The 115,343-nt window shown below is 69.7% G+C and carries 94 protein-coding genes (1 of these 94 only partly in view); 58 read left to right on the forward strand and 36 right to left on the reverse strand.

The window, feature by feature from the left end; translation table 11 throughout:
• Positions 1-56: 56 nt before the first annotated feature.
• From ACFYWM_RS04435 to ACFYWM_RS04450, 4 genes are all read left to right on the forward strand, one after another.
• Positions 57-317, forward strand: coding sequence for a hypothetical protein (locus tag ACFYWM_RS04435; protein WP_389908399.1), 261 nt, complete (start codon positions 57-59; stop codon positions 315-317).
• 3 nt (positions 318-320) lie between these two features.
• Complete coding sequence (locus tag ACFYWM_RS04440; protein WP_389908402.1) at positions 321-647, forward strand: transposase; 327 nt, start codon at positions 321-323, stop codon at positions 645-647.
• Positions 648-764: 117 nt separating this feature from the next.
• The gene (locus ACFYWM_RS04445; protein ID WP_389908405.1) at positions 765-902 is read left to right on the forward strand and encodes a hypothetical protein; all 138 of its coding nucleotides are present in this window, start codon (positions 765-767) and stop codon (positions 900-902) included.
• A 1,038-nt stretch (positions 903-1,940) separates the two neighbouring features.
• Positions 1,941-2,387, forward strand: coding sequence for a bacteriocin fulvocin C-related protein (locus ACFYWM_RS04450; protein ID WP_389909304.1), 447 nt, complete (start codon positions 1,941-1,943; stop codon positions 2,385-2,387).
• Positions 2,388-2,866: 479 nt separating this feature from the next.
• Here the strand turns inward: ACFYWM_RS04450 and ACFYWM_RS04455 are convergent, their stop codons facing one another.
• Positions 2,867-3,040, reverse strand: coding sequence for a transposase (locus ACFYWM_RS04455; protein ID WP_389909306.1), 174 nt, complete (start codon positions 3,038-3,040; stop codon positions 2,867-2,869).
• Positions 3,041-3,460: 420 nt separating this feature from the next.
• On the opposite strand from ACFYWM_RS04455, the gene ACFYWM_RS04460 reads away from it, so the two are divergent.
• From ACFYWM_RS04460 to ACFYWM_RS04470, 3 genes are all read left to right on the forward strand, one after another.
• On the forward strand, positions 3,461-4,594 hold the full coding sequence (locus ACFYWM_RS04460; RefSeq protein ID WP_389908408.1) for a sensor histidine kinase: 1,134 nt from the start codon (positions 3,461-3,463) through the stop codon (positions 4,592-4,594).
• Positions 4,591-5,289 (forward strand): response regulator, encoded by a 699-nt coding sequence (locus ACFYWM_RS04465; RefSeq protein ID WP_389908411.1) that lies wholly within the window; start codon positions 4,591-4,593, stop codon positions 5,287-5,289. The genes ACFYWM_RS04460 and ACFYWM_RS04465 overlap by 4 nt, the downstream gene beginning before the upstream one ends.
• 345 nt (positions 5,290-5,634) lie before the next feature.
• Positions 5,635-7,167, forward strand: coding sequence for an ISL3 family transposase (locus ACFYWM_RS04470; RefSeq protein WP_389908413.1), 1,533 nt, complete (start codon positions 5,635-5,637; stop codon positions 7,165-7,167).
• Positions 7,168-7,632: 465 nt separating this feature from the next.
• On the opposite strand, the gene ACFYWM_RS04475 is transcribed toward ACFYWM_RS04470, so the two are convergent.
• The 3 genes from ACFYWM_RS04475 to ACFYWM_RS04485 all read right to left on the reverse strand — a co-directional run bounded on the left by ACFYWM_RS04475 (position 7,633) and on the right by ACFYWM_RS04485 (position 11,068).
• Positions 7,633-8,706, reverse strand: coding sequence for a methyltransferase (locus ACFYWM_RS04475; protein WP_389908416.1), 1,074 nt, complete (start codon positions 8,704-8,706; stop codon positions 7,633-7,635).
• An 8-nt stretch (positions 8,707-8,714) separates the two neighbouring features.
• Positions 8,715-9,665 (reverse strand): ABC transporter substrate-binding protein, encoded by a 951-nt coding sequence (locus ACFYWM_RS04480; RefSeq protein ID WP_389908419.1) that lies wholly within the window; start codon positions 9,663-9,665, stop codon positions 8,715-8,717.
• A 524-nt stretch (positions 9,666-10,189) separates the two neighbouring features.
• Positions 10,190-11,068 (reverse strand): SAM-dependent methyltransferase, encoded by an 879-nt coding sequence (locus tag ACFYWM_RS04485; RefSeq protein ID WP_389908421.1) that lies wholly within the window; start codon positions 11,066-11,068, stop codon positions 10,190-10,192.
• Positions 11,069-11,199: 131 nt separating this feature from the next.
• On the opposite strand from ACFYWM_RS04485, the gene ACFYWM_RS04490 reads away from it, so the two are divergent.
• The 8 genes from ACFYWM_RS04490 (at position 11,200) to ACFYWM_RS04525 (ending at position 21,541) form a co-directional block, all read left to right on the forward strand.
• Complete coding sequence (locus ACFYWM_RS04490) at positions 11,200-12,471, forward strand: hypothetical protein (protein WP_389908424.1); 1,272 nt, start codon at positions 11,200-11,202, stop codon at positions 12,469-12,471.
• Positions 12,468-13,025, forward strand: a complete 558-nt coding sequence (locus tag ACFYWM_RS04495) for a GNAT family N-acetyltransferase (RefSeq protein ID WP_389908427.1) — start codon at positions 12,468-12,470, stop codon at positions 13,023-13,025. The genes ACFYWM_RS04490 and ACFYWM_RS04495 overlap by 4 nt, the downstream gene beginning before the upstream one ends.
• A 375-nt stretch (positions 13,026-13,400) precedes the next feature.
• Complete coding sequence (locus ACFYWM_RS04500; RefSeq protein ID WP_389908430.1) at positions 13,401-13,574, forward strand: FxLD family lanthipeptide; 174 nt, start codon at positions 13,401-13,403, stop codon at positions 13,572-13,574.
• A gap of 108 nt (positions 13,575-13,682) precedes the next feature.
• Positions 13,683-13,847: an FxLD family lanthipeptide gene (locus ACFYWM_RS04505; RefSeq protein WP_389908433.1), complete on the forward strand. Its 165-nt coding sequence runs from the start codon at positions 13,683-13,685 to the stop codon at positions 13,845-13,847.
• A 97-nt stretch (positions 13,848-13,944) separates the two neighbouring features.
• Positions 13,945-17,031 carry a lantibiotic dehydratase gene (locus ACFYWM_RS04510; protein ID WP_389908436.1) on the forward strand — a complete coding sequence of 1,029 codons (3,087 nt, stop codon included), beginning with the start codon at positions 13,945-13,947 and terminating at the stop codon, positions 17,029-17,031.
• On the forward strand, positions 17,028-18,305 hold the full coding sequence (locus ACFYWM_RS04515; protein ID WP_389908439.1) for a lanthionine synthetase C family protein: 1,278 nt from the start codon (positions 17,028-17,030) through the stop codon (positions 18,303-18,305). The genes ACFYWM_RS04510 and ACFYWM_RS04515 overlap by 4 nt, the downstream gene beginning before the upstream one ends.
• 40 nt (positions 18,306-18,345) lie before the next feature.
• Positions 18,346-20,439 carry a methyltransferase, FxLD system gene (fxlM, locus tag ACFYWM_RS04520; protein WP_389908441.1) on the forward strand — a complete coding sequence of 698 codons (2,094 nt, stop codon included), beginning with the start codon at positions 18,346-18,348 and terminating at the stop codon, positions 20,437-20,439.
• A 4-nt stretch (positions 20,440-20,443) separates the two neighbouring features.
• The gene (locus ACFYWM_RS04525; RefSeq protein ID WP_389908444.1) at positions 20,444-21,541 is read left to right on the forward strand and encodes a hypothetical protein; all 1,098 of its coding nucleotides are present in this window, start codon (positions 20,444-20,446) and stop codon (positions 21,539-21,541) included.
• A 225-nt stretch (positions 21,542-21,766) separates the two neighbouring features.
• On the opposite strand, the gene ACFYWM_RS04530 is transcribed toward ACFYWM_RS04525, so the two are convergent.
• Positions 21,767-21,967, reverse strand: coding sequence for a hypothetical protein (locus tag ACFYWM_RS04530; protein WP_389908447.1), 201 nt, complete (start codon positions 21,965-21,967; stop codon positions 21,767-21,769).
• A gap of 240 nt (positions 21,968-22,207) precedes the next feature.
• Here ACFYWM_RS04530 and ACFYWM_RS04535 point away from each other — a divergent pair, with 240 nt between their 5' ends.
• The 3 genes from ACFYWM_RS04535 to ACFYWM_RS04545 all read left to right on the forward strand — a co-directional run bounded on the left by ACFYWM_RS04535 (position 22,208) and on the right by ACFYWM_RS04545 (position 27,231).
• On the forward strand, positions 22,208-22,678 hold the full coding sequence (locus ACFYWM_RS04535; protein ID WP_389908451.1) for a hypothetical protein: 471 nt from the start codon (positions 22,208-22,210) through the stop codon (positions 22,676-22,678).
• A 304-nt stretch (positions 22,679-22,982) separates the two neighbouring features.
• Entirely contained in the window at positions 22,983-23,747 is a 765-nt protein-coding gene (locus tag ACFYWM_RS04540) for a DUF1837 domain-containing protein (RefSeq protein ID WP_389908454.1), read from the forward strand.
• Positions 23,737-27,231 (forward strand): DEAD/DEAH box helicase, encoded by a 3,495-nt coding sequence (locus ACFYWM_RS04545; protein ID WP_389908456.1) that lies wholly within the window; start codon positions 23,737-23,739, stop codon positions 27,229-27,231. Before ACFYWM_RS04540 ends, ACFYWM_RS04545 begins: the two co-directional genes overlap by 11 nt.
• A 661-nt stretch (positions 27,232-27,892) precedes the next feature.
• Here ACFYWM_RS04545 and ACFYWM_RS04550 read toward each other — a convergent pair.
• From ACFYWM_RS04550 to ACFYWM_RS04565, 4 genes are all read right to left on the reverse strand, one after another.
• Positions 27,893-28,576: a DUF2637 domain-containing protein gene (locus ACFYWM_RS04550; protein ID WP_389908459.1), complete on the reverse strand. Its 684-nt coding sequence runs from the start codon at positions 28,574-28,576 to the stop codon at positions 27,893-27,895.
• 653 nt (positions 28,577-29,229) lie between these two features.
• Positions 29,230-30,498 carry a PP2C family protein-serine/threonine phosphatase gene (locus tag ACFYWM_RS04555; protein ID WP_389908461.1) on the reverse strand — a complete coding sequence of 423 codons (1,269 nt, stop codon included), beginning with the start codon at positions 30,496-30,498 and terminating at the stop codon, positions 29,230-29,232.
• A gap of 129 nt (positions 30,499-30,627) precedes the next feature.
• Positions 30,628-31,092: an STAS domain-containing protein gene (locus ACFYWM_RS04560; protein WP_389908464.1), complete on the reverse strand. Its 465-nt coding sequence runs from the start codon at positions 31,090-31,092 to the stop codon at positions 30,628-30,630.
• A gap of 283 nt (positions 31,093-31,375) precedes the next feature.
• Complete coding sequence (locus tag ACFYWM_RS04565) at positions 31,376-32,578, reverse strand: hypothetical protein (protein ID WP_389908467.1); 1,203 nt, start codon at positions 32,576-32,578, stop codon at positions 31,376-31,378.
• Positions 32,579-32,972: 394 nt separating this feature from the next.
• Here ACFYWM_RS04565 and ACFYWM_RS04570 point away from each other — a divergent pair, with 394 nt between their 5' ends.
• The 3 genes from ACFYWM_RS04570 to ACFYWM_RS04580 all read left to right on the forward strand — a co-directional run bounded on the left by ACFYWM_RS04570 (position 32,973) and on the right by ACFYWM_RS04580 (position 37,184).
• Positions 32,973-33,248, forward strand: a complete 276-nt coding sequence (locus tag ACFYWM_RS04570; protein WP_389908470.1) for a DUF2795 domain-containing protein — start codon at positions 32,973-32,975, stop codon at positions 33,246-33,248.
• 118 nt (positions 33,249-33,366) lie between these two features.
• Positions 33,367-33,663: a hypothetical protein gene (locus ACFYWM_RS04575; RefSeq protein WP_389908473.1), complete on the forward strand. Its 297-nt coding sequence runs from the start codon at positions 33,367-33,369 to the stop codon at positions 33,661-33,663.
• Positions 33,664-34,340: 677 nt separating this feature from the next.
• Positions 34,341-37,184, forward strand: a complete 2,844-nt coding sequence (locus ACFYWM_RS04580; protein WP_389908475.1) for a carbohydrate-binding protein — start codon at positions 34,341-34,343, stop codon at positions 37,182-37,184.
• Positions 37,185-37,475: 291 nt separating this feature from the next.
• On the opposite strand, the gene ACFYWM_RS04585 is transcribed toward ACFYWM_RS04580, so the two are convergent.
• The 3 genes from ACFYWM_RS04585 to ACFYWM_RS04595 form a co-directional block, all read right to left on the reverse strand.
• On the reverse strand, positions 37,476-38,843 hold the full coding sequence (locus ACFYWM_RS04585; protein ID WP_389908478.1) for a tetratricopeptide repeat protein: 1,368 nt from the start codon (positions 38,841-38,843) through the stop codon (positions 37,476-37,478).
• A 43-nt stretch (positions 38,844-38,886) separates the two neighbouring features.
• Positions 38,887-39,294 carry a RidA family protein gene (locus ACFYWM_RS04590; protein WP_389908481.1) on the reverse strand — a complete coding sequence of 136 codons (408 nt, stop codon included), beginning with the start codon at positions 39,292-39,294 and terminating at the stop codon, positions 38,887-38,889.
• 283 nt (positions 39,295-39,577) lie between these two features.
• Entirely contained in the window at positions 39,578-40,582 is a 1,005-nt protein-coding gene (locus tag ACFYWM_RS04595) for a glycoside hydrolase family 11 protein (protein ID WP_389908484.1), read from the reverse strand.
• 518 nt (positions 40,583-41,100) lie between these two features.
• On the opposite strand from ACFYWM_RS04595, the gene ACFYWM_RS04600 reads away from it, so the two are divergent.
• Both ACFYWM_RS04600 and ACFYWM_RS04605 read left to right on the forward strand, forming a co-directional pair.
• A complete protein-coding gene (locus ACFYWM_RS04600) occupies positions 41,101-42,117 on the forward strand; it encodes a polysaccharide deacetylase family protein (protein WP_389908487.1) in 1,017 nt (338 codons plus the stop codon).
• A 118-nt stretch (positions 42,118-42,235) separates the two neighbouring features.
• The gene (locus tag ACFYWM_RS04605; RefSeq protein WP_389908490.1) at positions 42,236-43,423 is read left to right on the forward strand and encodes an endo-1,4-beta-xylanase; all 1,188 of its coding nucleotides are present in this window, start codon (positions 42,236-42,238) and stop codon (positions 43,421-43,423) included.
• 114 nt (positions 43,424-43,537) lie between these two features.
• Here the strand turns inward: ACFYWM_RS04605 and ACFYWM_RS04610 are convergent, their stop codons facing one another.
• Together ACFYWM_RS04610 and ACFYWM_RS04615 are read right to left on the reverse strand one after the other, a co-directional pair.
• A complete protein-coding gene (locus tag ACFYWM_RS04610; RefSeq protein WP_389908492.1) occupies positions 43,538-44,980 on the reverse strand; it encodes an endo-1,4-beta-xylanase in 1,443 nt (480 codons plus the stop codon).
• A 363-nt stretch (positions 44,981-45,343) separates the two neighbouring features.
• Positions 45,344-46,204 (reverse strand): 3-methyladenine DNA glycosylase, encoded by an 861-nt coding sequence (locus ACFYWM_RS04615; protein WP_389908495.1) that lies wholly within the window; start codon positions 46,202-46,204, stop codon positions 45,344-45,346.
• Between the two features lie 197 nt (positions 46,205-46,401).
• Between ACFYWM_RS04615 and ACFYWM_RS04620 the strand changes: the two genes are divergently transcribed.
• The 6 genes from ACFYWM_RS04620 (at position 46,402) to ACFYWM_RS04645 (ending at position 54,160) form a co-directional block, all read left to right on the forward strand.
• On the forward strand, positions 46,402-47,517 hold the full coding sequence (locus tag ACFYWM_RS04620) for a hypothetical protein (protein WP_389908498.1): 1,116 nt from the start codon (positions 46,402-46,404) through the stop codon (positions 47,515-47,517).
• 34 nt (positions 47,518-47,551) lie between these two features.
• Positions 47,552-48,718, forward strand: coding sequence for a toxic anion resistance protein (locus ACFYWM_RS04625; RefSeq protein WP_389908500.1), 1,167 nt, complete (start codon positions 47,552-47,554; stop codon positions 48,716-48,718).
• Positions 48,715-50,424 carry a VWA domain-containing protein gene (locus ACFYWM_RS04630; protein WP_389908503.1) on the forward strand — a complete coding sequence of 570 codons (1,710 nt, stop codon included), beginning with the start codon at positions 48,715-48,717 and terminating at the stop codon, positions 50,422-50,424. Before ACFYWM_RS04625 ends, ACFYWM_RS04630 begins: the two co-directional genes overlap by 4 nt.
• Positions 50,411-51,040 carry a hypothetical protein gene (locus tag ACFYWM_RS04635; RefSeq protein WP_389908506.1) on the forward strand — a complete coding sequence of 210 codons (630 nt, stop codon included), beginning with the start codon at positions 50,411-50,413 and terminating at the stop codon, positions 51,038-51,040. Before ACFYWM_RS04630 ends, ACFYWM_RS04635 begins: the two co-directional genes overlap by 14 nt.
• Positions 51,041-51,586: 546 nt before the next feature.
• Positions 51,587-53,206, forward strand: a complete 1,620-nt coding sequence (locus ACFYWM_RS04640) for a family 16 glycoside hydrolase (RefSeq protein ID WP_389908509.1) — start codon at positions 51,587-51,589, stop codon at positions 53,204-53,206.
• A 639-nt stretch (positions 53,207-53,845) separates the two neighbouring features.
• Positions 53,846-54,160: a hypothetical protein gene (locus tag ACFYWM_RS04645; protein ID WP_389908512.1), complete on the forward strand. Its 315-nt coding sequence runs from the start codon at positions 53,846-53,848 to the stop codon at positions 54,158-54,160.
• A 67-nt stretch (positions 54,161-54,227) separates the two neighbouring features.
• On the opposite strand, the gene ACFYWM_RS04650 is transcribed toward ACFYWM_RS04645, so the two are convergent.
• Both ACFYWM_RS04650 and ACFYWM_RS04655 read right to left on the reverse strand, forming a co-directional pair.
• Positions 54,228-56,780, reverse strand: coding sequence for a polysaccharide lyase 8 family protein (locus tag ACFYWM_RS04650; protein ID WP_389908514.1), 2,553 nt, complete (start codon positions 56,778-56,780; stop codon positions 54,228-54,230).
• Between the two features lie 88 nt (positions 56,781-56,868).
• Positions 56,869-57,099, reverse strand: a complete 231-nt coding sequence (locus ACFYWM_RS04655; protein WP_389908517.1) for a hypothetical protein — start codon at positions 57,097-57,099, stop codon at positions 56,869-56,871.
• A gap of 362 nt (positions 57,100-57,461) precedes the next feature.
• On the opposite strand from ACFYWM_RS04655, the gene ACFYWM_RS04660 reads away from it, so the two are divergent.
• The 6 genes from ACFYWM_RS04660 to ACFYWM_RS04685 all read left to right on the forward strand — a co-directional run bounded on the left by ACFYWM_RS04660 (position 57,462) and on the right by ACFYWM_RS04685 (position 66,545).
• Positions 57,462-58,631 carry a DUF418 domain-containing protein gene (locus tag ACFYWM_RS04660; RefSeq protein ID WP_389908520.1) on the forward strand — a complete coding sequence of 390 codons (1,170 nt, stop codon included), beginning with the start codon at positions 57,462-57,464 and terminating at the stop codon, positions 58,629-58,631.
• Between the two features lie 687 nt (positions 58,632-59,318).
• Positions 59,319-60,464, forward strand: coding sequence for a hypothetical protein (locus ACFYWM_RS04665; protein ID WP_389908523.1), 1,146 nt, complete (start codon positions 59,319-59,321; stop codon positions 60,462-60,464).
• 63 nt (positions 60,465-60,527) lie between these two features.
• Positions 60,528-62,585, forward strand: a complete 2,058-nt coding sequence (locus ACFYWM_RS04670; protein WP_389908526.1) for a hypothetical protein — start codon at positions 60,528-60,530, stop codon at positions 62,583-62,585.
• Positions 62,582-64,747, forward strand: a complete 2,166-nt coding sequence (locus tag ACFYWM_RS04675) for a hypothetical protein (RefSeq protein WP_389908529.1) — start codon at positions 62,582-62,584, stop codon at positions 64,745-64,747. The genes ACFYWM_RS04670 and ACFYWM_RS04675 overlap by 4 nt, the downstream gene beginning before the upstream one ends.
• 47 nt (positions 64,748-64,794) lie before the next feature.
• Positions 64,795-65,787, forward strand: a complete 993-nt coding sequence (locus ACFYWM_RS04680) for an AAA family ATPase (RefSeq protein WP_389908532.1) — start codon at positions 64,795-64,797, stop codon at positions 65,785-65,787.
• Positions 65,787-66,545 carry a hypothetical protein gene (locus ACFYWM_RS04685; RefSeq protein WP_389908535.1) on the forward strand — a complete coding sequence of 253 codons (759 nt, stop codon included), beginning with the start codon at positions 65,787-65,789 and terminating at the stop codon, positions 66,543-66,545. Before ACFYWM_RS04680 ends, ACFYWM_RS04685 begins: the two co-directional genes overlap by 1 nt.
• 407 nt (positions 66,546-66,952) lie before the next feature.
• On the opposite strand, the gene ACFYWM_RS04690 is transcribed toward ACFYWM_RS04685, so the two are convergent.
• Complete coding sequence (locus ACFYWM_RS04690) at positions 66,953-68,119, reverse strand: hypothetical protein (protein WP_389908538.1); 1,167 nt, start codon at positions 68,117-68,119, stop codon at positions 66,953-66,955.
• A gap of 27 nt (positions 68,120-68,146) precedes the next feature.
• Between ACFYWM_RS04690 and ACFYWM_RS04695 the strand changes: the two genes are divergently transcribed.
• Positions 68,147-68,929, forward strand: a complete 783-nt coding sequence (locus ACFYWM_RS04695; RefSeq protein WP_389908540.1) for a glycoside hydrolase family 16 protein — start codon at positions 68,147-68,149, stop codon at positions 68,927-68,929.
• A 254-nt stretch (positions 68,930-69,183) separates the two neighbouring features.
• Here ACFYWM_RS04695 and ACFYWM_RS04700 read toward each other — a convergent pair whose 3' ends face one another.
• Positions 69,184-69,696, reverse strand: a complete 513-nt coding sequence (locus ACFYWM_RS04700) for a GNAT family N-acetyltransferase (protein ID WP_389908543.1) — start codon at positions 69,694-69,696, stop codon at positions 69,184-69,186.
• A 194-nt stretch (positions 69,697-69,890) separates the two neighbouring features.
• On the opposite strand from ACFYWM_RS04700, the gene ACFYWM_RS04705 reads away from it, so the two are divergent.
• The 3 genes from ACFYWM_RS04705 (at position 69,891) to ACFYWM_RS04715 (ending at position 74,022) form a co-directional block, all read left to right on the forward strand.
• Positions 69,891-71,324, forward strand: a complete 1,434-nt coding sequence (locus tag ACFYWM_RS04705; RefSeq protein ID WP_389908546.1) for an LCP family protein — start codon at positions 69,891-69,893, stop codon at positions 71,322-71,324.
• Between the two features lie 217 nt (positions 71,325-71,541).
• The gene (locus ACFYWM_RS04710) at positions 71,542-72,876 is read left to right on the forward strand and encodes a sensor histidine kinase (RefSeq protein ID WP_389908549.1); all 1,335 of its coding nucleotides are present in this window, start codon (positions 71,542-71,544) and stop codon (positions 72,874-72,876) included.
• Positions 72,877-73,056: 180 nt separating this feature from the next.
• The gene (locus ACFYWM_RS04715) at positions 73,057-74,022 is read left to right on the forward strand and encodes a GlxA family transcriptional regulator (RefSeq protein ID WP_389908552.1); all 966 of its coding nucleotides are present in this window, start codon (positions 73,057-73,059) and stop codon (positions 74,020-74,022) included.
• Positions 74,023-74,062: 40 nt separating this feature from the next.
• On the opposite strand, the gene ACFYWM_RS04720 is transcribed toward ACFYWM_RS04715, so the two are convergent.
• Together ACFYWM_RS04720 and ACFYWM_RS04725 are read right to left on the reverse strand one after the other, a co-directional pair.
• A complete protein-coding gene (locus ACFYWM_RS04720; protein ID WP_389908555.1) occupies positions 74,063-75,421 on the reverse strand; it encodes an ABC transporter substrate-binding protein in 1,359 nt (452 codons plus the stop codon).
• Positions 75,422-75,594: 173 nt separating this feature from the next.
• Entirely contained in the window at positions 75,595-77,034 is a 1,440-nt protein-coding gene (locus tag ACFYWM_RS04725; protein ID WP_389908558.1) for an MFS transporter, read from the reverse strand.
• A 153-nt stretch (positions 77,035-77,187) separates the two neighbouring features.
• On the opposite strand from ACFYWM_RS04725, the gene ACFYWM_RS04730 reads away from it, so the two are divergent.
• The 5 genes from ACFYWM_RS04730 to ACFYWM_RS04750 all read left to right on the forward strand — a co-directional run bounded on the left by ACFYWM_RS04730 (position 77,188) and on the right by ACFYWM_RS04750 (position 82,867).
• Positions 77,188-78,147, forward strand: a complete 960-nt coding sequence (locus ACFYWM_RS04730) for a 3-oxoacyl-ACP synthase III family protein (RefSeq protein WP_389908562.1) — start codon at positions 77,188-77,190, stop codon at positions 78,145-78,147.
• Between the two features lie 107 nt (positions 78,148-78,254).
• The gene (locus ACFYWM_RS04735; protein ID WP_389908564.1) at positions 78,255-78,986 is read left to right on the forward strand and encodes a glycosyltransferase; all 732 of its coding nucleotides are present in this window, start codon (positions 78,255-78,257) and stop codon (positions 78,984-78,986) included.
• Positions 78,983-80,113: a cytochrome P450 gene (locus ACFYWM_RS04740; RefSeq protein WP_389908567.1), complete on the forward strand. Its 1,131-nt coding sequence runs from the start codon at positions 78,983-78,985 to the stop codon at positions 80,111-80,113. Before ACFYWM_RS04735 ends, ACFYWM_RS04740 begins: the two co-directional genes overlap by 4 nt.
• A gap of 335 nt (positions 80,114-80,448) precedes the next feature.
• The gene (locus ACFYWM_RS04745) at positions 80,449-81,903 is read left to right on the forward strand and encodes a class I adenylate-forming enzyme family protein (protein WP_389908569.1); all 1,455 of its coding nucleotides are present in this window, start codon (positions 80,449-80,451) and stop codon (positions 81,901-81,903) included.
• Positions 81,904-81,961: 58 nt separating this feature from the next.
• Entirely contained in the window at positions 81,962-82,867 is a 906-nt protein-coding gene (locus ACFYWM_RS04750; protein ID WP_389908572.1) for an NAD-dependent epimerase/dehydratase family protein, read from the forward strand.
• On the opposite strand, the gene ACFYWM_RS04755 is transcribed toward ACFYWM_RS04750, so the two are convergent.
• Complete coding sequence (locus ACFYWM_RS04755) at positions 82,825-83,736, reverse strand: hypothetical protein (protein ID WP_389908575.1); 912 nt, start codon at positions 83,734-83,736, stop codon at positions 82,825-82,827. The genes ACFYWM_RS04750 and ACFYWM_RS04755 overlap by 43 nt on opposite strands.
• Positions 83,737-83,973: 237 nt before the next feature.
• Between ACFYWM_RS04755 and ACFYWM_RS04760 the strand changes: the two genes are divergently transcribed.
• Entirely contained in the window at positions 83,974-85,359 is a 1,386-nt protein-coding gene (locus ACFYWM_RS04760) for an LCP family protein (RefSeq protein WP_389908577.1), read from the forward strand.
• 148 nt (positions 85,360-85,507) lie between these two features.
• Positions 85,508-86,068, forward strand: a complete 561-nt coding sequence (locus ACFYWM_RS04765) for a hypothetical protein (RefSeq protein ID WP_389908580.1) — start codon at positions 85,508-85,510, stop codon at positions 86,066-86,068.
• Positions 86,069-86,097: 29 nt separating this feature from the next.
• Here the strand turns inward: ACFYWM_RS04765 and ACFYWM_RS04770 are convergent, their stop codons facing one another.
• Positions 86,098-87,834, reverse strand: a complete 1,737-nt coding sequence (locus tag ACFYWM_RS04770; RefSeq protein ID WP_389908583.1) for a hypothetical protein — start codon at positions 87,832-87,834, stop codon at positions 86,098-86,100.
• A gap of 1,025 nt (positions 87,835-88,859) precedes the next feature.
• Here ACFYWM_RS04770 and ACFYWM_RS04775 point away from each other — a divergent pair.
• Positions 88,860-89,825 (forward strand): ATP-binding protein, encoded by a 966-nt coding sequence (locus tag ACFYWM_RS04775; protein WP_389908586.1) that lies wholly within the window; start codon positions 88,860-88,862, stop codon positions 89,823-89,825.
• A 63-nt stretch (positions 89,826-89,888) separates the two neighbouring features.
• Positions 89,889-90,275, forward strand: coding sequence for an SCO5389 family protein (locus ACFYWM_RS04780; protein WP_389908589.1), 387 nt, complete (start codon positions 89,889-89,891; stop codon positions 90,273-90,275).
• Positions 90,276-90,307: 32 nt separating this feature from the next.
• Here the strand turns inward: ACFYWM_RS04780 and ACFYWM_RS04785 are convergent, their stop codons facing one another.
• Positions 90,308-90,976, reverse strand: coding sequence for a ribonuclease HII (locus ACFYWM_RS04785; protein WP_389908591.1), 669 nt, complete (start codon positions 90,974-90,976; stop codon positions 90,308-90,310).
• Positions 90,977-91,163: 187 nt separating this feature from the next.
• The gene (locus tag ACFYWM_RS04790; protein ID WP_389908594.1) at positions 91,164-92,141 is read right to left on the reverse strand and encodes a LysR family transcriptional regulator; all 978 of its coding nucleotides are present in this window, start codon (positions 92,139-92,141) and stop codon (positions 91,164-91,166) included.
• A gap of 221 nt (positions 92,142-92,362) precedes the next feature.
• Here ACFYWM_RS04790 and ACFYWM_RS04795 point away from each other — a divergent pair, with 221 nt between their 5' ends.
• Both ACFYWM_RS04795 and ACFYWM_RS04800 read left to right on the forward strand, forming a co-directional pair.
• Positions 92,363-93,643 (forward strand): pyridoxal phosphate-dependent aminotransferase, encoded by a 1,281-nt coding sequence (locus tag ACFYWM_RS04795; RefSeq protein ID WP_389908596.1) that lies wholly within the window; start codon positions 92,363-92,365, stop codon positions 93,641-93,643.
• A gap of 173 nt (positions 93,644-93,816) precedes the next feature.
• Positions 93,817-94,461, forward strand: coding sequence for a GNAT family N-acetyltransferase (locus ACFYWM_RS04800; protein WP_389908599.1), 645 nt, complete (start codon positions 93,817-93,819; stop codon positions 94,459-94,461).
• 289 nt (positions 94,462-94,750) lie between these two features.
• On the opposite strand, the gene ACFYWM_RS04805 is transcribed toward ACFYWM_RS04800, so the two are convergent.
• Entirely contained in the window at positions 94,751-95,239 is a 489-nt protein-coding gene (locus tag ACFYWM_RS04805) for a hypothetical protein (protein WP_389908603.1), read from the reverse strand.
• A gap of 302 nt (positions 95,240-95,541) precedes the next feature.
• Here ACFYWM_RS04805 and ACFYWM_RS04810 point away from each other — a divergent pair, with 302 nt between their 5' ends.
• Positions 95,542-98,700, forward strand: a complete 3,159-nt coding sequence (locus ACFYWM_RS04810) for a BTAD domain-containing putative transcriptional regulator (protein WP_389908605.1) — start codon at positions 95,542-95,544, stop codon at positions 98,698-98,700.
• A gap of 314 nt (positions 98,701-99,014) precedes the next feature.
• On the opposite strand, the gene ACFYWM_RS04815 is transcribed toward ACFYWM_RS04810, so the two are convergent.
• A complete protein-coding gene (locus ACFYWM_RS04815; protein ID WP_389908608.1) occupies positions 99,015-100,493 on the reverse strand; it encodes a methyltransferase in 1,479 nt (492 codons plus the stop codon).
• 140 nt (positions 100,494-100,633) lie between these two features.
• Between ACFYWM_RS04815 and ACFYWM_RS04820 the strand changes: the two genes are divergently transcribed.
• Complete coding sequence (locus ACFYWM_RS04820) at positions 100,634-100,945, forward strand: hypothetical protein (RefSeq protein ID WP_389908610.1); 312 nt, start codon at positions 100,634-100,636, stop codon at positions 100,943-100,945.
• 174 nt (positions 100,946-101,119) lie between these two features.
• Here the strand turns inward: ACFYWM_RS04820 and ACFYWM_RS04825 are convergent, their stop codons facing one another.
• Both ACFYWM_RS04825 and ACFYWM_RS04830 read right to left on the reverse strand, forming a co-directional pair.
• Positions 101,120-101,716: a TetR/AcrR family transcriptional regulator gene (locus ACFYWM_RS04825; protein ID WP_389908613.1), complete on the reverse strand. Its 597-nt coding sequence runs from the start codon at positions 101,714-101,716 to the stop codon at positions 101,120-101,122.
• Positions 101,717-101,969: 253 nt separating this feature from the next.
• The gene (locus ACFYWM_RS04830) at positions 101,970-102,668 is read right to left on the reverse strand and encodes a GNAT family N-acetyltransferase (RefSeq protein ID WP_389908616.1); all 699 of its coding nucleotides are present in this window, start codon (positions 102,666-102,668) and stop codon (positions 101,970-101,972) included.
• 88 nt (positions 102,669-102,756) lie between these two features.
• Between ACFYWM_RS04830 and ACFYWM_RS04835 the strand changes: the two genes are divergently transcribed.
• Positions 102,757-103,323 (forward strand): winged helix-turn-helix transcriptional regulator, encoded by a 567-nt coding sequence (locus ACFYWM_RS04835; protein ID WP_389908618.1) that lies wholly within the window; start codon positions 102,757-102,759, stop codon positions 103,321-103,323.
• On the opposite strand, the gene ACFYWM_RS04840 is transcribed toward ACFYWM_RS04835, so the two are convergent.
• A complete protein-coding gene (locus tag ACFYWM_RS04840) occupies positions 103,235-103,930 on the reverse strand; it encodes a VC0807 family protein (RefSeq protein ID WP_389908620.1) in 696 nt (231 codons plus the stop codon). The genes ACFYWM_RS04835 and ACFYWM_RS04840 overlap by 89 nt on opposite strands.
• Positions 103,931-104,118: 188 nt before the next feature.
• Between ACFYWM_RS04840 and ACFYWM_RS04845 the strand changes: the two genes are divergently transcribed.
• A complete protein-coding gene (locus tag ACFYWM_RS04845) occupies positions 104,119-105,024 on the forward strand; it encodes an SURF1 family protein (RefSeq protein WP_389908623.1) in 906 nt (301 codons plus the stop codon).
• Positions 105,025-105,100: 76 nt separating this feature from the next.
• Here ACFYWM_RS04845 and ACFYWM_RS04850 read toward each other — a convergent pair whose 3' ends face one another.
• Positions 105,101-105,787 (reverse strand): hypothetical protein, encoded by a 687-nt coding sequence (locus ACFYWM_RS04850; protein WP_389908626.1) that lies wholly within the window; start codon positions 105,785-105,787, stop codon positions 105,101-105,103.
• Between the two features lie 46 nt (positions 105,788-105,833).
• On the opposite strand from ACFYWM_RS04850, the gene ACFYWM_RS04855 reads away from it, so the two are divergent.
• A complete protein-coding gene (locus ACFYWM_RS04855) occupies positions 105,834-106,571 on the forward strand; it encodes a tyrosine-protein phosphatase (protein WP_389908629.1) in 738 nt (245 codons plus the stop codon).
• A 202-nt stretch (positions 106,572-106,773) separates the two neighbouring features.
• On the forward strand, positions 106,774-107,970 hold the full coding sequence (locus ACFYWM_RS04860; RefSeq protein WP_389908632.1) for an amidohydrolase family protein: 1,197 nt from the start codon (positions 106,774-106,776) through the stop codon (positions 107,968-107,970).
• 37 nt (positions 107,971-108,007) lie between these two features.
• Here the strand turns inward: ACFYWM_RS04860 and ACFYWM_RS04865 are convergent, their stop codons facing one another.
• The 3 genes from ACFYWM_RS04865 to ACFYWM_RS04875 all read right to left on the reverse strand — a co-directional run bounded on the left by ACFYWM_RS04865 (position 108,008) and on the right by ACFYWM_RS04875 (position 110,890).
• Positions 108,008-108,346: a YkvA family protein gene (locus ACFYWM_RS04865; protein WP_389908635.1), complete on the reverse strand. Its 339-nt coding sequence runs from the start codon at positions 108,344-108,346 to the stop codon at positions 108,008-108,010.
• Positions 108,347-108,502: 156 nt separating this feature from the next.
• Complete coding sequence (locus ACFYWM_RS04870; protein ID WP_389908637.1) at positions 108,503-109,918, reverse strand: amidase; 1,416 nt, start codon at positions 109,916-109,918, stop codon at positions 108,503-108,505.
• Between the two features lie 3 nt (positions 109,919-109,921).
• On the reverse strand, positions 109,922-110,890 hold the full coding sequence (locus tag ACFYWM_RS04875) for an LLM class F420-dependent oxidoreductase (protein ID WP_389908640.1): 969 nt from the start codon (positions 110,888-110,890) through the stop codon (positions 109,922-109,924).
• An 815-nt stretch (positions 110,891-111,705) separates the two neighbouring features.
• On the opposite strand from ACFYWM_RS04875, the gene ACFYWM_RS04880 reads away from it, so the two are divergent.
• Positions 111,706-111,855, forward strand: a complete 150-nt coding sequence (locus ACFYWM_RS04880; RefSeq protein ID WP_389908643.1) for a hypothetical protein — start codon at positions 111,706-111,708, stop codon at positions 111,853-111,855.
• A gap of 88 nt (positions 111,856-111,943) precedes the next feature.
• On the opposite strand, the gene ACFYWM_RS04885 is transcribed toward ACFYWM_RS04880, so the two are convergent.
• Both ACFYWM_RS04885 and ACFYWM_RS04890 read right to left on the reverse strand, forming a co-directional pair.
• A complete protein-coding gene (locus ACFYWM_RS04885) occupies positions 111,944-112,711 on the reverse strand; it encodes a hypothetical protein (RefSeq protein ID WP_389908646.1) in 768 nt (255 codons plus the stop codon).
• An 81-nt stretch (positions 112,712-112,792) separates the two neighbouring features.
• The gene (locus tag ACFYWM_RS04890) at positions 112,793-113,467 is read right to left on the reverse strand and encodes a TetR/AcrR family transcriptional regulator (protein ID WP_389908649.1); all 675 of its coding nucleotides are present in this window, start codon (positions 113,465-113,467) and stop codon (positions 112,793-112,795) included.
• Positions 113,468-114,084: 617 nt separating this feature from the next.
• Here ACFYWM_RS04890 and ACFYWM_RS04895 point away from each other — a divergent pair.
• Positions 114,085-114,990 carry a hypothetical protein gene (locus ACFYWM_RS04895; protein WP_389908652.1) on the forward strand — a complete coding sequence of 302 codons (906 nt, stop codon included), beginning with the start codon at positions 114,085-114,087 and terminating at the stop codon, positions 114,988-114,990.
• A gap of 145 nt (positions 114,991-115,135) precedes the next feature.
• On the opposite strand, the gene ACFYWM_RS04900 is transcribed toward ACFYWM_RS04895, so the two are convergent.
• Positions 115,136-115,343, reverse strand: partial view of an aspartate-semialdehyde dehydrogenase gene (locus ACFYWM_RS04900; protein WP_389908655.1) — the end only. Its footprint extends 860 nt past the window's final position; the window shows 208 of its 1,068 coding nt (coding positions 861-1,068); its start codon lies off the right edge, out of view — the gene reads right to left on this strand; its stop codon occupies positions 115,136-115,138.

Below are 115,343 nucleotides of genomic sequence, written 5' to 3' on the forward strand. Positions count from 1 at the left end.
TCCTGAACCTCTACCAGCGCGAATAGGAAGGAAAACCGCTCGACGAGGATGAGTACGTGCTCAGCGCCGACGAAAAGCCCGGCGTCCAGGCCCGCATGCGCATCCATCTCCCGCTCCCGCTAGGGACGGGGCGGGCGATGTGGATCGAGAGCGAATACCACCGCCTCGGCACCCTCGCCTACCTGGCCGCCTACGACGTCCACCGCGCCCGGATCATGGGCCGGTGTGAGCCGACCACTGGCATCAGGCCGTTCACCGCGCTCGTGGACCAGGTGATGCAAAGCGAGCCGTACGCCTCGGCCAGGCGGGTCTTCTAGGTCGTGGACAACGGCTCCTCGCACCGGAACTGGGCGGCAGCGGCCCGGCTCAGCGACGCCTACCCGAACGCCCAAATGGCCCATCTGCCCGTCCACGCCTCCTGGCTCAACCAGATCGAGGTCTACTTCTCCGTCATCCAGCGCAAGCTCCTCGCCCCCGACGACTTCGAGGACCTCGATGAGCTCGCCGCCCAGGTCCTCGCCTTCGAGAACCACTACAGCGCCGCAGCCAGGTCCTTCGACTGGAAGTTCACCCGCACCGATCTCAACCATCTCCTGGCACGCATCAGGCAGCACGACCGACACGCACCGCACCCGCTGGCCGGATGACCCCCGACGAATTAACGGACGCGACCACTAGCCCAGGGTCGAGCGCCCAGATCGCCGTTCAGCGGCCCGTTCAGCCGCTGTCGTCCATGCTGGTCGAGCCCAAGGAGGTCTTTTGGCGTGAGGCTCTGGACCGCCAAGCCCTGCCCGCCCGAGCACCTGCCAGAAATCAACGAGGCCACGTTCGCCGCTGATCGCGCCCGGCTGGTTGAGCTGATGGCCGCCCGACAACGCCCCGAGGAGACTCTGACCCCATGACCACCCTCACCCTCATTATCGGCACCGGACTCGTCGCCGCCCCACCATGACGACATCACGCTTTTATCCTCAGTAGCATTCTCACGGCTTTGGCAAGGGTGTCGCGGCGGTTCCTGCCAGAATGTCGCTAAGCCGACTGGCTCTCAGCGAGATAGGCCAGGTAAGAGCACACGAAACAATAGCGATCACACCTTCGGATACTTGGCCACACTCGGAGCATTGCACGGTGGCCGTACCACGTCGAGAACCAGCCATCAGCGGGTTAAAAGGAAGGCTTAGCCACTTAGCCTATAGTCACGAAATGCAGACAGAGAGTGAGTGAGTGAGTGAAGCGTAATATCACAGAAGCCGAAAGCTGACAATAGCTAATTCACTTATTGACAGATTCACTTTTATATGTCTCACGGCGAGCCGTGAGACATTGGCGCGACATCCATACTTTTAATCCTTGACAAATTACCATCGTCGTTGATCTACTTCGAGGACCAGCTGTTCTTCGAAGGGATACAACCGATGGAACTTCGTTTAACGGAACGATGGGTGCTCGCCTTCGATGCTTCATGCAAACGATGCCGCGAAGTCTCAGGAATGGTGACGCGTACATGCGGCGAGAAACTAGAAGTAATACCACTAGCACAACCAGAGGTACGTCAGTGGCGAGAGCAAAGCATGGGAGATCAAGCCCCCTGGGTGCCAACGTTAATTAGAGTACGAGGCGACGATGTGCGGGCTTGGACCGGAATGGCTATGGGTATCCGGCTCATGCGCCGACTCGGTCCGAGATCGACGATTCGCCTCTTAAACGCCCTTGGCGACCAGCACCACCAAGACCGGAGCTCCACAGGGCGGTCAAACAACAGCACGATCGGTCGAGCGCAATTCCTTCGACTCGCTGGAGGACTCGGTGTAGCGGCAGGAATTGTGCTGACTGGAAAGACTCCAGCACTCGCAGAGCCAGAGCATGACGCAGTTGAGTCATGGGTGAAAGCAAATATCGGAAACCTGCCAGAGCGTTACTCCGATTTCGTTAAGTACTCTATGGAATATCGGCAGGCAATCTTCTCGTCACTTTCCCCCAAATCCCGAAGTGGACTATGGGTGGAACATCTGAAGAACTACCGCACGTCACACGGAGAACTCTCCGAAAAACAGATCAGTATAATTGATCGTGCCACTGCACTTTTGTCCAGCGAATCTACCTTCATACAGGGGCGCGGGCTTGACACAGATCGGAGACTTAGGGAAGTTCGGGAAGCAGCGGTAGAAGCCTTCGGACATGATGAAGCCCGCACCCTTATCGCGACCCTCGGCCCGACCGAAAATATCAATGATACCCAAGCCGCAGCTCTTGCAGACTGCCAGTGCAGCAACATCGATGACTGGTGCTCAACGTCATACAGCTGCGTATCCTCTACCTCATGCCGCTGGACCCCCTTCGGGTGTGGCACCGGATGGGTATACCAGTGCAACGGAAAGTGCCTATAATCCCGTCTGCGAACATCGCCGGCCACCTACATAGCCATATGAAAAATCGAACGGCCTTCGCCCTACCAGGGAGCAGGCCGTTTGTACTTTCGCACCAAGTGTCAAGGTCTCGACAAGTAAAGGTTTATGCGGGTTCATTTTTTACAAATACCGAGGATCGAGGCGTGCCTGAGCATTGAGAGGGCGACCTAATCGTTGATCTGGACAACTTAATGATCGGAAACCCTGTCGAACGCACCACCCGGTTCACGATGACTCTTCACCTGTCCAGCATGGCCGGACATGGCGAGCACAGAAGGCGATACGGAAGAATTCCAGCCGTTCACACGTCCGCTTGGCTTTGTGACCGCTCTGCTTCTCCGCCTCGATGAAAGCGGGGCAAGTTTGCCAGGCCTTCTTACAAAGAAGTTGTGGCTCACTTGGGTAGGTCGAGGTCCTTGCGTAGTCGGTGATTCTTCTACTGCAACGTGGTTAACTCCTCATGCTCGGCTGCTGGTCAGCTCATTTCGCTGCCTGGCATCGATCTCTGCTTGGGCCCCCCAGTTACGCACCGTGATCTCGGTCAGATCTAAGTTTCCTGCCATCTGATTAACCGAGCAATCGCCGCACCAGCACTGCTCGACGATCTCAGTTTTGAATTCTGATGTAAACAGGCACCGAGGACGGCGCTTCTTTTCCTATGCTCTTTATGAGGAACATCCTTGACGAACCCGTGATCTCGAACGCTCGCCAAACCGGGTCAAACCTAAATTACGGCAAGCCCAACCATAGGTCACCAAATCGCAAGAAGAGGATATCGCTTCCCTTCTTACGCTACCTGGGAAGCTGAAACGCACTGCTAGCCTTCAGTAATGTCTTGATAGTGATGGTCGATGGCGGGTCGCTGGTCCACGACCATAACCCTTAAGCAGGTCGAGCACCTGCAGAAGAACCCTAAACCGAGGCAAGATGTACCTCCTTTGGTGTATCGCGTATCGCGAACGGTGCAGGGGCAAGTGACGACTGGGGGACGACGCGACCCCAGTAGGACCCGGCCTAGCGTGATGACATCATCTTTCAGGGAGGACCCTCGCATGGCCGAACCGCTTTCGCAGCGTGTATCCATCCCTGTCCGTCACTTCGACAGGATCATCGACGTTGCGCTCGCCACTCTCACCGTGGTGGGCGTCATCACTGGTGTTGCCGCCGCCGAGGTGCGCATCACCTGGACGGGCACAATCCCTTTCGCGCTGTTCCTCGGAGCCCTCCTGCTCGTCAGGCGCCGTTGGCCGATGACTGTGCTGCTGCTATCAATTGCCGCGATCTTTATCTACCGCCTGACAAGCGACTTCGAGGGTGGTTGGATCTGGCCGCTGTCGGTTGCCTACTTCACCGCTGCCGCAACTCCACGCGTGCGCTGGGTGGTCGCCATCGGCGCCGCCCAGCTCATCTACTCCGCTGTCGATTTCTGGCCGGTTCTCAACCGGAGCATAGGCCGCTTCATTGTTCATCTCGCTGGCGAGGCTCTGCTGTTAGCAGTCCTCATCGCCGCAGGTGTCGCTTACGCGGTTTTGTTACGCTGGCGAGAGCGGTTGCGCGAGGCCGACGGCCGCGCCCGCGTCGCCGAGGAACGGTTGCGCGTCTCGCGTGAAGTGCACGACATCGTCGCCCACACCCTGGCCGTTGTCGGCGTTCATCTTAACGTCGCTGCCGACACCCTCGAAGAAGCGCCGGACGAGGCCGCCGAGGCTCTGCGCCTGGCCCAGAACATCAGGAACCGGGCGATGGCCGACCTCGCCTCCCTCATCAGCGTCCTGCGCGAGGGCCCCGATGACAACGCACCCCAGCCTGGTCTCGCCTCCCTACATGAACTCGTCGCCGACGCCCGCGCCGCCGGACTCGACGTGGTCCTCGACGAGCACGGCGACCCCTCAGCCGTTCCCGCCGCACCCGCCGTTGCGATCTATCGCATCGTCCAGGAGGCCCTCACCAACACCCTCAGGCACTCGGGAGCAACTAAAGCCGAAGTAACAATCGATTACCGCCCGCGCTCAATCACTGTTGAGATCGTTGATGACGGCCGCGGTGACCACGACGTCGCTGAAGGGTACGGGCTCGCCGGTATGCGCGAGCGAGTGAGCGCCCTCGGTGGCGTGCTCACCGCAGAGCCGACCTCCGGAGGCTTCACTGTGAAAGCCGACATTCCTGTGGCAGGCTCGCCGGCATGACGATTAGGGTGCTCCTCGCCGACGACCAGGCACTCGTACGGGCTGGTTTCCGCAGTCTCCTCGCCCGTTCCCGGGACATCACGGTTGCCGGCGAGGCCGCCACCGGGGACGAGGCCGTGCGGCTGGCCATTGCCCTCCAGCCCGACATCGTCCTCATGGACATTCGTATGCCCGACACCGACGGCATCACGGCCACCCACCGTATCGTTACCCACTCGGCCCTCCCTGGTTGCCGTGTCATCATCCTCACCACCTTCGATACCGACGAGAACGTCTTCGCCGCGCTGCGCGCCGGAGCCAGCGGCTTCCTCACCAAGGAGGTCGACCCCGGCGACCTGCGCCGGGCGGTGGCTGCTGTCGCCGCAGGGGACGCGCTCCTGTCCCCTGGTGTCACCCGTCGTGTCGTTGAGCGATTCGCTCACCGGCAAGGTCCCGCGTCCGGCGCCGAGCAACAACTGGCTGCCCTCACCGCCCGAGAGCTGGAGGTGGTCCGGCTTGTCGCGCTCGGCCTGTCTAACGATGAGATCGCCGGACGCCTCGTAATCAGCCCTCTCACCGCCAAGACTCACATCACCAGGGCCATCGCCAAGCTAGATGTACGCGACCGGGTTCAGCTAGTAATCCTGGCCTACGAAAGCGGCCTGATCAGGCCCGGTAGTCCTATCTCGCATCCAGGGCGCAAAAAAACGGGTTGATAAGCTTATCAAAAAAGCCATTTGCCGTCATTGACGCATGACATTAATTCCGGGCGTTGGTTGACGTGCCACCGACGGTAAAGGAGGATACCTCAAAGCTCGCAGAACTTAAGATGAGACCCTTAACTCGAGTTTTAGTTGACGATAGGCCTGAAGTGGCTAATGCCACTTTTCTGCCACCTTAGCTATTTTGCGTGGATGAGGATTATCCGGTGGATCCGACGTAAGTATCCTGGAATCACATGGAAGCAGATTCGCCGCCATTATTGCGGCGGGGTCTGTCCAGTTAACGGCTCTGTCGCAGATTCGGTGGTGACCAAACGTCCTGCTGCGTCACGGTGAGTTATGCATAATGTCAACGAGCTGGTAAGTACGGTGTTTTCGGGGTTGTCGCCGCTGGTAGTGCAGGACGTGGCGGACGAAGGCAAGCGGATCCGGGTGCGGGCGCGAACCCCGGACGGCCCCGTCGCCTGTCCTGGCTGCGGTGCCGAGACCGCACGCGTGCACGGTTATCACGAGCGGAGCGTGGCCGATGTCCCGGTCGACGCACGCCGCGTGTTCGTGGCGGTGCGGATCCGCCGCCTGATATGCCCGACGCGGGGCTGCCGTCAAACCTTCCGCGAACAGCTTCCCGGCGTGCTGGAACGCTACCAGCGGCGCACTCCCCGCCTGAGCGGCCACATCGGCGCTGTAGTCCGCGAATTGGCCGGACGTGCCGGCACGCGAGTCTTATCCGCCCTGGCCATGCCCCTGTCCAGGCACACCGCTTTGCGCATCCTGCTGCAGCTGCCCCTGCCACAGTTTCAAGTGCCCCGCGTCTTGGGAGTGGACGACTTCGCCCTGCGCCGCCGCCATCGCTACGCCACCGTGCTCATCAATGCCGAGACCCGTCAGCGCATCGACGTCTTGCCCGACCGCACCGCCGACACCCTCGAGGCCTGGCTGCGCACCCATCCCGAAGTGCAGGTCGTGTGCCGAGACGGCTCTGGCACCTACGCCGAGGCGATCCGCCGCGCCCTCCCGCAAGCGATCCAGGCCGGTGATCGGTGGCACCTGTGGCACGGCCTCGGCCAGGTCGTCATGAAAGAGGTCGCCGCGCACAGCGCCTGCTGGGCCAAGGCCGGCCCGCCCCCGCAGGACGGCCCCCGGGCACAAAGCACCCTGCAGCGCCGGCACCAGGTCCACGACCTGCTCGGCAAGGGCGTCGGCCTGCTGGAGTGCGCGCGCCGCTTGAACCTGTCGCTCAATACCGTCAAGCGCTACGCGCGCGTGCCCGAGCCCGGACGGCTGCGACGCGCCCCGCAGTACCGGCCCACCCTGGTCGACCCCTACCGTGACCACCTGCGGCGCCGCCGCGCCGACGACCCCGCCGTCCCCGTCCTGCGCCTGTTCAACGAAATCAAGACCCTCGGCTACCCGGGCAGCTTCAACCTCCTATATCGCTACATCACCCAGGGCCGCGCCGAAGGCGACCGCCCGCCCATCTCACCGCGCCACCTGGCCCGACTCCTGCTCACCCGGCCCGGTAACCTCACCGGCAAGCAGCAGAACCTGCGTGATGAGCTCACCGCCGCCTGCCCCGAGATGACCGACTTAGCCGGGCTGGTGCGCGCCTTCGCCGACCTGCTCCGGCCGCGCGAGGGCAACGCCGACCGTCTCGACACGTGGATCACCACCGCCCGCGCCGCCGACCTCCCCCACCTGCACTCCTTCACCCGCGGCCTCGACCAGGACCGCGATGCCGTCCGCGCGGCCATCACCTTGCCCCACCACAACGGCGGCACCGAAGGCGTGAACACCAAGACCAAGCGCATCATGCGCCAGATGCACGGCCGCGCAGGTTTCGCACTACTCCGCCACCGGATCCTCTTGGGCTGACGCTCCGTCACCACCGAAAGAGAGACAGAGCCGAAAACCGTACAGTCCCGGGCCCGGGTGGCGGCCAGGGAGAGGCGCGCCTGGACGGTCTGAACGGCGTCACCGAATCTGAGTTGCCGCCTCCACCACGAGAGTTGGTGTTTTCCTTCGTAGACGATCAACGTGTCCAACCAATCGGACACGTTCTTGGGCTGGCGTAACCAGGTGACAATGCCCTGCGGCGGAGAGGTCAAGACGGCCTCGGCCACAACAAGCAAACCAAACAGGTCGTCGTTATCGCCGACGAGCCGGTCGAGCTCGTCGAGAGTGATGTAGACCAATTTGCGAACATCGTTCACGTGCTTAAGTCGAATCACGGGGGTTCCCGTAGGGGGCAGGTTGAAAGGTTCGGTGCGCCAGAGCTGATCGGCGCCAGCGCGTGCTTACGGCGTGGGGTCCGTACGCACGCGCTGGCGTTGCCGAGCTTCACTTGAGCGTCGCGACAACCAGGTTCAGACCGCCGGCCAGAGGCTTGTTGCGCCGTGGCACGAACCCGGCCTTGGTCAACAGCTCGGTGTACTGGCTGCTGGTGCGCTCCTGTCCGCCGGGGAAGAACTTCATCATGGTGACGTCCAGGAGGGCGTTGAGCGTCAGCTTGTCGATGCACCACAGCGCGGTCGGGCGCTGCGACATCACCATGGCGGTACGGACCCGCGCCAAGAGGCGCAACGCGTCCTCATCACCCCAGTTGTGCAGAATGCTGCCCAGCAGGTACACCCCGCTCCCGGGCGCCGCGTCGAGGCAGGGGACGCCTTCGAAGGCATCGCCTGCCAACACCTGCCAGCGGTCGGCCATCCCGCGAGCGGCCATGGCCGCCTCGGCTCGTTCGGCGACCGACGGCAGCTCCTGCAGAACTCCGTTCAGGTGCGGGTGGGCCTCCAGGACGGTCGCGAGCATCATGCCGGTGCCGCCACCCACGTCCACGATGGTCCGCACGTTGGAGAAGTCCTGATCGGCGAGTGCTCTCGCGACCGGGTGGGAGCGGGAGGACATGAACTCGCCGAACATCTCCCTCTGCTTCGGGTGGCCTTCCAGGTACGCATACAGCGAGTGCTTGCCGCCGGGAAGGACCGGCCGGCCGGTGCGAATGACCTCACCCAGCTGGGGCACGGCGCTCCAGCTGACGGGAGTGGCGGCCCAGGTCACCGCGTGCCGCATGGAGCCCAGGACATCGCGGCGCAACGCCGCCCCCAGGTCGGTCAAGCTGACGCCCCCGGGGGTCAGGGTGATGACGCCCGCGGCGACCATCGGGAGCAGGATCCGCTCCAGCAGGTCCGGGATGGCGCCGCACTGCTTGGCGACCTCGTGGACCGGAAGGATTTTCTCGTCGGTCGCGTCCAGGGCGTCGGCGACGCCGAGCTCGCAGAAGGCGTTCAACGCACCGAAGAGCGCGATGCCGTCGATGATGTCCTGGATGTTCTCCTGCTGCCGGGCGCTCACATGGTCGGTGCTGGGTGGTGGAGTGGTGCGAACGCGCTGGGGCAGGCTGGCCTGGCTCATGGGGGCGGTTACCCTTTCGGCGTTGAGGTTGGTGTCGGCGTCGTCAGCAGCTGGTCCACGTTGAACGGTTTGGTCAGGTAGCCGATCTCGTGCATGGTGTCGGCGACGCGCTGCAGGCGGTTCTTGTCGCGCGTGACGGGCCAGGTGCCCAGGGCGATGACGGCGGCGGTCGCGGCGTCGATCTTGGTGTAGGTCGACAGGATCTCCTCGACAGCGTTGCGGTCACCGGCGGCGTCATGCTGAGCCCGCACGATGGCGCGCTGGAACCTCGCGGCGAGGTCCGGGTTCCGGGCCGCCCACTCTGAGGAGACGATCCACCCGGCGATGGGGAAGATATCCAGAGGGCCGCCGGCCGCGGTCATGTCCCCGATCTGTGTGCCGCCGGAGTAGCCGATCTGCGTGCTGTAGGGCTCGGTGACCCACGCGGCATCGACCCTGCCCGCCAGGAGATGCGTCTTCATCTCAGGGAGCGGGAACTCCTTGAAGGTCACGTCATTCGCGGTCAGGCCGACCTGCCGCAGAGCCACCGTGACCGTCAGCGTCCCGATGCTGCGCAGCGTCGCGACCCCGATGGTTTTGCCCTTCAGGTCCGCCATGCTCTTGATGGCGGAGTTCTTGGGGACCATGACGACGAACGTGCCGGGCGCGGCCTGGTAGTTGTCGGCGATCACGGTGAGTTTCCGCCCGGCGTCAGCGGCTTGGATGACCGTGACGTAGTTGCCCTGGATGACGTCGAAGCTGCCACCGATGAGGCTTTCCAGGGCGGGACCGGCACCTTGGATGGGCGCGATGCTGACATCGAGCCCTTCGGCGCGGAAGTAACCGCGATTTTTGGCGATGTGAGCGGTGGAGGCGTCCGGGACCGGCAACGCACCGACCTTGATCTCGGTCAGCGGAGACTCTGCGTCGTTCTTGGAGGGGTCCGTGGCGCCACAGGCCGATATAGCGACAGTAAGCAATAAGGCAATTACTGAAAGTGTTCGTTGGGGGGAACGCAAGGACCGCTCCGAATCGTAAAAGGAAATGTCAGATGAGTGGGCGGCCGACTGCCGCTCAGCGAAGAGGGGGGAACTTGGCTCTCATGAGAGGGCTGAGCGAAGCCGTGGGGTGAGATCGAAGGGAAACGACCGGGCGCGTCAGAGCTCGTGCGATATGCGCGGCGGCGGCCTCGATCTCACTGGCTGGGGCGATGGGCGCTCCCCAGATCCACCACAGCCACGGCTTACCCTGCCGGGGTCTCACGGTGATCCGTCCTCCGAAGGCGGCGTTGTCGCGCCTGACGACGACGAGAGACAGATGTGATCGCGTGGTGAGGGTCGCCTGGAATCTTCTGCCCTCCACCGCCTGGCCAAGGGCACGCAGAATGATCTCGTCACCGAGCTGGTCCATCACGTTGATCACCGCCGGTTTCGTCGTGAGGTCGATAGATAGCGTGTGAAGGTGGGCGGCGCTCGCGGCCGGCCGGGGACGCCCTCGCTGTGCATCATCGGTTCCGCAGCACGGCGATACCCCCGACGAAGTGCCCGCTCTGCGTCACTGGTGCATTTGTCCGACGAGGCCTGTGGGGCTCCAGCGGAACCACTCCCGGCTCCAGCGCCTCGAATCCGTCGAACAACCCGACGATCTCCTCCATCGGGCGCGGGTAAATCTGTACGTCCGCAGCCACGTAGGCGGCGGTCGCCTTCTCCAGATCCTCTTTGCTCATGGCACCAGGGCAGGCGTGTGAGAGCACCAGGTGGCTGTCCTCGGGCATCCACTCCCGCAGCGTGGTCAGGATCCGTCGCGGCTCGTCGTCGGGCATGAAGTGCAACAGCGCGCCGGCGATGACCGCACCCGGCTTACCACCGGACCGCAGTGCCTCTATGTCCGGGTGCTGCAGCAACGTGGTGGTGTTTCGGACATCGGCCTCGACGACGCGCACCAGGTCGTTCGTCGCGAGCAGCGCCCGGCCGTGGGCTGCGACGTTCGGGTTGTTGTCCACGTACACGAACCGGGTGTCAGGCACGATCCGCTGGGCCACCCGATGCAGATCATCCTTGGCGGGACTGTTCGAAGGCAGGCCCGACCCCAGGTCGAGAAACCATCGCATCTCCATGCGGGCGAGGGTCTCAACGCTCTCGATGAGGAACTGCCGGTTGGCGCGGGCCAGCTCGGGCAGTTCAGGAATGATCTCGGTGAGCTGCTCGGCCGTAGCGCGGTCGCCCCCGAAATTGTCCTTGCCACCCCGCAGTGTGTCGTACACGCCGGCGGATGTAGGAGGCGAACCGGGCAGCTCAACGTATGGTCTGAGGTCTTCACTCACCATGGAACTTTCCGGGCTGGTCATCGTGTTCTCCTTGCCTTTGCTTGCCCTCCCCTCCATGCAACTGTGCGGGCGGGCCACCAAACCGGACGCGAAGGAGGACCTTTCACCGGACTTTTCCTTCTCTCGGCGGACTTTCGCTGGAAAAGTCCTGCGCTACCGTGAGGAACGGTGACTACCCCGAGGCGGACATGACCGAGCAGTGGACGGCGTTCGATCGCGAGTGCAGACTGCGTGGCTGGGGACAAGCGGCTGCGTTCCTTGCGGAATACGCGAGGTCAGCGCAGTTGATGGGGGAGGAGGCTAATTTGACCGAGCGACAATTACGTCGTTGGCGCAAACCGAATCCGCCCCTTCCTCGTCCCCGAGCATGGCGGGTGCTGCACGCGATGTTCGGCATGAGTCCTGCTGAACTGGGATTTCCGCCGCCGCCTCCGAGCAGAACGGAATACATCGAGCAGGCATCCGAAAACACGTTCGGCCTGGACCGTAGAATGTTCCTGGCCGATACCCTTGGCACTGCTGCGAGTATTAGCCTGTCCGGTTCCGGCTCTGTAGGCACCACCCATATCGCTGAGCTGCGCGAGGTTTTGCGTTCGCTCTATGCTCTCGACGATGCCTATGGCGGGGGTGATGTGCGATCTCTTGCCATACGGCATCTGCAGCGGATTCGTCGTGTGATCAACACTGGAAGCTACCCCGCCAGTGTCGGCCGACAACTCCAGCTTCTGGCAGGAGAAACAGCGGAGCATTGTGGTTGGTTACATTATGACGCCGACCAGCAAGACGAGGCTCGCCGGTTCTGGGGCGAGGCATTGACTACCGCCACCATGCTGCGTGATCCAAGTCTTGAAGTTATGGTGTTCGCCAGCCTCAGCATGCAAGCCATTCACGAGGACCGGCCGCGGGACGGCTATGATCTAGCCCGCGCGGCCCGGCTGCGCGCTGAGGCTATGCAGTCGCCAATTTTGGTATCGATGATCGTCGCACGTGAAGCTCGCGCTCTTGCGAAAATGCGAGACAACAGCGGTGCGCGACGGGAGCTCGCTTGTGCGATGCGCGTGATTGAACGTTCCGACCGAGAGCGGCCGGCACCGTCATGGGCAGCCTTCCATGGACAGGCCGAACTTGGTTACACGCAGGGCTTGATCTACGCAGAAACCGGGCACCATAACGCGGCTGTTCCGTTTCTGCGCGCTGCCCTGGCCCATCAAGAGCGCACCTACACCCGTAATGCTGCTCTCTATCGGCTCACTCTGGCCCGCAGCCTGGTACTTGCCGGAGAGGCTGACGAGGCCGCTTCCGAAGCGGTTGCTTCTCTGCCTCACCTGGAAGAAGTCGAATCCGGGCGTGTAATCCGGCGGCTGAGGGAGGTCCGCAACCTTCTCGCGAAGACCGACAGTCGAACAACAGCCGGTTCGGTAGAGGTCTTATCGAATCACCTAACGGAGAGGGCGATATGACTGATCAGGTGACCATCCAGCGATGGGACGGCAGCGGGGCGGTGGCGCAGCTGGACGCGATCCTTTCAGCGTACGAAGAGGTATACGCCGAGCCTCCGTACCTAGAGGGACCACGGGATGTCGCAGAGTTCATCGAGCGCTTCCAGCGTCAGGTCGAACGTCCGGGCTTCCGGCTTGCGATCGCGTATGAGGATACGGAGGTCGTCGGTTTCACTTTCGGATACCTGTTGCCGCCGGACACCCAGTGGTGGCGAGGGCTGCTTCGACCGGCACCGGAGGAGTTCACGCGGGAAACCGGGGACCGAACCTTCGTCATCATAGAACTGGCTGTCCGAAACCCGTGGCGGCGGCGCGGCATTGCCAAAAAGCTTCACACCGCTCTGATAGAAGGTCTGGAGGTCGAGCGGGTTACGTTGACAATGCGACCAGAGCCGGAAGCGAGACCGGCTCAATTGGCGTACGAGTCGTGGGGATACAAGAAGGTCGGGGAGTCGCGGCCTTGGGACGAGGCACCACTGTATGACTCAATGGTCCTCAACATAAAGAGCCGCTGACCCCTAGCAGGATGCCAGCGAATACATAAACGTCCACCGGCCGGAGCCGCAGAATCGAATAGGGTTCGGCCACGATATCTGCATGCCGCTTTCGCGGGTAGGGCTGCCTTTAATCACTTCACTTCCGTAAACCCGGAAGTCTCGTTCCGCAACCCTTGCAATAAATGTTCGGCAAGCAGCCCAACGTTAAGCGTGCCCACAGTCAGGCATTGCATCACTGTCGATTGCTTCTTTGGGTTGCCCGGCATTTGAGAAGGTGGCCGAAAATAGCGCTACACCAATCAAGTGCCAGAACTAAAACTCTTGACAATTCCAAGTGGAAGGCATGCAATACGGAGCACTTCCAATCAACCGTTAAATCGGAAGGAGCCTTTGATGAGCGCCAGCACGATGGCGCTGGAGTCGCGGGTCGAGGAGACGGCCGACTCTGACCTCTTCAACCTGGACATCCGTGTCGTGGAGACCAGCGATCAGATCAACAGCCTGATCTCGACCACAGACGGCGGGTGCGGGTCCACGTGCGGCAGCAGCTGCGTCAGCAGCACGTAACCGGCGAACGTGGGTGCTGGCTGTGCATATCGCCAGACATCCGCTCTCGTACGGAACTCAAGGCGGGGCCGTTCCAAGCTCCGCAATCGAGCAGAAAGGGGATTTCGGATGACCGCAACAGTACTGGAGTCGCAGGTTGAGGAGCCGGCCGAGTCGGACCTCTTCGACCTGGACGTCCGCACACTGGAGGTAGCGGACTCGGCCGGTCTGATCAACATGACCGATGACGGTTGCACCAGCACCTGCGGTGCCTGCGTTACCAACGCCCCCTGATCGGGCGCACGCCTGATCTCAAGCCGGTGCCGTTGCATGGGCCCTCCCGCAGCGGCGCCGGCCATCCCCTGATCACCTCGACATCACGGAGGTATGCATGCCCTCCCACGTTCGTCCGGGGTTCCGATCTGCCGGCACGGCTCTCATCCGTGCAAGCGCCCACTCCTGGCCAGATCTGCCGCCGTGGCCTGACCTGACCGACCCCGCGCCCGAGCGCGTCGCTTCCTGGGTGCACTGGCTCCGGCAGGTGTGGGCGGTCGACGGCCTCGCCGAAGCCCTGGGCCATGCCAGCCCAGTGCTCGCAGCGCAGGTGCGGACCCTTTGCGCGGCCGAGGACCCCGCCGTCCGCGAGACGTGGCGCGCGGTGCTGTCCGTGGCCCGCTACCTGCAGCGCATGGTGGGGCGAGCGACGCCGTTCGGCTTGTTCGCCGGAGTGGCCCCGGCGTCCTTCGGGGCCACCGTGCAACTGCGCTGGGGTACCCGGCATCACGCCGTTGCCCGAGCAGGGGCGGAATGGCTGGCCGACGTCGTCGCACAACTGGAGGGGTGCTCCAGCCTTATGGCCCGGCTGCCGGTGGTGGCCAACACCACGCTGATGGTGCGCGGAAACCGTCTGATCGTGCCCTACCAGCCGCGGGGAACGGGGGCGGTGGAGATCTCGCTGCGCAACACCGCCGCGGTGCGCGCCGCGATCGACGCGGCCCGCGCACCAATCCGCATGGAGGACCTGGAAGCGAAGATCCAGGCGGAATTCCCGGCGGCCACGTCGGCGAAGCTCTCGAAGATGCTCATCGAGCTGGTCACTCGTGGCGCATTGATCACCAGCTTGCATGCGCCCAGCACCGAACCCGACGCCCTGGGCCACCTGGTGGAGCAACTGGAGGCGGTCGGCGCTGCGATGGTGGCACCGGTCGCTGATCTGGCCGTCGAGTTGAAAGAGGTCCACGCACTCCTTGAGCGTCACAACCAGGCGCCTGCGAGCGAGGGCCGCGTAGTTCGTACGGACGCGACCGCGCGGATGCGCCGTCTCGCCCGAACCAGGCAACACCCGCTGGCGGTGGATCTGCGGCTGGATGCGCAGGTTGTCCTCCCCGAAGAGTTCGCCCGTGAAGCGGAGCGTGCCGCGCTGACCCTGGTACGTCTGAGCGCCTACCCCTACGGCACACCCGCTTGGAGGGCCTACCACCAGCGGTTCTACGAACGGTTCGGCATCGGGTCGATGGTGCCGCTGCTGGACGTCGTCAGCGACAGCGGTATCGGCTGGCCCGATGGATACCCGGGCACGGTGACACCCGTGCGGCGCTCGCCGATGTCGAGCCGCGACGAGGTGCTGCTGGCGCTGGCTCAAGACGCGGCACTCGACGGCCGCGCCGAGGTGGTCTTGGACGAACAGCTGATCGCGGCCCTGGAGCTGGGTTCTCAACGGCTGCGGCCACCGTCGCACCTGGAGCTGGGCGTACGCATTCATGCCGCCGACCAGCAGGCTTTGCAGCGCGGCGACTTCCACCTGGAGATCACGACCCTCTCACGAGCCGCGGGGGTGGTGACCGGCCGGTTCCTGAGCGTCCTTCACCCGCGGGACCGGGAAGAGTTGGCCGCTGAGCTGTCTGATCTACCGGGCGGCGACCCCGACACCATGGCGGCGCAGCTGTCCTTCCCGCCGCTGGACCCGGCGACCACACACGTGACCCGAGCTACGCAGATCCTGCCGACCGTGATCAGCTTGGCCGAGCACCGCGCCGACGAGAAGATACTGACTGCCAAGGATCTGGCGGTGGGCTGTGACGGCCGCCGGATGTACCTGGCCGCGCCCGCGCTCGGACAGCGGCTGGAGGCCGCGGGGATGCACGCGCTGAACCTGCAGACCCACACACCGCCGCTCGCCCGCTTCCTGACCGAACTCACCCGCGCCCAGTGCGCCCAGGTGGCGATGTTCGATTGGGGGGCCGCCACGCGCCTGCCGTTTTTGCCGAGATTACGCTTCGGCCGCACGATCTTGTCCCCGGCGAGGTGGCGACTGAAGGCGGCCGAGCTGCCTGTGCGCTCGCAACCGTGGACGGTATGGGATGAGGCCCTGACCGCCTGGCAGGTGCGGCGTCGGGTACCGAGTCTGGTGCGCCTGACCGAGGGGGACCGGCTGCTGCCTCTGGACCTGGACGTGGCCGGGCACCGGGCGCTGCTGCGCGCGCACCTGAACACCGCCTCGCACGCCGTGCTGACCGAAGTCTCAGCCCCCGAAGACGCCGGTTGGTGCGAAGGACGGCCTCATGAGGTGATCGTGACGCTGACGTCCGTCGAACCGCCGCCGTGGCCGCGCTTGCCGACACCCACCCGGGCACGGATCGTCGGCCGCACCCAAGGTCAGATGCCTGCCACGTCCCGTGTGCTGCTCGCCAGCCTGTATGGGGACATCCACCGCCAAGACGTCGTCCTCACCGAGCACCTGCCCATCCTGCTCGACCGGCTCGGCCAACCGGCCTGGTGGTACATCCGCTACCGCGACCCTGACCATCATCTGCGCCTACGCATCGCCTTGCCCGACCCGACAGAATTCGGCCTGGCCGTGCGTACGGTGAGTACCTGGGCCGAGGAACTGCATCGGGCCGGTCTGCTACGCGAGGTGACCTACCCCACCTCCTACCCCGAGACCGGCCGCTGGGGATCCGGGGTGGCGATCGACGCGGCCGAGGCGGTGTTCGGCGCCGACTCGCGCGCCCTGCTCGTCCAGCTCGGCCAGCCGGTCCGCCCCCACCACCAAGCGCTGGTGGCCGCCCATAACGTCGCGATCGCCGTGGCGTTCACCGGCAGCGTCGCCACGGGCATGCAGTGGCTGATCGACCACATTCCCGCCACCGCACCGGGCCGAGTCGCACGGCCCGTGTTCACCGAGGCCGTCCGCATCGCCGACCCCCGCGACGACTGGGCGGCGCTGCGCGCGGCCTCGGGCGGCGCCGCGATCGTCTCCGCGTGGAAGCCGCGGGATGAGGCCCTGGCCAACTACCGTACCCACCTGCCCGGCCCCGACGCCGTGGGCATCGACGTCGACGACGTCCTCGGCTCCCTGATGCACATCCACTTCGTGCGCGCCTTTGGCATCGACTTCGACGACGAGGCCGTGGGCATGTACCTCGCCCGCGCCGCGGCCCTGGCCTGGCGTGCTCGCACCTGCGGTGGCCGCTCGTGACCGATGACCACCCCGCTGCCGCGTTCGCCGAAGCGGTCGCTGACCAGTTGGCGCATCCCGATGCCGTTGCCGGGCCGTCGACCGCTCAGCCGTGGTGGCGCCAGTCGCTGGCCCACGGGGCGCCGGGCATCGCCCTGCTGCACATCGAACGCGCCGCCGCAGGCCTCGCACCGTGGCAGCGCGCCCACGACTGGCTCACCTACGCCGCCCGCTCTCCGCTCACCGCCGGAGCCGACAGCCACCTGTTTCATGGTGCTCCGGCTCTCGCTCACGTTCTCGCCTGCGCGGCCGCCGCCCGGCCCGGCTCCTACGAGAAGGCCCTGGAAGGCCTCGACAGGGTGATCACCGCTGATATCCAGCGCCGGGCTGGTTTCGCGCAGGCCCGCATCATCGCGGGGCGCCTGCCCGCACTGGCCGAGTTCGACGTGATCCGAGGCCTGACTGGCGTCGGCTCCTACCTGCTGCGCCGCGACCCCGGCGGCGAAGCGGTCCGCGCCGTCCTGGAGTACCTGGTGCGCCTGACCGAGCCCCTGAAGATCAATGGGGAGACACTTCCGGGCTGGTGGAGCGCCTCGGGGCCCTCCGGGCGCGACAGCGTCCGGTTCGCCGGGGGACACGGCAACTGCGGGGTGGCCCACGGGATCGGCGGCCCGCTGGCCCTGCTGGCGCTCGCCGCCCAGCGCGACGTCACCGTGCCCGGCCACCGTGACGCCATCGACCGGATCTGCGCGTGGCTGGACCGGTGGCGCACCGACACCGGCGCCGGCCCGCTGTGGCCGTACTGGGTCAACCGCTCCCAGCTACGCGCCGGACATCGCGACCTCGACGGCCCGCAACGTCCCGCATGGTGCTACGGCACGGTCGGCCTGGCACGCGCTCAGCAACTCGCCGCCCTGGCAACCGGAGACACCGACCGCCGACACATAGCGGAGAACGCCTTGATCCACGCTCTGACCAACCCTCTCCATCGCGCGGCGATCACCGACACCTCGCTGTGCCACGGTTACGCCGGGCTCGCCCACATCGCCACCATCTCGGCCTCTGACGCCACCCCGGACGCCGCGGCCCGACTGCATGCCCTCGTCCCTGACCTGCTGGACGCCGTCCAACCCGCCGCTGGCAATCCCGAACACACCGCCGCCGCTCTCCTGGGCGACGTTGGATGCGATCCGGCTTTTCTCGACGGCGCCGCCGGCGTCGCCTTGGCCGCCCTTGCCCCCAGCACCGCGACCCTGCCCCGAACCGGCTGGGATGCCTGCCTGCTCATCGCCTGACCGCCCGCGACCGACCTACCTTGTGAGGACGCCCCACCTGATGCTCACTATCGACTGGCGCCAGTACAACATCGAGGTCCCCGACCGCGCCACGGCCGAACACGTCGCCATCTGGGACCTGCGCCCGACGCTGACCGCAGCCCAGGGCGCCGGTCTCCTGCACGGCTGGTGGTTCGTCCGCAAGCACCCCTGGCGGCTGCGCTACCTGCCCGATGATCCCATCTCCACCGTCGTCGCCGACCTGCTGGACAAACTGGCCGCCGACGGCCGGATCATCAGCTGGGCGCTCGGGATCTACGAGCCCGAAACAACGGCGTTCGGCGGGACCGCGGCCATGAGCGTCGCCCACGAGCTGTTCCACCATGACAGCCACCACCTGCTCACCCGCGCCGCACGCCACGACGGTCCGGCTCTGGGACAGCGTGAGACCACAGCCCTGCTGTGTAGCGCGATGCTGCGCGCCGCCGGTCTGGACCTCTACGAGCAAGGCGACGTCTGGGAAAAGGTCGCCGAGCTACGCCCCGCCGAGCCCGGGACCGTCGCCCCCGAGCGGGCTGCCAGGCTGGCCGCGGCGATGCGCCGCCTCATGACCGTCAACGTCCGCGATCTGTGCGATCCGGCGAACACCGGCCCCCTCGTGGGCTACGACGGGTGGGTCACCGCCTTCGAGAAGGCCGGGCAAGCCCTGGCGGACCTGTCGCGCCATGGACGGCTGACGCGAGGTCTGCGCGCTGTCCTCGCCCACCACATCATCTTCCACGCCAACCGCGCCGGGCTCCCCGCAGCCGACCAATCCGCCCTTGCCGCACTGGCGCTGGACACAGTGTTCACCACAGACCGGGACCTCGCGTCCCGACCTGCCACCACCTCCGAAACAACTAAGGTCGACCGAATGACTACTCTCAGCGATAACCCCGCGTTGTCCGCCGACCGGCTCCGCGCCGAACTGACCGACCGGCTGCGCGAGCAACAGGTGCTTCGCACCCCCGCCGTCGAGGCCGCCTTCCGGCGAACCCCCCGGCACCTGTTCCTTCCCGGCGTACCGCTCGACCAGGCGTACGCCGACAACCCCGTCTACACCAAGACGACCGAGGACGGCACCCAGATCAGCGCCGCCTCACAGCCGTGGATCGTCGCCGGAATGCTCGAACAGCTCGCCCCGAACCCCGGCGAGCGAATCCTGGAAGCCGGGGCAGGCACCGGCTACAACGCGGCGATCATGGCCGCCATCGTCGGTGAGAGCGGCCACATCGTCACGATCGACATCGACGAAGATCTGGTGGACGGCGCCCGCGAGCACCTGGCCGCCGCAGGGGCCGACAACGTCGAGGTCATCCTCGGTGACGGCGCGCTCGGCCATCCCCAGCGCGCCCCCTATGACCGGATCATCGCCACCGTCGGCGCGTTCGAGACACCGACCGCGTGGCTGGAGCAGCTCGCCCCCGGCGGGCGCCTGCTTGTGCCGCTTCGCCTGCGCGGAACCAACTCGCGCACCATCGCCTTCGAGCGAGGCGAAGACCGCTGGCACAGCGTGAGCAGCAAACTGGCGGTCTTCATGCCGCTGCGCGGGATCGGCGACGACGCACGGCGCATCGTCACCCTCACCCCCGAGGAGGACGTGACCCTGCAGGTCCACAAGGACCAGGCCGTCGACGGCCACGCCCTGGCCGGAGTGCTGGACACCGAACGGCACGAGAGGTGGACCGAAGTGCTCTTCCCGCCGGGTGTGCTGCTGGAGTGGATGGAACTGTGGCTGTGCCTGCGCCTCGACAACGCCCTGATGCGGATGAACGTCGAGCCCGCGGCCAAGGACCGTGGCCAGGTCACCCCCATGTTCCCTTGGGGCTCCATGGCCACCACCCGAGGCGCTGACCTCGCCTACCTCGCCATCCGCCCCGCCACTCCCCCGCCGGCCGATGGCGGCAAACTGTACGAGATCGGCGTCATCGGACACGGGCCCACCGGTCAGAACCTCGCGGAACTGGTGGCCGAGCAGGTCCAGATCTGGGATACGGAGTACCGCACCCGTACCGTCCGTTTCGAAATGCCTAATAACCCCGAGGCCTCCGATCCCGCCTCGGGCCGGTTCGTCCTGGATCGGCCACACCACCCCATAACGGTTATTTGGGAGTAGCGGCATGGATCCGGCCGGGCCAGTAGCGCGCCGGTTTCCCCTCGTCGCGCGCTCACGCCCGGCCTGTACACCGCTCGATGCCCGCGTCGGCGAATTATGCGCCCTCGCCGACGCGGCCGAGCGCGACGGAGATCCATCGTCGGCCTCAGTCGTCTTCAACCAGGCCGCCCTGCTGGCCTCCGATCTCGGGTTGCCGGACCTCGCGCGGGCCTGGTGTCATCGTCACGCCGAGCTCTACCTGCTTGCCTGTCCTCTGAGCGGGCAGGCCGCGCGCCGTGCGCTGGAACCCCTCGTCAACCTCGCTCGCCTGCGCATCCGCGACGGTGACGGCGACGGCGCTCTGCGGCTCCTCACCGACCTGTACGAGGCCGTCACTACCCGCGCCGACACCGTCCTCGACGGTCTACCGGTGCGGGCGGGAACGCTCACCTCGACCACCGACGATCACCGAGAGGTTCGCCAGTGGTTGTGGGGCGTCTTGCTAGCCGAGGGGGCTCGTGCCCTGACCGGCGCGGGCCGCTGGCAGGACGCGCTCGCGCATCTCCAGCAGCACAACGGTGTTGGCCGGCGGATGCTCGACGGCCGCCAAGTCGCAGTCATCGCGAGCAGCACCGCGGGCGACGCTCAGGGAGCCTTGGCACTGCTCGCGGACACCGTTCCTGGTGAGCCGTGGGAAAACACGGTGACGGCGTGCCTGACCGTACTGTCCCGTCGTGCTGCCCACCAGCCGGTCGATGACGACCTGGCCGTGCTGGTGGACCGCTACCAGCGGCTCGTTCCCGCGCTTGGCCTGACGGTGTTCAGCGTGCGGCTGGGCTTGTCCATTCTCGACGCCGCTGAGGGCGCAGAGCATCCCAGTGTGAGGGGTGTCGCCGCCACGCTGATTGAGCGAGCGATAGCGTCCCGCGATGGATACGCGGCGTGTGAGGTGCTGGCCCATGAGGGGTGCGCCGCGCTACTCACCGGCGAGCAGACGCGCAAGCTCGCTGGAGTGGTAGAGGTCTGCGCTATGGGACACCGGAGATTTCCGGTGCGGTCGAGGGCTGGTCTTTCCATCGCGCTGAGCACCAGCGAAGCAGTGCTTTCCCACTTATTGAGGTGATCTCAGTAACTTTCAAATGAGTCTGCCGTGCTCGATTGGATGAGGACGAGGGCGGCGCGGGCGGTATTGCCGATCTTGCTGGGGCTGGTGGTGATGTGCTGCAGGGTGCCAGTGATGTTCCCCGGCTTGCTGATGTACTTCGGTCTCCACGAGTCTCGGACTGCATCATGGCAGCCTGGGCGGGTTGCCCAGGCTGCCGACCCCACCGCCGCATCGCTAACGGGGTTACTTGTCCTCGTCCTCCTTGGCGGCGGCCGGCGGGATGATCGCGTTAAAGAACATCACGCTGAACCCGAAGGCCGGACCGGCCGACAGAGCGGCCACCTGCCAGGGGCTTCCCGTCGACAGGACAAGGGCTGCCGCCATGGCCGCCACGACGAACGCCGCAAGGATGACAACCGCAGCACGGATCGTCAGTAGATACATCGACGCCTCTCTCGACTGAGACGGCCATGGCCGCCTTCTGCCTTTGCGCAGGTCAATCCACATCCACTCTGACCTGCACACTCCAGCGTTCCGGCAGTCAGAAGTAGTTGATCCCTCGGTTGGATCGGGGGCTTCTGAGAGATACGGACGGGCTGATCCCAGCTGCCCTGGTTCGCGACGAGTCAGAAGTTGACACGCCTAGACTTAAGTGAGTCGTGGCTTGTCATTCGGAGGCAAAACTTGGCGACCATCAAAATGCCCCCCACGTCTGTGCTGCCTGCCGGGCCGCATCGTCGCTTCGTCGAAGAGATCTTCCAGATGTATCGGCTGGCTCGCCGACCCCCACTACGGGAAATCGTGAAGCGCGCCCAGGAGATGGATCTTCCGGGGAGCGCCAGTGCAGAGACGGTCCGACGCACGCTGAGCGGAGAAGGAATCCCCAAGAAGTGGGAGACGGCCTATGCCGTTTATGCGCCACTGTGCGCCATGGCGGGAGTCGACCTCGACGCCAAGTACTACGAGAACGATGAAGATCATCGATACGACAAAGGGCCGGCGGAGCTCACTCACATGGAGCTGCTCAATCAGCTCTGGAACGCCGCCATCGACGGAGCCGACGACCTGCCGCCGCCCACTCTCCGCTCGAAGGTGCCTCCGCCTCGAAATGACCCTTGGACGGCAGCGGACTACGCAAACGAACCAGCGTTCTGATCTTCCATCTTTACCCCGCTTCCAGCTCTATTGACAGCAGAGGTAGGCGCACGTCATCAAGGGCCGGACACAAAATTTCGCTGGATGGATGGTGTTATCGATAGTTACCCCGGCTCACTCATACGCCACGATCTTGGACCTGGCCCTGACATCAGGGGCTCGCGGCGGCACGTTCTTCCGGTGTCACGTCAACCGCAGTACGCCACTATTGCGAAGGCAACTGGACGCGGCGGAGCCTGCCTTCTAGGTACAGTTTGTCCAGGAATATCACTAGGCCCCGGGGGAATGTGCGTGTGGGCGAAGCATGACTGACTTCGGGACCTGGTGCACCCTCAGGACATTCGTGCCCGTTGGCGACCACCTTGCCGGCATCATCGAGTCGAACGACGATGCTGCGGGCGTTGCAGCCCTCGCCGCGACTCTTCCGGACGCGTACGCCGCATCCGAGTCGCTCGCGAAGATCGCGGAGCGACACGGCAAGCATGCGGTGGCTAAGTTCCTCCGCAACAAGCTTCCCACCAAGGCAAGCGCCCGATCCGGGGACATGGGCGAGATCCTCGCGACGGCCTACCTTCACGAAGAGCGCGGGTATGTGGTTGGACCGAGCCGCCTCATTCAGCGCGACCATCAAGAGTGGGCGATGAGGGGGGATGACGTACTTGGGGCAAGGCTCGACGCCGACGGCAAGCCCCACATCGCCAAGGCCGAGGCGAAAAGCCGCCTCACGCTGAGCAAGCCGACCGTCGTGGAGGCTCGCGAAGGTCTGGCACGCAACGATGAGTTGCCTTCACCGCATTCGCTCACCCAGTTCGCCGAACGGCTCCTGTCCACGGCTGACAGTGACGTCGGCGAGGCCGTGCTCGACATGCAGCTCTTGGAAGGCATCCGCCCCGACCGCGTCAGTCATCTGATGTTCCTCTTCACGAGCAGCGACCCGAGTAAGCACGTAACAGCAGATCTCCAGGCGTACTCGGGCGCCGTACCACAGCTGACGATCACACTTCGGGTCCAAGGCCACCAAGAGTTCATTGAGAACGCCTACGAAAAGGTGACCGCCGATGGCTCGTGAAGCACGAGATCTAGCAGAAAGTCTTGCTGCAGCCACCGACGCCGGTTTCCGCGGGCGCCTACTGGCCCGTGGACAGGCCCAATCTATGATCCGGCGCGAGGGCGTGCTGCCGCAGGACGCACCCGCATTCAGTCCCTTTCTGGACGCGGACCTGCTCAACTACGGATACGCATTGCTAGCCACGAGTCTTGAGCTGTTGGAGTCCGCGAACGAGGACACAACCGAGCAGATCGTGATCGCACAGCAGGGATTCATCCAGAGCTCCTACGCACTTGAAGCTGCCACCCGGAACGCGACGCCCGAAGCAGACTTGGGCTTCCATGGACTTGTCGCCGGTGCGGCCAGCCATCTCGGTGGCTACGCCGCGCGGGCGTTCTCGCTAACCCAAGCGAGCCTGCTGTCAGGGCGGTTAGCGCCGATGGAGCAGACGCTGGCGGACCTCATATTGCGCGACTTGAGTTCGGTCGAGCGGCGGACCCAGTCGCTGCGTTCCTCCTCCCAACTCTCCGATGACACTCTGTTGATGAACTTCACCGCGGCAGAGAGCATCGGGGAAGACACCCCACCCGACCAGGTCGGCCCCGTCGTCCTTCTCCTCAGTGAAAACTATCTCTCAGCAGTCTCGGCCGCCTTGTTCGCGATCGAGATTGGAAGCCGGGACCTGCTCGAATCGGCTCTCGACGAGTTGCGGCTTGGCGAACGAGCGTCTTCGGACGTGAGCGCCCCCGGGCCGTGGTGGGTTTACCGGCTCACGCGACATCTGCTCGGCGGCCTGTTCGACACGAGCCTTGAGACGAACATCCCGAACGAACCACCGCCAGGAGTTGCTGACAACGTCGAACGGTGGCCTTACCTCAGGCGCACCTTCGTTGAGTCGCTCCTGGCGCGGGAACGCTCTGAGATAGACCTGTGGCCCTCCCAACTCCACGTCGTCGACAGAATTTTCCGGGACGGCCGGGATCTCGTCGTCGCGCTGCCGACCAGCGCTGGCAAAACTCGTATCGCCGAACTGTCGATCTTGGCGTGTCTTGCTCAGGGGCGCCGCACGGTGTACGTCACCCCGCTGCGCGCCTTGTCCGCCCAGACCGAGCAAGTCCTCGCACGGACCTTTTCGCCCTTGGGCATCCGCGTCTCGTCCCTCTACGGCAGCATGGGGACGAGCGACGTCGACGAAGACAACCTGCGTTCCAGCGCAATTGTCGTGGCAACCCCGGAGAAGCTCGATTTCGCCCTCCGATCCGATCCCTCTGTACTCGATGACGTCGGCCTCGTTGTCCTGGACGAGGGCCACATGATCGGAGCCTCCGAGCGTGAGGTCCGCTATGAGGCCCAGATCCAGCGACTCCTGCGTCGTCCGGACGCTTCAACGCGCCGCATCCTGTGTCTCTCGGCCGTGTTTCCTTCCGGAAGCGAACTCGACGACTTCGTCGCATGGATCACCGATGATGACCCAGACGGCCTGCACCGCGAGGAGTGGCGCCCAACGCAGCAGCGATTCGGCCTTGTCGAGTGGCGTAAAGACCATGCTCGGCTGACCATCACTCTTGGGCCCGATCAACCGTTCATCCCGCGTTACTTCGAGGTGAAGAAGCCAAGCGGCCGACGCAGGAAGATGTTCCCGGCGGATCAACGTGAACACGTCATCGCCACCGCGTGGCGGCTGGTCGAAGAAGGCCAGACCGTCCTTGTCTTCTGTCCCCAGCGGAATTCCGTAGAGCCGTACGCCCGCGCGATCATTGATCTCTACAGCAGAAGCCTTGTTTCCTCCGTCCTGCCCGAAAATGTGGACCTGAACAACGCTCTTGCCGTCGGCGCCGAGTGGTTCGGTGCCGACCATCCGATATTGGGGTGTCTTCGGCTGGGCGTGGCCATCCACCATGGGGCGCTCCCTGGTCCCTTCCGGCGCGAGATCGAGCGGCTCTTGCAGCAGGGCAGCTTGAAGGTAACTATCGCCTCACCCACTCTGGCCCAGGGACTGAACCTGTCTGCGTCGGCGGTACTCTTCCACAGCCTTCGCCGCGGCAGGGAACTGCTCAAGGGTTCCGAATTCGCGAATGTGATCGGGCGTGCGGGACGCGCGTTCGTTGACACCGAAGGGCTTGTTCTCTATCCGAGCTTCAAGCTGACTCAAGGGCATCGGCGGGAGTGGCTCGAACTCACACAGGAAGGCGGCGCCAAGGCCCTGCGATCGGGACTCATCGAAATCGGCATCGAACTCCTAAAAAGGATGTTCGCATCGCGGAGGCTCACTTCGGTGGAGCCCCTTCTCGAATACCTCACCGGCGGCCCCGATTGGTCCCTCCCTATCATGTCCCAGGAGAGCGACGAGGAACGGGCCGTCGCCACCGCGAGTTGGCATTCGAACCTCGCGTTGCTCGACATCGGGATTCTGAGTGTCGTCGGAGACAGCGATTTGTACACCGCAGCCGACGCCGCGACGCAGGTCGTCGCCGATGCCCTGCGCGATTCGCTGTGGGAACGGCAACTTCGCCGCTACAACGACACATCAGCCACTGCCTTGCGCGGACTGGTGTACAGCCGGACCAGGTACTTGTGGGAAACGTCCACACCGTCGCAGCGCCGCGGCTGGTTCTTGGCTGGGCTAGGGGCCGATGCCGGATCTGAGCTCTCTCAGGTATCTGGAAGCATCATCGCTTTGGCGGGCCAAACTGAAGCCGCCATCGTCGAGCGACACCACGAGACGGCCGCCGACCTGCTCGTGGCGATCGCCGAAATCGTGTTCGCTTTGGAAGTCTTCGCTCCCGAGACGACACTCGGCGACTGGCGCGGGGTGTTAAGGCACTGGGTTCACGGCCTGGCCCTCGGCGACCTTCCCGGTGACCGCGTCACGATAGCGCAGTTCATCGAGGCCGACGTGATCTACCGGCTGGTCTGGGGAATGGAAGCTGCCAGAGTCTACGAAACCGCCCAAGGCAGCTCCGCATCCGACGCCTTGTTGGGTACGGCAGTATCAGCAATCGAGACCGGGACGTTGAATCGGGCAGCCTCGATCCTTATACGCTCTGGCTTCGATCACCGCCTAGCGGCCATATCGGCAGTCATGAGCACCGGCGCCGCATTCAACTCGGCTGCTGAAATGCGCCAGTGGATTAACGACCTCGACCCTGCGCAGGCCCTCAGCGAGGACTGGCCGACACCAGAGTCACGGTCAGCTTGGGAGGCATTCGTGACCCCCTCGCGGATACGGCGCTCGCTTCAATGGAGAAGCACGACCGAGGTCTTGCAAGAGGTCACCTGGTACGAGACGGTACCCGACCCGGGTACGTGGCTGCGCGTGACTGACGACGGGCAAGGCAAAATTGAGATCTGGTCCATCGGTTACGACCTGCTCGGAGAAGCCGCCATTACCCTCAATCGCGAGCGCCAGGGCGTGTTGCGTGCTCGTCGCCTTCGCACAAGCACCGGGATCCGCCTGCTTTATCGCGGCCCTGGCGACCTGGTCCCGAAGGCGCCGAAGAAATAAGTGACGCTTAAGGGACCCCAACAATTCCGGACAGCGTCTACTGATCTAGCCTGCCAGCCTGGTTCATCGCCCACCGAACCCTTTATAAAGGTCAGGGTCGAGATCGCCTCACCGTGGTTCGGTAAAGGGTAAAGCCCGACCGGGTAGTTCACGGTTGCCCGGTGGTTGCTCATTGGCATGCGACACGGGGCGACATCGCACACCACCAGCGGTTACTTTGACAGCGGCAAATCCGGCCAATCTAATAGAAATAGACAGTCTTCGGCATTGGACGACAGTAAAGCCGCGAACTTTTAATTCGTAGGTTCAGGATTCGAATCCCTAGCGCTCCACCACCTCACATACCAGATCGCTTTTGTCCAAAGCTGAACTGCTACCTAGCGTCACCTCCTCCATTGAGGAGGATCTCTAGCTTGTCGGTGACGTATCCATGCGAATGATTGCCGTTGCTTCAGAGGTAAGAATCCTCCAGTCACAAGCGGAGTTCGGCTGCACGCACCCATGCTTCGCGGAACTCAAGCTGATCTTGGTGTCAATCATGGGCCGCGATAAATGATTTATCGCGGCCCAAGACCTTGATCGCTTCAAAATAAAAGACCGCCCGATGATCGAACTGGGCGATTTGAGGACGACCCGACCACCCCGTTACCGATGTCCTTTACTACGCGCCACAGGTCTCGCTCGTGCCGGTTGAACGGGGGCCGCCCAGCGACGGCACGACACTCTCTGAATCGGTCACCTCGACGATGGCGCGGGCCCGCTCCTTCTCCACTTCGGCGATGATCTCCTCGGCCTCACGCTGTTCCAGTCCCCACCGGCTCATCAGCGGGCGTCGGCCGACCCGCTGATTGCCCTCACCGAGGCTCTCGATATAGGTAAGCCGCGCCGCCTCGTACCGGTCGGTGGGCAGCAGCGGCACCATGCGTTCCACCTCAACGAGAGTCTCAACGGGCTGGCACACGTGGTCCTTGGCCAACGTCTCGGTGGACGGTTGCCGGGTGTTCCGGACGATCCACATGAGCAGTTCGTACGCTCCCGCGAAGGCCAGCGGTGCCAGAGCGCTGACCAGCCGCGATCCAAGTCCGCCGGACCAGCCATGCGCCACGTTCGCCGCCAGCGTCACCGCCCCGCCCAATGCGAGCGCCACCCACGCCAGCACCGGAACACGTAGCCGACGACGCGAGCAGTAGACCATCACCAGCGACGCCATGACGATCACACCGTCGGACATCGCCGGATACAGGATGGCCATGTCGTGCCGCTCTCCCAGAGCGATCGCCAGACCGTAGAAGTGGTGGTACGAGACGTAGGCGGCCGCGCCGGCGACCCCCAGCAGGACAGCCACCGCACAGCCGAGAATGACTCGGTCCCCAGCCCGATCGCGCTGAGTACGCTCGGCCCAAGCCCCTTCGACCGAAACCACTTCCCCGGCAATTTCTGGTGTCGAGGGGTGACGCACGGCCTGGCTTCTGGGTTGATCAGGTTGCTGGGATGCAGGAAGGGGTTCGGTGCTGCGATCACCGAGCTCCTGCCCCCTTGCCACCGCTGCCCTGAGCGCAGTCGAGATCGTCTGCTGAGGATTCTGAACCGGCGGTTGCCGGGCTTCCCCGGCATGGGCGTGTGCCACGAGGTAGGGCCCGATCTCGTTGAGGTGGGTGTGGGCACCGCCCCCTCTCCGCGCGCCTATTCCGGGCATGAGAGGTCCAGCCACGGAGCGTCGGTGCTGCTCAGGAGATGGGCGAACGGTTCAAGTCCCCCCTCGGACACCAGCCGAATCCCAATGGGATTCACCAGGTGGTGCGGGATCGAGGTTCGTCCTCGACCCGCACTTTCTGTTTTCGGGATCGAATCCGGCATCGGGCGGCTCCGCCGGGCGGTGATCGTCGTACGTGCGGCGGTGAGGGCACCGATGTCAGCCGAGGCCCGTAGAGCTCGGCTCTCGTCTCGTCCCGGTGATCCGTCAGCCGGGGGCGGCTCCGCCGGTTCAGGTGCCGCGTCTCACAGTCGCAGCCGCTTGTGGGAGTCGCCGCGCCATTCCACCAGCAGTACCGTGGCGTCGTCGTGGAGCTGACCGTCGTGATAGTCCAGCACGCCGCGCACCAGGCGGCGCAGCGTCTCGGGCGCCGGCAGGCCGTCGGCGGTGCGGCGGATGATGAAGTCGACGAACCGGTTCAGGCCGAACTCCTGGTCGGTGGCGTTGCGGGCCTCGATGATGCCGTCGCTGTAGAACACCACCCGATCCCCGGGCTCCAGTTGCTCCCGGCACGTCGTGATCTCCAGGCCCAGGTCCAGGCCCATCGGGTGGGCCGGACGGCATTCCAGGGTGGTGGCCCAGCGGCCGCCGCGGATCACCACCGGCGGGTGGTGGCCCCGGTTGACCCACGACAACATCCCGGTGCGGGTGTTCAGGTCAGCCAGGATCGCGGTGACGAAACGGGTGGCCAGGCCGAACTCGGTGATCAGGATCTGCTCAATGGCCTCGCTGGTCGCGGCCAGGTCGGCGCCCTGGCGGCGGTTGTTGCGGCAGGCGGCCACCGCCAGGTTGGCGCTCAGCCCGGCCGAGACGTCGTGGCCCATCGCGTCGAAGATGCCCACGTGCACCACATCGCCGGCGATGGCGTAGTCGAAGGCGTCCCCGCCGACCTGGTAGGCCGGTTCCAGCGCCGCGGCGATGGTCACCCGGTGGTCGGCGAAGGTCAGCGGCGGCATCAACGACCACTGCATCTCCGCGGCCACGTGCATCGACCGGGTGCGCACCAGCCGTGCGTAGTAGTCACTGCAGGGGCGCTTGTCGACCACCAGCAGCGCCACCAGCGACGCCAGGTCCCGCATGTTGTCCTGGATCCGCTCGCCGGCACCGGCCTCGGCGCTGACGCGCAGCACTCCCAGGCGTTCGGTGCCGTCCAGCAGCGGCACCCACCACCGCCGCGCACCGTCGGCGCCCTCACCGGCGTCTGTCTCCGCCTCGGCGGCGCCGTCACCGGTGGCGATCAGGATCCGCACCTCCTGGAAGGCCCGCCCGGCCAAGGTCCCGTCGACGCGCAACTCGCAGGGCTCCATGCACGCGTTCTTCCCGACGCTTTCGCCCTTACCGGTCAGCAGACGCAGCACGTTGTGCTGCAGATCCGCCAGGTAGATCAGCACCTCGGTCAGGCCCGCGGACGGGGCGTACTCCCCGACCAGGCCCGGTACCTGCTCCAGAGCCATCAGGTGACTGGCTCGCAACAGCCCCACCAGCATCCGCTCCGGGTCAGGAGAGATCTTCACCGTCGCGCTACCGCCGACATGCGCTCGCCCACCTTCGCCGACCCTTCATCCCTTACATCCCCTACGACACGATTATCCGCTTTGCCATGGATTTGCATTGAATCGGCCATGCCCAAAGGCGCCTTCGCCTCACTCGTCTCCCGGACGTTTCTTGTTCGTCGGCCTCACGCCGAAGCCGATCTGCGGTTTTTCGCCGGTTCTGCCCCGCACCGCCGGGTCGTGCTCCGTCTGCCGCAGGGCGTCTACCACCCCTCTCATACTCTGTTCGACCTCGAAGTGATCCGCCATGCGGATCAGCCAGGGGTGGCTGTCCGGAGCGGGGATCACGACCAGACGTTCCCCGCGCTCGCCGACCCGGTCCCGGACCTCCAGCGGCAGGCCCACGCCTGCCGAGGTCATGAAGGTCAGCCGGGTGAGATCCACGATCAGCCTGAACTCACGATGAGCGGCCCCCACCTCGTCGAGAACGGCGCGGACGCGGGAGGCGATGAAGACGTCCAGCTCACCCGGGAGACGAAGGATCCGTAGCGTCTCCAGCCGCCAGGTCCGTATCTCCACGGGAAAGGTGCCCGGCCGGAGTGAGATCACGGTCATGCCAGGCCGGTGTGCGCCGTCGGCCCCTCGGCAAACCCGATCACCCCGTCGGCACGGGGGGCGTTGGTCGCGCTCGGCCCTGCCGTCGGAGAACCTGACGGTGTCGCGGGCCGCGGTGACGGCTCACGCCCGCAGCGAGGAGCGCTACGAGCTCACCTGGCTGCGCGCCCGGACGAGCGAGGCCGAGCGGGCCGACGGCCCGGCGCGCGTGCGGCCCGCGTTCCCGATCCGGGAACGCGGGCCGCACGTGTGGAGGCGGGGGTTCACCCCACGGTGCCGGGGCTCACCGGTCGGCGCGCAGGGCGTCCACCGGGTGCGGGCCTTCGGTCTCCAGCCGGTACTCGCGGCCGGACTTGGCGCGGTTCTCGTCGATGACGACCTCGCTGGGCGGCTTCTCACCTCCCATGATCGCCTCCTGGTACCTCTCGAACCGCTCGTGCATGTCCTGGACGTAGCCGGTGCCGATCGTGGTGGCGTCGATCTGCGTGGCCAGCAGCTCGCGCAGGTAGGCCTTGTTCGGCTCGAAGGTCACCGGCGCGGGCAGCGCGGGTGCGAGGACCTCCTGCGGGTCGCGGGTGTCATGGCGCTTGAACAGCTCGGCGGCGAGGCGCAGGTGCTCCAGCTCCATGTTCAGGTGCAGCTCCCAGATCGCCTTGACCCTCGGGTCGGACTCGGTCTCCATGAACGAGTGGTACAGGTAGCACTCGTTGTACTCGTGGTGGAGCAGCATCTCCCACCACGTCTCGCCCGGGTCCACCAGCGATTCGTAATGGGTGACGTGCTCTTCCTCGATCAGCCCGATCTCCTGGTAGAGCCGGCGGGCGATCGGCTCCATGTAGGTGGGGCCGACGTTCATGTAGAAGTTCATGGTCTGCTGCTCGGCCGCCATGATCGTCAGCGCGTGCAGCTTGGAGATCGGCGCGGTGGAGCTCTTGTCGTACGGCTCGCGCAGGTTGTCGATCGGATGGCGGTGGTGCAGGTAGGTGGGCCGGCCCGGCATCACCTCGGTCAGGTTGTCGACGATCTTCTCGGCCTTGCGGTGCTCGATCATCTCGTACAGGTTGGCGTAGCGGTACAGGTGGTCGAAGTCCTCCAGGACCCCGAACTGGTAGGCCTGCTTGAGGTAGGGGTCGGGCTCCATCCGCGCCACCCACGCGGTCAGGTCGACGGCGACCTGCTCGTAGGCGATCGTGGTCTCCAGCACCGACGACAGGCCGGGCAGCAGCCAGTTGACCACCTTTTGCTGCTGGGCCTCGATGAAGCGCACCTGGGCCAGCTGCTGCTTGACGGCCGGGTCGGGGCAGTGCCGGGCGAACTGGTGGCTGAACATGATGGCCTCGACCTCGATGCCGTTCAGCGCGATGATCCGGCACCGGGTGTAGGGGTCGGTGTGGTCGGGATCGATCGGGGTGACGTTCAGCTCACGCCAGTTGCGCAGCTGTCGATCCAGCGGGATGCCCCGCTCGTGCAACGGATTGAAGGTCATGCCGTTCCTTCCTGAAAAACAGTCAGGAGTGCGAGCCAGCTCCGGTACCCCTTCCTCCACCCCCTAATCCGGCGGTGCCCTCACGCTGGCCGTCGACGCCGACTCCGCTCCGGCGGCGTCCCTGCCGGCGGGCGGACGAGGATCGGGACCGCCTCCCGGTCGGGCAGTCGAGCGGGCGCCACAGCTCTCACGTGGATGTTTGCCCACTGGGGAGCGGGTAAGGGCTCGCCCGTAGACGGAAAAAGGGGCACGCGTCATCGGGCCGGGAACGTGGGGCATGACGCGCCCCGATGAGCGACACCGGTACGAGACGCTCACCCGGAGCTCGGGTTCCGCTCCAAGAGAGGACCGAGCTTCACGGTCACATCGAGATGGTCACATCGAGGGAGAAGACATGGCATCGACATCGCGAGCGCCCGGTCATGAGCCCGGCACGCCGCAGGGCATCAGCCCGGAGGGCGTGGAAGCCCGCAGCGAGCTGGCCCGGTGGATCAGTGGCGCCGGCGTCTTTCCCGCCGACCGCGCCACCCTGCTGACACGAGCCGAGGAGCAGGGCGCGCCCGACGCGGTGCTCGGGGCCGTGCGGTCACTGCCCGAGCAGACCTTCGACACCCTGGCGGAGGTGGCGCAGGCTCTCGGGTACGGCAAGGAGGAGACGGGACAGGGCTAGACCGACGGGTGATCACGGCTTTGCCGCCCGGACTTCACCGTACGCAAAGCCGTGATCTCCTTTGGTCCGGATCACGGGGGCAGGAGACGTCGGTGCTGCCGCGGTGATCGTGGTGGACATGCCGGCCCCCTGCGGTCACAAGGACGCCGGCGAGCCCCTGGCGGGGTTGATCGTCGGCTTCACGTCGGGACGCGCCTTCCTGAGGGCGTCCACCCGGACGGTGACGATCTCGCCGGGCAGGCCGAACCCCGTCGTGGTCAGCGTCGTCGGCCGCCTTGACCGTTTCGCCTACACGCAGACCAGGCATCGTCGCCTTCTTCCTGCTCCCGGGGAGCGGGGAATGACTTCCCGGCGGGTCGTCGTCACGAAAACGCGAGGACCGTCCGGCGGTTTCCTGGGCAGGGCGGACGTGTGAACAAGGGGCTGACGGCCGCGGCCTGGAGTTTCGACCAATAATGCTGGACTTTCGCCGCTGGCCGACGAAAGTCGGACGAAGTCAGCCGTAACATCTAGACAGTCCGTACGTAACATTTTAAGATCGCACCAGATTTACAGAATGAGCCGCAAAGGTGGCGAAAGTTCAGGAGGTGCGGCGATTTGCGATTGCAGCACCCCGGTCTTCGTCTCCTGTGCGACGAGGGTCGCCATTCGAGGCCGAGACCGGCGACCGGCTCGAACCGCCACGCGTGCGCGCGGCCGTCGAGCCTGAGCGGCCGGCAGCGAACCCCCTCGCCCACAGGGCTCGGCATCGTGCGGCGACGGCCGGAGCATGCGTGTCGGCCGTACCGACCACCGGGTTCTCACGACCCCGGCCCACCCCGCGTTCACCCCACCGCATCCGATCACGCAGCTTCACCGACCGCGGCCGTCTGACGACTCTCCCGCCCCCGCATCACCCGAAGCGACCCCGCGTTACTCGAAGGCGAGGTGACCTATAAATCCTGACTGATACCTGTTGACTGTTTTACCCCTAGCAGTCACAGTTTGTCCGAGCGACGTCGCTGACGGATTTCCCCCCACCCTTACGCGTCGTTGGCGTGATCGGCGCACGCCTGTATGGACTCGTACTACAGGAAGCGAGCACCACCGATCATGTTGAGAAAGTTAGTCGCATGCGTCGCCGTACTGGCGACCGCACTCAGCCTGGGCCCCCCACCGGCACAGGCCGCACCGAACACCGCTTCGAAGGCCGCTTCGAAGGCCGTCGCGGCCGCGGCGCCCGGCTACACGCAGGTGACGCTGGCCAAGGGCGTGGCGGAGACCGGCGAGCCGATGGGCCTCACCGTCCTGCCCAACCGGGGCGTGCTGCACACCTCGCGCGACGGCGTGATCCGCTACACCGACGTGCTGGGCAACACCAAGGTGGCGCTCACCATCCCGGTGTACACGCACGACGAGGAGGGTCTGCAGAGCATCAAGGCCGACCCGAACTTCGCGACGAACCGGTGGGTGTACGTCTACTACGCCCCGCCGCTGTCGACCCCCGGCGGCGACGCCCCGGCCTCGGGCACGGCGGCCCAGTTCGCCCCGTTCAACGGGGTGAACCGGCTGGCCAGGTACACGGTCAACGCCGACCACACCCTCAACGCGGCCTCCGCGGTCACCGTCCTCGACGTCCCCACCAGCCGCGGCATGTGCTGCCACGTCGGCGGCGACATCGACTTCGACGCGGCGGGCAACCTCTACCTCTCCACCGGCGACGACACGAACCCGTTCGACTCCAGCGGCTACACGCCGATCGACGAGCGGACCGACCGCAACCCGGCCTTCGACGCGCAGCGCACCTCCGGCAACAGCAACGACCTGCGGGGCAAGGTGCTGCGGATCAAGCCGAGCGCGGGCGGCGGCTACACCGTCCCGTCGGGCAACATGTTCCCGGCGGGCACCGCGAACACCCGGCCCGAGATCTACGCGATGGGCTTCCGCAACCCGTTCCGGATGAACGTCGACAAGGCCACCGGCACGGTCTACCTGGGTGACTACGGGCCGGACTCGGGCACCGCCAGCGCCACCCGCGGCCCGGCGGCGTCGGTCTCGTTCGAGCGCATCACCCAGCCCGGCAACTACGGCTGGCCGTACTGCTCGCAGTTCAACGTGCCCTACGTCGACTTCACGTTCCCGTCCGGGCCCTCGGGCGCCGCGTTCAACTGCGCCGGCGGGCCGACGAACAACTCGCGCAACAACACCGGCATCACCCAGCTCCCGGCCTCGCGCGCGGCCTGGCTGCCGTACGGGGTCGGCCAGGACCGGTCGGAGCTGTGCTGCGGAAGCTGGTCGCCGATGGGCGCCCCGGTCTACAACTACAACGCCTCGCTCGTCTCGGACGTGAAGTTCCCGGCGTCGATGAACGGCAAGGTGTTCATCAGCGAGTTCGGCCGGCGGTGGATCAAGACGGTCACCCTGAACGGCAGCGGCGGGGTGGGCACGATCGAGCCCTTCCCCACCTGGACCGGCACGCAGGTGATGGACTCGGAGTTCGGCCCTGACGGCGCGCTGTACGTGCTCGACTACGGCACCGGCTGGTTCGGCGGCGACGCCAACTCGGCCGTGTACAGGATCGAGTACAACTCGGGCACCGGCCAGGCACCGATCGCGGCGATCAACGCCAACCCGAAGGCCGGCAACGCGCCGCTCACCGTGCAGTTCAGCTCGGCCGGGACCACCGACCCCGACGGCGACCCGATCACGTACGCGTGGGACTTCACGACGAACGGCAGCACCGACTCGACCGCGGCCAACCCGTCGTTCACCTACACGGCCAACGGCACGTACACGGCGACGTTGACGGTGAGCGACAACACCGGTCGCAGCGCCACGGCGAGCACCACCATCAGCGTCGGGCAACCGGTGGTCACCCTCAACCTGCCGCTCAACGGGCGGGTGTTCAACTTCGGGGACGCGATCCCGTTCCAGATCAGCGTCGCCGACCCGAACGCCCCGACCGTCGACTGCAGCCGGGTGAAGATCAACTACATCCTCGGCCACGACAGCCACGGCCACCAGATGACCAGCGCGACCGGCTGCTCGGGCACCATCCAGACCCCGGTGGACGGTGAGCACGACGCCAACGCGAACATCTTCGGCGTCTTCGACGCGGAGTACACCCCGGTCGGCTCGACCACGGCGATCCACGCGCCGCAGGCCGTCCTGCAGCCGCGGACCCGCCAGGCCGAGCACTACGGCGCCCAGCAGGGTGTCCAGATCGTGGCCAAGGCGTCGGCCAACGGCGGCAACGCGGTCGGGCACATCGAGAACGGGGACTGGATCTCGTTCACGCCGTACAACCTGAGCGGGGTCACCTCGTTCACCGCCCGGGTCGCGTCGGCGGGCACCGGTGGCACGCTCACCCTGCGGGCCGGTTCGGCGACCGGGACGGTGGTCGGCACGGCCACGGTCGCGCCGACCGGCGGCTGGGAGACCTGGGTCAACGTCACCGGCACCGTGACACCGCCGTCGGGGACGACGACACTGTTCCTGGTCTTCACCGGTGGCACGGGCTCGCTGTTCGACATCGACGCCTTCACGTTCGCCAGTGGCGCGCCGCCGACCTCGAACCTCGCGCTGAACAAGCCGGCGACGGCCTCCAGCGTGGAGGCGGCCGCCTACCCGGCCTCGGCCGCGGTGGACGCGTCGGCGACGACCCGGTGGGCCAGCGCGTTCTCCGACCCGCAGTGGATCCAGGTCGACCTGGGCGCCACCTACACGGTCAACCGGGTGCGCCTGGTGTGGGAGGCGGCCTACGGGTCGGCGTACCAGATCCAGACCTCGCCCAACGGCACGACCTGGACCACCGCCCGGACGGTGACCGGCGGCAACGGCGGTGAGGACGACAACACCGGCCTGAGCGCCTCCACCCGGTACGTGCGCATCTACGGCACCACCCGGGCCACGGCGTGGGGCTACTCCCTGTTCAGTTTCGAGGTCTACGGAAGCTGATCCGCCCTGTTGGACAACGCCGCGGGGTGTCCGGTCGACGGACGCCCCGCGGCTTCGTCCGTACACCCCGCCGTGACCGGCGCGATCGATCGGACGCGCGGTGGGCCGCCGGCGAACACCGCCGTCGCGTCGAGCCGGTGCCGCGTTCCCCTTCGAGCGGCGGGACCAGGCGTGCCGCCAGGGCCCGGCGAGTCCTCGACGGGCGGTGAGGCGGTGAGTCCCGGGTCGCCCGGCTCCCGAACCTCGTCGCCGCCGATGTCGTTTCGTCCACCTGTTCCCAGGGACGCCACGCTATAGGCGCCTGGCCTCACGCTCCGCCGCGCGGGCCTCGCGGTCGCGGCCGAGGTGCCTGAGCTGCTTGCCGAGCCAGGTCAGCGCGTCCGCGAGGCCGGCGCGATGAGCGCCGGGGTCGGAGGCGGCCAGCGGGCGCAGCAGGCCGACGGCCTCCTCGGTCGCGGCCACGGCCTCGCGGTGGCGCCGGAGGTGCCCCAGCCCGACGCCGAGGTTGTAGAGGCTGCGCGCCTGCCCTTCGGGCGATTCGACCTGCCGGCGGTGGAGGGCGACGGCCTCGTCCAGGGGGACCAGGGCGTCCTCGAACCGGCTGAGCGCCAGAAGGAGCCAGCCGAGGTTGTTCAGGGACGAGGCGAGCTGCGGCAGGTGCCCGGCGTCGGACGCCGCCAGGGCTCGGTGGAGGTGCACGGCACGGTCGAGAGGGCCGAGGGCTTCGTCGTACCGGCCGAGCTTCGTCAGCACGAGAGCGAGGTTGTGCAGCGGAGACGCCGTCGCGGTGGCGGCCGATTCCTCGTCCAGGACGTCGATCGCCTGCCGGAAGAGGACGAGGGCGTCGTCGAGGCGTCCCGCCCTCATCAGCCGCAGGCCCTCCTCGTTCCGCTCGCGCAGGCGGGCGAGCACGTCCCGGCTCGGCCGGCTCGGCGTACTCGCCGCTCCGCGGCCGGGGTCGCGGCGAAGGCCGGTCGCGGTCACGGAGTAGCCGTGCTCGTTCAGCAGCTCGTCGAGGAACGCGACGAAGTCCGGCCGCGTCGCCACGATGTGGCGGTGGTGGCGGGCGGCCATCCGCTGGTACGGCCCTGCCTCGTCGTCGCGGCCCATCTCGTGCAACTGGTGGATGAGGGCGACCAGCCCGGCCCAGTGGTCGATGGCGTGGTCCGTCCTCCCCGTTTCGATGAGCGACCGGCGCGCGTCCATCGCTTCGTCGAGGGCGGCGAGCGCCTCGTCGTGGCGGCCCATCTCGCCCAGCTTGACGCCGATGAATTCCAGTGACGAGACCAGTTCCGGGCCGGCCGGGATGAGGCGGCGACACAGCTCGACGGCTTCTCGCATGGGAACGAGGGCGTGATGGTGATGGCCGAGTCCGGCCAGCTGGTTGCCGAGGTTGATCAGCGACGAGGCGAAGGCCGAGGCGTACTCGCCGGGCTTTCTCGCGGTCAGGTCACGGTAGAGGCCGACGGCCTCCCGGGCGACCGGCACCGCGTCCTCCCGGCGGGCCGACAGGCCGAGGAGGAGGGCATGGGCGTCCAACGCGCTCGCCAGGCCGGGAGAGTGGCGGCCGGGATCGGCCTCGACGAGCCGCCGGTGGAAGCGCACCTGCCGCTCCGCCTCGGCCAGCGCTCGCGCCAGCCCTTCGGGGGGACGTGACACTCGCCGACACCGCCTCTCCGAACCGGCCGGCCACCGGAACAGGCTATTTCGGTATGACCGCCATCGCCTCGACCTCGATGAGGTACTCCGGCTGGGCCAGCCCCTGCACACCGATCCAGGACGACGGGGGCGGATTCTCCGTCCCGAACGTCTCGACGAGGACGCGGCCGATCAGATCCGCCTCGGGACCGGATCGGAAGTCCGGGATGTACAGCCGCAGCATCTGGATGTCGTCCGGTGTCCCGCCTGCGGCTTCCAGGGCGATGAAGACATGCTTGAGGGCCTGACGAAGCTGGGCTTCGCGGCCGACCGCCGTGACCTCGTGGTTGGCGTCCCACGCGACCTGGCCCGCGATGTTGACGATGCTGCCGGGCGGGGAGATGGAAACCTGGGAGAATCCCCACGGCCGGCTTGAGAAGAGTTCCGGCGGCTGCAGCGTTGTCCGTGGCAAGGCGCGCTTCCTTCGTACACAGATGATCGCCGTACGTCCGGTCTCGGCGGGAGCTTCCTCGTCGGCACCGACACCGGGCTCTGGCGCAGGTCGTCGACGGCGGCCGACGCCTCCATGCCGACGTCTCCGTGAGGCACGGGCGCAGGTCGTCGTCGACGGCCATTGTAGGCGCCGGGACGGCGAAAGCCCTCGCGGGCCGGACCGGACGGGGGCGGGCCGGGTAAGCCGGGAAGGGGCGACGGCGCGACGGCGGTGGGCCGCCGCGCCGTGCCGGTTTCCGGGGTCAGCCCGCGCTGCAGGAGACCGTCGGCCAGGTCGAGTTGCCGTTGCGCTGGATCGTCACGCCCCAGTTGTTGCCGTTGCCGTTGGGCCTGGCGGTCAGCACCTGGGCGCTGGGGTAGCTGGCGCCGACGTTCCAGGTGGAGAGGACCTTGGCGGGGGACGGGACGTTCATCGTCACGGTCCAGTTGCTCGATCCGCTCACCGCGACGTTGAGGTTGTAGCGGTCGCTCCACTGCTCGCCCGCGGAGAGCGACGCGGTGCAGCCACCACCGCCACCGCCACCGCCACCTCCGCCGCCGCCTCCACCGCCGCCGGAGGAGCCGCCGATCGTGATGTTGGAGTTTCCGCTGCTCTGGTAGCCCTCCGTGGCGAGGATCATGTAGTCGTGGTTGCCCAGGCTCATGCCGCTACGGGCCCAGGCGTCGAAGTGGTTGCCGGAGGTTATGGTGCCGCCGGTCTTCTTCGACTGGCGGACGCTCCAGTACTGGTTGAACGTCCTGTTGCCCTCGATGGACGGAGCGTTGTAGCGCGTCGTCTGGTAGATGTCGTACGTGCCGCCATCGCTGGTGACCGTGCCCTTGTACGTCCCGGTGGGCCGGTAGGTGCCCCAGTTGTCGACGATGTAGTACTCCACCAGCGGGTTTCTCGTCCACCCGTACAGGGTGAGGTACGCGTTGCCGGACGGGTTGAAGCTGCCCGAGTAGCTCACGCTCCTGCGCCCGCCGGTGCTCCAGCCCTTGCCGGCGACGAAGTTCCCGGTGTTCCTCCACGAGGTGCTGTAGTTGCCGCCGGACCCCAGCTCCATGGAGACCGTGTTCTGGCTGTCGGTCCAGAACGAGAAGAAGTAACCGTTGTTGGTACCGGTCTGGTTGGTGGTGATGGCCGCGTAGGCGGGGCCGGGCAGCACCGCCACGGCCATGGCCAGCGCCACGGCGCAGACACGGCCGACGAGCGACCTGGCGCGGCCACGCCCTCGGCTCTTCGAGGGGGCGGGGGCATCGTTCATGTGCGTGCTTCCTCCTGGTGAGGGCCGGTGGGGGCCGGTGGGGGCAGGCAGCGTGGTGCGGGGCCCGGCGGGGCGGGCGGTGGCCGGGGCGGCGTTCACCGCGACAGGGCCGGCCGGTCGTCGTGCGGTCGGTGACCGGAGGACCAGGCCGCGCGGCGGGTGACCCGGATCGACAGCGGTCGGGGCCTGTCAATGCTGAGAGTGTGGGTTTGGCACGTCCTACTGTCAACAACTTTCAGAAATATATCGGAAATACGATCTTGCTTTTTGTTCTCGGTTGAGACATTTTCCCTGCTCATCAATCCCGCTCTGCCGGTCGCATTCGGGGTTGATCGATGAAAGCAGCTGTCTCATGATCAGAATTCGACCGATGCATCCGAAAGATTTCGATGCTTTCTTGACAGGTTTCGTGACGGTACACAGAATGACTCACCAGACAGGCCCGCTCGCCTCACCTGGCTCCGCGCATTCCGTACGCGTCATGTCCCTACCGATCGATGTTCCACTGGAGGAACAGAGTGATCGACAACGCAACCGTCACCGGCGGAAGCCGGGTACGCCGCTCACGCATCCGGAGCTCACTCGTGATGGGCCTTCTCACCGTCCTCGGCGCGGCGCTCACCGTGACCTCGTCACCCACGGCACAGGCCGCCGACTGCGGCGCCGGTTATGTCGGGCTCACCTACGACGACGGCCCCAACCCCGGCAACACCGCCAACCTGCTGAACGCGCTGCGGCAGAACGGCCTGCGGGCCACCATGTTCAACACCGGGCAGAACGCCCAGAACAACCAGGCCCTGGTCCGCGCCCAGCGGGACGCGGGCATGTGGATCGGCAACCACAGCTACACCCACCCCCACCTGGTGAACATGAGCGCCTCCCAGATCCAGTCGGAGCTGCAGCGGACCCAGCAGGCCGTCCAGCAGGCCACCGGGACCGCGCCCGGGCTCTTCCGGCCCCCGTACGGGGAGACCAACGCCACCGTGAGGTCGGTCGCGCGGCAGCTCGGCCTCACCGAGATCATCTGGGACGTCGACTCCCAGGACTGGAACGGCGCGAGCACCGCCCAGATCGTGCAGGCCGCCGGACGGCTGCAGAACGGCCAGATCATCCTGATGCACGACCAGTACGCGACGACGCTCAACGCGATCCCGCAGATCGCCGCGAACCTCAGGAGCCGCAACCTGTGCGCGGGCATGATCTCGCCCTCCACCGGCAGGGCCGTGGCACCCGACGGCGGCACCACCCCGACCGACCCCCCGGGCGGCGGCTGCACGGCCACCGTCACCGCGGGCCAGCAGTGGAGCGACCGGTTCAACCTGTCGGTCGGCGTCTCGGGAAGCACCAGCTGGATCGTGACGGTGACCCTGCGCGACGCCCAGCGGGTCAGCGCCACCTGGAACGGCAGCCCGAGCTGGGACGGCAGCGGCAAGGTCATGACGATGCGCCCCAACGGCAGTGGCAACACCTTCGGCTTCACCGTGATGCACGGCGGCGACCGGACCTGGCCGGCGGTCTCCTGCCGGGTGGGCTGACGTCCCGCGACGTCTCACGATCCCCCAGACGACAGGGCGGGTTCCCGCGGCTTCGCGGGGACCCGCCTCACATTTCACATCAACCCAAGATTTCGGGGGCCGATCCCGAGGGAGTTCGATGAAGCGTTTCCTGACCGCCGGTGCCGGTGTGCTCATGCTGGCCGGCACGCTGAACGCCGTACCCGTCCTGGCGAAGGAGCGGCCCCCCACGGTCGCCGAGCAGAGCCTGCGCGCGCTCGCCGGCCGCCACGGCCTCGCCATCGGCACCGCGATCGACATGGACGCGCTGCGCGACGCGGCCGACCCGCAGTACCGCGCGCTCGCCGCGTCGCAGTTCTCCAGCGTCACCGCCGAGAACGTCATGAAGTGGGAGTCGCTCGAACCCACCAGGGGCGTCTACGACTGGGGCCCGGCCGACGAGCTGATCGAGTTCGCCCGCAGGAACAGGCAGCAGGTCCGCGGGCACGTGCTGGTCTGGCAGAACCAGCTGCCGGCCTGGCTCACCCGGGGCGTCGACGACGGGACGATCGGCAAGGCACAGCTCCGCGACATCCTGCGCGACCACATCACCACCGTCGTCAAGCGCTTCAGGGGCAAGGTCTCGCACTGGGACGTCGTCAACGAGGCGGCCAGCGACCCGTGGGACACCCCGTCGTCGATCCACCTGAAGGGCTTCTGGGCCCAGCACCTCGGCCCCGGCTACATCGCCGACGCCTTCCGCTGGGCCCGCGCCGCCGACCCGAACGCCCTGCTGTTCTACAACGACTACAACATCGAGGCGTTCGGCGACCGCGGCCCCTCCGACAAGACCTGGTACGTCTACGACATGGTCAGGAAGCTGCGCGCGAGCGGCGTCCCCATCGACGGCGTGGGCAGCCAGGGGCACCTCGGCACCCAGTACGACAACTACGACGCCCTCCAGGTCCTCGAGGTGCTCGACGCCTTCTCCGGCCTCGGGCTCGCCACGGCGTTCACCGAGGTGGACGTGCGCAGCCAGATGACCGAGGGCGTGCGCGCGGGCGACTCCGCCGAGATCAATCCCCGCCTCCAGGCGTCGGCGGCGAACCACAGCGTGCTCCTGCAGGCCTGCCTGGCCAACCGGCACTGCCTGTCGTACACCGTCTGGGGATTCACCGACAGGCACTCCTGGGTGCCCGGCTGGTTCACCGACCCCCCGGAGGGCATGGCCACGCTGTACGACGAGTCCTACCGGCCCAAGCGCGCCTACAACGTCGTCAAGGCGGACCTGGCCTTCTCCGGGCCGCCCCACGTGCTGCCGAGGGTTCCGCAGAAGCCCCGGCGATGAGCGGGCGGCGGGGCGTCCGCCGACTCGGACGCCCCGCCGCTCCCCCGAGGACCGCGTGCGTGAGGGCCGGACCGCGGAGACCGCGGTCCGGCCCGTACCGTGTCAGAGGCCGGATCAGGGACTGGTGCAGGTGGCCGTGGGGGTGGCCGCGGTGCCGTTGGCGGTGAAGCCGAAGGTGGTCGAGGAGCCCGCCGCGACGGAGCCGTTGTACGCGGCGTTGCGGACGCTCACGCTGGAGCCGGACACGGTCTGCTGGCCGTTCCACAGGCTGCTGATGGTCTGGCCGCCGGGCCAGGTCCACCGCACCGTCCACCCGTTCACCGGTGAGCTGCCGGCCTGGACGGTCACCGTCGTCTGGAACCCTCCCGGCCAGCTGTTGACGGTCGAAATCGTCGCCGAGCACGCCCCCGGAACCGGGGTCGGCGTGGGCGTCGGAGTCGGGGTGGGGGTCGGGGTGGGGGTCGGGTCCGGGTCGGGGTCCGGGTCGGCGGCGTTGAGGGCGTTTAGGACGGCGGTGTAGGCGGGTTTCTTGTTGCTGCCGTCGAACAGCAGCGGGGTGTCGCCCGAGCGCCAGGAGTCCTGGTCGCGGACGCCCCACACGGTGATGCCGTTGCAGCGCGGCACCGCCAGGCAGTCATTGGTCACCGCGGCGTAGGTCTGGGCGGAGGCGCCCTGGATGTCGAGCTCGGTGATCTGCACGTCGACGCCGAGGGCGGCGAAGCTGGAGATCGTGGTGCGGAAGTTGCTGTTGTAGGGGCTGCCGCTGTTGAAGTGGGCCTGCAGTCCGACGCAGTCGATGGGCACGCCGCGCGCCTTGAAGTCGCGGACCATGTTGTAGACGGCCTGGGTCTTGGCCCAGGTCCAGTTGTCGATGTTGTAGTCGTTGTAGCAGAGCTTGGCGGCCGGGTCGGCGGCGCGCGCGGTGCGGAAGGCGACCTCGATCCAGTCGTTGCCGGTGCGCTGCAGGTTGGAGTCGCGCCGCCCGCCGGAGTTGCCGTCGGCGAAGGCCTCGTTGACCACGTCCCAGGCGTAGATCTTGCCCTTGTAGTGGTTCATCACGCCGTTGATGTGGTTGATCATCGCCTGGCGCAGCGCGCTGCCCGACATGGCCTCCATCCAGCCCGGCTGCTGGGAGTGCCAGGCCAGGGTGTGGCCGCGCACCCGCTTGCCGTTCTGCACGGCCCAGTTGTAGATCCGGTCGCCGCTGGAGAAGTTGAACTGGTTCTGGTTCGGCTCGGTGGCGTTGATCTTCATCTCGTTCTCGGCGGTGATCATGTCGAACTCGCGGTTCGCGATCGTCGTGTACGCCGAGTCGCCGAGCTTGCCGGCGCTGATCGCGGCGCCGAAGTAGCGTCCGCTCTGCTGGGCCGCCGCGCCGAGCGTGCTCGCCGCCGCGCCGGCGGAAGCGCCGCCAGAAGCGGCACCGGCGGAGACCTGGCCGGTCACCGCGGTGAGCGTGCCGAGCACGAGGGTGCCGAGGGCGCCGGCGATCAGGGCCCGGCGGAGGCCGCCGAGGGGTCTCCGGGTTCCGGGCGGGGGTATGGCGTTTGTGCCCATGCCTGAGCCTCCATAACTGCGTCACGGGAAAGCGGGAACGTGGGGGGACACCCCCGCGAACTCGACGCCGCGCCCATCTCCGGGGAGGCACACCACCGGGGCGTCGCAGGCGACGGCCCTGCTGCGCACCACCGACCCGGCCGTGGGAGGACGCCTTGGGGACTCAGTGTGGAAACCTCCCCGAAATACGTCAAGACAGCCCAGAAACTTTCGGTCACCCTGCCTGGGAGGATGCACCGCGCACATGCCCCAACCTTTGCCCCTGCCTCCTGAAACCTTGCGGCTTCGCCATGCCGGGACGGAGGAGGGTCGATGTAAGTTTCAGCACGGCGCCCGCACCGGCCGGCCTGGCCCTGCGGCGGGTCAGCGGGGGCCGGTGCCGGCGAGCAGCCGTTCGCAGGCGTCGAGGAGGCGCCGCCGCAGTGGCCTCGCCCGCTCGGCGAACCCCCGCTGCTCGGCGGCGTACTCGGCCCGTCCCTCGGGCGTCTCGATCCGGATCGCCCGGTGGCCGAGCGAGCTCAGGTCGTACGGGCTGGCGCGCATGTCCACGGCGCGGATGTCGCGGGCCAGTGTGAAGCAGTCGGCGACCAGCTCGCCGCTGACCAGCGGTGACAGCTTGTACGCCCATTTGTACAGGTCCATGTTGGCGTGCAGGCAGCCCGGCTGCTCCAGCTCCGGCTGCCGCTCGCGCGTCGGCTGCAGCACGTTGAGCGGGCGCGCCTCGGGGGTGAAGAAGCGGAACGCGTCGAAGTGGCCGCACCGCACGCCCCGCTGCTCCACGACCTCCGCGATCTCCTCCCCGCTGAGCCGCAGCGGCCAGGAGCCGTGCCGGACCTCCTCGGTCCGGTAGACCATCGCCCACTCGTGCAGGCCGAAACAGCCGAAATATCCCGGCCGCGCCGCGGTGGCGGCGAGCAGCCGCGTGATCCACTCGATGGAGGGCCCGCGCCTCTCCATCAGCGCCGCGACGTCGAGCGTCGCCCCCTCGGGGGTGTCGAGGTAGTCGCGGCCGAAGTCGTGCGCCCCCCTCAGGAGCACCCCGGCGCCCGGATGCCACTTCCGCAGCCGCGCCGGCCGGTGCCCGTAGTAGGTGAACAGGAAGTCCTCGATGGGATGGGCCTCGCCCCGCGCCCTGCGCGCCAGATGCGGCTCCGCCCACACCTCGACCCGCCGCCGGTGGGCCTCCGCCCGCGCCCGCCACTCCTCCGGTTCCAGAACCTCCACCGCTGAATGGTACGCGCGGGCCGGTGGTGCCCGTCCGTCGCACCTCCTGCGGCCGCCCCCGCAGTGGCGCGCCGGTGAACGGAAAATGAATTGTCAACACGTTGCGAGTGCCCCGCTCCGCGCTGTCGTCATTAATCACATAATTCAATTACAACCGCTATTTCATAGCGATACGGGGCAAGATTTCGAGGAATCACATGAGGCGTTGGATCGGTGTCGGGCTGGCGCTGCTCCTCGGCGCCGCCGTGGTGGCGGCGATCGTGGCGGGCAACCGTGACGGCGGCGCGGGGACGCGGGATCTCACCCTGGTCCGGGGGGTGATCGGATCGGAGAAGAAGCCGTTCTTCGACGACCCGAGGGTGCGGGCGGCCTTCGCCGCGCACGGCCTCCGGGTGGAGGTCGACACCGCGGGATCGCGCCAGATCGCGACCTCGGTAAACCTGGGGAAGTACGGCTTCGCGTTCCCGTCCAGCGCTCCGGCGGCCGAGAAGATCAGGCGCGACCGGGGCGCCACCCGCACGTTCGCGCCGTTCTCCTCGCCCATGGCGATCGCCACTTTCACCCCGATCGCGGACGTGCTCGGCCAGGCGGGTGTCGTACGGGACTCCGGTCAGGGTTACCAGGTGCTTGATATCCAGAAATATCTGGATCTGGTGGCGAAAGGCACTCGGTGGGACAAATTACCGGGTAATACCGCTTATCCGGCGCGCAAGCGCGTGCTGCTCACCACCACCGACATCCGCACCTCCAACTCCGCGGCGATGTACCTCTCGATCGCCGGTTACGTGGCCAACGGCGACGACGTGGTCACCTCCGACGAGCAGGGGGCGAGGGTCGCCCGGGCCGTCGCCCCCCTCTTCCTCGACCAGGGCTACTCCGAGACCTCCACCGAGGCGCCGTTCGAGGACTACCTGTCCCTGGGGATGGGGAAGACGCCCATGGTCATGATCTACGAGGCGCAGTACGCCTCGCGGCTGTTCGCCGGGGACGGCTCGATCCGCCCCGACATGCGGCTGCTCTACCCCTCGCCCACGGTCCTGAGCAAGCACACGCTCGTACCCCTGGGTGAGCGGGGCACCGAGGTCGGCAGGCTCCTGCAGGAGGACCCGGAGCTCGGGCGCCTCGCGGCCCTGTACGGCTTCCGCACCGCCGCCCCCCGGGCGTTCGACGACCTCGTGGCGAAGGTGAAGGCTCCGCTGCCACCCGGCCTGGTCGACGTGGTGGAGCCCCCCGACCACGAGCGGCTGGAGGGCATGATCTCCGCGGTCGAGACGCTCTACCGGTCCGGAGCGGTCCCCTCACCCACCCCCTGACCTCACCTTCCCAGCGCTTCGAGGAGAGACCACCGTGAGCGATCTCGTGCTCAGCCCGCCCGAACCCGTGGCCAAGGTGCCCACGGAGAAGGCGGCCACCATGCTGCCGGTCCCGGAGGGGCGGGAGGCGGAACTGGCGGAGAAGGCCCGCGGTTTCGCCGAGGAGCTGGGCGGCCTGGACCACAGGTCGCCGGAGTTCACCCGGAAGGTGCACGACATCACCTCCATGGGTGATTCGGAGATCCGTGCCTCCTCCCAGGTGGCGAACCGCATGCTGAAGCGCCCGGTGGCCGCGCTGGCGTCCGTCAAGGGCGAGGGCGGGGACGCGCAGGCGGCTGTGGCGGGGCAGCTGGTCGCGCTGCGCCGCACGATCGTCGACCTCGACCCCAAGCAGACGTCCGGCCCGGCCAGGAAGTTGCTGGGGCTGATCCCGTTCGGCGACAGGCTGCGCGACTACTTCGCGAAGTATCAGTCGGCGCAGAAACACCTCGACGACATCATCCGCGCCCTGAAGTCCGGACAGGACGAGCTGCGCAAGGACAACGCGGCCATCGAGGGCGAGAAGACCAACCTGTGGGAGTCGATGAAGCGCCTGCAGGAGTACGCCCTGCTCGCCGCCGCCCTCGACGCCGCGGTGGAGGAGAAGATCCTGTATGTCGAGGCGGCCGAGCCGGAGAAGGCCACCGCCCTGCGCTCGGACGCGCTGTTCGGCATCCGGCAGAAGCACCAGGACCTGCTGACCCAGCTCGCGGTGTCCGCCCAGGGGTATCTCGCCCTGGACCTGATCCGCAGGAACAACCTCGAATTGATCAAGGGCGTGGACCGGGCGACCACGACGACGGTCGCGGCGCTGCGCACGGCCGTGACCGTGGCCCAGGCCCTCGCCAACCAGAAGCTCGTGCTCGACCAGATCACCGCGCTGAACGCGACCACCTCCGACCTGATCGTGGCGACCAGCGAGATGCTGCGCACCCAGGCGGCCGGCATCCAGACCCAGGCGGCCTCGACCACGGTCGACATGGACGCGCTGCGCAAGGCTTTCGACAACATCTACGCCACCATGGACATGATCGACACGTTCAAGGCCAAGGCCGTGGAGAACATGGCGATCACCGTGGACAGCCTCACCGTCGAGCTGGACCACGCGCGCACGTACCTGGAGCGCTCCCGGCGCGGCGACGAGCAGGAGCTCCCCCGATGAGCGGCCCGGTGCTCGGTGCGCGGGCGGGTGGCCGCCGCGTCAGGCGGGCGCTCGGTGCGCGGGCGGGTGGCGGCCGGGTCAGGTGGGCGCTCGGTGCGCGGGCGGGTGGCCGCCGGGTGAGACGGGGGCTCGCCGTGCTGGTCCCGCTGGTCCTGCTGGTGGCGTCGGCCGCGTGCGGCGGGGCCGACACTCCGGACACGCCCGGCACCCCCGCCGACGGCCCCGACGTGCTCCGCGTCCTCGCGGGAAGCGAGGTCGGCGACCTGGAACCGCTGCTCAGGCGGGCCCAGGACGCCGTCGGCGTGCGGGTCACGCTGTCGTACGCCGGAACGCTCGACGGGGCCGACCAGGTGGCGAGCGGCGGCGCGGACGGGCGGTACGACGCGACGTGGTTCTCCTCCAACCGCTACCTGTCCCTGATCGACGGGGCGGCGGCGCGGCTCTCGACCCAGACCAAGGTCATGGTCTCGCCCGTGCTGCTCGGGCTGAAGGCGTCCAAGGCCCGCGAGCTCGGCTGGGACGGGAAGACCGTGACCTGGAACGACATCGCCTCGGCCGCGAGCGACAGGAAGTTCACCTTCGGCATGACCAGCCCGGCCGCGTCCAACTCCGGATTCTCGGCGCTGGTCGGCGTGACGGCGGCGCTCTCCGACGCCGGTGAGGCCCTGGAGGAGGCCCAGATCACCGCGGTGACCCCCAAGCTGAAGGAGTTCTTCTCGGCGCAGACGCTCACCTCCGGCTCCTCCGGCTGGCTCGCGGACGCGTACACGAAGGAGGGCACGGTGGACGGACTCGTGAACTACGAGTCCGTGCTGCTCGGCCTCAACGCCTCCGGCAGGCTCCCCGAGCCGCTCACGCTGGTCTATCCGGGCGACGGGGTGGTGACGGCCGACTACCCGCTCACGCTGCTGAGCTCCGCGCCCCCGGAGAAGAAGGAGCTGTACGGCAAGCTCGCCGCCTGGCTGCGCACGCCGGAGATCCAGCGGGAGATCATGTCCACCACCCACCGCAGGCCCATCGTCCCCGAGGTCAGGCCGGAGCCGCGTTTCGGAACCGCGTCGCTGGTGGAGCTGCCCTTCCCCAACCGGCGCGGCGCGGCCGACGAGCTGATCGGCGTCTACCTCAACCAGGTGCGCAGGCCGTCGCGGACCCTGTTCGTGCTGGACACCTCCGGTTCGATGCGCGGGGAGCGGATCGACGCGCTCAAGCAGGCGCTGACCGCCCTGTCGGGCGCCGACACCTCCGTCAGCGGGTCGTTCTCGCGCTTCCGCGACCGCGAGACGGTCACGATGATCCCGTTCAACACGGGCCCCGGGGTCCCCCGGACGTTCACGCTGCCCGACCGGAACGCCGAACCGGTGCTCCAGCGGATCCGCTCGTACGGGGAGGGGCTGGAGGCCGACGGCGGCACCGCGATCTTCGACAGCCTGCGGGCCGCCTACGAGCAGGCGCGCTCCTCGCCGTCGGAGGACTTCACCTCGATCGTGCTGATGACGGACGGCGAGAACACCGACGGCGGCTCCTACGACGACTTCGCCGCCTACTACGCGTCACTGCCCGTGAAGTTCCGGACGTTCGTCGTGCTCTTCGGCGACAGCGACGTCGACGAGATGCGGCGGATCGCCGAGCTCACCGGCGGGGCGACCTTCGACGCCCGGCAGGGGTCGCTGGCCACGGCCTTCAAGGAGATCCGTGGCTACCAGTAGCCCGGGAGGGCGGATCCTCGCCTACGCCGGGTCGACCAGGAACATCGCCGGGTGCGCCCTGGCGCTCGTCGGGGTGCTCCTGGTCTTCCTCGGCGTCGCCGGGACGTTCTGGCCCGTCGTGGTCGCCGGGTTGTACGGCGTCGGGGCGCTGCTCGCCCCGGCGGACCGGGTGAGGCTCACGATCTCGCACGCGGAGGTGGAGTCCCGGCAGCTGGATGCCGACCTGGACACCCTGCTGGCCAGGATCGGCGGGAACCGGTTCCCCGACGACGTGACGACGAGGGTCGGCGCGCTCGCCGAGGTGCTGCGCGACATCCTCCGGCGGGCGGACACGCTCACCTCCTCACCCGACCACCTGCACATCGTGTCGCAGACGATCAGGGACTACCTGCCGTCCAGCCTGGAGGCGTACGCGAACCTGCCCCGCTCCCGCGCGCTCGCGCGGCGCGGCGAGCGGGAGCGCAGCGCGCACGAGGAGCTGCTCGCCCAGCTCGACCTGCTGGACACCCGGCTGCGCGAGGTGGCCGAGTCGGTCTACCGGGGCGACGAGCAGGCCCTGCGCGACCAGGGCAGGTTCCTGCGGGACCGCTTCGGCGGCTCCGGCCTGGACCTCTGACCCGACGGCCACGGCGTTTTCGGTCTGGACCTTTTACCTGACCGCCCGGCGTCTCCGGCGGCGCGGGGAGGTCGTCGCGGGCGCCGGGGAGAGCCGTCCGGCGCCGTGTTCGCGAAAAGACTTTCGCGACATCTCCGCCCTGCCTTCGATGCGTTCCACCTGGGGGAACGGCGTTCCGGTGACCGGAACAGACAGTGTGTCGAGGGCACCGAGGCGAACTAGGTGCTTGACCCGCACCTTTCTCTGGGCGTAAAAGTGCGAAAAGAGTTGGATAGCGCTTTCCCACCCTTCGTCCAAGAGCGACGTGACGGGTCTGCTCGGCGTACTCCGCCGCAGGTCAGCCATGCCCGAAGCCCTCATCCAGGGGGCCGGAGGCGGGCTCGTACGTCGCCCGACGGACACCGCTCGCCGGGCCCCGGCGACGCGGGCGCGTGACCGCGGAGTGCGGCACGTGCCGGCGGCGCCGGTTCGGTCCCGGCGCGAGGCCATGGCCGACCGGACCGGGAGCACGGCCGGTCGGTACTGACGGAACTTGGAGGTTCCACGGTGCGAAGAAGGAAAGGGCTCGACGGTTCGCCGCTCATCGCGCTCGCGACGTCCCTCGCTCTCGCGGTGATCGGGGCGTTGGTGCTCGTGGCGATGCCCAGCGCGTTCGCCGCCTCGTTGTTCTCCGACAACTTCGAGGACGGCAACTCCAACGGCTGGTCGAAGTCCGGGGGAAGCTGGTCGGTGGTGGCCGACGGCTCCCAGGTGTACCGGCAGTCCGGGACCGGCGCGGACTCCAGGACGGTGGTCGGCACCGGCTGGTCGGGCCAGGCGGTGCAGGCGCGGGTGAAGCCGATCGCGTTCAACGGCAGCGGGCGCTACGTCGCGGTGCTGGCCAGGGCGCAGAGCAGCAGCAACTACTACTACCTGGGGTTGAGCAACTCGGGCTCGGTCGTCCTGGGCAAGCGGACCGGCGGCGCCCCGACGACCCTCGGCTCGGCCGCGGCGACGGTGACCCCGGGCACCTGGTACACCCTCAGGCTCGAGGCGTTCGGCACGACGCTGCGCGGCTTCGTGAACAACGTGCAGGTCGTCTCGGCGACGGACTCCACCTTCTCCTCCGGCAAGGTGGGCCTCGCCGGTTACTACGCGAGCGCCTCGTTCGACGACGTGCAGGTGACCGACAGCGGCGGGCCGAGCGAGCCGCCGGTCACGCCCACGATCACCCCCACGGTCACGCCGCCCCCGGGCTCCTGCCCCACCTCCGGGTCGCCCGTCGGGTTCGCCTCGGTGAACGCCTGGGGCAGGAACGGGACCACCGGCGGCGCGGGCGGGCCGACCGTCGAGGTCGACACCGCGAGCGAGCTGATCTCCGCGATCGGCCAGAGCGGCCCGCTGAACATCTGCGTACGCGGGATGATCACACTTCCGGCCGGGATGTACAACGTCACCTCGGACAAGTCGATCGTGGGCATCGGCTCCACCGGCGGCATCAGCGGCGGCGGCCTCAACATCGGCCTCCCCCTCGACAACTCGGTCACCTCGCCGCCCGCGAACGCCGTGAACAACGTCATCATCCGCAACCTGTCGTTCCGGAACGCCAACGACGACTCGATCAACGTGCAGATGTTCTCCCACCACATCTGGATCGACCACAACGACCTGGCCGATGGGTACGACGGGCTCATCGACATCAAGCGTGGTTCGTCGTACGTCACCGTGTCGTGGAACCACACGCACGACCACACCAAGAACATGCTGCTCGGCCACGATGACGGCAACAGCGCGCAGGACGTCGGCCGGTTGAAGGTCACCTACCACCACAACTGGTTCAACCAGACCCCGCAGCGCAACCCGCGGGTGCGGTTCGGCGAGCCGGTGCACGTGTTCAACAACTACTACGTCTACAACACCGACGTCGGGGTGGCCTGCCAGCTGAACGCCGGATGCCTGGTCGAGGGCAACTACTTCGAGCGGGTCGAGGTGCCCGCGACGAACACCTACGCCGGTACCGCCGGCAGGTGCGTCGCGCGGAACAACGTGCTCGACGACTCCGGCCCGCCCGAGTGCAGCGGCAGCGTGCAGGAGGCGAGCTCGTACTACAGCTACACCCTGGACGACCCGAACTCCGTGAAGGCGATCGTCAGCGCGGGGGCCGGGGTCGGCAAGATCGGCACCTGATCCCCCGGGGCCCCGGTGATCCCGGGGCCCCGGAACCGGGGCCCCGCGGGCGGTTCACCGCGTCGCCCGCGGGGCCCCGGAACGTGACTCCGGGGAACGGAACGTGGCTCCGGGGAACGGAACGTGGCTCCGGGGAACATCGACGGATTCGTCACCGGAGTCCACCTCCGAGCTGCTCGCACCTGGGAACCACGATGTCCTCCTGCTCGTGTCCGCGGATGAGGCGGCGTGTGTGACGGTCTCCCATCGTGCCGGGCTTGATGATCGGTAAGGCGGGAACGGCCAGATTCGTCGGCGCCACCTGGGACGGGCGGTCACCCGGGCGGCAATCGTCCCGGAACGCCGGTCCCCCGTATCCGGGAACCGTCGCACCGGTGCCCTCCCGTCCGGCTCGTCGCTTCCTGGGCGGTCTCCGTCCGGGCGGGCCGAGTGGGAGGGGTGGGGCGGGTGCGTGGCGGTACCCTCCCCCCTTCCGGCCGAGGCAGGACAGCTGCGGGAGTGCCCCGAACTCTGGCGGACACTTCCAGACTCTCCCCAAGCTTGAACATGCTCGCTCCGAGTAGTCCCATTGGCGCTCACGGCAACGGTGGGGTGGCCGGCGTGATGCGGGCCGCCCCTGTCCGAAAGGAAGAAACAGCAATGAACCGCACCACGATCGCCGCCGGACTGATCGCTCTCGGCGCCGTCCTGGCCGCGCCCGCTCTGGCCGCCGGCCCGGCCCACGCGACGGCGTCCCCCTCCGACCCCTGGGACGGCCTCGGCCTCAGCCTCGGGAACGGGATGGGCGGCGGCTTCGGGAACGGGAGTGGCCTCCTCGGGAACGGGATGGGCGGCGGCTTCGGGAACGAGATGGGCTTCAGGAACGGGGGCGGCCTCAGCTTCGGGGACGGGACCGGGAACGGGATCGGGAACGGCATGCCGCTCCTCGGCTACGGCAACCTCGGCCTCCTCTAGGAAGGACGACGCGCCCCGGTGGTCTCGTCCCCCCGGGCCGGGGCCACCATCCCGACCGGCGTCCCCGTCAGCCGAGGCGTACGGTGACCGTGTTCGAGGCGCCGCCCCGGCCCGCCAGGCGTCCGAAGGTGAGCGTGAGCCGCGCGCCGGTCGTGGCGCCCGCCAGGAGAGGGTGCCCGCGGAGCACCCCGGCCACCGGCCGGTTCCAGGTGACGGTCAGCTCGTCCAGGTCGCGCCGGGGGTCCGAAACGGTCAGCGTGGCCGTACCGTCGCCGGGCTCCCTGACGAGGACCGCGCACGGGGCGGAGGCCGCGAGATCCCCGGCGGTCCCGGCGGCGCTGACAGCACCGGCGTTCCAGAAGTTGACGGCGGTGATCCCGAGCGACGGGATCCGGACGCCCTGCCGCCGGGCGGTGTTGGCGAGCACGCGCGCCCAGTCGGGGTCGGCGGCGCGGGCCCGGGTCTCCGCCAGGCTCGCGCCCGGCAGGAGAAGATACACGTAGCCCGCCGAGACGGGGTCCACACCGTGGTCGAGCCAGAGGGTCACGTAGCTCCGGGTCATCCTGTCCCGGCCGCCGGCGCGTTCCTCGCGCAGCGTGCGCAGGCGGGTGCCGCAGGGCAGCACGTAGCCGCCGTGCCCCTCCAGGTGCGCCCAGCCCATCCCGTCGTCCACCACGAGAGGCGCGCCGGTCCTGCGGTTGTCCACGACGGTCTCGACGGGTACGCCGTCCTCCGCGGTGATCCCGGCACCGAGGCAGACCACCGCGTCGTCGAGGAAGAACCACGACTTGAAGGCCTCCAGGCTGCTCTCGAAGCCGTTCAGGTGCTGGCCGACCGTCGCGTACGTGCCGTCGGTGGCGCCCCCCACCCAGCGGCCCGGCGGGCAGGTGTCACCCCAGGCCTCACCGGCGCCGTCGGCCAGCCGCCGGGTGGAGACGGTCGTGCCCGGCAGGCGGTAGGGGTCGACGGTGGCCCAGAAGGAGTCGGAGTACTGGTCGCCGTGGCCGTCGGCCCACCAGTAGAGCATCCCCGAGCCGGTGTGCCAGCCGCGGAGGTTCTCGCCGTTGCCGTGCTCGTAGTGGCCGACGCGGTGGGAGGCCATGCTGAGGCCCGCGCACCAGCCGGACCCGCCCCGCGCACCGCGAACAGAGCCGCCTTGCGCACCGCGGGCCGGGTCGGTGCGCGGGTCGGTGTACGCGCCGGTGCCCAGGTCGGTGCGCGGGTCGGTGTACGCGCCGGTGCCCAGGTCGGTGCGCGGGTCGGTGTACGCGCCGGTGCCCAGGTCGGTGGGCGGGTTGGTGGGAGGGTCGATGCGCGGGGCGCGGTGGACGGCGCGGGCGCTCATCGCCAGCAGCCGGTGCCCCGCGGGTTCCTCCGCCGCCGGGACGGCGTCGTCGTCCAGGATCGCGGCGAGCCGGGCGTGGAACCCCAGGTCGTCGCCCTCGGCCGCGCCGAGCATGGGCCGGTGGGTGTTCCGCAGCGCCCATCCCTTCACCATGCCCTGCCAGCGGGACCGCTCGGCGGCGGAGGCCGTCTCTCCCAGCAGCAGGATCGCGGAGGCGATCGCCCTTCCCCTGTCGTGGTCGCCGTACGGCCGCCTGCCGACCGCCCGGCCGCTGACCAGGTCCATGCAGAAGCCGTCATGGACGACCGGGGCGAACGTCCTCTCGACGCTGTCGAGGACGACCTGCCTGTTCGGATCGGTGACCTCCCAAGGCGAGCCGCGCAACACCGCGAACAGCGTCGCGAGACCGGACAGCAGCGACGCCCCGTACGTGCCCTGGTAGGGGACGGTCGTGTGCTGGACGAAGGAGCCGTCCCGGTAGAACCCGTCGCCCTCGGAGACGTGGGGGAAGACCGGGGTGAGCGCGGAGACGGCCAGCGCCGCCTTCGCCGGGTCGGAGCCGAGGACGGCCCGCAGCAGCGTCACCACGCACAGGTCCACCCGGTTGGCCCCGGTGCTGGTCCCGTCGTAGTCGTCCAGGCGGCACTCGGGGACGAAGTGGTCCACCGCCTCCCGCAGCGCCCGGCCTCGCGGTTCCGCCAGGTGCGGGCCGATCAGCAGGGCCGCGTCGAGGAGGTTCCTGGGGGTGCCGATCTGCCAGTACCACCAGTTGCCGACCTGGTCGGCACCCGCCGCGTAGACCCGCCGCCGGTAGTGGTCGACGCCGTCCGCGACGGCCGCGGCCAGGCTCGCGTCGCCGGTCAGGCCGGTCCCCGGCAGGGCGTACGCGCGGGCCATGGTCCGCAGCCGGGCCGGGGTGGCGCCGAGCGACGGGAACGCCAGGTCGGGCCAGAGCGACGCGTCGGCCGGGGCCATGGCGTCCCGGTACCCGGCCGCCCTTCTCCCCAGCCTCGCCAGCCGGGTCCGGTACGGCTCGGCCGTCGCGTCGAACCCCGACCCCGCCGTCACGTCCCGCCACCGGTGGCGCAGTGGGGTGAAAGGGTCGGCCGGCGTGCCCGGTGCGGTCTGCGGGGGCGTGGTTCCCGTGGACGCGGTCATCGCGTGCCCGGTCCCCGGGTGCGCGGTCTCCGGGCGCGCGTCATACGCCGGGATCAGCGCCCCAGCCGCGGCGACACCGCCGAGCTGAAGGAACGATCTCCGGGAATGTCGGTTCACGCCTAGATTGTCGGGTGGAAATCTCCCTTACCGCGGGTACCACGCCGTATTGCCCCCGTGTCCGGGTTCGTGAGGGCCGTCGCCGAGGTCAGAGATCCACGTCGCGGGAGGCGACCACGCGGACCCCCTCGGGCTCGCGGCCCGCCGGGGTCACCACGACCCGCCTTCCCTCGTCCTCGTAGCCGTGCTCGGTCAGCCACAGCAGGGTGTACGGGTCGAGCTGGCTGAAGTCGACCGGGGAGGCGGGCGAGAAGATGTCGTCACCGGAGGAGACGCCGCCGGTGTCGCCTTCGACGATCGACAGGGTGTAAGCGGTCATGGCAGCCTCCGGGCCGTGGTCGTCCTCGGGAAGGTCCATACCCCGAGCACGACCGCACTCCCCTGACCTGGTGGTACACCTGGTAACACCCGTCGACCCCGACCCGGTGACACCCGTCGGTCCCGACCCGGTGACACCTGCCGACCCTGACCTGGCGACACCCGTCGACCCTGACCTGGTGACACCTATCGGCGCCCGTCGTGTCCGGTCCGGCTCCCGGAAGTGGCCGAGAGAGCCGTTCCCCCGGGGACGCTCCCGGCACCGGGCACCGCACGGCCTCCCCGCCCGCCCCGGACTCCGGCCGGCGACGTCCGCGTCAAAAGTCATTGTGGCGGCGGCATTGTCTTCCTAATGTCGAAGACATGGCTCAGGAGCGCGTACCGGACGGGCGGCGCATTCACGAGATCGACGTGGTACGCGGGTTCGCCCTCGCGGGCATCCTGGTCGTGAACATCGAGTTCTTCGGCGACCCCGGGCTGCTGGCGGCGATGACCGGCGGGAGCGGGATCGGGGGCGGGGAGCACGGGCCGGTGCAGTTCGTCGTGCAGGCCCTGTTCGAGTTCAAGTTCTACGTCATCTTCTCCTTCCTCTTCGGCTACTCCTTCACCCTGCAGATGCGCTCCGCGGAACGCGCCGGGGCGAGTGTCCGGGCCAGGACCCTCAGGAGATGCCTGGGCCTGTTCGCGATCGGCGCGCTGCACGGGCTGCTGCTGTGGGTGGGCGACATCCTCACCCTGTACGCCGCGCTGGGCCTGGTGCTGCTGGCGGCCCGGAACATCGGCGCGCGGGCCGCCAGGATCAGCGCGACCGTGCTCATCTCGGTGATGTCCCTCCTTTTCCTGCTCCTGGCCGGTCTGGTCGCTCTCCTGCCCGGCACCCCCACCACGGGCGCGAACAGCGCGACGGCCGCGGAGAGCGCGCGGATCCTCTCCGCCACCACCGGCGGTCCTCTCGACTACCTGGGCATGCACCTGACGCAGTACCCACAGGTGGCGGCCATGATCTGGCTGCTGCAGGGGCCGATGGCGATGGCCCTGTTCCTGCTCGGCCTGGCGGCGGGCAAGGCCCGGCTGTTCGACGAGCCGGACCGGTGGGCCCACCTGATCACGAGGGTTCAGTGGGTCGGCTTCGGTCTCGGCCTGCCCACGGGGGTGTTCTACGCGGCGACCTCCGGCCGGGGCGACGCGGCGGAGCTGGTGGCGCTGGCGCTCACCCTCGCGACCTCGGCGCCTCTCGCCGCCGCCTACGTGGTCACCCTGCTCCGCCTGGTCAGGCGGTTCCCCCCGGTGGCGGGCGCGCTCGCTCCCGCGGGCCGGATGGCGGCGTCCAACTACGTCGGCCAGTCCGTGCTGCTCTGCCTGGTGTTCACCGGGTACGGCCTGGGCCTGATGGGCCGGATCCCGCCCCTCGGGGTGATGGGCGTCGCCGTCGTGGTCTACGCGGTGCTTCTCGCGCTGAGCGCGTGGTGGCTGCGGGGCCACCGTTACGGGCCCGTGGAGTACGGTCTGCGCCGCCTGACGAACTGGGGATGACGACCGGGCGTTCCGGGTGCGCGCGCGCCGCCCGGCGGGCGCCCGGGGGCGTATGGGGGCCGTCCGCGCGAACCCGGAAAAGCGGGGTTCCAATTACCCGAACGAGGGGGCGGGAGCCGAACCGCCAAACAGAGGAAACGCATACATATCAACTTGATATGACGGCTTGCAACAATCCGGAGAAGGAAACGGGCGGCGCGATCTTCCGCGCGCGACGAGATCGCGCGCGGCCGCCGGAAAGCCCAACGGGAGACGAACGCCCGGTCGACACCGGAGAAATGGCAGTTCAACAAGAAACGTGAAGGATCATCCGAAACCTCGTGATGGCCGTACCTCTCCAGAGAACTACTGGCACGGTCCACCCGCAGGATGGCAGCAGGTGGGGGGATTGCGCGTTTCGGACGGACCGTATATCTACTTAGGTGTTATTTATAACCCAATAACCATAAGTGTCAATTACTGAGCCCTTTACCTTCCAAATAGATCACGGTCAGTCTAATATTTGGACCTATGTCATGGCGTGCATCAGATTTCCCAGATGGACAGGCTGGGTCCTCTGGCCGTGGCAGTGCTTCCTCTGGACACGATTCCGAACACTCATCCGACTGGCATCCCGAACGCCTCCTGTCATTCGATTGGCGGAAGGTTATTCTGTTCACGGCGGTTTTAACGATCATCGCCGTGGCCGTGTTCTGGCTCGTGACCAGAACGCCCTCCGATCCGTCCCTCGCGGCGAATCCCACTCCCGACCCTTCGGAGACCGGCTGGGAGAAGGCCCCTTCCTCGCCTTCACCGACGCCGGCCCCCTCCCGATCCACCCCCGAACCGACCCCGAAGCCCACCAAGAACGGCACGGCCAGATCTCCCCGTCCCGAGGCCACTCCCACGAACACGAACGCGAAGAGGCCACGGACCGAGACCAGGACCACCCCGCCGCCCGCCGACCCGCCGGCCGCCGGATCCGGCTCGCCCCAGCTCACCGCCAAGGAGGCGTACGGCATCCACGGCCGCTACCAGCGGGGGCTGTCGGTGGCCCAGGCCAGGAAGGACCAGGCGGCCATGGCGAAGCTGGAGCACGGGCTCGCGCTGGAGATGACGAGGGCGGCCTTCAAGACCGCCGAGATGCAGAAGACCTCACTGGCGACGGGGATATGGCCCAACCCGCAGGTGTGGATCCCGCGCCACGTGGAGGGCGCCGCCGACTGGTTCGTCGCGGTCTCGCACGAACCCGGCGTCGCGCGGATCGTCGACGTGATGAGCTCGGCCCCCGGCGGCTGGCGGCTCGTCGCCTCGGCCGCCGACACGCGCGCCACCCCGGCGCGGTTCCCCAAGATCGCGACCGACGGCGAGGGGTACGCGACGAGCCTCCCGGAGAACGCCACCGGGCTGAGCGCGACCCCTCGGCAGATCGCCCGCGCGCATCTGGCGAGCCTGCAGAACGCGGAGGTCGACCCGCTCTTCGACGAGGGGCCGTGGACCAGCGAGGCCGCGCTGTTCTGGCAGCAGGAACGCGGCCGGCTGGAACAGGCCGACTGGAAGCTCACGCTGTCGTACCGGCTTGAGGGACCGGTACGCGCGCTCAGGACCAGTGACGGGGGCGCTCTGGTCTGGTACGGAGCCCGATCCACCGAGCTCCGCGAGGCGGTGCGGGAAGGGGCGAAGGTCAAGCTGAAGGGCTCGGCCGCCGTCCGCACCCGCGACAAGGCCTTCGCCCGCTCGGTGAGCGCCACATACGGACGCATGTATGTGACACATGTCCCCCCCGCCGGCTCGAACGAGCCCGCTCGCGTGCTGGGCGAGTGGAGCGACGTCCTGGAGAGCCACGGCGACTGACGTTTTCACCGGAAGAAAAGGAACATTCTAATGACACCCTCACGTAAGCCATCGCGCGCGACGGTGATCACTGCGAGTGTCGCGATCGGCGTCTTCGGCGCCGGCGCCGGGCTGGGAACCGTCATCGCCATGCGCCCCGATCCCGGCGAGGGGCAGGTGATGCGACTGGCGGCGGGCACGTACCTCCTCGACGACCAGGCGGGAGCCTGGACGTCGAGCGCGGCACCCGGCGGCGACCAGCCGCTCCCGCTCTCCGGCTCCGACGCGGGCAGCACGATCGCGGACGGCGCCAAGCGGGCCGCCGCGGCGGGGGACCAGCGGGTCTGCCTGACCGCCACCACCGACGGGCACGCGCTCGGAGGCTCCGCCGAAGGCTGCGTCGCCCTTCCCGTCCTGGGCCTGGCCGCCGCCGCGGCCGCCCCTCTCCAGCGGCCGGGAAACCCCAAGAGCACGCCGACCCCGCCGTCGGCTCCCAAGACGACCGCGCCGACGAAACCCGCGACGACCAAGAAACCGGACCCGCCCGCCAACAGGTCCGACCCCGCGCCGGTACGACCCGCTCCCGACCCCGGACCGGCGCAACCTCCCCCCGCCCAGCTCCCGCCGGTGAACAACCAGCCCGTCCAGCCTCCCGCCCCGCCGCCCCCGACCCCGACGAAGAAGATCAGCGGCAACATCTCGGAGAGCGACAACGAGAGCGGCAGCGTCATCCAGCGTCCCGTGGAGAAGAAGATCGAGGTCGTCCCGCCTCCCAAGCCGGCTCCCGAGTCCGGCGGGACGAGGTCCTCGGGCCCCTCGCGGCCGTCGCAGCCCAACGGTGGCAACGGCCGGTCGCAGCCCCCGGCGACCAACGGCGACAGGCAGCAGCAGCCCCAGCCCACCGGGAACAGGCAGCAGCAGCCCCCGCCGAACGGAAACGACAGGCAGGTCCAGCCCCGGCCCACCGGCGGCGACAGGCAGGCTCAGCCCCAGCCCACCGGCGGTCTCAAGCCCCCGCAGGTCCGGCCCACCGGGGGGAACGGGCAGCAACAGCCCCGGCCCACCGGTGAGGTCAGGCCCCCGCAGCCCGGCGACAACGCCAGGAACCCCCGGCCGACGGGCACCCTGAGGCCGGCGATCCGGTCGGGCCCCGGCCGGCCGATCGTGCCCTCGGGCGAGGTCACCCTGCCCACGGCGCCCCCCGAGACCAGGCCGACCGGCGACGCGCCCTCGGCGCCGCCGACCGCGGTGCCGACCGCGCGCGACGGCCAGCGGCGCTCGCAGGCGCCCAACCCGCCGCGGAGGATTCCCTCGGCCGGGCCGTCCCGGGCCGTACAGCCGCAGCCGTCCGTCGGTCCCGGTGAGAACGCGTCGCGGGGTCCCGACGGGACCGTGCTCATGCCCGCCGACCCGCGGCTCCCCGGCGGCGGCCCGGACGGCGGCGTCTCGCTGCCGGTCTTCGAGAACCCCGAGCTCCTGCGGCGCGCCTACGAGGCCCTCGGGCTGGACAGGGGCATGCGCTACACGGACGAGAACGGCGTGTGGGACCTGAACATCGCCCCGCCGGGCACACCGCCGTGCCGCAACTACACCGTCGAGGAGATCCAGGCGCTCAGCGCGACCCAGGGGCCGAGCGCGTCCCCGGGCGGGCAGGCGATGATCCCCCGCGACTCGTGCCTGTGGCCCGCCTTCATCCGCTGGCTCTACGCGGAGCCCGCGCCCGGCCAGATCAGCAACTGGACCAAGTTCACCGGCCTGCCCCAGCGGAACCTGGAGCTCGTGGTGACCGACGTTCCCCCCGTCCCGCTTCCCAGCCCGATCCCCAGCGAGAGCACCCTCCCGCAGCCCGACCAGGGACAGCCCGACCAGGGACAGCCTGACCAGCAGCAGCCCGGCCAGCAGCCTGACCAGCAGCAGCCCGACCGGCGGCAGGGCGTCCCCGGCGAGGAGGAGCCCTGGCAGCCGGACACCGGCGGCCTGGACCCCGCCCGGCCGGGAACCGAGGACGTGGCCCCCAGGAACTCCGGGGACGGCGTTCCCGAGCGGCAGTGGCCCGACGGGAGCACCGGGGACCGGACCGCTCCCTTCCCGTCCGACCAAGGCCAGGTCGAGCCCGACCCGGTCGAGTACGACGGCCGATGAGCACACCCACCGGAACCGGGCGTCTCACGCCCGGCCCCGGCCAGGGGGCGGCCTGGGTGCGCGAGCACGGCGCGCACCTGATGGACTACGCCGCCTCCCACCTCGAATCCGGCCGGGCGCGCGCGGCGGTCGTCTCCGCGCTGACGGCCGGCCGGGTCGAGGCCGCTCCCGGGGACGTCACGGTCCGGGGGCGGCTGCTGGCCGTACTGCGACGTGACTGCCGCACCTCTCCGGGGTACCGGGAGCGGTACGTGCCGGGTTCGGGGCCCGGCATGCCCGACGCCTCGCTGATCGAGCGGGTGTGGACGATCGTCGACCCCCTGGGCACGGAGACGCTCAGGCTGACATACCGCCACGCGCTCGGCATGGAGGATCTCGCCCACGTGCTGGCGATGCCCGTCGACGAGGTCGGCAGGCTCGCCACCCGTACCCAGGACCTGATCGAGACCCTGGTGAGCGGGCTGGACGCGCTCTCCCACGGGCGGCGCACCTGCCCGGAGCTCCCCCCGCTGGTGGAGACCGTCTTTCCCGGCGTCTTCCCCGCCGGTCTCCCCGACGGCCCGGCCGGCGGGCGGGCGGCGCCCTCCGCCGACGCCCCGGAGGACGCCGAGGCGCGCCTGCTCTCTCACATGATCAGGTGTTCCGTGTGCACGCGGCCGATCAACATCCGCTACACGGTGCCGCAGATGATCTCCCACCCTCCGGTCGCGCCGCTCTCCGCGGAGGAACGGCGGACTATCACGGACGCGCTGCCTCCCGAGGCCGCCTCCGGGGCGGCCGCGGAGACGGCGTCGGAGACGCCCCCCGAGGTGATCCCGCCCGCGCGTCCGGCCCGTGGCGGGTCACCCGTCCTGTCCGCCCCTCCGGGAGGAGGGCGGTCCCCGGTCCTTCCCGCGCCCTCGCCCGGGGGCCGGACCACCACCCCGCCCGAGGGCCGGTCCTCCGGCTCACCCGGACACCGTTCCACCCCCCCTCCCGGACACCGTTCTCCCGCCCCGACGTCGTCGGCCGCGTCGCCGTCCACTCCTTCCACTCCCACCCCTGCGCCCAGGGTCGGCACGCCTCCCTACCCGCCGGTGGCGTCGAAGCCCCCCGCGAAACCACCGGCCGCGACACCGCCGGGTACGGCGGCGAGCACGGCACCGGGAGCCGATCCCGCGACGGGCTCACCCCCGGGGCTGCCCCCGCTGCCCGCCCTGCCGCCCCGCAGGACCCCGCCGTCCCGCCCGCCGTCCCCGCCGCCCGTACCCGGGCACGACACCCCGCTCTACGACGCCCTGCTCACCCAGGCGTGGGCGCGCGAGGTCCTCGCCCAGAGCGAGGAGCTCACCGGCACCATCCCCCGGCAGGTACCGCCCGTCCCCGAACCCGTCACCAAGGCCGAGCCCGTCGTCATCGCCGGGCAGGCCTCCGTCGAGATGCGCGACACCGGCGTACGCGAGACCGGAACGCGTGAGACCGGAACGCGTGAGACCAGGACACGTGAGACCGGGATACGCGACGCCGGGACGCGTGAGATCGAAACACGCGGCACCGGGAGACGTGGCACCGGGACGCGCGGGGCCGGAGCGCGCGACGACTCCCAGGTTCCCGCGCTGCGCTTCCACACCGAACCCGACGACCGCCCCGACGAGGAGCGGATCGAGATGGGGATCCGCGTGCTGGAGGCGCTCAGCTGGGCGGGCACCCGGATCAGGAACACGACGATCAAGCTCGTCATCATCGTCGTGGCGGGCGCGGCGGGCACCCTGACCGGGATGAACCTCCTCGGCCCCGCGATCGAGTCCAAGGATCCCGCGAGGTCGCTGCAGGCGTCCACCAGCCAGGCCACCCGCTCCCCGCCCCCCGCCGCCGGACCGGCGCGGCAGGACGGGCTCGCCTCCCGCCTGCGGGTCCCGCCCGTGGTGACGCTGGACGAGTTCGGCCTGGGAAGCATGGTCATCACCATCTCGGGAGAGCCGTTGAAGTGGCGGATATCGGCTCCCGGCCTGGCCGTGAGCCCCTCCAGCGGCACGTTGCGGGAGGGGGTCACGCAGGTGATCAACCTGCGCGCCCACCGGGTCCGCAACTGGTGCGGCGCCCCCGCCTCGGTCACCGCCCCGATGACCGTCCACGGCCTCGACGACTCGATCAGCACGACGGTGCGCTGGCGGACCTGCTGATCTCCCGTTCCCCCCTCAAGATCGCTATTCGAGAAAGGACCCTGGCAGTGACGGATACCTCCCCTCATATCCATACATCGCCGCCCACCCCGCCCGAGCAGTTCCACGAAACGGTCCCGCTCACCGCGGAACACCTGCTCACCAACCGCCGCCCCGAGCCCGCCGGCGGGTGGCGCCGTCTGGTCTGGCAGCTCTCCGGCAAGCGCTTCATCCCCGCCGAGTCGGCGGCGGAGCTGGAACGTCGCACGCTGATGGCGCAGGCCCAGACCCCCGTCGCGAGCGGGCACCACCGGATCGCGGTGATGAGCCTCAAGGGCGGGGTCGGCAAGACCACGACGACCGTCGCCCTGGGCAACACGCTGGCCTCCCTGCGCGGCGACCGGGTGATCGCGATCGACGCCAACCCCGACCGGGGCACCCTCGGCATCAAGGTCAAGTCCGAGACGGCCGCGACCATCCGCACCATGCTGGCCGAGGCCCCCCACATCCTGCGCTACGCCGACGCCCGCGCCTTCACCTCCCAGTCGCCCGCCCGGCTGGAGGTCCTCGCCTCCGACACCGACCCGGCCGTGAGCGAGGCGTTCAACGCCGAGGACTACCGGACGGTCGCCGGGCTCATCGAGCGCTACTACTCCATCTGCATCACCGACTGCGGGACCGGCCTGCTGCACGGGGCGATGGGCGCGACGCTGGAGATGGCCGACCAGATCGTGCTGGTCAGCCTGGTCGCGGTGGACGGGGCGAGCTCGGCCGCCGCGACGCTGGACTGGCTGACCGCCCACGGTCACGCCGACCTCGTCAGGAACGCCATCGTCGTGCTGAACGCCGTGGAACCCAAGTCCGACGTGGACCTGGACCTGCTGGAGCGCCATTTCACCTCCCGCTGCCGCGCGGTGATCCGCATCCCCTACGACCCGCACCTCAAGGAGGGCGCCGAGGTGGACCTGGTGCGCCTGCGGCCCACGACGCGGGGCGCGTACCTCCGCCTGGCCGCGGCGGCCGGGCAGACCTTCGGGCAGCGCCCAGACCGGAGCCACTAGTGCGGCCGGTCGCCGACGATCCCACGCTGAACTGGGATCTGGGCCCGCCGCCGAGCGCCCGGCGGCGGATGCTCATCGTGGTCGTCTCGATCGTGGGGACGATCCTGCTGGCGGCCGGGGCATGGCAGCTCCTCAAAACCGATTCCACCCCCGTGAACGTCTCCGCGCCGAAGGCCGTCGGGGACACCGTTCTCCTCGCCCCGCCCTCCGGCTACGAGGGCGCGGCCGGCTACCCCGTCGGGTTCCCCCGCACCGAGCTGGGCGCGGCCTCGGCCGCCGCCGCGGCGCTGGAGGCGGCGTGGACCCTGGACGCCGAGCAGGCCGAGCAGGCCGCGGTGCTGTACGCGCGGCCCGAGCAGCACGACGCGGCACGGGCCGGCGCCCGCGAGGCCGTCGCGGGCTGGCGGGAGATCCTCGGCCTTCCCCAGGACGGGGCGCTCCCCGACGGCGCCGCCATGCGGACGCGGACGATCGGCGTCCAGTGGAAGGCCCGCGCCCAGGATCAGGTGCAGGTCTCGGTCCTGGTCCTGGTGACCGCGACCAAGGGCGTCGGCGACACCGATCCGACCTATTCGAGCCCGTACGCCATGAGCCTGCTCATGGTCTGGCAGCCCGGCATGCGCGGCGCGAACCAGGGGGACTGGGTGAACGTCCCGGACCCCCTCGCGACCTCCGTGCCGCCGGTCGCCCTCCCGGGCACCCCTGAATTCACCGCCGCGGGCTGGAAACCCATCTCCGGCCCAGAGCCCACCCCATAGATCCAGGAAGAGCGATCAATGCCCCCACGCAGCTCGTCCCGGCGTGTCACCTTACTCTCCGGCCTTCTGCTGGCCGCGGTATCCGCGACGACAAGCGCGGTCATCGCCCAGCCGTGGGCCGCCCTGGCGGATCCCGGCGTGAGTTCGGGATCACCGGCGCAGGAGTTCGCCGTTCCCCCCGTGGCCGCCGCCCCGCCCCCCGTACGAGAGGAGCTCCCCCCGGCGGAGGCCGTCCCCGAGAACGAGAACCGCTCCGGCTCGGACAGCGACTCCGGCCTGGACGGCGAGTCCGGCTCGACGCCGGACGGGACCCCGCCCTCGGAGAGCGGAGCCCGCCACATCCCCGTGGAGAGCGCGTCACCTCCCGAGACCCGCGACTCCCCTCCCACGTCCCGTAGCCGTCCCGGTCAGCGGAACACCGCCCCCCGGGTGGAGGAGGATGTTCCCGCCGAGCAGTTCTCCTCGCCCCCGCGGGAGACCGCACGGCCCAGGAACGAGGTGCCGGCGAACCCGCCGTCGAGAAGGACACGTCCCAGCGAGACCCCGCCCGTGAACACCCGGCCCACCGAGGCCCCGCCGACGACCTCCAGAACCGCCAGACCCACCGAAGCCCCGCCGACGACCCCCAGGAACGCCAGGCCCACCGCCGACGCGTCTCCGGAGACCAGGAAGGCCACCCAGGCGCCGCCGAGCACGGCATCCACCAACGCGCCCCCGGAGACCAGGAAGGCCACCCAGGCGCCGCCCGGCGGCACGAGGCCGTCGGCGTCGTCCTCGGCGTCCTCCGCCCCGAACACCCCCGCGCCGTCGGCCAGCGCCACCACGTCACCCACGTCGAGAGCCACGCCCACGGCGACCGAGAGACCGCGACCGCCAAGGGACCCCGAGCCCTCCGACAGGGCCACCAGGCCCGAACCGGAGCCCTCCGACAGGGCCACCAGACCCGCACCCGAACCCTCCGGCACGGTCACCGGGCCCGCACCCGCGCCGTCCCCCACACGCCCCGGCCCCACATTCCCCGATCCCGACGCGACGGCGACCAGGCCCGCGCCGACCGCCACCGCCGCCCCCAGACCCACCCGTTCGACCTCCCAGCGGCCCACCAACCCTCCGAAGGCGACGTCGAAGCCCTCGGCGAACCCGGCCTCCACCCTCACCGCCCCTTCGCGCACCGCCCAGCCGAGCTGGGCGACCCACGCGCCCCGGCCCGCGCCCACCCGGACCGGCGCGTACGAGCCCTCCCTGCTGACCGAGCCGGTGCAGAACACCCGATCCCCGCTGGCGGCCCCGTCCCCGGCGCCCTCGGTCCCCACCGTCCTGCCCCTGCCCCCGCTCAAGCGCTCCACCTCCGACTCCTGTGAGCCGGGGGACCTCGCCTCGTGCTGGAGCCTCGCGCCCTGGCGGGGCCGTACCGCGGAATCCCCCGTCCTGCTGATCTCGAACCGGGAGCCCGCGGGCGCGCCGCGCTGGGTGTTCGCGCCGCCCGCCTCCCCCGCCCAGCCGCCGTCGAGCCAGAACAGGCCGTCGATCCCCAGCCCGACGAGCACCGGCTGCTGGAGCTTCAGTCCCTCCAAACTCTGCGCCAGATCCTGGGAGTAATCATGATCACCAGATCCCACGTGCGGGTGGCCGTACTCAGCATGGTGGCCGCGCTGACGGTGAGCACCCTCAGCGCGGCCCAGGGAGAGGTGGTCTCGGCGGCGCCCTGCGCCCCCGCCGCCACCGGCGAGGCCAGCGCCGCGCAAGCCCTCAACTGGGGCGCACCGGCCTGGTGCGCGGAGTTCGACGACTACCTCGACGAGTCCGACTGGGTGTTCTACGACTCGGCCGGGCACGCCGGGAACGGCCGCCGTTCCCCCCAGCAGCTCTACCTCGGCAACGGGGCGCTCTACCTCTACGGCCGCGAGGACGGGACCACGGCCGGCCTGGCCGCCCGTCACGACCAGGCCTACGGGCGCTGGGAGACCCGTATCCGCCTGTATCCGGGCGCCGGGTCGTACCACCCCGTCGCCCTGCTGTGGCCGAAGGACGGCGGCGGCAACGTGCGGAGCTCCACGGGTGAGGAGATCGACTTCCTGGAGGTCATCGACGACCCGGAGAGGCAGCGGCCGAACTTCTTCCTGCACACCCCCCAGGGACAGGAGCAGGCCCACGCCAACATCGACATGACCACCTGGCACACCTACGCCGTGGAGGTCACTCCCGACAGCGTCGTCGGCTACATCGACGGGCAGGAGTGGTTCCGCTCCGGCAACGCCACCAGCAGCTCGATGTCGGTCTGCCTGCAGCTGGACTGGTTCCCCGGCCAGGGCAGCTCGGGAGAGGCGTGGATGGAAGTGGACTGGCTCCGCATCTACCCGGCCTCGACGGGCACGGCGGGCTGAACCGCCCGGTCATGACAGGAGGGTGCGGGATCCGTGGGAACGGGTCTCGCACCCTCTTCGCGTCTCCGGCGCAGACCGCCCCGAGCGGACTGCCCTGAAGCCGGCCCCCCGAGCCGACCCCAGCGAGCCGCCCCGAGGGGGCACTCTGAGCGGACCGTCCTGAAGCCGGCCCCCTGAGCGAGCCGCCCCGAGCCGACCGTCCCGAGCGGGCCGTCCTGAACGGGCACCCTTGAGCGGCCCCCCGGACGGGCCGTTCAGCCCGTGGCGGCGGGAAGCCTCGCCTCCAGGATCTGGCCCGGCCAGTCCCCGACCCTGAAGCTCTCGGTCCGGGTGAAGCCCTGGCTCTCGTAGTACGCCACCAGCCGGCCGTCGTCACCGGCGTAGCAGTCGACCCGCACCAGCGAGACCCCCAGCCAGGCGGCCTCCGCGCGGGCACGTTCCAACAGCGCGGCCCCCACCCCCCGGCCGTGGTATCTCCGGTCGACGACCAGCCCCTGGACGTACAGCTCCGGCTCGCGGGCGGGGGAGACGTAGGGCATCGCGGCCCCCACCACCAGGCAGCCCGCGGGACGGCCGCCGAACTCGGCGACGCGCATCCCGCCGGACATCGCCCACAGGGTGATCCCCTCGACCCGGGCCGCGTTGAGGGAGAACGGCTCGCTGCCCCACTGGCCGGTGCGCCCCGAAGCGGACAACCACGCCACCGCGCCGTCGAACATGGCCAGGACAGCAGGTACGTCGCCGAGATGCCCGTGACGGATAATCACCGGCGGATCGTAACAGGGATGCGTACCACCACACAGGACAGGCCTCTGTACCCCCACCCGTGACAGACGTACCCCCATCCGGGACAGACCCGCACCGGACCGCCCGCATCGGGAGGTCAGTAAACTCTGCGACGGCCGGAACACGGCTTCTTCGCCACGGGCGCACGCCGTGGCCGCTTCCCCCCGGGAGTCACGTGAGCAGCGGGTTGATCGACGCGTCCCCCAAGCCGCCCCCCGAGCCACCGGCGCCGTCCGGCCGGCGCTCGTGGCGGCCGCGCCGCAGGTGGTTGTGGTGGCTGGTGGCCGCCGCCACCGCGGTGGTGCTCGTGGCGGCGGGGACGGTGGCGGGCGCGTACGTCAAGCTGACCGGCAACGTCAAGCACGTCGAGGTCACCGCGGAGGACCTCGGGCGACGCCCGGTCAAGGCCGCGGGCAAGGCGATGAACGTCCTGGTCGTCGGCTCGGACCAGCGGGGCGGCAAGAACGCGAGGTACGGCCGGGTGGCGGGCGAGCGGACCGACACGATCATGCTCGCGCACATCTCGCCGAAGCGGGACAACGCGATGGTGATCAGCTTCCCGCGCGACTCGATGGTCCAGCTTCCCGCCTGCCGGGCCAAGCAGGGGCTGCCCGGCCAGCGACCGCACGTGGGCATGATCAACGAGTCGTTCAACTCCGGCGGCATCACCTGCACCTGGAAGACCGTCGAGTCCCTCACCGGCATCCACATCGACCACTTCGTGAAGGTCGACTTCACCGGCTTCAAGGGCATGGTCGACGCGGTCGGCGGCGTGGAGGTCTGCGTACCCGAGGCGATCAACGACAAGAAGGCCCTGCTCCACCTGGCCGCCGGTCGGCAGAACCTCGGGGGCGAGCAGGCCCTGGGCTACGTCCGGGCCCGCTACAGCCTGGGCGACGGGTCGGACATCGGGCGCATCCAGCGCCAGCAGATGTTCATCGCCTCCATGGTCAAGAAGGTCATGAGCGGCGAGACGCTGACCGACCCCGCCCGGCTGTTCGGCTTCCTCGACGCGGCGACGAAGTCGGTCACCACCGACCCCGGCCTGACCCCGGGCGTCATGAGGGACCTGGCGACCAGCGCGCAGGGGCTCGCCGCCGGGCAGATCCACTTCATCACCACCCCGTGGCGCTACTCGCTGGTCCACCCCGGCCGGGTGGAGTGGGTCCAGCCCCAGAGCGGCAGGCTTTTCAAGATCGTCGCGACGGATCGGGCGATCACCGGCTCCGGGGTCAAGGGCGGCCAGACCAGGGTGCCCCGGTCGAAGATCCAGGTCGAGGTGCGCAACGGCACCATGCGGTCCGGCCTCGCCACCCTGGTGGCCGTCCAGCTGGAGGAGCGCGGCTACCACGTCGCCAGGATCGGCGACGCGTCGCGCAAGCCGTACCCGACGACCACGATCGCCTACTCGCCGAACGGCACCACCAAGGCGCCCACCCTCAGCCGCGACCTGCTCGCCTCCAGGCCGCTGCCCGTCCGCCGGGCGACCACGGGCAGGCTCGTCCTGACGATCGGCGACGACTGGAAGGGCCTGAAGCCGCTTCCGCGTGACGACACCGAGAGCCTGAAGGGTTTCGACGCGACCCACGACTCGTGCGCCGGCGCCTGACCGTCCTTGCCGGGACTCTGAGCAGGGCGCCCCTCCGGCCCCCGGCGGGTGGGAACCATTGCCCTTCGCCTCCGAACGGCGTGAGAGCTTGGTCTGGCTTTGCCTTTTGATGAATACCGATCACTTATAAATGGTCAAAAGCGTGTGCTTATGGGAGGAATGACGCTTTTTTGAGGGGGTAGCCGTATTGCGGCATCCGCAGTCGATCCGGGGTCGGGTGACCCTCATAGCGATCATCGTGTTCGCGATGGTGCTGGGGACCGGCGCGTTCGCCACCTGGCAGATCGTGGAGACCAGGCTGTCGGCCGACCTCGTCAACTCGGCGGCCGAGGCGGCCGGGAAAACAGTCCAGGACATCGAAAGAGGGCCCGCGGACTCCGTCGTCATCCCGGTCACCCGGATCAACCGGATCCAGGTCGTCGCGAACGACGGGCGGGTGGTCGCCGCCAGCCCGGCCATGAAGGGAAAGCCCCCGATCACCCGGATGCGCCCGGCCCCCGGCGAGATGCGCGTGGACGGGACGCCGTGCGTGGACCTCCCCACGAGCGAGCGGACGTGCTACGTCGCCGTGGGCCTGCGGGCCGACCGCACCGTCTACGGCAACGTCATGGTCTACGCGGCGACACCGGAACCCCGGTCGCTCCGCACCAACTTCCTGGAGATCACGCTGGCGCTCTTCTCCTCGGCGCTTCTCGCGCTGCTCGGCTGGGGCACCTGGCATCTGGCGGGCCGTACGCTCGCCCCGGTGGAGCGGATCCGCGCCGAGATGGCCGAGATCACCGCCTCCGACCTCACCCGCCGGATGCCCGTCTCCGACTCCGAGGACGAGATGGCGCAGCTCACCGAGACCATCAACGCGACCCTCGAAAGGCTGGAGCGGGCCGTGGAGAACCAGCGCCGCTTCGCCTCCGACGCCTCCCACGAACTTCGCACCCCCCTGACCGGCCTGCGCACCAAACTCGAACTCGCGATCTCCGATCCGGGCTCGGAGGACCCTCTGACGACGATGTACTCCGCGCTGGCGGACGCGGAACGGCTCCAGACCCTCATCGAGGACCTGCTGCTGCTCGCCCGCCTCGACGCCGGCGTACGAGGCCCGCCGGAGCTGATCGACCTCGCGGAGCTGGTCACCGCCCAGGTGGGAAACCAGCCGGCCCGGCACGAGGTGCTGCTGAAGCTCGACCCCGGCGTCATGGTGCGGGGCAGCAGGCTCCAGCTGGGCCGGCTGCTGGCCAACCTGCTGGCCAACGCCGACCGGCACGCGGTGAGCGAGGTGCGGGTCCGTGTCGGGATCCTGCGGGGCGAGGCCGTGATGGAGGTCACCGACGACGGGCTCGGCATCCCGCCGGAGGAGCGGGAGCGGGTCTTCCAGCGGTTCACCCGGCTGGACTCGGCACGCAGCCGCGACGCCGGGGGGACCGGCCTGGGCCTGCCCATCGCCAGGGACATCGCGATGGCGCACCGCGGCCGGCTCTACGCCGCCGACAGCACCACCGGCCGCGGCGCCCGGCTCGTCCTCCACCTGCCGCTGTCGACCGCGTTCCGCCCCTGAGCCCGCCACACGACCCGAACCGCACGCCGCGAGCTCCCCGCACGCCCCGAGCCCGCCACACGACCCGAACTCCCCGCACGCCCCGAGCTCGCCGCACGCCCCGAACCGCACGCCGCGAGGAACCACAGGAAACAGCCCCCGCGAAGATGGCCCGTATCTTCCACGTGTGAGAATCGGGTCATGCACAGGATCGTCATGCTCGCGCTGGACGGTGTGATCCCCTTCGAGCTGGGCATCCCGCCGCGCATCTTCGGCGGCGCCAAGGACCCGGACGGCAAGCCGTTCTACGAGGTGCTCACCTGTACCGTCGACGGCGCCCCCGTACGCACCGACGCCGACTTCTCGATCACGGTGGAGCACGGGCCCGAGGCCCTGGAGAGCGCGGACACCGTGGTGATCCCGGCCACCCACGCCCTCGGCACGATCTCCCGCGAGGGACGGCTCCCCGAGCCCCTGGCCGCCGCGATCGCGCGCGTCCGGCCGGGCACCCGCCTGGTCTCGATCTGTACAGCCGCCTACGTGCTCGCGGCGGCCGGGCTGCTCGACGGCCGTCCCGCGACCACCCACTGGAGCAGCACCGACCACTTCCAGGAACTGTTCCCCCGGGTCAAGGTCAACCCGAGCGTGCTGTTCGTGGACGACGGGGACGTGCTCACCTCCGCCGGGGTGGCCGCGGGGATCGACCTCTGCCTGCACATCGTCCGGCGCGACCACGGCACCGAGGTCGCCAACCGCGTGGCCAGGCGATGCATCGTCCCCCCGTGGCGCGACGGCGGCCAGGCCCAGTTCATCGAGCGCCCGCTGCCCGCCCCGACCGCCGCGACGACCGCGGCGACCAGGACCTGGGCGCTGGAGCGGCTGCACGAGCCGCTCCCCCTCAGCGAGCTGGCCGCCCACGCCCGGATGAGCCGCCGTACCTTCACCCGGCGCTTCCGCGACGAGATGGGCCTCAGCCCCGGACAGTGGCTCATCCTGCAGCGGATCGAGCTGGCCCGGCGGCTCCTGGAGACCAGCGACCTGCCGGTGGACGGCGTCGCCCTGCGGTCGGGGTTCGGCACCGCCGCCTCGCTCCGCCAGCACCTGCAGGGGGCCATCGGCGTCTCGCCGATGGCCTACCGCCGCACCTTCCGGCTCGTGGACGCCTGACCCGGCAGGGCGCCCCGGGGACTTTACGGAAGAGGAGCGGTCACTGACCGCGGGACCACTCCTTCTGCAGGAGGTCGGCCGCCTTCTTCGCGGTGGTCCGGCCGTGGGCGACGTCGAGGATGGCGTCGCCCTCGGCGCGCTTCAGGAAGACCTCGTCGGGGACGTTCAGGGAGTCGCCGTCCCTGACGAGTTCCTCGATCGCGGCGTAGCCGTCCTTGCTCTCCGAGGCGGCGAAGACGGACGAGGCCGGCCGGAAGTCCTCACGCGAGGGGATCATCGCCAGGTCTCCGGCCCAGCCGGAGACGCCGTCGCCCGCGGTGAGGAACTCGATCAGCGCGGCCGCCTCGGCCACGTGCTTGGACCCCTTGGGGACGGCCAGCCCCACTTCGGGCGTGCTGCGCACGGCGTGCTCGGCACCCGGCAGGATGGTCGGGAAGGGCCCCGCGCCGACCTTCTTGACGGAGATCTTCCCGGTCTTGCGGTAGGACGCGGACAGCATCGGGCTCCGGCCCGAGCCGTCCACCAAAAACAGGGCCTTGCCGTCGCGGAAGAGCTCGGCCGGGCGGTCGCCCTTGAGGGCCAGCCCCGACTTCGCCAGCACGCCCCTGTCGAACAGCGACCGGTACGCGGTCAGGGCGGAGACCATCTCGGGGCCGTTCCAGGGCTTGTCACCGGCCAGCAGGTCGTCGGAGAGGGTCGGGTGGGTCTGGCTCGCGACGGTGAACAGCAGCTCCTCCTGCCTGCGCGGTTCCCCGGAGAAGACGACCGGCCGGAGGTCGGGAATCTCCTTCTTGACCCGCATGACGATGGACTCCAGGTCGGCGGCCGTCTCGGGGAAGGACTCCCCGAGCTCGGACAGGAGAGCGGCGTTGTAGTACATGACCGCGCCGCCGCTGGATCCCATCGGGACGGAGTAGAGTTTGCCGTCCTTGGCGGCCTTCCCTGTCTGCTCCACCGCGCCCTCGTCGAGTCCCTCGACCCAGTCGCCGGAGACCTTGTCCTTCCAGTCCTCGACCGGGCGGAGCCGGTTCGCGACGGCGCGGGTCATCGTCGGGATGTGGAGACCGACGACGTCGAGCGCCTCGTCCCCGTCGAGCGCCTCGGGCAGCCGCTCGCGGTAGCCGGCCTCGTCGAAGGTGCGCAGCTCGACCTCGATACCGGGGTTGGCCTGCTCGAACGCGGTGATCGCCCTCTTCAGCGCGTCCGCGGGCGGGGAGAAGGTCCAGTACTTCAGAGTGACGGGTCCGGCCGGCTTCCCGGTCTTCCCGGTCTTCTCCCCCGCGTCGGGTACGGCCTGCTGGACCGGCCGGCCGTCGGCCGTCCCTCCCGCGCTGCAGGCGCTCAGCCCGAGGGCGAGGGCGGCGGTGGTCACGGCGAACGCACGAGCTGTGTCACGCATGCATACCTCCAGCAGAATCACGAATCACGGTGCGGGTGACGATGTTCAGCCCGGCGAGGTCGATCACGGCGAACCCGGCCGATCACGAAAAATGATCTTATGGGTCCTCTGCCGCGACCGAGAGCCGTCAAACCCGCGACAGGGGATCACGAACTCCCGGCTGGCCGTACCGCTCAGTCCGGGGTGGTGCTCAGCGGCTCGGCGATGTCCTCCAGGCCCCTGCCCTCGGCCTTGACCCCGAGGAAGAGCTCCACCAGCCCTGCGGCGATCATGAGGGTCGCGCCGATGCAGAAGGCCAAGGCGGTGTCACCGGGCCTGCCGCTCTCGACGAGGCCGGCGAAGATCAGCGGCCCGGACACGCCGCCCACGAAGGTGCCGATCGCGAAGAAGAACGCGATGGCCATGGCCCGGGTCTCCATCGGGAAGATCTCGCTGACGGTCAGGTAGGCCGAGCTCGCCCCCGCGGAGGCGAAGAAGAGCACGACGCACCAGCAGGCGGTGAGCGTCGTCGCGGTCAGCACCTCCTGGTTGAACAGCCAGGCCGTGCCGAAGAGGAGCACCCCGGACAGGATGTAGGTGCCGGAGATCATCGGGATGCGGCCGATCGTGTCGAAGAACCGGCCGAGCAGGAGCGGGCCCAGGAAGTTGCCCACCGCGATGACGGCGAAGTAGTAGCCGGTCTCGGTCTCGATGCCGAAGAAGGTCGACAGGATCTGCGCGTACCCGAAGGTGATGGCGTTGTAGAGGAACGCCTGGCCGATGAAGAGCGAGAGCCCGAGGACCGTCCGCTTCGGGTAGCGGGCGACCATGGTGTGGGCGATCCTGCCGAACCCGATGGACTTGCGCTGGTGAATGGTCATCGACTGCGAGGGCTCGTCGAGCTTGACGCCCTTCTCTTGCTCGATCCGCCTCTCCACCCCGTCGACCAGCCCCTCGGCCTCCTCGTCACGGCCGTGGATGAACAGCCAGCGGGGACTCTCCGGCACGTTCCTGCGTACCAGCAGGATGGCCAGGCCGAGCACCACGCCCATGCCGAACGCGACGCGCCAGCCGATGTTCACCGGCAGGTTGTTGAGCAGCGGCACGGTCAGCAGCGCGCCGCCCGCGGCGCCGAGCCAGTAGCTGCCGTTGATGATGATGTCGATCCTGCCCCGGTGGCGGCTCGGGATGAGCTCGTCGATGGCCGAGTTGATGGCGGCGTACTCACCGCCGATGCCGAACCCGGTCAGGAACCGGAACAGGAAGAACCACCAGGCCGAGAACGAGAACGCCGTCGCGGCGGTGGCGACCAGGTAGACGACCATCGTGATGATGAACATCTTCTTGCGGCCGAACCTGTCGGTGAGCCAGCCGAAGAACAGCGCCCCCAGGCACGCCCCGGCCACGTAGAGGGCGGCCGCGGTACCCGCGACCTGGGCCTGGGTGATCGCCAGGCCGCTGCCCTCCTGGGCCAGCCGGGCGGAGAGGTTGCCGACGATCGTCACTTCGAGACCGTCGAGGATCCAGACGGTGCCGAGCCCGATGACGACCATCCAGTGCCACCGCGACCATGGCAACCGGTCCAACCGCGCGGGGACCTTCGTGGTCACCGGTCCTGTCCGAACGTCGCTCATGGCGGCACCCGCTACCCCTTCACGACCGGCTCATACCACAGTGGGTCTCCTTCTCCTTCTGTGCCCCTCAGCCAGCACACGATCAGGACAAATCGTCGTCTTTTAGATACATTGCGCGAACATGGGGAGACTTGACGCTGTTTAGGGAGACCAATGAAAGCCCGGATCACGGGCGTCGCGGCGTATCTGCCGGAGCGGACCGTCTCCAGCGCTGACGTCGAACGGCGGATCGAGGGTTACGTGCCCCACGGAGGCGTCGTCGAGCGGATGACGGGAATCCGGCGCCGTCACGTGGCCCGCGAGGACCAGCAGGCGTCGGACCTGGCCGTGGAGGCGGCCCGCGAGCTCGACCACGCCGACGTCGACCTGCTCGTCTTCGCGTCGGCCTCCCAGGACATGGTCGAGCCCGCCACCGCGCACATCGTCGCGGCCAAGCTGGGGCTCTCGTGCCCGGTGTTCGACGTCAAGAACGCCTGCAACAGCATGCTCAACGGCATCCAGATCGCCGAGGCGCTGATCCTGACCGGCGCGCACCGCAAGGTGCTGGTCTGCTCGGGTGAGATCCCGTCGCGGGCGATCCGCTGGCGGGTCAGGGACCGCGCGCAGTTCGTCGACTCCTTCGCGGGCTACACGCTGTCGGACACCGGGGCCGCGGTCACGGTCGCCGCCGATGTGGAACGTGGCATTTTCTACCGCGACTTCGCGGCCGACTCCACGGCCTGGGCGGTCGGCACCCTGCCCGGAGGCGGTACGGCGCACCCCCGCGACCCCGAGTACTCCTACTTCCGCGGCGACGGGCGCAGGCTGAAGGAGGCCTTCGAGGCGGTCGGCCCGGACATCTTCCTCAACGCGCTCAAGCGCACCGGCCTGACCTGGGACGACTTCGCCATCGTGGCGGTCCACCAGGTGGCGCTGCCCTACCTGCGCTTCCTCGCCCAGGTGCTCGACATCCCCGAGGAGAAGCTGGTGGTGAGCCTTCCCGAGCACGGCAACTGCGCCTCGACGACGCTGCCGCTCCAGCTCGCGCTGGGCGGCTGGCGGCCGGGCGACCGGGTGGCGCTGCTCGGGCTCGGCGGCGGGATCAGCACCGGCGTGATGCTGGCGGAGATGTGACGGACCGGCACCGGCGTGACGCCGGCGAAGACGCGACGGAACAGCACCGGCGTGACGCCGGCGAAGACGCGACAGACCGGCGCCGGCGTGACGCCGGAGGAGACGCGATGAACCTCTGGGTGATCGTTCCGGCCTACAACGAGGCCCCCGGCATCGAGGCGACGCTGCGGGCGCTGGCCGCGCAGGAGGATCAGGACTTCACACTGCTCGTGGTGGACAACGCGAGCACCGACGACACCGCCGAGGTCGTACGGCGGCACGGCGTCCAGGTGGTCGTCGAGACCAGGAAGGGCACGGGCGCCGCCTCCGACACCGGCATGCGCCACGCCATCGCGCACGGGGCGACCCACCTGGCCAGGACCGACGCCGACTGCCTGCCCCGCCCCGACTGGGTGCGCAACATCCGGCGGGCCTTCGGCGACGGGCTGGAGATGGTCGGCGGGCAGTTGCGGCCCCGGACCGACGAGTTCCGGCTGAAGTTCTGGGAGCGCCACCTCATCCCGTTCGTGGTGGAGGTGGCGGCGACCTTCGGCCGCTTCCGGCCGGGCAACAGGGACCCGCGCTACCTGGGCCCGTACGTGATGATGCCCGGCGCCACCCTGGCCATCACCGCGGACCTCTACGAGCGCGCGGGCGGCTTCCCCCGGACCGCGATCGAGGAGGTCCACGAGGACCGCGCCCTGGTCAACCGGGTGCGCACCCTCACCCCCGCGTACGCCTCGCGTCGCGACGTGGTGGTCTTCGGCTCGGTGCGCAGGCTGCGGGCGTACGGCCTCGCGGGCACCCTCGCCTGGTACGCCGACCACCACTACCGGCCCGAAGTGATCGACGTCCGGTGAACCACGAGACCCGCCTCTATTTGGCCGCCCACCCCTTCGCCTACCCGCTCATGCGGCTGCTGGCCCGGCTCGGGCCCGTGGTGCGCGTCCCCGGGCTGGGGGTCGTGGTCAACGACGCCGCCGTCGCGCGGGCCGTGCTGATGGACGAGCGGTTCCGCAAGGACGGCCCCGGCTCGCCCGGCGACCTGTGGACGCCCGTGCTCGGCCCCTCCGTGCTGCTCAACATGGAGGGACCCGGCCATCTCGCGCTCCGCAGGAAGCTGATGCCGCTGTTCACCACCGGGTACGTGTCCTCGCTGGTGGACGACGTGCTCCGCGGGCCGCTCGACGACCTCTCCGCGCGCCTGGGGCGGGGCGAGACGGTCGACCTGGTGGACGCGATGCGCCTGATGGCCGGAGCGGTGATCTGCCGGGTGATCGGGCTGGGCGAGGTCTCCGAGGCACGGGCCAGGGAACTGTTCGCCGACGGGGAACGGGTCGTCTCGATGGTCTCGCTGCGCTCGCGGCGGCTGTCGGACCGGCAGGTGGCCGTCGCCAGGCGGGTGCTCGACCGGATCGGGGACATCGCGCAGGCCGCCTACGAGGCCGGGGACGAGTCCACGGTGATGGGCCGGATGCGGGCGCAGGGGCTGTCCGTGGCCGAGGCCAGGGGCGCGGCCGGGGCGTTCTTCCTCACCGGTACCGAGACCGTCGCCACGTTCGTCCCCCGGCTGATCGCGCTCCTGCACGACCACCGGACCCCGGTCGGCGACCTGGACACGGTCATCGAGGAGGCCATGCGGGTCACCACGCCGACCCCGCTGATGCTGCGCTCGGTGGCCGCCCCGGCGCGCGTCGGGGACACGGCGGTACGCCCCGGCGACCGGGTGCTGATCGTCACCCACAACTGCGCCAGGGCGTACGGCCCCTTCGACCCCTCCCGCCCTCACCCGCCCGAGCTGCGCAGGCTCTGGTTCGGCGCGGGCCCGCACTTCTGCATCGGCTACCCGCTCGCCCTGGCCGAGATCCGCGCGGTGGCCTCCGTCCTGCTCTCCCACCGGGTGCGCGTGGTACGGCGACGCGCGGCCAGGGGGGTCCTCATCCCCACCTACGAGCACCTGTGGATCGGCCGGGTCGACGCCGCGTGAACGACATCATCGGCGGGATCATGACGGTCGCCGCCCGGGAGCCGGGCCGTACCGCCATCGTCGACGGCCGGGGCCGCGAGATCACCTACGGCGAGCTGGCCCGCCGGGTCTCGGCGGTCCGCGACGCGATGGGCGGGCCACCACCGCAAGACGAAGCACGACCGGAAGACGGGGCGCCGCCGCAAGACGGGGCGCGGCCGGAAGACAGGGCGCTCCCGGACGCCGGAACGCGAGCGGAAAGCGGAACGCGAGCGAAAGGTGGAACGCGAGCGAAAGGTGGAACGCGAGCGGAAGGTGGAACGCGGCCGGAAAACGGGCCCCGGCCGGAAGGCCGGATGCGGCCCGGGGACGGGGTGCTGTTCGCGGTGCGGCCCGGGGTGGACGCGGTGGCGCTGGCGCTGGGAGCCGTGGCGGCGGGCGGGACGCTCGTCCTCGCGGACCCCGGCCTGGCGCCCGACGTGCTCGCGGCCCGGATGGCCGCGGCCCGGCCCGCGTGGGTGGTCAGCGAGTCCCTGCTCTACACCCTGAGCGGCCCGCTCAGGGGCCTGGCCCGCCGCCGGGGCCTGCTCCTGCCGGACCTCGCGGACCCGCTTCCCGGCCACCCCGTCCGCCACCTGTACGCGGGCCCGTGGCTGCCCGGGGTCCCCCGGGGAGCACTGCGGCTCTCCCGGATCCTCCGGCCGTCCGGCGCCTCCACCGACCCTGCGGCTTGGGGAATCCTCCGGCCGTCCGGCGCCTCCACCGACCCTGCGGCTCGGGAGACCGGCCGGAACAGCGGCCGGGAGGGTTATCGAGACGGCGAGGCCAGGCGGGAGGCGTACGGGACGAACCCGGACCAACCAGCGGCGGTGATCTTCACCTCGGGGACCACGGCACGCCCGAGAGGGGTGGTGCACACCCGGGGGTCCCTCGCGGCCGGGCTGGAGATGTTCAGGAGCGCGTTCCCGCTGGGCCCCGGTGACGTCGTGCACACCGACCAGCTGATGCTCGGGCTCCCCGCCCTGCTGGCCGGGGCGACCTGGTCGCTGCCCGGGGGCGGCGACCTCGCCGCGGAACTGGCCGCGCGGCGGGCCACCCACACCTTCGCCGTCCCGGTCCACCTGGACAGGCTGCTGCGCGAGACCCCCAGGCTCCCCGGAACCCTCCGCTACCTCCTGCTGGGCGCCGCCCCCGCCCCGCCGGGCGTGCTCCGCCGCGCGATCGAGGCGGGGCCCGAGATCCTGTCGGTCTACGCGATGACCGAGGCGCTCCCCATCGCGATCGCGTCCGCCCGGGAGAAGCTGGCCCAGGCGGGCGGGGACCTGCTCGGGGTGCCCCTGCCCGGCGTCGGCGTCCGGATCGCCGAGGACGGCGAGCTGTTCGTCTCCGGCCCCCACCTCGCGCGGCGCTACCTCGGCGAGGAACCGCTGCGGGAGATCGCCACCGGCGACCTGGTCCGGCTCGAAGGGGACCGGCTGGTGCTGCTCGGCCGGAAGAAGGACATGATCCTCCGCGACGGGTTCAACATCTACCCGGGCCTGTACGAGTCCGGTGTCGCGGCGCTGCCCGGGGTGGCCGAGGCCGCGATCGTCGGGCTCCCCGACCCCGAGACCGGGGACGAGGAGGTCGTGCTGGCCGTCGTGCCCGCGGACGGCTACGACGAGAACCTGCTGCGCAGGGCCCTTCCCGAGATCGTGGACGCCGCGGCCATGCCCGACCGGATCGAGCCGCTCGACGCCTTCCCCCGCTCGGGCCGGGCCGACAAGCTCGACCGGGCCGCCCTGCGAGACCTGGTCACCCGCCGTGCCTGACCTCCCCTCCGTGCCTGGGCTATCGGCCACACCTGGCAAGCGAGGGCCGAGGATCGCGGTGACAGGCGCCTCCGGATTCGTGGGGGGCGCGGTCTGCCGGGCGGCCGTGGCGCGGGGCTGGGCGGTGTCGGCCTTCGGCAGGCGGCCCGAGGTGGACGCCGGGCACGTCGGCGGCGCCCCGTACACCTCGTGGGATCTGCTCGGCCCCCGTCCCGCGACGTTCCCGGAGGAGGTGGACGTGGTGATCCACTGCGCGGGGAGCGTCACGGACTGGGGGCCGCCGCGTGAGATCTGGGCCGCCAACGTGGACGGCACCCGCAACGCCGCCTCCGCCTTCCCCGGCGCCAGGTTCGTGCACGTCAGCACGGCGAGCGTCTACGACCCGTTCCGGCCGACCGTGATGGCCACCGAGGACGCCGCCCCGGTCGGGCGGTACGCCAACGCGTACGGCGCCTCGAAGGCCGCCGCGGAGAGGTGCCTGGAGCGGGCGGTCGTCCTGCGCCCGCACGCGGTCTACGGCAGGGGGGACACCACGCTGCTCCCCCGGGTCCTCGGCGCGGTCAGGGGCGGCAGGCTGATCGCGGTGGGCGACGGCCGCCAGCGGATCAGCCTGACCTCGGTGGACAACCTGGTCCGGGCCTGCCTGCTCGCCGCCGAGGGACCGGTCGACCGCGGCGTCTTCAACGTGACCGACGCCGAGCCCGTCGTGCTCGACGACGCCCTGCGCGCGATCCTCCGGGAACGCGGCGTCGACGCCGAACCGTACTACCTGCCGCTCAGGCTCGCGGACCCCCTCGCCGCCGTCGCCGAGACCGCGTCCCGGCTGCTCCGGCGCCCGCCCCGGCTGACCCGCTACGCCGCGGGCCACCTGGCCGTCGAGCGGACCCTCGACATCACCGCCGCGCGCGCCCGGCTCGGCTATCACCCCTCGGGAACGTCCTTCGAGGGCTCCGCCGACTGGTGAGAGCGGCTCTCGAACGCCGCCGCCGCGAGCCTGGTACGGATGGACCTGCCCCTGAAGAAGAAGGCCGCCGCCGCCATGAGCAGGCCCAGCGCGAAGACCACCCGGAGGGCGTTCCTCAGGAAGGCCGTCAGCGCGTCGAATATCGCGACCACGGCGGCGTACGACAGGCCGCCCTCGACGACACCGGGCAGATAGACGTTGCGGACCGCGGACATGGCGATCGCCAGCGTGAGCATGCTCGCGGCCAGGCCGAGCCCGGCGCCGATCAGCACGGTGTACCGGTCGCGGACCAGGTACACCCCCGCGGCGATCAGGACCGGCGACATGCCCACCAGGACCCACCTCAGCGAGATCAGCTCGTCGTAGACCTTGTCGATCATGACCATGGCGGAGGTGGGCAGCAGCAGGGTGACGGGGTGCGACTCGGGCAGGCGCGAGGCGGCCCCTATGCCGGCGACCTGCAGTTTCCGTTTGACCAGCTCGTACACCGGGGCGAGGTCGTAGCCGACGCCGTCCTCCTGCGCGCGGGGGTTCGGGTCGTGACCCAGGATCGCGAGGAACCGGCGGTGCGTCAGCTTGTTGATCTCCACCCAGGCGATGGCGAAGTCGTCGTCGACGCCGTCCTTCACCGTCTCACGGATGAGTTCCCCGCCGACCGAGAGCCCCAGCCCGCGCAACCGCAGGACGATCTCGTCGGTGACGCGGTTCGTGACGGCGTTCTTCACGGCCGGGTGGGCGGCCAGCGGGGTCACCTCGCGGATGTAGTGGTCAGGGTCCGCGATGTCGGTCGCCGCCCAGTGGGCGGTGAGGGCGAAGGGAGCGAGCAGGCATCCGAGCGCGATCAAAATCGAACCGATCACTCTACGCACGAGCCCCCCTAACCGCTTTACCTGGAAATCCCCATGTTTGCCTGACAAAACCGGTTACAGGCTCTTTTTGACGCGAACTTGAAGCTCAGTGCCATCTTGACGGCGGAATCTGGTTTACAAACCTTGACCCACCATCCCCAGCGCGTCGAACAATCACATAGCCGATTCAACCGAAAACCGTTACTAACCTGCGACGTATTGGGCTGACGGAGCTGACGGGCAGGAGATGTCACGGCTATGGCAGGCAATACGGGGCGAACAGGCGTCGGATCGAGCCTGGCACTGACACTGGGCTCGGCCGTTCTGTGGGGGCTGGCCCACATCTGGACGGGCCGCCGCCTGACCGGTGCCTTCCTGATGGGAGTCGAGCTCATCCTCGCCGGGGCCGCCGCGACCGCCTGGCTGACCGCCGGGCCCTCGCTGCTCTCCCTCGCCGTGCAACCGGCCTGGCTGTGGGCCTTCGCGCTCACCGCGATGCTGGTCGCGGCCGCCGCCGTCGCCGTGATCGTCCACTCCTACCTGCTGGTACGGCCGGAGTCGGCGCCTCCCTCGGCCCGGTACCTCTCCGCCGCCGCCGTCGGCGTGCTGTGCGTGCTGGTGATCACTCCGATGGCCTACGCGGCCCGGCTGGCCTACCTCTCCCACAACGTCGTGACCTCGGTTTTCGCCGAGAGCGTCACGCCGATCCCGGTGGACCCGTGGAAGGGCCTGAAGCGGCTCAACATCCTGCTCGTCGGCGCGGACGCCGCGGCCAACCGGACCGGCGTGCGCACCGACAGCATGACCGTGGCCAGCGTCGACACCCGGACCGGCGACACCGTGCTGTTCGGCCTGCCCAGGAACCTGGAGGACGTCCCGATGCCGCCCGGCCCGGCCCGCGACCGCTTCCCCTACGGCTTCCAGGGCGAGCCGCCGTACACGCCGGGCATGCTCAACGAGATTTACCAGTACGCCGAGGACTATCCGGAAATGGTGCCCAGGCAGAACAAACGGCACCGCGGCCCGACACTCCTGAAAAGAACGATCAGCGGCATCCTCGGGCTCGACATCCCCTATTACGCAATGGTCGACATGAGGGGCTTCGTGGAAATCGTCGACGCGATAGGCGGCGTACGGGTCCGCATCAAGGACCCCATCGTATACGGCAGGCAGAACGAGGGCCTGATCGAGGCGGGCAGGCGGAGACTCTCGGGCGAGGAGGCGCTCTGGTACGGCAGGTCCCGCACCGACAGCGACGACTACGTGCGGATGGGCCGCCAGAAGTGCCTGCTGAACGCCGTCGCCAAGCAGGCCGACCCGGTGGCGGTCTTCCAGAGCTTCGAGAAACTGGCCACCGCCGCCGTCGACGCGATCTCCACCGACATACCGCGGCAGCTGCTGCCCGACCTGATCGAGCTGGCGGAGAAGGTGAAGGACTCCAGGATCAGGAGCCTCCAGTTCGTCCCCCCGCTGATCTACTCGGGCGCGCCCGACTACCACCTGATCAGGCGCGAGGTCATCTCCGCCCTGGAGGCACCGCCCGCCCCGCCCCGCTCCGCGCCCGCCCTCCAGGCCGGAAACCGGAGGAACGCGAACCGGCCCGCCGAGACGAACGCCGTCATCCTCGACTCCGCCTGCCACTGACGGCCGGGCGTCCCGGTGACCCGGTGACCCGGTGACCTGGCGACCCGCGCGGACGACACGCTCGGCGCGTCCGGCGCGTTGAGAGCACCCGCGAGGGCCGGAATGCTGTTATGGAGTGATTACTCACTGTCATCATGGAGGTTCGAGGATGAAACGTCATCTGGCGAGCGCGGGACTGCTCGCCGCAATCGCCGCATTCCCTGTTGGAGGGCCCTTCGCCTGGGCCGATCCGGTCCCCTCGGTCTCCATCTCCCTCGACGACGGGGCGAGGGAGATCACTCCCGGCGCGGAGAACACGTACACGCTCCGCATCAGCAACCAGGGGACCAGCCAGCTGAGGCGCGTCCTTCTGGTGCAGTCCCTGCCGCCGTCGATGACCTTCGTGAAAGCCGACGCCGGAGGGCGGGTGAAGCAGGGCAAGGTGGCGTGGACGGTGAACGTCCCGCCCCAGAAGGACACCGTCGTCCACATGAGCGCCCGGGTGGGCGCCGTCGCGGGGGCCGCGCTGCGGAACCTGGCGACGACGGCCTGCGCCCGCAGGAGCGCCACCGGCCCCGTGCTGGTCTGCGCCACGGACATCAACACCGTGGCCGTACCGGAGAAGACGGCCGACTGGGTCCTGCCGGTCTCGCTGGCCTGCGCCGTCGCCGCGGGACTGGCCACCGGCGCGCTCCTGCTCCGCCGTCGCCGCCGGATGCCGGCGATCTGACCCGGCCCCCGGCCGCGATGAGCGCCCGGCTAGGGCCTTCCTTCCCGGGTACGCCACCGCAGGGCCAGACCGAGGCCGAAGAGCAGGAGGCCGACCAGGACCGGCCAGAACGGCAGCCCCGTGAAGGGTAGCGAGGGACCGGCCGGTCCCTTGCGAGGCCCGTCCTCAGGACAGGGAACCGCGAAGGACCGCCCCCTGCCACCCGGCCCGCACGACGGCGCGACGGGCGGTTCCGGCACCCGCGCGGGCGCCAGGGCCGTCTCCGGACCGGAGACGGGTGCGGGCCCCGAAGGGGACACCGGCACTCGCCCGGGAACGGGTAGCGCCCCGGGCACCGGTACGGCATCCGGATCGGGCACCGACCCCGGAGCGGGCATCGGCACGGCATCCGGACCGGACACCGCCCCCGAAGCGGACGCCGACGCCTGAGCGGGACCGGCACCGGAGTTGGGGTTGGGGTTGGAACCAGAATCGGAGCCGGGGCCGGAATCAGGACCGGAGCCGGAGTTGGAGCCGGGCGCCGACGTCTGAGCGGAACCGGAGTTGGGGTTGGAACCGGAGCCGGAACCAGCACCGGAGTTGGAATTGGAATCAGGAGCGGAACCAGGACCAGGGCTGGAGTCGGAGCCGGGCACCGGCGCGGAGGCGTTCCCCGCCGGTCCCGTCCCGCAGCCGGGGCCGGTAGACCCCGCCGGGCAGCCGGCCCCGGGCGCCACGCCCACCGCGGCGTCACCGGACCCGGACCCGGACTCAAACCCGGACCCGGACCCGGACTCGGACCCGGACTCAGATCCGGACCCGGACCCGGAAACCCTGGGCCCGACCGGCCCGGTGGTCGTCGTCCCCCTTATGGCGACCCGCTGCGCGCAGCCGAAACCCGCGTCGGGCACGGGGGCGGCGCGCCTGGCGGACCACGGCACCGGGTCAGGGCAGTTCGTCCCGCCCCCCGGTGCCTGGACGGCGCTGTCCAGCATCCCGTCCCCGGCGCCCGAGGTGCCGACGGTCACGCTGTAAGTGATCGTGACCGTCTCTCCCGTCGGGATGTCGCCGTTCCAGGCCAGCTTCGGCGCGCCGTACGAGACGGTGCCGCTCGTGGCCCGCGCGTCGCCGTTGTAGGTCGCGTCGTCGAGGACCCGGGAGAGCTCCCCGGTGAGCCTGGCCCCCTGGTAGGCGGCGTTGCCGACGTTGCCGACGGTGATCGTGTAGGCGACCGCCTGACCGGGGCCGGCGGTCTCCCTGTCGGCGGTCATGAGGACGTACAACAGCGGCAGACCGGGCGCGCCGAGGTTTCCGCAGGCGGGATCGGCGGACCCGACCGCGCAGTTGGAGCCTTCGGGGCCGACCAGCTCACCGGAGAGACGCAGGTCCCCAGCCGGGGGGTCGTCCACCGTGACGCCGTAGGTGACCTTCACCGTCTGACCGGCGGCCACGTCACCGGTCCAGGTCACCTTCGGCGCGGTGAAGGACACCGTGCCCGACGTGGCCCACTGGTCGTGGTCGAAGCGCGCGTCGTCGAGCAGGCCCGACAGGTCGTCGGTGAAGGTGAACCCCCGGCGGCCGCTGCCACCGGTGTTGCGCAGCTCGACGGTGTAGGCGACCTTCTGTCCGGGCTTGGCGAGGACGGGCCAGGCCGTCTTGGTGATCTCGACCTCCGGCTTTCCAGCCCCCGCCGCCGCACGGCCCTCGCCACCGGAGGCCGCCCGTACGACCCGCTTCCCCGTCACGGACGCGGGCGAGGGCCCCTCACCCTCCGCCGGTACGGGCACGGGCGCCCCATCCACCGTCCGGACAGAAGCGGACGTCCCACCGGACTCCGAGGCGGCATCGGCCCGGGGGGACGACGCCACCTCGCCCTCCTCGGTTTTCTCAGCGGGTACGGCCGAACCCCCCGCCGGCACGGACGAGCCCTCCGTCGACGCAGACGAGTCCTTCGCCGGCACGGACGAGTCCTTCATCGGCACGGACGAACCCCCCTCCGGCACGGCCGAGGGCTCCTCCTCCAGCGGCACGGGCAGGTTCTTCGCCGGCACGGACGAGGACTTCCCGCCCACGACAGGAACGGGGGGAAACTTCTTCTCCGCCCGGAGGGACGGCGAGGACGTCTCCGCCACCCCCCGCCCGGACGCGGCGAGAACCGGCGACGGCGTCACGGGCACCGCGAGCACCGCGAGCGCGACCCCCCACGCGGCGACTCCCCGGACCCGCCGCCCGGAGCCCCGCCCCCCGAAGACCTGCCATTCGGAAAGCCGCGATCCGGAGGCTCCCCCCTCGGGAGACCATCGCCCGGGGACCTCCCCCTCGGCGAACCACCCCCCGGAGGCACCTCGTCCGGAGAACCGCCGTCCAACAACCCGCTCAATAACCCGCCGTGCGGAAACGCGACGCGACCAGGTACCGCTGTGTACCACCAAAGCCCCTTGCTGACCCTTGTCCACGATCTCGCAGGGGGGCTCAAGATCAACCGACTCGGGGTGGGATACCCGAACCGGCCGTGTCCCACCGGCAGCGACGGTAAACATCCACCCCGTCCATCCCCAAGGAAATCGCCAAGTCCGTACAGGAGACCTCGAAGCGGCAAGAGCGGACCTTCGGCGCCGGTCATGACATGGCAGGCGTTTTCTCTCGCCCCTTTTGTCCCTAACCGTCACGAGAGATCACTCTCGCCCGCGTTCGCGACACGAACGCGCCCCCCTCTCTCCTCGCGATACGCACCCCGCGCCCCCGCCCGTCGTGGCATGATGGGCCCCCGAAGTGCTTGAAATGATTTTCATAATCAGATTGGATCGTCGTTATGAGGGTGGCGTTCGTCGGCAAGGGCGGCAGCGGCAAGACGACTCTGTCGGCGCTTTTCTCGAGATACACCGCGAGCCGGGGCGGCCCCGTCGTGGCCGTCGACGCCGACATCAACCAGCACCTGGGCATGGCGCTGGGGATGGCCGACGGCGCGCTGCCCAGGCCGATGGGCTCGCACCTGACCGAGATCAAGGAATACCTGCGGGGCGACAATCCCCGCATCTCGTCGGCTGCCGCGATGGTCAAGACCACCCCGCCGGGGTCCGGCTCGCGGCTGCTCCGCCTCGACGAGCAGGACGACCCGATCCACACCGGGTTCTCCGTCGCCACGCCCGAAGGACCCCGGCTCATGGTCACCGGGCCGTTCGACGAGGACGACCTCGGGGTGGCGTGTTACCACTCCAAGGTCGGCGCCGTGGAGCTCTACCTGAACCATCTGCTCGACGGCGCGGGCGAGTACGTCGTGGTCGACATGACGGCCGGGGCCGACTCCTTCGCCTCGGGACTGTTCACCCGCTTCGACATGACCTTCCTGGTGGCCGAGCCGACCCGACAGGGCGTGAGCGTCTACCGGCAGTACCGCGACTACGCCGCCGACTACGGCGTGCCGGTCGCGGTGGTGGGCAACAAGATCCACGGTCCGGGAGACGTGGCGTTCCTGCGCGACCAGGTCGGCGACGACCTGCTGGTCTGCCTGGAGCACTCCGCGGCGATCCGCGCGATGGAGCAGGGCCGCCCCTTCACCCTCCGGGACCTCGAACCGGCCAACTCCCGGGCCCTGGGCACGATCCTCGACCACCTCGACGCCCAGGAGAAAGACTGGTTCCGCTTCGGGCGCCAGGCCGTGCAGTTCCACCTCCGCAACGCGGAGGCCTGGGCCAACAGGGCCACGGGCGAGGATCTGGCGGCCCAGGTCGACCCCGGCTTCGTCTTCGGGCCCACGCGAGTGTCGCTCTCCCGCTAGATGGAGCGATCAGTAGGCCCGACCTAGTGTCTGATGAATCCCCTTCTGTGAGGAGAACACAGCATGTCGCTGACCGTTTCGAACGATCTTCTCGACCAGGCCAAGGCCGGTGAGGTGGACGACGCGGCATTCGTCACCTGTGTCAGAGACTCCCTTCCGTACGCCTGGTCGCTCATCACCGGCCTGGTCAAGGAGCGCGAGCACACCGGTGCCGAGTTCGCCGACAACACGGTGCCCCCGCCGGACGAGGCCGCTCGCGGCCAGCTCCTGCGGGCTCTCGCCAGCGACGCCATGCGCGGTGCCCTGGAGCGCCACTTCGGGGTGAGGCTGGCCTTCCAGAACTGCCACCGGGTCGCCGTCTTCGACCCGTCCGCCACCGACGCCCACGCGAAGTTCGTCACGGCCAGGTCGCAGATCCTCAACCAGACGCCCGAGCTGGTCGACTGCTGACGACCTTCGCGGGCGTCCCCACGCGAGGACGCCTATGCGAAGAGCCCGAGCTGGCCCTCTCCCGCCAGCGGATTGCGATGCCTCTTGAGATGGCGCCACCGGGGAAGGTCGTCCAGATACGACCAGGACAGGCGGTGGTGCTCCGTCGGGCCGAGGGCCGCCAGCGCCGCCTGGTGGACCGGTGAGGGATAGCCCGCGTTGTCGGCGAACCCGTACTCCTCGAAGCCCAGCGAGGCCATGTGGGCGTCCCGCCGGACCTTGGCGATCACGGAGGCCGCGGCCACCGAGACGCAGGAGAGGTCGCCCTTGACCTCGCATCTGACCGGCCAGGGCGCGCCCAGATAGTCGTGCTTCCCGTCCAGGACGACCACGTCGGGCCGGACGGGAAGCCCGGCCAGCGCCTTCCTCGCCGCCCTGCGCAGGGCCTCGGTCATCCCGAGCGTGTCGATCTCCTCGTGGGACGCCTCGCCGTACCCGATCCCGGCCGCCCAGGCGGTGATCTCGGGGACCATGGCGGCGCGGCGGGCGGGGGTGAGCAGTTTCGAGTCGGTGAGCCCGGCGGGCGGCTCCGACAGGTCGGTGACCACGGCGCAGACCGCCACCGGACCGGCCCAGGCTCCGCGCCCGACCTCGTCCACCCCGGCGACCAGTTTGGAACCGCCGTCGTTCAGCAACCGCTCAAGGGCGTAGGTGGGAGGCACGTGCCGACGTTACCGGGACACGAGCCTCCGGGCGCCCCCGGACCGGACGTCACCCCGGTACGAACCGCCGGACCCCGGCCGAGCCCGTCACTCCGGCACCCCCTCGACCCCCGGCCGAACCCTCCCCACGCCCCCTGAGCGTCGGCGTCACTCCGGCCCCCCTCGCCCCGGCCGATGAACGTCGGCGTCACTCCGGCGCCCCCTCGTCCTCCGGCCGATCCTCCGGGCGTTCCCGGGACGCCGGCTCGACACCCTCCAGGTCGGCGGTGAGGAGCCTGGCGGCGACGTGGACGGCCCGGAGGGTGACGGAGACGGCGGGGCGGTGGACGCTGGACGATCGGGCGACGGCGTACACGACCCGGCCCACCGGCGGCCCGGGAAACCGGCGGACGGCGATGCCCCGGACCCCGCTGGCCAGCGCCAGGGCCGGGACGGCCGCGATGCCGATGCCCTTGGCGACCAGACCGATGATCGTGCCCAGTCCCTCGAACTCCCAGGGCACCGGCCGATGGCCGCCGACGTCGGCCATCAGCCGGTCCACCGCCAGCCGGGAGGGCTCGCCGTCCGGGGTGGCCATCCAGGGCTCGTCGCGCAGCTCCCGCAGGTCGACCGGGATGTCGGGAGAGGCGAGCCGGTGTCTGCGCGGCACCACGAGCACCAGCGGATCACGCAGCAGCGGGAAGACCCGCATGGTGTCGGGCTCGCGCATCCGGCCGTACCAGTCGTCGACCAGGGCGATGTCCACCTCCCCCGACTGCACCTCGCGCATCCCGCGTCCCGAGCGGGCCTGTCCCATCCGCAGGGTGAGCTCGCCGTGCCGGCGCAGCGTCCTGGCCAGCGCGGGCGCGAAGGCCACCGCGGCGGTCGGGAAGGCGGTCACGGTGACCCGGCCCGAGGGGGTCGCGGCCTGGGCCGACAGGTCGGACTCGGCGCTCTCCACCATGGCCAGGATGCGTTCGGCGTGCTCGACCAGGCGGCGCCCCGCGTCGGTCAGCTCCGCGCTCCTGGCGGTCCTGTCGATCAGCACCGCGCCCGCCTGGCGCTCCAGCGCGGCCAGCTGCTGCGAGACCGCCGAGGGGCTGTAGCCGAGAGATGTCGCGGTGGCCGCGATGCTGCCCCTTCGGGCGAATTCACAGATCAGCATGAGCCTTCGTAAATCGAGCATCAGTTTTCCTTACGCCTACCCACGACAACCGAAGCTTGTCCTGATGCCCCCCATCCCACCAGGCTGGAAGGCGTTCCGACAACGTCCCGCACCGTTCCACAACAGCCCGCGCCGTTCCACAACAGCCCGCACCGCTCCATGACGGCCCGAGCCGCTCCACAACGACCCGCGCCGCTCCGGGACGCGTCCCGTCCTGCTTCCGCGATGAGAGGGATCCCACGATGAGCGTCACGCTTTCCGCCACCCTGGCGGCCAACGAGGACATCGAGCGAAGACGGCGCGCCGGTGAGCGCGTGCTGCACCTGGCCTTCGGCGAGGCCGGCCTGCCCGTGCATCCGGCACTGAGCGAGCGGCTGGCCGAGGCGTCCGGGTTCAACGGCTACGGACCCGTCGCCGGCGCGCCCGCGCTGCGCGAGGCGGCCGGCGGCTACTGGTCGCGGCGCGGCCTGCCCACCGACCCCGACCTGGTGGTCTGCGGTCCGGGAAGCAAGCCCCTGCTGTACGGCCTGCTGCTTGCGATCGGCGGCGACACCGTGCTGCCGATGCCGAGCTGGGTCAGTTACGCCGCCCAGGCCGAGCTGGTCGGGGCGCGTTCCCTGCTCGTTCCGACGCCCCCCGGCGAGGGTGGGGTGCCGGATCCCGAGCGCGTGATCGCGGCGGTCGGGCAGGCCCGCGCCAAGGGGCGCGACGTGCGCTCGCTGCTGGTCACGCTCCCCGACAACCCCAGCGGGACGCTCGCCGGGGCGGACACCGTCCGGCGGATCGCCGAGGTCGCCCGCGAGCTCGACCTGACGATCATCTCCGACGAGATCTACCGCGACCTGGTCCACTCCCCGGACACCGGCTTCCTCAGTCCCGCCGACGTGGCCCCGGAGCGGACCGTGATCACCAGCGGGCTCAGCAAGAGCCTCGCCCTGGGCGGCTGGCGGATCGGCGTGGCCCGGCTCCCGTCGCGCGCCCTGCGCGACCGGCTCCTGGCGGTGGCGAGCGAGATCTGGTCCAGCCCCGCCGCGCCGGTCCAGCAGGCGGCGGCGTACGCCTACACCGAGCCGCCGGAGCTCGTCGAGCGGGTGAGCAGGAGCCGCGAGCTGCACGGCGCGGTGGCGCGGGCGGTGTACGAGCGGTTCGTCCGCGCGGGCGTGCGGGTGGACGCGCCGCGGGGTGGTTTCTACCTCTACCCCGACTTCACCGGGCTCGGCTTCGCCTCCTCCGCCGACCTGGCCGCCCACCTGCTCGACCGGCACGGCGTCGGGGTGCTCCCCGGCCACGCCTTCGGCGACGACCCGGCGGCCCTGCGGGTGCGGGTGGCGACCAGCCTCCTGTACGGCGAGACGGCGCGGCTGCGGCTGGCCGCGCTCGACGCCCCGGACCCCCTGGCGCTGCCGTGGATCTCGGCCTCGCTGGACCATCTGAGCGAGGCGCTGGCCGGCCTGTCCGCGAGGCGGGAGGAGCCCCCGCGCCCCGCGCGCGTCCCGCTCGCCGCGGCCCCCGCGGCGGGGTGACCGCGGCCCGTCGGAACCACTCCGGCGACAGGGGTTTCCGGGGTGGCGTCGGCGGTTCCGGCCCGGGATCTTCTACCGTGGAAACCCACAGGTCACGCGCGTTCCTCGATGCTCATCAAGATGTCTCGTGTCGTTTGGTATCAAGCAGGGGAAAGAGCCCCCATTATGTGCTCATGCTCGCTTTCGTCACCCTGTCCGGGCGCCTCGTGCGCCTGGAACCGCTCAGCCTCGCGGTCGTCGACGACCTCGTCGCCGCGGCGAGTGAAGACCGTTCCACTTACGCCTTCACTCGCGTCCCCAATGGCCGGGACGAGATGGTCTCCTACGTGGAGGCCGCTCTGGCTGAGCAGGCGGAGGGCCGCACGATGCCCTTCGCCATCCGGTGGCTGCACACCGATCGCGTGGTCGGTGCCACCCGTCTCATGAACCTGGAGTACTGGCAGGGCCCCATGCCCTGGCCGCCGGGCGCTCGTGGCGCGGTGGGCGATGTCCCGTCCGTGGCGGACATCGGTTACACCTGGCTCTCCGCCTCCGCGCAGGGAACCGGCGTCAACCGCGAGAGCAAGTATCTGATGCTCTCCCTCGCCTTCGAGACCTGGCAGGTCCACCGCATAACCCTCAAGGCCGATATACGGAACGTACGCTCCCGGGCCGCCATCGAAGCCCTCGGCGCGCACCTCGACGGTGTGCGGCGGGCGGAGAGCCGAGGCGCCGACGACACGGTCCGAGATACCGCGTACTACTCCATCCTGAGTGACGAATGGCCGGTCGTCCGAGAACGGATGCACGCGCGGATGGGCCTGGCCGAGGCCGCGTGAGACGGAGACCCGGCGTGCGGTATTACGAGGAGCAGTGGACGGTCAAAAAGGATAGAAAGCTAAACATTACCCATAAGGCACATAGTGTCGAAAAATAGTATTTCAATTACTTAATGGAACAAAAGGCCCGCCCGAAATCTCGGGCGGGCCTGGTGTTCGCCCGGCGTCGCAAGCGAGTGGCGCCTCGCGCGGTCAGCGGATCGAACGGAGATCGCGGGTGTCGCCGGCGATGCCACCGGCCGGACCCGCCGGAGGTCCTGGAGATCCCGAGGGCCCGGGGCCCCGAAGGTCACTCCTCCTCGTCGGACTCGATCTCGTAGATGTAGCGCCACTTGCCGCACAATGTCTTCTTGGCCTGGTGCCTGTCCCAGTAGCAGACCCTGACCTGCAGGTTGTCGATCTCGTCCGCGACGTAGTGGAACCGCTGGTAGCCGCTGCTGCCGCACTTGCGGGCCCAGGAGTAGTTCTCGTCACCGTCGTGGGTCTCGAACTTGAACTGGGCGTAGCCGCAGAGCCGGCTCGGCGAGTGCTTGTCGTAGAGCCTGCCCTGGACGTGCAGGCGGTCGTCGTCGTCGACCCACACGCTGCCCCTGGCACCGGCACGGTAGTCGTCGTAGTACTTGGAGTAGTAGTAGCCCCAGGGCTCCTCGTCATAGCCGTTCGAAGCGGAGGGGGCGGCGGCGGCCGCGGAGGCGGGGGTGGCGAGGGCGGGGACACCGATCGCGATGACGGCGGTGGCGGCGGCGAGACCGAGAATTCTGGTGATCGAGCGGCGCATGGTGGTTCTCCTTGAGGGGTGCGGCTCCCGGCTTCCTTGAGGAGCCATGGCTTATTGATAGGCCTGGGTGCCTGCATCGCACTTACAGCCCCTTTATCCGCGCCTGCAATCCACTGACATGCCGGGCATGGCCGCCCCCGTATGGGGCCATGCCCGGCAACACCAGGATTGGGGGCACAGCTCAACAGCCGATTGACGTGCAATCAACGTCTCGGCGAACAAGCAAGCCTCTACCTACGGGGTAAGCAGGAGAGGATCTATCATTTGGCCATAAAACTTCCCATTGGGCGGAGATTTGAGAAATGGCTGTTCAGGACAGCGGAGATGGGCTGCGGTTCGCCGTACTCGGTCCTGTCCAGGCATGGCGCGGCGGTTCCGAGCTCGATCTGGGGACCCCGCTGCAACGTTCCATCCTGGCGATGCTCCTGCTCAGGGAGGGGCGGGCGGTCACCCCGGCCGAGATGATCGACGCGATCTGGGGGGAGGACGCCCCGCCCCGCGCGCTCGGCGCGCTGCGTACCTACGTCTCCCGGCTGCGCGCGGTGCTGGAGCCCGGCAGGTCGCCGCGCACCCGCCCCGAGCTGCTCACCTCCGTCGGCAGGGGGTACGCCCTGCGGCTGAGCGGCGGCTCCCTCGACCTGCTCCTGTTCGAGCGCGGCGTCCAGGAGGCGGAGGCCGCGCGCCGCGAGGGCGATCCGGCGCGGGCCGCGGAGAGCCTGCGCACGAGCCTGGCGCTCCACACCGGCGAGCCACTCGCCGGGGCCGTCGGCCCGTACGCCGAACACCAGCGCGGGCGGCTCGCCGAGCGCCGGATGAGCGTGCTGGAGGTCCTGATGGACCTGGACCTGGAGCTGGGCAGGCACGCCGACGTCCTGTCCGAGCTGATCGCGCTGACCGGCGACCACCCGCTGCGCGAGCGGCTCCGCGCCCAGCTGATGCTGGCCTACTACCGGTGCGGGCGCAGGGCGGAGGCACTGTCCGCCTTCGCCGACACCCGCGCCACGCTGATCGAGGAGCTGGGCATCGAGCCGGGCCCCGACCTGAAGAGCATGCACCAGCGCATCCTCACCGGAGACCCGTCCCTCGCACCGGCCCCGGCCGGCCCGCCCGCGCGGCCCGCGCCCGCCGAGGTCGCCAGGGCCACCGCCGCCGGGGCCACCGAGAGCGCGGAGCCGGCCGCGCGGGCGGGCTCCGAGGCGAAGCCGCCCCCGGGGCCGGACGCCGAGGCCGCGAGGACACCGGAGGCGCGGGCGGCGAGCCCGGAGCTGCCGCGACCGGCGCAGCTTCCCGCCGCCGTGAACGACTTCACCGGCCGCCGCCAGATCATCGCGCGGCTGCGCACGCTGCTGTCGGTCCAGGACGGCTCCGAGGGCGTGCCGGTCGCGGCCATCTCCGGCATCGGCGGCGTGGGCAAGACGGCCCTGGCCGTGCACGTCGCCCACGCCATGCACGACCTGTTCCCCGACGGCCAGCTCTACGCCGACCTGCGCGGGTACGGCGAGGAGCCGACCTCTCCCGAGTCGGTGCTCGCGGCCTTCCTGCGCGGGCTCGGCCTGCCCGCCGACGCCATCCCCGACGGCCTGGCCGAGCGGTCGGCGCTGTTCCGCTCGATCCTGGCCGACCGGCGGATGCTCGTGCTGCTGGACAACGCCCGCGACGCCGCCCAGGTCAGCCAGCTGCTCCCCGGCTCGGCCGGGTGCGCGGCGCTCGTGACCAGCCGGGGCAAGCTCGCCGACCTGGCCTCGGCCAGGCTGGTCGACCTGGACGTCATGGAGCCCGAGGAGGCCCTCGCCCTGTTCGGCATCGTCGCCGGGGTGGAGAGGGTGGAGGCCGAGCGCGCCGCCGCGATGGACGTGGTCGCCGCCTGCGGCTTCCTGCCGCTCGCGGTGCGGATCGTGGCGGCCCGCCTGGCCGCCAGGCCGTCCTGGACGGTCGCCTCCCTGGTGCCCCGGCTGGCCGACGAGCGCCGCCGCCTGGACGAGATGCGCGTGGGCAACCTCGCGGTGGAGGCGACCTTCGCCCTCGGGTACGGCCAGCTCAACCCCGCCCAGGCCAGAGCGTTCCGGCTGCTCTCCCTGCCCGGGGGCCCGGACATCTCGATCGGGGCCGCCGCCGCGCTGCTCGCGCTGGACCCGATGGACACCGAGGACGTCCTGGAGTCCCTGGTGGACGCCAGCCTGCTCGAAGCCCCGGCCCCCGGCCGTTACCGCTTCCACGACCTGCTCAAGCTCTTCGCCCGCCGCGTCGCGGAACGGACCGAGGACGCGGCGCAGGAGAGCTGCGCCGAGGGCGAGGTACGGCGGGGGGAGCGGCGCGGGTCCGGGGTGAGCGTGACCATCGGCGGGGAGGGCGAGGCGGCGCTGCGCCGGCTGCTCGACTTCTACCTGGCCTCCGCGCGCTCGGCGCACCGCCTCGCCTACGAGGGCAGCACGATGGCCGACCGGCTGGGGGTCACCGGCACCGGTCACGCCTTCGCCTCCGCCGACGAGGCGGTGGCCTGGCTGTCGGTGGAGGCGGAGTCGCTGTTCGCGTCGATCGCCCAGGTGACCTGCGCGGACAGGGACGACGAGCTGCTGCCGGGAGCCGACCTGCTGCTCGCCATGGAGCCGCTGCTGGAGTCGGGCAGCCACGTCCGCGAGTTCGAGAACCGGACGCGGGAGATGCTGGCCGTCGCGCGCCGGCTCGGCGCCGTCTCCAGCGAGCTGCGCTGCCGCTACGTGCTCGGGCGGGTGCTGTTCGGCGCCAACCGGCTGGCCGAGGCGGAGGAGGAGTTCCGTACGTCGCTGGAGCTGTCGGCCGGGGGCGACAGCATCGTCACCGGCGAGGCGCTCAACGCGCTGGCCGTCGTGGCCGGGCGCCGGCGCCGCCACGTGGAGGCCCTGGCCTGGTTCGAATCGGCGCGCGAGGCGTTCAGGGAGGTCGGGGCGCGGGGCGGGGAGGCGCTGACGCTCAGCTACTCCGCCCGCGACCACCTGTTCCTGGAGCAGCCGAAGGAGGCGATCGCCGCCGCCGAGCAGGGGCTGGCCCTGTTCATCGAGATGGGTTCCAGCGCGGGCACCGCCAGGGCCCGCTACCACCTGGGGATGATCCTGTCGCGGGTCGGCCGGCTGAACGAGGCGGTCCACCACCACGCCGAGTGCCTCGCCTTCTTCAGGGCGAGCAGGCAGCGGGTCTGGGAGCAGCGGGTCTGCTCCCGGCTGGCCGAGACGTTCATCAACGCGGGCCGCTTCACGGACGCGGCCCGTCACGCGGAGCAGGCGCTCACCGTGAGCCGGGAGATCAGCCACCCGTACGGCGAGGCGCAGGCGCTGTGGGTGCTAGGCAAGGCCCTCAACGGCCTCGGCAGTGTCGAGCGTGGCCGGGACTGCCTCGAACGCGCCCACGACCTGTTCGGCAGGCTCGGGGCGCCCGAGGCCGAGGATCTGCGTCTTCTGCTGGAGCGCGACCAGGTCGACAGCTGATCCCAGCCCGTCGTACAGGTCGTCGTCGAGACGCGTCATCCAGACGTGGTTGATCACCGGCGTTCTCCTCGAAGTCGGACCCCGCGGTTCGGGATGGAAGTGAGGGTCCGGCCGGCCGTCTGACCCGGGCGACGCGTAGGGGGCCCGGTCATCCGGTGCGTCGCTCGCGGGTCGGCCGCCTCACTGTGACGGTCGGCCGGACATGGCACGGACCCTTCACCCCCCGGGTCCGTGCCCCACGAGAAGAGCTTCCCCCGCGGCGTTTGCCATCCGATTGACAAGCGATAGCGACGATTTCCACAGCCTGTGGACAGTCACCTTGTGGATATGTGGAAAAACCCCTCCGCGATCAGCGGGCGGAGGGCGGCGGGAGCCTTCGTCCGCAGGTCGTCGTGGTCCTCACCGGTCAGTTCCGCGATCGCGGCGAGCAGCGGGTCCAGTGGATAGTCGCCGTCACAGACCCCCGCGAGGGCGGCTTCCACGGTCCCGACCGTCGCGCTGCGGCGCAGTCCCGCGGTCTGCCGCAGCACGATGCGCGCCGGGTCCTCGGCGCCCGGCGGGCCGATCCGCTCCTCCAGCACCCCCTCGGCCACCACGAGCCTGGAGCCGAGCAGCTCGGCGTCGGTCAGCCGGTGCGCCGTGGCGATCGCGCCGAGCACCTCGTCCACGTATCCGCCGACCGGCAGCTCCACCGGCCGCCCGTACTCCTCGACCCGCACCACGGGGTCGAGGCTCCCGGAGTCGTGCAGCGTGATCCAGCCGAAGCCGATCCCGGTGACGTTCCCCGCCTCGAACCAGCCGAGCCAGTCGTCGTAGAGCTCGCGGTGGCGCGGGGTGCCCTGCTCGGCGGCGTCCCTCAGCCACAGCTCGACGTACTCGGCGGGATCCTGGACGTCGCGCTGCACCACCCAGCCGTCGCAGCCGGTCCCGGTGAGCCAGCCGCCCACCCGGTCACGCCAGTCCTCGCCGTCGACGTGCAGCCAGTTGGCCAGCAGGTGACAGCTGCCGCCGGGCGCGAGGTGGCGGGGCGCCCGGCGTACGAGGTCGCGGCAGAAGTCGTCGGCGTGGAAGCCCGACTCGCGGTAGGTGAACCGGCCGGCCGGGGAGATCACGAATGGCGGGTTGGAGACGATCAGGTCGAAGCGGTCGTCCTCGACGGGGTCGAACAGGGAGCCCAGCCGGGCGTCGACGCCGGTGACGCCGGACAGCGCCCAGCTGAGCCGGGCCAGCTCCAGCGCGCGCGGGTTGACGTCGGTGGCCGTGATCTCCCCGGCCCTGCCGCCCAGGTGGAGGACCTGCACCCCGCAGCCGGTACCGATGTCCAGGGCACGCCCGACGGGGCGGCGGGAGGCCAGCTGGGCCAGGTTCGCCGAGGCGCCGCCCGCGCCGACGACATGGTCCGGGCGCAGGGCCGGGTCGCCCGGCCTGACCTTGCGGTCGGAGACGACGTAACCACCGGAGCCACCGCTCCCGTCGGCGCCGTCGGTCTCCCAGGGCTGCAGGTGGACCGCGGAGGTGATCCGGCCGCCCTCGACGGTCACCAGGCCCGCGGCGGCCAGCTCCTCCACCGGAAGGCCCGCCGGCACCCCTCGCGCCTCCACGGGGGCGCCGAGCCACCACAACCGGATCAGCGTGGCGAGCGGGTCGCCGTCGGCGGTGGCCCGCAGGGCGGGGATCGTCTCCTCACGGGAGAGCGCGGTGGCGGCGACGTCGCCGAGGCGCTCGCGGACGCCGTCGATGGTGTAGCCGGTGTCGAGCAGGAGTTCCCTGAGCCGGCCGGGCAGATCGTTCACCGGACAATCCTCGCACCGGGCCCGTCCGGATGCTCCCGGTGATGAGACTGTTACCCACTGGGGTAAGCGTTCTGCAAGCGGACTTCAAGCGGAAAGCGGTACTTCTTGGTAGCCGCACCACACGCTCCAAAGGATCCATGATGCTGATCCCCTGTTTCGCCTGCGAGTCCCGTTTTCACCCTGACGAATACTTCCGCGCCTGCCACGACTACCACCGTGGCAAGGATCTGGTCGCATGGACCTGCCCGCGGTGCGGCAATCAGGATGAGTTACGGGTCTTCCCCGGGGAGCTGGGGTTCGGTTACGCCCTGCGCGGCAGGTTCGACGTCTCCGACCGGGTGCGGGTGCCCGGCCTGCGGCGCCGGCGCCAGGACCTGCGGCTGGACATCTCGCTGGACGAGGACGTCTGGCGGGTGTCGACGCGGACGCGCCAGCTGGTGGGAGCGCACTGAGACCGCTCCGGCCCGGAAAAGCCCCCGTGATCCGGGCCGGAGTATCAGTGACGTTCGCCCAGAAGGTCTTGCCGCCCGTGCGGCCCGCCCGGAAGGTTCGCCGCCCGTTCAGGGATTCTGCTGCCCGTCCAACCCGCTCGGCCCGCCCGTTCTCGGGAGGGTTTGGCCGCCCGTTCAGGGATTCTGCTGCCGCAGGCTCTGCCAGGCCGCCTCGCGCAGGCCGCCGATCTCCTCGGGGGTGGGCTGGTGCGCGCCGGCGAACCACAGGCGGCACATCTCGGTGGCCGGTCCCAGCCAGAGCACGTAGCACATCGTCGGGTGGACGGGCTGGAGCAGGCCGTCCTTCATGTGCGGGCGCCACCAGTCGGAGACCTGCCTGAAGAACGCCCTGCGCGACTCCGACACCTCGGTGCCGCCCGGCTCGTCACGCCTGGGCGGGCGCTCGCTGATCAGCAGGTGGGCGCGCTCGCGGTGCTCGCCGCACCACGACATGTGCAGCGCGACGATGGTCTCGATGCCTCCCCGCGCGCTCTCGTGGCGCTGGAGCTCGGCGAGGAAGGCGTCCTGGTACATGCGCAGGGTCTCGGCGTACAGGACGCCGAAGACGTGTTCCTTGCTGGCGAAGTGGTGGTAGAAGCTGCCGACGCTGACGCCGCTCTCCTCACGGAGGCTGGCCAGTGTGGTGGCCGAGACCCCGTCCTGGCTGAATCGGCGCAGGGCACCCTCGACGATCCTGGTGCGGCCGTCGCGTCCGCTCTTGGCAGTCTTCACGGATCCCATGGTGGGGCAACAGAACCTTGTTCCGCAAACTGCCCGGGAAACGGCTTGGACCACGTCGATCGTACCGTCTTGATCCGGAGGAGCCGCACCGCCGCCCCGGACGCCCGGCCCGCCCGGTCCGGCGACGCCCCTCTCCGGCCTGAGCCTTCCCCGGCACGCCCTCGACGGGACCGTACGGCGCGCTTCTGACGGGACCGTCCGGTGGGAGCGGGCAGGGGCGCGCGGGAGCCGGCCCGGGGGTCGCTCAGCGGAGAACCTTCGCGGTCACCTCGACCGTGCCGGAGGAGACGCGCATGGTCGCCTCCGGCCACGCCCTGCGGACCATCACCAGGACCGCGCGGTTGTCCCCGAGCACGTCCATCCCCACCGTCCTGGCCCCCCTGGCCTCCGCGCGGCGCATCAGCGCGCGGACGAGCCGGGAGCCCAGCCCCATCCCCTGCCACTCGTCGCCCACCACCACGGCGATCTCGACGTCGGTCTCCTGGCCGCGGTAGCTCATCGCGTGCCCCACGAGAAGGTCCCCGTGCACGGCGAGCAGGGCGTCGCGCCGCTCGTCCACCGCGAGCAGCGTCCTGACGAAGCTCGCGCTCGGACGGCTCATCCCGGCGAAGAACCTCCGCGCCTGGGTGCGAGGCGACAGCCCCCCGAGGAAGCGGCGGATCCCCTCCTCGTCGTCCGGCCGCGCGGGCCGGATCTCGACGGCGCCCTCGGGCACGGTCGTCACGTCCCCGGAGGCGGCCGCGAGGCCCCCGACCCCCGCCGCCACACCACCGGACCCCCGCGAGACGTCCCCGTACACGACCGCGACGTCCCCGGACGTCCGCGCGACGTCCTCACACACGAGCACCGCGTCCCCGGACGTCCCGAGGACGTCCCCGCGCACGACCGGGACGTCCCCGGACGCCGGGGAGCCACCCGGCGGCACCAGCTGAGTTCGCATCATGAACTCAGAGTCGCGCGAGACAGCTGAGTATGTCAACTAGACTTAGGTGAACGTTGGAGGTGGTGCGATGGCGACTTACGATTCGCACATGAATGAGGCGGCTCCCGGCAACCTGCCCTCGCGAGCGCACAACTGCTCCATCGAACGCGCCCTGGGCGTCGTCGGCGAGAAGTGGACGTTCCTGGTGCTGCGCGAGGCGTTCGGCGGCGTGCGGCGCTTCGCCGACATGCAGGCCGCCACGGGAGCGCCCAGGCAGGTGCTCAGCGCCCGGCTGACCCGGCTCGTGGAGGAGGGGCTGCTGCGCAAGGTCCCCTACCGCGAGCCCGGCCAGCGGCAGCGCGACGAGTACCGGCTGACCCAGATGGGTCTCGACCTCTATCCGACCCTGGTGGCCCTGATGCAGTGGGGCGACCGGTATCTCAGCGGCCACGAGGGACCGCCGGTGCGCATCACCCACCGCGGCTGCGGCGCCCTGGTCGAGCAGCACTTCCGCTGCGCCGAGGGACACGAGGTGTCCGGTCCGAAGGAGGTCACCCCGGTGCCCGGCCCCGGAACGCGCCTTCGCGCTACAGCGGCCCCCGTGCCCCCGGCTCCGGCGTCCCCGGCTCCGGGGTCTCCGTCTCTCTCGTCTCCAGCCTGCGCAGGCAGTGCCTGAAGCTGAGCACCGAGACCAGCGCCGCGCCGCCGAGCAGCACCGCCACCGCGGAGGTGCGCACGAGGAGATAGGTCTCCAGGGTCTGGCTGAGCAGCAGCCACAGGCTCAGCGCCCCGTTCAGCAGCTGCGCGCATCCCCACAGCACCGACTGCGCCACGAAGAAGCGCCGCATCCGCGGGTGCTCCATCACCTGGTCCGGCAGCGGTACGAGATCGGCCACCACCCGCCGGATCAGCGGCCTCCGCAGCGGCGCGGTGAGCAGGAAGCCCATGCTCACGCAGAGCACCCCCAGGCAGGGCTGCAGGAAGAACACGATGGGGTTGCCCGTCGCCACCGTCAGCGCCACCCTGACGGTGATCGTGCCCGCCGCCAGCAGCAGCGTGCCGGGCGCCTCGCCGCCCCTGACCAGCCGCCAGGCGACGCCGCCGTAGACCCAGGCCGCCGCCACCGCCAGCGCGACGTTCTCGTCGGTGAAGACCAGCGCGACGTAGAAGACGAGAACGGGGAGGATCATGCTCTCGAACACCCTGGGGGCGGCGTGCCGCAGCAGGACCCCGAGGCGGGGGAGTACGAGCGGAGCCGGGGGGGCGGGCATGAGCACAGTCATCAGGGGCGGGCTCCGGAGGTGGTGGAACATCCCGGGGGAAATCTCACACGACCGTACGTGATGTCCGGAGTGTCCGGCGAGCTTTTCCATGACATCCGAGGATCGGGCGGTCCCGGGCACCTTACTACGCCCCAAGACGCGCCCGGCCGTCCCCAAAGGCGCACGCGAAGGACGGGGCGGTGCCCCCGGTGCCTACTCTTGATGACGTGTACCGGTTCCTGCTGACTCCCCGATGGCTGGCCCTCCACGTGGTGGTACTGCTGGTCATCCCCGCTTTCGTGCTGCTGGGCCAGTGGCAGTTCGGGCGTTTCGAGGAGAGGTCCACCAGTAGCGACCAGATCACCGGCAACCTCGAGGCCGCCCCCGTCGCCGTGGAGCGGCTCACCTCGCCCGGCGGCACCGTCTCCACGCAGGACAAATACCGCACCGTCCTCGCCAAGGGGACGTACGACGCGAACGCCCAGCTCCTGGTCCGGCGCCGCGTCCAGGACAGGGCGGTCGGCTTCTACGTGCTGACTCCGCTGGTCACGGCGGACGGCACCGGCGTGCTGGTGAACCGGGGCTGGGTCAAGGCGGGCAGCACCGCCGACGCCCACCCCGAGGTCCCGGCGCCGTCCTCGGGTGAGGTGACTGTCACCGGCAGGTTACGTCCCAGCGAGACCGAGGAGACCTCGGGCATCCGCGACCGGGCGGGCCTGCCCGCGGGGCAGGTCCTGCTGATCAACACCGAGGCGATCGGGCGCCGCCTGCCGTACAAGCTCCTCGGCGGATACGTCGAGCTGACCGAGCAGTCGCCGGCCGCCGCCGTCGCGCCCGCGCCCGTCCCCACGCCGGACGTCGGCGAGGGAGGCGGCCTCAACCTGGCCTACGGCGTGCAGTGGTGGCTGTTCATCGGGGTCGCGATCGGCGGCTGGGCGCTGCTGATCCGCAGGGAGGCGGCCGACCTCAGGGCGGCGGCCTCGGCACCGGCCACACCCGGCGGCCCGGACCCCGGCGCCCACTCCGAAGGCCCCTCCGGAGGCGACGGGAACGAGAAGTCGCCTGACGTCGCCCCGCGAGCCGCGGCGGCACCGGCGGAACGGGCCGGGTCCTGACCGGGAAGGCCCTCGGAAGACCGCCTCGACGGGCCTCCGGCGCTTCGGAGGCCGCGCCTCGTCCACTCCTCGACGATCACGCGTTGACCATCGCCAGGCCGAAGAGAAGTGCCACCGCGATCGCGAACCCGCGTGTCCCGTCGATCTTGACCGGCGCGGGCAGCGCCTCGTACGGGTCGCGCCACAGGGGTCTCGGCTCCAGCAGGACGTAGAGCAGCGAGCCGCCGGTGAGGAACATCCAGAACCACGCCCAGCGGCTGGCGTAGCGGGGGTTCGGCCGGGCCAGCATGAGCAGCCAGGCCAGGATCTCGGCCGCCACCGCCACCGGGCCGAACGGCTCCCACCACCGCCCGTAGGCGGGCGAACCGGCCAGGGCCCCGAAGCCCTCGGTGCGCACGATCTCCACGGAGGGGTCGGCGGCGGCGCGCACCTGGGCCAGGAAGGCCTCCTGGCGGCGCTCCAGGGCCTCGGGGACCAGCCGGGTGGTCCGGGGGTCCCAGACGTCGTCGGGCTGGTCGAAACGGGCCTGGCTCCAGGAGAGCGGCCCGTGGGACCACGTCAGCGTGCCGTAGGCGGGCCAGTTGCGGTCGTAGACGACCTTGGTCACCTCGCCCGCCCGCAGGTCCGACACGAGCTCCGCGGCGGGCCGCAGGGGAGGTGCCTGGTTGATGTGTACGACGACCGTGGAGAGCGCGAGCACGAACAGCAGTGCCACCCGCACGGCGTACGGGATGTCGTCCCGTGCCGGAATTACCACTCGCATCCCTGCCCCCATCACGCGAGACCCGCCGCTGGATAGGTTAGAGGGCGTGATCCGGCATATCGAGTTCGCGCGGCTGTACAACTTCCGCGACGTGGGCGGCTACCGGACGGACGGCGGGCTGGAGGTGCGCTGGCGGCGGCTCTACCGCTCCGCCTCGCTGCACATGCTCGCCGACGACGACCTCGACCGTTTCCACGCGCTCGGCGTACGCACCGTGATCGATCTTCGTCATCCCGACGAGGTGGCGCGTCGCGGCCGTGCCCCGGAGGGGCCGGGCTACCACAACCTGCCGGTCGAGCGCCGCAGGTGGGACACCGCTCGCGACTACCACCCCGACGCCGGGGTCGCGAGGTTCTTCGCCGACCGCTACCTGGAGGTGGCCCACGACGGTCACGCCGAGCTCAGGAGCGCGCTGGAGGTGATCGCCGAGGCGGGCAACGCGCCCGTGGTGGTCCACTGCGCGGCGGGCAAGGACCGCACCGGGCTGCTGGTCGCGCTGGTGCTGCGGCTGCTGGGGGTGTCCGAGGAGGACGTGGTCGCCGACTACGCGCTGACCGAGCTGGCCAGGCCCCAGATGGTCGCGTACTGGGAGAAGGAGCGTCCGGCCGAGGTCCGGTGGGCGGGGTTCGGGCGGGCGCCCGCCGAGGCGATGCGTCTCTTCCTGGAGGAGCTGGGCCCGGTACGTGACCACTGCCTGCAGACTCTGGGTGTGGACAAGACCGTAATATCCGCTCTCAGGAACCATCTTTTGAAAAATCCTGATAATGGGGCGATCTCTGGGTAGTCGCTCTCGCAGGGCCCGCCATGGGCAGCACCCTCCGGCGGGCCCGCCCCCCGGGGCCGCCCTACCCCCCTCCGGTGGCCCCGGGGCCCGCCTGTTCCCCCTCCCGCGGAAGACGTCCCGGAAGAGATCACGGAAGACAGAGATACCAAGCGGAGACCTTGCGGCTTGATGAGTGTTATTCCAGCGGAATACGGTTGACCGTGTGACTACGCCGCTGCTCCCCGACCCCGAGCCCAGGCGGCGGGACTATGTGATCATCTCAGCCGACGACCACCTGATCGAGCCGCCCGACATGTTCGACGACCGGCTCCCGGAGAAATACGCCGACAAGGCGCCCAAGGTGGTCGAAACCGACTCCGGTCACCAGGTCTGGCGTTACGGCGGGGCCACCTACCCCTGTGCCGGGCTCGACGTGGGCGCCGGGCTGCCCCGCGAGCAGTGGACGCTGGACCCGGTGCGGTTCGAGCACATGCGTCCCGGATGCCACGACGTCGAGGCCCGGATCGAGGACATGGACCGCGCCGGAGTCTGGGCCGCGCTCTGCTTCCCCGGCATGCTGGCCGGGCAGTCGGGCATGGTCTTCGCCAAGACCCGCGACCAGGAGCTGGGCCTGGCGGTCCTGCGCGCCTGGAACGACTGGCACGTGGAGGTCTGGGCGGGCACCTACCCGGAGCGGATCATCGCCCTGCAGCTGCCCTGGCTCACCGATCCCGAGGTGGCCGCCAAGGAGATCCGCGACAACGCGGCGCGCGGCTTCAAGGCGGTGCTCTTCCCCGAGTTCCCCACCCGGCTGCGCCTGCCGTCCATCCACAGCGACCACTGGGACCCGTTCTTCCAGGCGTGCGAGGAGACCGGCACCGTCGTCTGCCTGCACGCCGGTGCCGGTTCCTGGGCTCCGGTCCCGTCCCCGGACACGCCGATCGAGGCGATCACCACGCTGATGCCGGCGAGCGCCATGTTCGCCTGCGCCGACTGGCTCTGGTCGGGCGTCCCGCTGCGCTTCCCCGCGCTGCGGATCCTGATCGTGGAGGGTGGCGTGGGCTGGCTGCCGATGCTGGCCGAGCGGGCCGACTACGCGCTCGACCACCCGGTGGCCGGGGAGGCCTCCTGGGAGGGCGGCCTGAAGCCCAGCGAGGTGCTGCGGAGAAACTTCTTCTTCGGCACGCTCAACGACCACGCCCTCTCCGGGGTGCGGCTCGCCGTCGGGCTGGAGCACGTGCTGCTGGAGAGCGGCTACCCGCACTCCGACTCCACCTGGCCCGACACCCAGCAGGCCGTCGCGACGAACCTGGGCAGCCTGCCGCCCGCCGACATCGCCCGGGTGGCCTACGGCAACGCCGCCCGCCTGTTCGGCCACCCGCTGCCCTCGCGCGCCTGGCTCAGGATGGAGCAGATCTGACGCTCCCCGCCCGGGGCCGGAACAAGACCGATCCGGCTCAGGGCCGGACGGACCTGACCCGCTCGCGCTCCCAGTCGACGTAGCGCCCGCCCTCGCCGAGCAGGGAGCCCATCAGCCACAGGAACACGCCGAAGTCGTCGGCCACCCCGATGAGAACCAGGAACTCGGGGACGAGGTCGACCGGCGAGACGATGTAGAGCACGCCGAGCCCCATCATGGCCAGCTTGCCCTTGCCCATGCCGGGGTAGTCCCCGTGCATGACCGCGCCGATCATTCTCGGGAGGGCTCGCAGACGCGCCCCGAGACCGGGCGAGCCCGGCTTCGTCACGTCCTTGTACGTCCGCCACGCCTGCGCCGCGCGCGCCGCCTTCGCCATGGAATCCTCCTCGGAACCACGTTCGCCTGGCGGCGTACTACCCCGCCGCTTCACGATATAACGCGTGGTTTCCGAACGGAGTTCCCGAACGCCGCTCACAATCGCCTTCCACGCCCGGCCGGGGCCGCGCCCCCGGACCGGGCGGACGTGTCGTGGCTAGCGCATCGCCGCGTGCCGGAAGGGGCGTTCCTCCTCGATCCGGGCGGCCACCCGGACGAGCAGGTCCTCCCGTCCCGCCGCGGCGACCAGCTGCACCCCCACCGGCAGGCCGTCCGCGGTGCGGTGCAGCGGCAGGGAGATCGCTGGCTGCCCGGTGGCGTTGACGGGCGAGGTGAACGCCACCGCCTGGTTGGTGCGGCCCCGCGAGGTGCTGACGTCGTCGGGAGGCAGCCAGCCGAGGCGGAAGGGCGCCACCCCCAGGGACGGCATGAGCAGCAGGTCGTGCGACTCCCACCAGGCGGCCATCCGCCGCCTGAACCCGTCGATCCAGTCGCGCGAGGTCACGTAGCCGACCGCGTCGAGCCCGCGGCCCGCCTCGCCCAGGACGCGGTTGCGCGTCTCCAGCTCGTCCGGCCCGACGGGCCTGCCGCGCCAGCGTCCGACCTCCTCCACGTCGGCGGCCACGTGGGCGGCCACGATCGTGCCGAAGTGCACGGCGAAGCCGTCGTCGGCGAGCGCGGCGGGCCCCCCGGGCTCGACGTCGTGGCCCAGCGCCTCCAGCAGCCCGGCGGCGCCGGTGACCGCGGCCACCAGGTCCGGGTCGGGCGGGAAGCCCCCTCCGGGGTGCTCGGCGAGGAAGCCGATCCGCAGCCGCCCGGGATCCGCCCCGACCTCCTCGGCGAGCGGGCGCGCCCAGGCGGGCGCGCCGTACGGGTCGCCCGGCATCGTCCCGGCGATCACGTCGAGGGTCGCCGCGCTGTCCCTGACCGTACGGCAGAGCAGGCCCGCCGCCGAGAAGCCCGCCCAGGGCTCGCCCCCCGAGGGACCGGAGCTGACCCTGCCCCTGCCGGGCTTCAGCCCGACCAGCCCGCACATGCTCGCCGGGATCCGGATCGACCCGCCGCCGTCGCTGGCCGTGGCCACCGCGACCATGCCCGCCGCCACCGCCGCCGCGGACCCGCCGCTCGATCCCCCGCTGCTGTAGCGCCGGTCGTACGGGTTGCGGGTGGGACCGGACACCACCGGCTCGGTCGTGATCGCGGTGCCGAACTCCGAGGTGCTGGTCCGGCCCAGGATCGTGAACCCCGCCCGGCGCAGCTTGGTCACCGCGTAGCCGTCGCGCTCGGCGCGCATCCCGTCGAGGGCGCGCGACCCCGCGCCGTACGGCTCCCCCGCCATCGCCCAGCCCAGGTCCTTCAACAGCGTCGGCACGCCCGCGAAGGGGGCGTCGGGGTCGACCTCGTCCGCCTCCGCCAGCGCCCGCTCGAACCTGCGGTGGACGACCGCGTTGATCTCGCCGTCGTGCGCCTCGATCCGCGCGATCGCCGCCTCGGCGAGCTCCCTCGGGGAGACCTCCCCCTTCCTCACGGCCTGCGCCTGTCCGAGCGCGTCGAGCCTCAACAGGTCGTGCAAGGGTCACTCCTCGACAGGGGCCAGATCTCGTACGGCCTGGGTGATCGGGACCTCGCCCCCGGGGATGGGGGCGAGGATCGGGGTGTTCAGGCCGTTGTCCACATACTCCCGGATCCTGGCCCGGCACGTGGCCGCGTCGCCGTGCACGATGAGCTCGTCCACGACCTCGTCGGGGATGGCCTTGAGCGCCGCCTGCCGGTCCCCGGCCGCCCAGGCCTCGTGCATCGGCCGCAGCACCTCGCCGCGCCCCAGCCAGTCGTGGAAGGCGGCGTAGACCGGGACGGTCAGATAGCTCGCGAGCATCCAGCGCCCGAGCTCGCGCACCTTCTCCGCGTCCTCGCTGACGCACACGAACAGCCGGGCGATGAGCTCGGTCTCCTCGCCGGCCTCGGCCCTGACCTTCCGCACGTCGGCGGGCGAGAGCCAGTTGGTGATCGCGCCGTCGGCCTCCTCGGCGGCGAGGCGCAGCATGCGGGGGCGCAGCGCGGCGAGCACGATCTTCGGCGGGATCTTGGGGGCGCGCTCCAGCTTGAAGCCCTTGACCTCGAACGTCTCGTACCGCTCGGTGACCTTCTCGCCCGCGAGGGCCTTGCGCAGGAAGCGCAGGGTGTCTCTGGTCCTGGCGAACGGCTTGACGAACTCCCCGGCGTTCCAGCGTTCCACGATGGCCGGGGAGGAGGCCCCGATGCCCAGGACGAAGCGCTCGGGGGCGAGGTCGGCGAGCGTGGCGGCGGACATGGCGAGCAGGCCGGGCCCCCGGGTGGAGACCGGGACGATGGCGCTGCCGAGCCGCACCCCGGGGGCCCACTCCGAGGCCATCGCCAGGGGTACGAAGCCGTCGACGCCGTTGACCTCGGCGGACCAGGCGTCGGTGTAGCCGAGTCCGGGGAGCTCGGCGATCAGATCCCGGGAAGCGGCCAGTGAACGGTCGTAGAAGGGGATCGTCATGCCCCAGCGTGGGCCCGTGGTCATCGTGCCGCCTCCGTCTCGATGGTTCGCCGCCGGGGACCTTTCCCCAGAACGATGTTCTGATGTAGCTTGCCGCACGCGCTCGGGGTGCCGTCAATAGGTCCACCGTACCAACCGGCCGGTATGTCATTGAAACAATGATCTATATCGACCGATCACTTACCGGCCCGTCACTTTCCGTGTGATGTTAGAAACTTCACGTGACGAAGCATTGGCGAAGGAACCGACGACGGGGCCTGCACGGAGCGGCGGCCCTCGCGATCTGCATGGCGGCCCCCGTCCTGGCCGGGACACCTCCCCTCGGGGCGGCAGACGGCCCGGCCCCCGGGGCGTCGCACGTGGCCCTGCGCCTGCTCTCCGGCCGATCGCCCCTCCCGCCCTCCCCGCCCCCAGGGCATCGGTCGAAGCCGGAGACCGGCCACCCGGCGGCGCCGAAGCCCGAACCGCCCTACCCGACCGCGCCTCCGCCGGGACCCGACGACCGGAAGGTCCCCTGGTGGCACTGGTGGCACTGGTGGGAGTTCGCGCCGGACCACCCGGCGGACGTCCCGTCCAAACCGAAGACAGAGCCGAAACCGGAACCCGAGCCGGAGCCGGAAGTGACGCCCACGCCGGAGCCCGCGCGGCCGACGCCCACCGCTTCCGCCCCGGAGCCCTCCGCGCCCGCCGAGCCCACTGAGCCCACTGAGCCCACTGAGCCCACTGAGCCCTCTGGGCCCCGCGCCCTGGCGCCCCCGCCCGTCCTCGAAGCCGTCGTCACGCCGACGCCGACACCGACCCGGAGCCGCACTCCCCGGCCGAGGGCGACGCCCTCCGGCGTGCCCCCGCTCCTGCGGCAGCGGCTGGTGCTCGACCGCTACGCCGAGCGGCGCAAGGGCACCGACAGGAGGCTGGTCCTGCTGGTGATGTGCACCGGCGTGATCTCGGTCGCCGCGGTCACCGCCTTCAGCCACAGGGTTCGCAGGTAGGGGGCACCGACGGTGAAGCCCGCCGGTGAACCTTCCACCGGCGGGCTTCACCACGCGTGCCAGGTCGCTCCCGGGCCGTCGAGAAGAGCTACGGCTGGGCGGGGAAGAGGCCGTCGATCTGGTCGTACTGCCGCTGCGCGGCCTTGAACGCGTCGGGCTCGACGGCGCCGAGCCCGCTGAACGGGTGGCTGATCAGGATGATGAAGCACACGCCGACGACGACCACCCCCAGCCGGACCAGGTCGGCGACGATCGACGAGGTCGTGGGCCGCACCCCCAGCGTCCAGGGCAGCGCGATCACCAGCAGCCCGGAGAGGATCATCGAGATCACGAAGATGCTCTCCAGGCTGGTGCTCGCGTCGTCGCCTCGTACGATGCGGGCGTGGGAGACCTCGGAGATCCGGTCGAGCGTGTCCTGCTGGAGGTTCTTGCTCTCCTCACCGACCGGACGGAGCCTGAGCACCGCGGCCCGCATGTCCATGAGGGTCTGCCCGGGGATCGGGGACATCTCGCTGCGGGCCATGAGCGGCCAGTCGAGGTCGACGCTCTGCGCGGTGTACCGCCGGATCTGGGACCGGACGGGCGCCGCCTCGGGGACGGGTGCCACCGACCAGTACATCTCGGTGAGGCTCTCGGCCTCGGCCTGGACGTCTGCCTCCGACACCGAGAGCGCGTCCCGGCACAGGACCGCGGCGTAGGCCAGCACCAGGAGATAGACGGCGAGGGCGAGGTTGGCGGAGAAGTCGACGGACGACGAGCCGTGCTCGCCGTCGTCCCGCCCCTTCCTCCGCAGGACGCGGAACGCGATCAGCGCGATCGCCACGGACACCACCACCAGCACGGCTACCCAACCCATGGGACTCCCTAGAAACCGTCATCGAATCGACCACCCAGGGTAATCAGATGGATACGGTGAATCATGGGATTCGGCCGGGATTCACTCGCGAAGTTCGTGGATCCCCGCGATGAAGTCACGGGCGACCCCGCGCAGGCCGGGCAGGTGCGAGAGCCCCACCAGGCGGTCCACCAGCGGGACGGTGAGCTCGATGAGCCGGTGTGTCCTGCGGCACCCCTCCGACTCGTCGTGCACCCAGAACAGGACGACGCCCATCGACATCAGCCACAGCAGCTCGGGCAGCTCGGCCCGCAGCTCGCTGTCCATGCGGTCGGAGGACCCCTCCACGACCCGCCGGTAGATCGCGATCGACGCCTCCCTGGAGGGCGAGGACTCGGCGCTGAACGGGTTGAGCGGGTTGCTCGGCTCGGCCGCGTGCTTGAAGAACTTCACCGCGAACTCGTGGTACGGCTCGGAGACCCGCACCCACTCCCGCAGCACCCCCGCCAGCCGCGCGGCGAACCGGGGCTCGGCGGCCAGCAGCCTCTCGCACGCCGCCTCGTGCTCGGCCTGGGCCCGGTCGTAGTACGCCTGGATCAGGACCTCCTTCGAGGCGAAGTAGTAGTAGGCGTTGCCCACCGACACCCCGGCCTCGGCGGCGATGGCCCGCATGGTCGTCGCCTCGTATCCCCGCTCGCGGAAGAGCCGCAGGGCCGTCTCGACGATGGCCTCACGGGTCCTGTCCGATCCACGGGTTCGCGGGGGCGGCTCGGTCATAGGGGGCTCGTCACCTGTCGATTGGAGCTGGGAGAACGGGCTCGTCTGGTCTTTCCCCACCGGACGAACCCTAGATCATCCGTCCCGCACCACCGGGGATGAGCCTCAGTGAACGACCCTAAGCGCGCTCCATGGCCCCCGCCACTCATATCCGTGATTGCCCCGCCACTCCCGGTCCGGTGCCGCCGGGCGGCGTGCCCGGCACGCCCTCGTGCCGCCCGCCGGGGACGCGACGATGGCGTCTTACACGGCAAATACCGAAATGTCGGCTATATCGAGAAGCGCCGTCTCAGCAGGTCATCGAGCTGCCCGATCATTCCCACTACCGGGCAAAAATCACTCTTCGTGAGGGATCATCCGGGTTCGGGGATGGGATTGATCCTTTTGGCGGAAGGGCTCCCGCGACAAGGGATACATAAATGGGGACATGTCCCTGTAGACAGCGGGCTGCCCGGTTCACCACCGGAGCACTGCTCGCTCTGCAGCTATCTTTCATCGCATCGGTCCCGCACGACAGCGCGACCGCCGAAAGCGGGAACGCGTCGGCCGGGGCCGCGATCGTGAGCCGGTCGGTCGTGGCCGGCCCGGCGGAGACACGCCGGTCCACGATCATCGGAGTGTACGACATCGCCACCTCGGAAATCGCCCGGCGCTACGCCCGCGAGCTGTGTCACCGGGCGACTCCCGGAGACCTGAGGATCACGGTCCCCCTCTGGACGGGGAACGTCACCTCCGGGGACACGCCGTCAAGGTCCTCCGGGACCACCGCGCGAACGCGGGCCACCGCCCCGGCCGGCGAGCACCGGGAACAGGCGGCCCCCCAACCGCCCGAAGCCACCAGGAGAACGCGAACCGCCACCCCGGAGGACGCGCCCCACGGGCAGGCGGCCTCCCGGACACCCGAGACCACCGCGCGGACGCGAACCGCCGCCCTGGTGGACGCCCCCCAGCAGCAGACGGCCCCCGAGACCACCTCCCAGACCACCGGGAAGGCACCGGCGATCCAGGCCAAGGAAAGCGCCCAGGCCCCGCCCCCGGCCGCCACCTCGGCGGAGCAGGCTCTGGCGGCCCCCGCGAAGCCCGCCGAGGCCAACCCTCCCCAGGCGCAACAGGCCCGGCATCCCGTACGACTCCAGCAGACGGACGCCAAGCGGCTCCTGCGGGCGGCGGGCCTGCGCTGGACCTCCTCGGGCAAGTGCGCGAACCGCCAGGGGAGCAACTGCACCTCGCTGGAGGCCATACGGTCCGAGACCGTCTCCAGCGCCATCGAGCTGAAGCGCCGCAGCGGCTGTCCCATCGTCGTCACCGGCGGCACCGAGGTCGGCCACGCTCCCGGGCCCTACAGCCACTACGAGGGCTACAAGCTGGACATAAAGCCCAACGCATGCGTCAACCGCTACATCACGAAGAACTACCCGGCGCAGGGGGTACGGGGAGACGGGGCCCGCCTGTACGGCCACTCGACGACGTCGGGCCCCCTCTTCGCCCGCGAGGCGGACCACTGGGACATCCTCTTCCGCTGACCTCGTGGATCGCACGACCACGCGGATTCACCACCCCGAGGTTCGGGCCCGTACAACCGCGAGGGCCGTACGGCGGCACGGTGTCATCGGACACCGCGCCGCCGTACGGCCCGCAAAGAGCACGCGCGTACGGCCCCGGGAAGGGTTACGCGAACTCGGCCGCGACCAGCTCGGCGATCTCCGCCGCGTTCAGGGCGGCGCCCTTGCGGAGGTTGTCGCCGCAGACGAACAGGTCGAGGGTGTTGGGGAAGTCGAGCGCCTGGCGGACCCGGCCCACGTAGGTGGGGTCGGTCCCGACGACGTCGGCCGGGGTCGGGAAGACGCCGTTGGCCGGGTCGTCCATCACGACCACG

Origin of the sequence: Streptosporangium sp. NPDC002721 (assembly GCF_042888905.1) — a bacterium.
GTDB lineage: Bacteria > Actinomycetota > Actinomycetes > Streptosporangiales > Streptosporangiaceae > Streptosporangium.

Bases quoted from the DNA above. Each gene is read 5' to 3' on its own strand.
- ACFYWM_RS04660 (WP_389908520.1), top strand. From the start codon at position 57,462: ATGGCTCAGGAGCGCGTACCGGACGGGCGGCGCATTCACGAGATCGAC.
- ACFYWM_RS04645 (WP_389908512.1), top strand. From the start codon at position 53,846: ATGAACCGCACCACGATCGCCGCCGGACTGATCGCTCTCGGCGCCGTC.
- ACFYWM_RS04595 (WP_389908484.1), bottom strand. From the start codon at position 40,582: ATGAACGATGCCCCCGCCCCCTCGAAGAGCCGAGGGCGTGGCCGCGCC.
- ACFYWM_RS04655 (WP_389908517.1), bottom strand. From the start codon at position 57,099: ATGACCGCTTACACCCTGTCGATCGTCGAAGGCGACACCGGCGGCGTC.
- ACFYWM_RS04630 (WP_389908503.1), top strand. From the start codon at position 48,715: ATGAGCGGCCCGGTGCTCGGTGCGCGGGCGGGTGGCCGCCGCGTCAGG.
- ACFYWM_RS04745 (WP_389908569.1), top strand. From the start codon at position 80,449: ATGCGGCCCGGGGACGGGGTGCTGTTCGCGGTGCGGCCCGGGGTGGAC.
- ACFYWM_RS04695 (WP_389908540.1), top strand. From the start codon at position 68,147: ATGATCACCAGATCCCACGTGCGGGTGGCCGTACTCAGCATGGTGGCC.
- ACFYWM_RS04865 (WP_389908635.1), bottom strand. From the start codon at position 108,346: ATGGCGAAGGCGGCGCGCGCGGCGCAGGCGTGGCGGACGTACAAGGAC.
- ACFYWM_RS04715 (WP_389908552.1), top strand. From the start codon at position 73,057: ATGCACAGGATCGTCATGCTCGCGCTGGACGGTGTGATCCCCTTCGAG.
- ACFYWM_RS04545 (WP_389908456.1), top strand. From the start codon at position 23,737: ATGGCTCGTGAAGCACGAGATCTAGCAGAAAGTCTTGCTGCAGCCACC.
- ACFYWM_RS04560 (WP_389908464.1), bottom strand. From the start codon at position 31,092: ATGACCGTGATCTCACTCCGGCCGGGCACCTTTCCCGTGGAGATACGG.
- ACFYWM_RS04795 (WP_389908596.1), top strand. From the start codon at position 92,363: ATGAGCGTCACGCTTTCCGCCACCCTGGCGGCCAACGAGGACATCGAG.
- ACFYWM_RS04610 (WP_389908492.1), bottom strand. From the start codon at position 44,980: ATGGGCACAAACGCCATACCCCCGCCCGGAACCCGGAGACCCCTCGGC.
- ACFYWM_RS04790 (WP_389908594.1), bottom strand. From the start codon at position 92,141: ATGCTCGATTTACGAAGGCTCATGCTGATCTGTGAATTCGCCCGAAGG.
- ACFYWM_RS04620 (WP_389908498.1), top strand. From the start codon at position 46,402: ATGAGGCGTTGGATCGGTGTCGGGCTGGCGCTGCTCCTCGGCGCCGCC.
- ACFYWM_RS04675 (WP_389908529.1), top strand. From the start codon at position 62,582: ATGAGCACACCCACCGGAACCGGGCGTCTCACGCCCGGCCCCGGCCAG.
- ACFYWM_RS04765 (WP_389908580.1), top strand. From the start codon at position 85,508: ATGAAACGTCATCTGGCGAGCGCGGGACTGCTCGCCGCAATCGCCGCA.
- ACFYWM_RS04470 (WP_389908413.1), top strand. From the start codon at position 5,635: ATGCATAATGTCAACGAGCTGGTAAGTACGGTGTTTTCGGGGTTGTCG.
- ACFYWM_RS04490 (WP_389908424.1), top strand. From the start codon at position 11,200: ATGACCGAGCAGTGGACGGCGTTCGATCGCGAGTGCAGACTGCGTGGC.
- ACFYWM_RS04810 (WP_389908605.1), top strand. From the start codon at position 95,542: ATGGCTGTTCAGGACAGCGGAGATGGGCTGCGGTTCGCCGTACTCGGT.
- ACFYWM_RS04720 (WP_389908555.1), bottom strand. From the start codon at position 75,421: ATGCGTGACACAGCTCGTGCGTTCGCCGTGACCACCGCCGCCCTCGCC.
- ACFYWM_RS04485 (WP_389908421.1), bottom strand. From the start codon at position 11,068: ATGGAGGGGAGGGCAAGCAAAGGCAAGGAGAACACGATGACCAGCCCG.
- ACFYWM_RS04450 (WP_389909304.1), top strand. From the start codon at position 1,941: ATGGAATATCGGCAGGCAATCTTCTCGTCACTTTCCCCCAAATCCCGA.
- ACFYWM_RS04540 (WP_389908454.1), top strand. From the start codon at position 22,983: ATGACTGACTTCGGGACCTGGTGCACCCTCAGGACATTCGTGCCCGTT.
- ACFYWM_RS04840 (WP_389908620.1), bottom strand. From the start codon at position 103,930: ATGACTGTGCTCATGCCCGCCCCCCCGGCTCCGCTCGTACTCCCCCGC.
- ACFYWM_RS04530 (WP_389908447.1), bottom strand. From the start codon at position 21,967: ATGTATCTACTGACGATCCGTGCTGCGGTTGTCATCCTTGCGGCGTTC.
- ACFYWM_RS04830 (WP_389908616.1), bottom strand. From the start codon at position 102,668: ATGATGCGAACTCAGCTGGTGCCGCCGGGTGGCTCCCCGGCGTCCGGG.
- ACFYWM_RS04890 (WP_389908649.1), bottom strand. From the start codon at position 113,467: ATGACCGAGCCGCCCCCGCGAACCCGTGGATCGGACAGGACCCGTGAG.
- ACFYWM_RS04875 (WP_389908640.1), bottom strand. From the start codon at position 110,890: ATGACCACGGGCCCACGCTGGGGCATGACGATCCCCTTCTACGACCGT.
- ACFYWM_RS04505 (WP_389908433.1), top strand. From the start codon at position 13,683: ATGACCGCAACAGTACTGGAGTCGCAGGTTGAGGAGCCGGCCGAGTCG.
- ACFYWM_RS04835 (WP_389908618.1), top strand. From the start codon at position 102,757: ATGAATGAGGCGGCTCCCGGCAACCTGCCCTCGCGAGCGCACAACTGC.
- ACFYWM_RS04500 (WP_389908430.1), top strand. From the start codon at position 13,401: ATGAGCGCCAGCACGATGGCGCTGGAGTCGCGGGTCGAGGAGACGGCC.
- ACFYWM_RS04510 (WP_389908436.1), top strand. From the start codon at position 13,945: ATGCCCTCCCACGTTCGTCCGGGGTTCCGATCTGCCGGCACGGCTCTC.
- ACFYWM_RS04475 (WP_389908416.1), bottom strand. From the start codon at position 8,706: ATGAGCCAGGCCAGCCTGCCCCAGCGCGTTCGCACCACTCCACCACCC.
- ACFYWM_RS04735 (WP_389908564.1), top strand. From the start codon at position 78,255: ATGAACCTCTGGGTGATCGTTCCGGCCTACAACGAGGCCCCCGGCATC.
- fxlM (WP_389908441.1), top strand. From the start codon at position 18,346: ATGCTCACTATCGACTGGCGCCAGTACAACATCGAGGTCCCCGACCGC.
- ACFYWM_RS04800 (WP_389908599.1), top strand. From the start codon at position 93,817: ATGCTCGCTTTCGTCACCCTGTCCGGGCGCCTCGTGCGCCTGGAACCG.
- ACFYWM_RS04725 (WP_389908558.1), bottom strand. From the start codon at position 77,034: ATGAGCGACGTTCGGACAGGACCGGTGACCACGAAGGTCCCCGCGCGG.
- ACFYWM_RS04760 (WP_389908577.1), top strand. From the start codon at position 83,974: ATGGCAGGCAATACGGGGCGAACAGGCGTCGGATCGAGCCTGGCACTG.
- ACFYWM_RS04460 (WP_389908408.1), top strand. From the start codon at position 3,461: ATGGCCGAACCGCTTTCGCAGCGTGTATCCATCCCTGTCCGTCACTTC.
- ACFYWM_RS04775 (WP_389908586.1), top strand. From the start codon at position 88,860: ATGAGGGTGGCGTTCGTCGGCAAGGGCGGCAGCGGCAAGACGACTCTG.
- ACFYWM_RS04525 (WP_389908444.1), top strand. From the start codon at position 20,444: ATGGATCCGGCCGGGCCAGTAGCGCGCCGGTTTCCCCTCGTCGCGCGC.
- ACFYWM_RS04820 (WP_389908610.1), top strand. From the start codon at position 100,634: ATGCTGATCCCCTGTTTCGCCTGCGAGTCCCGTTTTCACCCTGACGAA.
- ACFYWM_RS04565 (WP_389908467.1), bottom strand. From the start codon at position 32,578: ATGACCTTCAATCCGTTGCACGAGCGGGGCATCCCGCTGGATCGACAG.
- ACFYWM_RS04605 (WP_389908490.1), top strand. From the start codon at position 42,236: ATGAAGCGTTTCCTGACCGCCGGTGCCGGTGTGCTCATGCTGGCCGGC.
- ACFYWM_RS04570 (WP_389908470.1), top strand. From the start codon at position 32,973: ATGGCATCGACATCGCGAGCGCCCGGTCATGAGCCCGGCACGCCGCAG.
- ACFYWM_RS04495 (WP_389908427.1), top strand. From the start codon at position 12,468: ATGACTGATCAGGTGACCATCCAGCGATGGGACGGCAGCGGGGCGGTG.
- ACFYWM_RS04805 (WP_389908603.1), bottom strand. From the start codon at position 95,239: ATGCGCCGCTCGATCACCAGAATTCTCGGTCTCGCCGCCGCCACCGCC.
- ACFYWM_RS04730 (WP_389908562.1), top strand. From the start codon at position 77,188: ATGAAAGCCCGGATCACGGGCGTCGCGGCGTATCTGCCGGAGCGGACC.
- ACFYWM_RS04465 (WP_389908411.1), top strand. From the start codon at position 4,591: ATGACGATTAGGGTGCTCCTCGCCGACGACCAGGCACTCGTACGGGCT.
- ACFYWM_RS04580 (WP_389908475.1), top strand. From the start codon at position 34,341: ATGTTGAGAAAGTTAGTCGCATGCGTCGCCGTACTGGCGACCGCACTC.
- ACFYWM_RS04885 (WP_389908646.1), bottom strand. From the start codon at position 112,711: ATGGGTTGGGTAGCCGTGCTGGTGGTGGTGTCCGTGGCGATCGCGCTG.
- ACFYWM_RS04575 (WP_389908473.1), top strand. From the start codon at position 33,367: ATGCCGGCCCCCTGCGGTCACAAGGACGCCGGCGAGCCCCTGGCGGGG.
- ACFYWM_RS04780 (WP_389908589.1), top strand. From the start codon at position 89,889: ATGTCGCTGACCGTTTCGAACGATCTTCTCGACCAGGCCAAGGCCGGT.
- ACFYWM_RS04850 (WP_389908626.1), bottom strand. From the start codon at position 105,787: ATGCGAGTGGTAATTCCGGCACGGGACGACATCCCGTACGCCGTGCGG.